This window comes from Arthrobacter sp. Soil761 (assembly GCF_001428325.1).
Lineage (GTDB): Bacteria > Actinomycetota > Actinomycetes > Actinomycetales > Micrococcaceae > Arthrobacter.
Genome location: NZ_LMSF01000032.1, coordinates 1 through 114341, shown reverse-complemented (window position 1 = coordinate 114341; position 114341 = coordinate 1). Strand labels below are relative to the sequence as shown.

The following is a 114341-nucleotide window of genomic DNA, read 5'->3' as shown; positions in this document are numbered from 1 at the left end:
AAGCCGAACTGGCCATCATCGCCGAGGCCGCTGCCCACGGCGAGAAGATCAAGTTCCTGGTCCAGGGCACCCTGTACCCGGACGTCGTCGAATCCGGCGGCGGCGAAGGTGCCGCGAACATCAAGAGCCACCACAACGTGGGCGGCCTCCCCGAGGACCTGCAGTTCGAGCTCGTTGAGCCGCTGCGCGCCCTGTTCAAGGACGAGGTCCGCGCAGTGGGTGCCCAGCTGGGGCTGCCGCAGGAAATCGTTGGCCGCCAACCGTTCCCCGGCCCCGGCCTGGGCATCCGGATTGTCGGCGAAGTGACCAAGGAGCGGCTGGACCTGCTGCGCAAGGCAGACGCCATTGCACGCGCCGAACTCACGGCAGCCGGCCTGGACAACGAGGTCTGGCAGATGCCCGTCGTCCTGCTGGCGGACGTCCGCAGCGTGGGCGTCATGGGCGACGGCCGTACCTACGGCCACCCCATCGTGCTTCGCCCCGTCTCCTCCGAGGACGCCATGACAGCCGACTGGTCGCGGCTGCCCTACGATCTCCTGGCCCGGATCTCCGGCCGGATCACCAACGAGGTGGACGGCGTTAACCGGGTGGTCCTGGACGTCACCAGCAAGCCGCCGGGAACCATCGAATGGGAATAGCATCCTAAGTGGCCGGCCTCCGCCAGCGGGGGCCGGCCGCTGCTTTTCCCGGATGAATCCCGGCAATTTCCCGTGCTCCAGTGTTGCGGTCGCTCAAGTCCGGCGCCGAAGCGGCTACTCTCGAATCTATGCCGGTATGGTCCAGGACGTCACGTGCAAGCGCAGAAAAGAAGGCAGAAGTGTCAGTTGGTCAAGGCCACCCGGAAGGCTCGGAAGAGCTTCGCAAATGGCTGTCCGGGCTTAAACCCGTTACCGGCGCGGACACGATGCTGCGCTTCACCAAGACACCCGAAGGCTCCATCGACCTTACGTCGGCACACCCCTCCGGGCTCGCCCAGCTCATGGCCGGGCGCCGCACACGCCTGTCCACCCTGATCCGTGACCGGCAGCAGTATGTGGTGGCGGCCCGCGCTTCGCGCAACATCCGGTCCAAGATCTTCGAGCTTGCCAACGACCGCGGCATCGATGCCGGCTACCTGTCCGCGGGCACTGTGGTGTGGACGTCAGCCGTCGGCGGCAAACCCCAGCGGGTGTCCGCTCCGGTCATGCTGACCGCCATCTCCCTCACGGTACGGCCGGGGGAGGACGACTTCGAACTGCAGCTCACCGAGCAGGCGCACATCAACCCGGCCCTGGTGCGGCACCTGAAGAACATCCACGGGATCGTCTTTGACGTCAACGCCGTGACCCGCCTCGCCTACAGCACCGCCCGGTTCGACCCCCAGCCTGTCCTGGACCGGCTGGCCACCCTGATCCGGCCCATCCACGGCGCGGAAACCCAGCACAACCTGCTCGTTTCCACGTTCGCCGACCTCTCCGGCAACCTCGACGATCCCTGGATCAACGACTCCCATCCCATTGTGTCCGCGCTGGCTACTGCTGCCGGCGGCGAAGTGGTGGACGTGGAGGAACCCGACCCCTCCCGCTTCCCCCACCTGGACAACAGGCACCCCAAGGACGAGCTGCTGCTGCTGGATGCGGACACTGACCAGCAGTACGTCGTGGACGCGGCGCGCGCCGGAGACTCCCTGGTGGTCAGCAGTCCGCCCGGCACCGGGCAGACCCAGACGGCCATCAACACCATCGGTGCCCTGGTGGACGCCGGCAAGACTATCCTGGTGGTGGGCGACCGCCGCGCCAGCCTCAACGAGGTCTCCGGGCATCTGGAGTCGCTGGGGCTGGAGTCCATCCTGTTCCAGCTCTCCGGAAACGTCACGGCGCAGCAGCTGAAGGGCCAGCTGCTCCGGGCGATCGTGCGCAACGAAAAGTCACTGGAACCCCAGCTCGGGAACCTCCACAACACCCTGGTGGAACACCGGCACGCCCTCATGGACCACGTGGCGTCGCTCCACAACGTCCGCGAGCGTTGGGGCTGCTCGCCCTACCAGGCCATGCAGTCACTCGCGGAGCTCACCTCCATCCACCCCGCGCCGGCCACCACCGTCCGGCTCAAGCGCAGCGTCCTGGACAGTATCCGGGACCGCGAGGAGCTGGCCGGCAGGCTCAGGCGCGCGGCGGAACTGGGCAGCTTCAGTAAGGCGGCCACCACCAGCCCCTGGCACGGGGCCCGGCTGCTGACCCGCAAGGAGACGGAGGAAGCCCAGGACCTGGTCCGCTCCGTCGCCAAGAGCCTTCCCCTCCTCCGCGACCGCATGGACGCCGTTGCGGAGCACGCCGAAATCCGCCTGGGCGAATCATTCGCCGAGTGGGGCGAGCAGCTGGAACTGCTGGTCGCCGTCCGCGGAAGCCTGGACAAGTTCACCCCGGACATCTTTGACCGGCCCGTGACGGACCTAATTTCCGCCACCGCGCCGTCCGCCTGGCGGCGTGAGCGCGGCATCGAGCTGACTGCCATGCAGCGCTCAAGGCTGCGCCGGGTCGCCAAGGAATACGTGCGCCCGGGCGTCCACATCGCAGACCTGCACTCATCCCTGGTGCTGGTGCAGGAGCAGCGCGCCCTGTGGGCGGGCTACGCCACCACGCAGCGGCACCCCGCCGTACCTTCCGGCCTGGCCGAAATGATTGCCATGTACCGGTCCCTGGACGGCGAACTGGCACAGCTGGGTGAGGCGCTGCGGCACACGGAAGGCGGCGGCTCGCTGTCCACCGTTCCCTACGCGCGGCTGATGGAACGCCTGGAGCGCCTGGTGGCGGACACCGACACGCTTAAGACCCTGCCCGAGCGCACCCTCCTGGTCGAGAACATGCGCGAACACGGCCTGGGCGAGCTTCTGGCCGACCTCGCCGAGCGGGAAGTCCCGGAGGGATCCGTTGCCGCCGAGCTGGAGCTGGCCTGGTGGCAGTCCGCGCTTGAGGCAATGATCAGCGGTGACGACTACCTGGCCATGTCCGACGGCGACGCGCTGCGCCAGCTTGAGGCAGAGTACCGGCTGGCGGACAACGCCCACGTTGCCAGCGGCGCCGCCCGACTGCGGTGGGACCTGGCGGAACGGTGGCGCACAGCCATCGCTGCCCAGCCCCGCCAGGCCGACCTGCTGCGGAGCCTGCTCAAGGACGGCCGGGTCTCCCTGCCGGCCCTTACCGCACAGGCTCCGGACCTGATCGGCACCCTGGTTCCCGTCTGGTCTGTCAGCCCGTACCTGATGACGGGCCTGCTTCCGGCGGAACAGCACTTCGACGCCGTCGTAATCCTCGATGCGGAAGCCACCTCGCTTCAGGCTGTCCTGCCGGCAATCGCCCGTGCACGGCAGGTGATTGCCTTTGGCGACTCGCGCATTGCCACGCCGCGGACCTTCACCGTCGGGGTGGAACGGCTGGCGCCCGGCGAGTCGGCCCACCACCGGGTGGAAAGTGCCTTCACGGCATTGTCTGCCGTGCTTCCGGTGTGGCGGCTCAACGTGGTGTACCGGGCGGTGGACGAGGACCTGGTCCTTCAGCTGAGCAAGAACTTTTACGACGGCGGCCTGCGCCGGCTGCCGGAAGGCCAGTCGGCCACGGGGCTGGACCGGTCGCTGCTGGTGGAATACCTGCCGGACGGCACGGGCCTGCCCAGTGCCGGCGACGAAGGCGTGGAGTCCGTGGTGGCCGAGGTCAACCGCGTGGTGGAGCTCGTCTTCGAACACGCCCGCCTGCGCCCGCGATCGTCGCTGGCAGTGGTTACCGCAAGCCTGCGGCACGCCGCCAGGATTGGTGAATCCATCAGGCTCCAGCTGTCCAACCAGCCGGGCCTGGCCGGCTTCTTCGGCGCCGGGCCGGAATCTTTCCGGGTAGTTGACCTTGAACGCGCCCAAGGCCTGGTCCGCGACCACGTCATTTTCTCGCCCGGATTTGGGCGGACCCCGCACGGCCGCGCCCTGCACAACTTCGGGCCGCTCTCCGCGGAGGGCGGCCGGGAGAAGTTTGCCCTGGCCATGACCCGGGCGCGCCGTTCCATGCACGTGCTCACCTGCTTCCGGCCGGAGGACCTGGACCACACCAGGCTCACCCACGGGGCGGTGGATCTTTATACTCTGCTGGACCGGGAAATTTCCGGCAACACCGATCTCGGGACTCCCGCGTCCCGTGCCGCGGCCAGCGAGCAGGCGCTGGGAGCGGACCCGCTGGTAGCGGACCTGGGGGACCGGTTGCGGGCCCGTGGCGCCAGGGTCTGGCACCAGTACGACGGCGCCATCGACGTGGTTGCCGCGGCGGATCCCCTGAACACCATGGGCCAGGACGACCCCGACCTCCCGCGGCCCGTGGCCATCGAATCCGACGGCACGGCCCAGTACCGCACCATGAGCGTGCGTGAGCGCAGCAGGCTGCGGCCGCAACTGCTGGAACGCCTGGGATGGCGGTACATGCCCCTGTGGACCATCGAGGTCTTCACGGACCCCTCGTCCTGCGCGGACCGCATCGCCGGTTACCTGGGACTTGAGAAGATGGTGCTTCCGGGCCGGACCACGTCCAGCACAGGATTCCTGGACGATGACTTCAACCACGCACTTCACGGAATTGATGGGGCGCCTGCTGCCGGTGTTTCCTACCTGCCTTCCGAGGCTGTCAGCCAAGGCCGGCGCGCCCAGGGGACAAGGGAAGCGGGTGCCACGACGAGAGAAGACCGGCCTGGGAAAGACAGGCCCGAGGAAGACATGCGCCAGAACGAGAACAACACCCGGAACACGAACGACCTGAACAGGAACGACGACCTGGATAAGAACGGCGGCTCGAACAGGAACGACGACCTGGATAAGAACGGCGGCTTGAACAGGAGCGGGGCCGCAGCCGGAACTGACCGCGGTGCCGCTCCCGCGGATTCCGCAGCGCCGGTGCCTTCTCCGGGGGCGCGGCCGGCAGCGGGGGGCACCGACGAGATCCTCCCGAGCAAGGCGGCGGAAGACGACGCCCGCAGCTGGGGTGACCGGGAGGACGATCACGATACCTGGTTGAAGGAACAGAAACCGCCGCACTGGGGCTGACCCACATCATCCGGGCCACGCTTGAGGTCAGGGCGGCCCGACCAGGACGAAGAACAGCCTGCCCTGGGTGGAGGCGCCGGCCAGGCGCAGTGATTGTTCGGCGGTGGCTGCCACCACGATCAGTCCATCGGTCTCGGTGGTGCCGAGCCATTGACCCCCTTGGCCGCCGTTGTTCGAGGTCCACAGCACCGGGACGGCAGACGCCAGGACCTCAGAGGGACCCTTCTGGTCGAACCCGTTGGCTGATGTCAGCACAATGTTGACCAGCTGGCCGGGGGAGACCAGCTGGATGGATGAGGCATCCGCCATCCGCAGGGGAACCGCGGCCGAACCGGGGGGCGTCCCTGCCAGGAGCCCGGGGCCCAGCAGCTGGGCGTCGGTGAGGAGCTGGCCCTTCCGCAGCGGCGCTGCGAGCTGCTTGCCTGCGGTTGCGGATCCATCCCGGAGGAAGCCGTCGGTCACCATCCCGGGCGGCACCTGGACCTGGGCCAGGTCTGCTGCCGTTACCGTTGTTCCCGCGGGCAGGTCCCGGGCAGCGGACAGCGCCGTGACGGTGGTGAGCGGGGCGGGAGTGAGTTGCTGGACAGCGATTGCTGCAGCTGCGCACAAGAGCAGGGCCGCTACGAGGCCTCGGTTGCGGCTGAGCCAGCCGGCAAACCGCGAGTGCAGGGGACGCCGTCCGGGGCGGCGGGGGATGTTACGGGCACCTGCAGCATGGACATGGCCGGGGAACCGGAGACCGTCGCGGCGACGTCGGAAGAGTACTGGCATGCGCCCACGCTAGGTGACGCCAAAGCGGCACGGGAGCCCGGACGGCGGCTATGTGGACAAAGGCGGCCGGACGCAGGAAGCGTCCGGCCGCCGTCGTAAAGTCCCGGGCTGCTTAGCTGGCGGCAGCTGCTGCCGGCGCCGGCGCGGCGGGGGTGGCAGCGGGCGTCGCTGCGGGTGCGGGGGAGACGGAGCTGCCCTTGGAATCGCGGGAATCCGTGCGGTAGAAACCCGAGCCCTTGAAGACGACACCGACGCTGTTGAACTTCTTGCGCAACGTGCCCTCGCATTCCGGGCAGGACGTCAGGCTGCTGTCCGAGAACGACTGGACAATGTCGAAGGCGTGGCCGCAATCCTTGCAGGCGTAAGCATATGTTGGCACTGGTGCTCCTCCTCTTGGGCAAACGAGAGGTCCCGTGCTGCCACCGGGTAAACCGTTAGCAGTCGCAGGGCCTGAGTGCTAATTCTATCACTGTGCCCGAATGGACGGGCTCAGGCGTTGCCCGCCAATGGCCGGTATCCGGACGGGGCCAGGACGGCCGGGACCGGTCGGTCGAACTTCTCGGCCGGTATCCGGCCGGCGGGCAGCAATTCGTCATCGTAGATAACAGCGGCCAGGGGAATTTCCTTCCCTGCCGTAGCCAGGTGCCCCAGGAATTTGTCGTAGTAGCCTCCGCCCTGCCCGATCCTGTTGCCGGCGAGGTCCACTGCGGTGGCCGGAATAAAGAGCACCGCTGCGGCACCGGCCGTTTCCGGCCCGTGACGGTGCCCCGTGGGCTCCAGGATTGGTGCATATTTGCTGCGCTCGAAGCTGGTCTCCGGCGTCCAGAACACCCAGCTCAATTCGCGGCCTTCCTCGCACACCGGAAGCAGTACCTGATGGCCGCTGCGATGCAGGGCGTTGATCAGGGGCAGGGTGGGCGGTTCGTGTCCCACGCCAAGGTACACGCAGGCTATCGAGGCGTGCTTCCCTGTGACCGCCCCCGCCCATGCTTCCCCATGGACGGCCAGGGCCGCGCCGGCAGCTTCGAGCTGCGCCGGCGTCAGCGCTGCCCGCCGCCGGCGGTGGGCGGCCCTGATGCCGTCCTTGACTGCGTTGGTCTCCTGCAGCATGGTGTCCTTCCTGCAATGCCCCGTATTGGGAGGTTCTTCCCGCACCGGCACGGGCTTGCCGCTCCGGTGGTTACTCAAATGCTTGACGCTGACGTTAGATTAGACCGGTGAACACCAGTAACCCCAGAGTCCGCAAAGCCGTCATTCCCGCCGCGGGCCTGGGCACCAGGTTCCTGCCAGCCACCAAGGCGATGCCCAAGGAAATGCTCCCCGTCGTGGACAAGCCTGCCATCCAGTATGTGGTGGAGGAAGCCGTCCACGTGGGCCTCCACGACATCCTGATGATTACGGGCCGCAACAAGCGGGCCCTGGAAGACCACTTCGACCGCGTGCCGTCCCTTGAGTCAACGCTCGAGGACAAAGGGGACACGGAGAAGCTGGCGTCCATCCAGGCGGCCAGCCAGTTGGGTGACATCCACTACGTCCGGCAGGGCGACCCCCACGGCCTGGGCCATGCGGTGCTCCGCGCAAAACAGCACGTGGGTGACGAAGCCTTCGCTGTCCTGCTGGGAGATGACCTGATTGACGCCCGCGACGAACTGCTCAGCACGATGATTGACGTCCAGGCCAAAACCGGCGGGTCCGTCGTCGCCCTGATTGAAGTGGAGCCGTCGGAGATCAGCGCCTACGGCTGTGCGGACATCCAGGACATCGACGGCGAAGACTACGTCCGCGTCAACCGGCTGGTGGAAAAGCCGTCACCCGAGGAAGCGCCCTCCAACCTGGCCCTGATCGGGCGTTATGTCCTGCACCCCGCCGTCTTCGGCGTCCTTGAACACACCGAACCGGGCCGGGGCGGGGAAATCCAGTTGACGGATGCCCTCCAGGAACTTGCCTCCGGTGATGGTGAAGGGCACGGGGTGTACGGGGTCGTGTTCCGGGGCCGGCGTTACGACACCGGCGACAAACTCAGCTACCTCAAGGCCTGCATCCAGCTCGCCATCGACAGCGACGACCTGGGCCCGGGCCTGCGGGAATGGCTGCCAGGTTTCACCTCGGACCTTTCCCGCTAGCGCCATGCGCAGTGGTCCCATCTGGCCGGTCACCCTGGAGTGCGGCGACTTGGTCCTGCGGCCCATCCGGTACCGCGACAAGAATGAATGGATGGAGGTGCGCTCGCGTAACAGTGAGTGGCTGCAGCCGTGGGAGGCCTCCAATCCGGATCCGGGCGGTGGGCTGCCCGATTACCGGCACATGGTCCGGTCGCTCAAAGTGCAGGCCGCGCAGGCCACAGCTTTGCCCTTCCTTATTACCGAGTGGAGGTCGGGCCTCAGCAGCCCCGCCATCGTGGGCCAGTTGACCGTGTCGTCAATCGTGTGGGGTTCGGCCATGATGGCAACCCTTGGCTACTGGGTTGACCAGGCACGGGCTGGACGGGGGATCGCCCCCACCTCCGTGGCGTTGGTGACGGACCACTGCTTCAGGACCCTCGGCCTGCACCGGATGGAAATCAATATCCGGCCCGAGAACGGACCCAGCCTGCGGGTGGTGGAAAAGCTGGGATTCCGGGACGAGGGGTACCGGCCCCGTTTCCTGCACATCAACGGCAAATGGGCCGACCACCGTTCCTTCGCCCTCACCGCGGAAGAAGTCCCGGAGGGCCTGCTGGGCCCCTGGCTGGCCTCGCGCCGGTCATAAATCCAACGGTTTGCCAGAGGGGGCACGACACACCGGGGCTAATGCGGCCTGAGCAGGCATGATGCTCATACGGTTTTGAGTGTGGACTTCCCCCTTAGCAGCTCAGTGATCCTCGTGGTTGCCGTCGCGCTCTGGATTGTATGGGTTGCCCCTTACGTCCTCCGGAACCGCCGGCACCAGTTCCAGCCTGCCGTCGACTTCCTGGCAGACGCCCCCGCCGATGAGGGGCCGGATCCGCACGCCGGCCTGGTCTTGAACGTCGCCGCCCAGCAGGAGAAAGCCATGGAACCCAGGAAGAGTCCGTCACCCGGTGCCGGCGCTGCCAGCACCCCCCCTCCGGCCCGGCTCCGCATCCGCTACGGCCGGACCGCGCTGGCCCTGGTGGGGCTGCTCTCCCTTGTCACTGCATTCATTTCCGGGATCCTGGCTGCCTTTGGCATCGGTTCGCCTGCCCTTCCGATCCTGTGCACGGTGCTGACTGTCGGGTCGGTGGCGCTGCTGCGTATGCTCGCCGTCCGCGACCGCAAGGCAAAGGTCAATGCTGCGTTCCGCTCGGCCATGAGTGCGCCTGCACGCCGCCCGGAGACGGCCGACGCGATTCCCCCAAAACCTGAGGCCGCCCCCGCGCGGCCGGACAGCCCGCTTTTCGATGCCGAGGCAGGCCAGGCCGGGATCAAGCGGCTCACGGCAGTTGAGCTTCGTGAAGCAGCCCTCGCCGTCGCGGTGGCTGCCGGCGATACCAGTGCTGCAGAGGCGGCCCCGGCCACTCCGGCGGGAACCCCTTGGGAGCCGGTGGAAGTCCCCAAGCCCGTTTACGTGGACGCAGCCAAGGCAAAGCGCCCGGAGCCGCAGCCTCTTGAACTTCCTGAGGCGCCCAAGGCAGTTGGCAAGCCGTCCCTGAAGCAGGGCGCTGCCGGGGTGCAGGCAGCGGAGTCCGCGGAAGCACAGCAGGTGGCCGATCAGCAGTTGACCAAGGCGCAGAGCGCGCTGAGCAACCTCGACGACGTTCTTCAGCGCCGGCGCGCGTAAAGTTTGGGCGGGGCGCCTTGGGGTCCCGCGGGCGGCCGGAGCGTCAATTGGCGTTGGGCCGGGAAAATTTGTAGCCTAGGGACACCGGTTCCGCACCATCCTGGAACGCCTTGCAGGTTGCGGCCGATTCCGGGGCTATAGCTCAGTTGGTAGAGCGCTTCGTTCGCATCGAAGAGGTCAGGAGTTCGAATCTCCTTAGCTCCACCATTTGCAGGCGTGTTGCCAGAGCCAGAACACCTGGTTTGCCTTCCTTTTCAAACGCAGGTGCCCACCGCCGGGGCGATTCCTGTCCGCGGGCGGACTCCGCGGATCCTTCCCTCGCTCGTCCCTTCCCGTGGCCCTGATGCAACGAGCCGCTTCCGCAGACCGGGCAAAGGGCGCCAACCTGGGCGAACTGCTGCGCGGAGGCTTTCCGGTGCCGCCGCATACGCTGGGCGGGCGCCTCACGGAAGCCGGTGTCCTGGCCGGGCCCACGGATGTCACTCACCTGCGCTTCGAGGAACTTGCGGCAATGCCCGACGGCGGGGCGTTGCCGCCGCCGGAGAAAGAGCGGCACCGCCGGCGTGTGCTGGCCCGCGCCGCCAAACGCAGTGAGCTGGAAGGTAGGTCCGCAACCCGCACCCTCGTGAACGGGCAAACAGTGGTGGTGGACGGAACCGCGGGACGCGTTACCGTTCCCATAGGCAAAACGCCCCCGGATGCAGGCCCGATCGGATGGGTGGGGGCCTAGAGTGGGCCTCATGGGAATCATCATCGGACTTCTTGTCCTCTGGCTCATCCTGTCCATCGTCGGCTTCGTCGTGAAGGGCCTTCTCTGGCTCGCCATCATCGGCCTGGTCCTCTTCGTCGCCACCGGCGTCTGGGGCTGGCTGAAGCGCAGAACCAACGCCTGACCGTCACCGCCTGCCCGGACCGGCTGTCACCGGCCCGGGTGGGCGGTGGGCGTTAGCGGTCGAAGGACCCTGTCTTTTTCCTCCTGCCGGCGTGATCCTTGCTCCATGAGCCTCACGAAGAAGGAAGGGCACCCCCCACAGCTGGCTCCGCCGGTCGTGCGCAACTTTGCCATCAACCGTGCCCTGCACCCCGACCGCCCATGGATCCGGGCCACCCGGATTAGCGTCGGTCTTGTCGTGCTGGCCGCAATCGTGCAAAAGACCTTCGACGCCACCCTGCCCGGCAACGACGTGGATGTCCCGCAGCTGTATTCGGAATTCACTGTGCAGGGAAATCTTGTCTTCGGGCTTGTCCTGATCATTTCAGGGGTGCTGCGGCGACGCCGGCCGCCGCTGTGGTGGGACCAGATGTTCGGCGCGCTGGTCCTGTACATGGTCATGACGGGCATCATCTACATCGTGCTCGTGGCTCCGCCGGAAGAGCCGTGGTGGACATGGGATTTGTATTGGCCGCAGGTTGCCCACCACCGCCTGGCCCCGCTGGTGGCGGCGCTTGACTGGATTCTCGTCACCCGGACGGTCCGAGGTCCCTGGTGGCGGCCCCTCGCCTGGCTGGGCTACCCGGTGGCCTTCCTTGCGTCTTCGTGGATCCGGGGCGGCCTTGACGGATGGTACGTGTACGACTTCCTTGACCCAACCCTCGATGGCGGATGGGTGAGGGTGCTGGGTTCCACCGGCCAGGTTCTGGTGGCATTCCTGGTTGTTTCCCTCATGGTGCACGCGGTGGGCAATATGCGGGTGGCGCTGGCCACCGGACGGCTGCCCGCGACGGTGATCCCGCCCCGCTAGATCCAGCCCTTCCTCTTGAAGATGCCGTACATAAGGCCGCCGGCAGCCACCATGAGGAGCAGCGCCAGGGGGTAGCCGAAGGACCAATGGAGTTCGGGCATGTTGTCAAAGTTCATGCCGTAGATCCCGGCCACGAATGAGGGCGCAAACAGGATGGCCGCCCAGGACGAGATTTTCTTGACCTGTTCGTTCTGCTCGGCGCTGGCCTCGTTCTGCCGGTTGGCTGTCAGTGTCCCGTCGAGGGTCAGGGCGTTCTGCAGCAAGTCCCGGAAGGAGTCCGCCCGGGAAATCACCCGCTCAACGTGGTCTTCCACGTCACGCAGGTTATGCCGCAGCTCGCTTTCCACTTCGTACTTCTCGAAGCCGCGCTTCAACTGGTCCAGCATCTCGGGCAGGGGGTGGATGGCGCGCTGGAACTGGATGACCTCCCGGGCCAGTTCGTAAATGCGGCGGGACACGGAGGAATCGCCGCTGAACAGCTGGTCCTCGATCTCGTCAATGTCGTTTTCCAGCCCCGCCACCACCGGGGCGTAGTCATCCACCACCCGGTCCAGCAGGGCATACAGCACCGCTTCGGGCCCGTGCCGCAGGAGATCAGGCCGCCCTTCCAGCCGCTGCCGCACCCTGGCAACGCCTGCCGTTTCCGCATGCCGCACAGTCACCACAAAGTTCTTGCCGGTGAACACGTGGAGTTCGCCGAATTCCACGGTTTCGTCCTCGTCCACGTACCGGGCGGGCCGCAGGACGGTGAAAAGGTTGTCGTCGTAACGCTCCAGCTTGGGCCGCTGGTGGGCCGAAACAGCATCCTCCACTGCGAGGGCATGGAGTCCGAACTCGCTGGCCACGGCCGCCATTTCCTCCGCCGTGGGCCGGTAGAGGCCGATCCATGCCATGCCGCCATGCAGGGACAGGGTCTCAAAGGTCTGCTCAAGACTGTCGGGCTCTGCATGGCGGACGCCGTTGACGTAGACGGCGTTATCGATGATGGTCATTCAGGAAATCCTAGCCGCCGGAGCTGCGGCACTGCTCAGGCCGCTGATGAGGGGCTCGGTCCGGTAGGGGATATGGGTGTGCAGGGCCAGCACGGTCTCTGTCCGGATGACACCCTTGATCCGCAGGACCTGCCGCAGGGACGACTGGAGGTTGTGGGTGTCCGTGGCCACCACCCGGCACCAGACATCGCCGCGGCCGGAGATCTCGTGGACTTCCAGGACCTGCGGGATGAGCCGCAGTGCTGCCACGACGCCGTCCAGCTCCCGGTGGGAGACCTCAATGGTCACAAAGGCCACCACGTCATAGCCCACCGCCTCCAGGTCAACCTCGCGCCCGCCCGGGCGCAGCACCCCGCTGCGCAGCAGGCGGCGAACCCGTGACTGGGCCGTGTTGCGGGCGATGCCCAGGGACTCGCCCAGCTCACCGATCTGGATGCGGGGATCCCGGATGAGGGCCAGCAGGATCTTCAGGTCCGTGGGGTCCAGTTTGTTCAAGATCGTCACTCTCCATCATTCGTGGATCCATAAGTTGATGATTTTGCTCAATTATCCCTGCAAGGTCGAAAGATATGGCGCAGCGGTACCGCATTCTTGAACCATCACAGTTGTATCCGCGCCGGGCTCCCACAAGGACCACCCGCCGCGGCGACCCCTAAGGCGGCACAATGACGGTCTTCAGCGAACTGCGCATGCGCCCGGCCACGGCCAGCGGATGGAATGCCACCACTACGGCGCGGCTGGTGATTTCCGGCGCGGTCATCTTCATGCTCCTGGTGGGCGCCAACCTTGCCACCCCGCTGTACCCCCTGCTGCAGGCCAACCTCGGGCTGTCCAGCCTCGACGTGACGGCGGCTTTCGCCAGCTACGTCCTGGCCCTGGTGGGGACGCTGCTGCTCGCCGGGCACTGGTCGGACCATATCGGCCGCCGGGCCGCCCTCCTGGTCGCTGTCCTGACCGGACTGGCGGGCGGCTGGATCTTCGCCGAAGCGGGCACGCTGGCTGCCCTGTGCGCCGGACGGGCGCTGCAGGGAATGGCCGTTGCGCTCGCCACGGGGGCCAGCGCGGCAGCCCTTCGCGAGCTGCTCCCGTCCCGGCCGGAGTGGGCATCGCGCTTTACGCTGCTGGCCTCCTCGGGGGGCGTAGCGGCGGGTCCCGTCATCGGCGGACTGCTGTCGCTGCTTCCCGGTGCCACCACGGCTCCGTACGTCGTCCATTCGCTGTTGCTGGCCGCGCTCCTTGTCCCGCTGTACCTGATCCGCGCACGCCCGGCCATCATGGTGCCGGCAGTGTCCCGCCCGCTGCACGTCCTTGCCCCGCGCCGTCCCTCCGTTTCACGGCAGGCGAGGGGCGCTTTCTGGCTGGCGTCCGGCGTCGGCTTCCTGAGCTTTGCCGTGTTTGGCTTCTCCCTGTCACTCGCCCCGGGCTACTTCGCGCAGGTCCTGGGCACGGACTCCCGGCCACTGATCGGCGTGCTGGCCGGCCTGCCGCTGGGGGCGTCAGCCCTGAGCCAGCTGGTGACCCTGCGCGGGCGCCTGGCCGTGCCTGCGGGGCTGGCCGTCCTGGGCGTCTCCGTCATCCTGCTGGGAGCCGCCGGCGCATGGCACAGCCCACTGCTGCTCGTTGGGGCTGCCGTTACCGCCGGCCTGGGGCAGGGCATGGCCTTCCGGATGCTTTTCAACGAGGTGGCGGGCAAGGTGGAGCCGGCACGCCACGCGCAGATCATCAGCACCGTGTACGTCATCACCTACCTGGGCAGCGCCGTGCCGGTCCTCGGCCTGGGCTGGGCCAGCGCCGTGTTCGGAATGGCGGCAGCCGTGCAGGGATTCGTCCTGCTGTGCGGCTCGGCGGCACTCGCCCTGTCAGCCGTCACCCTCACCGCTTCCATCAAAGCAGCGAAACAGGGGTCCGTCTGAGCCGGGTGGATCTACAGCGGCGCTAGTCCGGAAGCGGGCCGTGGTTGCCTTGGATGTGTTCAAAGACCAGCGTGGTTTCGGTGTGGCCCACCACGGGATCGGTAGCCAAATTGTCCAGGACCCAGTCCCGCAGGTCTTCGGTGCTTCCGACGGCGATGTGCAGCAGGTAGTCCACCGAACCTGAGGTGTGGAAGGTCGACAGCACGGCGGGCAGGTGCGGCACGCGCGCAGTGAAACGGTCGATCTGGTCCCGGTCGTGGGCGCGGAGCCGTACGGCCACCAGGGCCTGCACCGACCGGCCGATGGCCGACAGGCTCAGCTTCGCCTCATAGCCCTGCACAATCCCGCGCTCCGAGAGGGCGCGGGTGCGCATCAAGGCGGTCGACGGCGCAATACCCACCATTTCGGCGAGCTGCTTGTTGGAAATCCTGGCGTCTGCCACGAGGGCCGCAAGGAGCCGCTCGTCAATGGCATCCAGCGGCTCCAGATGCGCCCCGGGCCTGGTGTTCCTGGCATTCGTACTCACGGCGGTTCCTTCCACACGGTCCTTAGTTCATCCTAGACCGCAGAATCTCCGCCATCGGCTCCACAGGCACGCGTCCTGCCGAACATCCGCTCTATCCTCGAAGCTGCTGGAGCGTGTTAATTCGAGTGCGGCGCCGAGTCAGGCAGCGGCCGTTTCCGCGCGGGAATGGACGACCGCGACGGTTGCGGCAGTGAGGCAAGCCAGGGCGATCACGGCTCCAGCCAGTGCGTTCCAGCCCCAGGCCTGGAAGACCAGGCCACCTGCCCAGCCCAGGAGGCTGGAGCCCAGGTAGTAGGCCAGGTTGTAAAGGGACGCTGCCTGCGCGCGGCCGGTGCTGGCGATGGCGCCCGTCCAGCCGGAGCCGATGCTGTGGGCTGCGAAGAAGCCGCCCGTGAACACCACCAGCCCGCACAGGATCAGCACCAGGGACGGGGTGAGGGTCAGGGCGAGGCCGCCAACAGCCAGGCCAAGTCCGCCCAGCAGCACGTTCCGGCGCCCGTATTTCGAGGTCATCCCCGCTGCCCAGCGGGAGGAGAAGGTGCCGGACAGATAGGCCAGGAAGATCAGGCTGATCACGGTGGCCGGCAGCCCGAACGGGGCGCCCGACAACCGGAACCCCAGATAGTTGTAGACGGCCACGAACCCGCCCATCATCAGGAAGGCCTGGGCATACAGGGCCAGCAGCCGGATGTTCCTAAGGTGGCCCCCGAGCGTCCGGACGGCGCTCCGGAGTCCGGCGGCCCGGGCAGGAACAAAACCCCTGGCCCGGGGCACCAGGACAAGGAAGGCGACGGCGGCAATCGTCGCCAGCACGGAAACTGCCAGGGCTGCCGACCGCCACCCCCAGAGTTCGCCGACAGGGCCGGCCACGAGCCGCCCTGAAAGTCCCCCCAGGGTGGTCCCGGCAACATAGCTTCCGGCGGCAAGCGCGGCGTGCGCTTTGCTGACCTCCTCGTTGAGGTAGGCAATGGCGATGGCGGGGATTCCGCCCAGCGCCATCCCCTCCAACAGCCGGAGGACCAGCAGCATGCCGAAGCTGGCGGACAGGGGCACCAGCAGTCCCAGCACCGTGGCCGCCGTGATGCCCCACATCATCGCCTTCACCCGGCCGATCCGGTCCGCCAGGAAGGACCAGGGGATCACGGTTGCGGCCAAACCCACGGTGGCCAGGGAAATTGTGAGGGCAGCCTCGGCGGCAGTGACGCGCAGATCGGCCGCCAGGAGGGGCAGGACCGCCTGGGTGGAGTAAAGCTGCGCGAACGTTGCAACCCCTGCGCATGACAGACCGGCCAGGATCCGCCCGTAGGCCCTGGACCCTTTGGGATGGCCGTTCCACGGAGGGGAAGCCGCCGTGCCGGAGCTCGCTTTCTGTGGCATCAAGCAAGCGTAGTCCCCGGGCAATGAATGCTTCCAATGCATATTTTATGCCAAACTGATAGCAATATCGGATCGCTTCCCGGTCCCGGGAAAGCTCGGGAACCGGCAAGGGAGCAGCCATGGAACCGGACCGGAAACAATTGGCCCAACTTCTGCCCCTCATGCCGGTACTCGCCGAGCTGGGACGGACCGAACACGTCACGGAGACGGCCGAACTCCTCGGATTACCCCAATCGACGGTGAGCAGGGCAGTGGCAAGGGCCAGCGCCGCCGTCGGCACCGAACTCCTGGTCCGGGACGGCCGCGGTGTCCGCCTGACGCCCGCAGCCCGCACCCTGCTGCCCTACATCGAGCAGGCGCTCGCGGAGTTCCAGGCCGGCCTGGACCTGGTCCGGAACGAGTCCGAACTGGTCAGGGGCACCGTGTCCCTGTCTTTCCAGCACACCTTCGGCGAGGCCACCCTGCCCCTGCTGATCAGCGCCTTCCGTGCCCGGCATCCCGGGACCGGGTTCCGGCTCAGCCAGGGCGCCCGGAGCGCATGCCTTGAAGAGCTGTCATCCGGGGAAGCGGACCTGGCCCTCACCGCTCCCGTGGCGCCGGCGGGCAAAACCCTCGATTCGGCCCCGCTGTACCGGGAACCGCTCCGGCTGGTGGTGCATCACGCCCATCCCCTGGCCAGGCAGCGGATGGCCCGGCTGGCCGATATCCGGACGGAACCGTTCGTGGCGCTGGGAACCGGATACGGGCTGCGTTCGCTGACGGACGCCCTGTTCCGCGAGGCGGGATACCGGCCGCGGATCGCCTTCGAGAGCCAGGATTCACACACGGTCCGCGGACTGGTCTCGGCAGGCCTGGGCGTCAGCATCCTGCCGCCCGGCGGCGACGCCCCCGGTAGGACGCTGCGCCCGGAAACCGGAGACCTCGGCTGGGTGGAGGTGCCGCTGGACTCGGAGCTGGCCTTCCGGGAAGTCGGAGTGAGCTGGCGGCGCCGGAAACCCGAAACCGAACCCGTTCCCGCCAGGCTCTTCCGCGAGCTGGTGGTGGCCCAGGGGCCACGCTTGTTGGCCGGGCTGGTCACCAGGGCGGGCCGCTGACCCGGGGAACCGGATGACGACGGCGGGTGGCGGCAGCGCCTCCGCGGAAGGCAGGCGCGGCGCCCCAAAGCCAGGCCACGCAAGTACCCTTGTGACGTGACGAACACCCAGAACCCCTCCACCAGTCCCGACCAGCACGCCACGGACTCGCCAGGCAACCCACTGCACGGCGTCACGATCGGCCTGGACATCGGCGGTACCAAGACACACGGCATCCGCTTTGAAGACGGAGTGCCCGTCGCGGACGATGCGGCGGGGAGCTCCAACGTCCAGAACGTCAGCCGCGACCAGGCAGCACGGAACCTGGCGGAGCTTTTCGCCAGGATCGGTGGCGGCCGCGTGGACCGGGTGTACGCAGGGTCCGGCGGAATCGATACCGACGAGGACGCCGCCGCCCTGGCGGCCCTGATCCAGCCACTCGTTCCGGAGGCCCGCATCACCGTTGTCCACGACTCCCGCCTGCTGCTGGCCGCGGGCCGTGCCAGTACGGGAGTTGCGGTCATTGCAGGTACCGGCTCGGCTGCCTGGGGACGCAACGCCGACGGCGGCGAGGCCCGGGCGGGCGGATGGGGCTACCTGCTGGGGGATGAGGGCAGCGGTTACTGGCTGGGCAGGGAAGCGGTCCGGCACAGCCTGCGCAGGATGAACCAGGGCCTGCCGATTGACCAGCTCACGGCATCCCTCCTGGCATCCTGCGGCCTGGACCACCCCAACAAGCTGATTGCGCTGTTCCATTCCCCGGACACGGGACGGCGCTTTTGGGCCCAGCAGGCCAGGCATGTCGTGGAAGCGGCCGCTGCCGGGCACCAGGACAGTGCAGCCCTGCTGGAGCAGGCCGGCCGCGACCTTGCCGCCTTGGCCGGGCAGGTGCTGGGCCAGCTGAAAATTGAAGGTCCGGTGATCCTGGGCGGCGGCCTGGGCATGAACGTGGCACCGCTGCAGGAGTCATTCCGCCGGAACCTCGAAGCAGGCGGCATCACTGACGTGAGGGTCCTGGACCAGGAACCGGTGTTCGGCGTCCTGCAACTCCTGGCCGAACCGGCCTGACGGCCGACAGGAACCAAACCGCGCTTGCCCGTCAGCGGGCCAGGCGGCGCGCTTAGTCGACGGCGCGCTTACGGGGCGTCAACCGCACGCCGGGCAGCGGGGGAGCGGGAATGCGGCCGGCCTCCGGACCGTGGCCTGGCACCAGTCCATACCTGGCCGCAGCCGTTTCGGCATCCGGCAGCCCGGCCTGCGCTTCCCAGTCCTCCCGGGCCTGCTCCACTTCGTCGTGGGTGCGGCCCACAAAGTTCCACCACATCAGCAGTTCTTCACCGAACGGCTCACCGCCAATCAGCAGGAACCGCGTGCCGGGGCGGGCCTCCATCCGGAGTTCGCTGCGGCCGGTGCCCAAGTAGCCCAGCGGCCCCGCCGGCAGGTCCTGCCCGTCCACCGCCAGGCCGCCGTCGAGCACCAGGATGCCGTGCTCAAAGGCGGGGTCCAGTGGCAGTACCGCGTCCCCTTCGCAGGAAACGTCCGCGCCAACGATCGGCGAAAACATCGTCGCGGGGGAAACGACGCCCGCAAACCCACCCACCATGACGGTGGCGGTGAAGCCGTGGCCGGCGACGCGCGGCAGTTCCCGGTGCTGTTCGAACGCCGGCTCCCAGTTTCTCTCCCCGTCGGGAAGGGCCACCCAGAGCTGCAGGCCCCGCTGCAGCGGCAACTCCCCGCCGTCGGGAAGCACGGCGAATTCAGAGTGCGAGACCCCGTGCCCCGCCGTCATGATATTCAGTTCCCCGGGGCGCACCACCACGTCGCTGCCAACGCTGTCCCGGTGTCGGATGTGCCCAGCCAGCGGCCACGTCACCGTCTGCAGCCCGATATGGGGATGGGGGAGGACAGACATGGCGGTACGGTCCGGCCCGAAGCTGTCCAGGAAGCACCACGCGCCGATGGTGGGCAGTCCGCGCTGGGGCAGGGTGCGCTTGACGTTCATGGCGCGCACCCCGCCCAGGGGCACCTCACGTTCGGGCCACAGCTGCAGGCACGGGCCCGACGTGCCTCCGGCAGGTGCGGGCGGACAAACTTCCTGCTGGGGTGAAACTTCCAAGTTGGTCACGCCTCCACTTTAGGCCTGCCCGGCTTCGGCTACCCATCCACGCCAAGCGGGGTACCGAATGATTACAGTAGGGATTCCTTTGCGGGGATTAGGGCCTCATCTGCTGAAGCCGGCCCCCGTTTGGGTTACCGTAACTATCAGCGTGCTGATGGCAATGTCGCGGTGCTGACAACAGCCCGTCCAAGAGAACAGGTAAGTCCGCACCATGGACCAGGCGATGATCGAGTTCCAGAGCGTTACCAAGAAGTACCCGGGCGGCCAGCCGGCGGTGGACGGGCTGTCCATGTCCATTGCCAAAGGCACTGTGACGGTCTTCGTGGGTCCTTCCGGCTGCGGTAAAACAACATCGCTCAGGATGATCAACCGCATGGTGGAACCCACGTCAGGGACCATCACCGTGGACGGCCGGGATGTCACCACGGTGCCGGCGGCCGAACTGCGCCGCTCCATGGGCTACGTCATGCAGTCGGCAGGTCTGCTGCCGCACCGCTCGGTCCTCGACAACATCGCCACCGTTCCACGGCTGAACGGCGTCTCCAAAGCTGACGCCCGGAAGCGCGCAGAGGAGCTCCTGGACGTGGTGGGCCTGGCGCACTCCCTGGGCAAGCGGTACCCGTCCCAGCTGTCCGGCGGCCAGCAGCAGCGCGTTGGCGTTGCACGCGCGCTCGCCGCAGATCCGCCTGTTCTCCTCATGGATGAGCCGTTCAGCGCCGTGGACCCCGTCGTCCGGGACGAACTCCAGCAGGAACTGCTACGCCTCCAGAAGGACCTGGCCAAGACCATCGTGTTCGTAACCCACGACATCGACGAGGCCACCATCCTGGGCGACAAGGTCGCCGTCTTTGCCACCGGCGGCAAGCTGGCCCAGTACGCCACCCCGGAGGAAATCCTGCGGGCGCCGGCCAACAACTTCGTCGCATCCTTCGTGGGGCGGGACCGCGGCTTCCGCCACCTGGGCTTCACGCCGTCCGACGGCGTGGCCATCCATCCCGTGCCCACGATCGTCCGCTCTCCGGACGGATATGAGTCTGATGCCAGTGCTGCCGGTGGCTGGCAGTTGGTGGTGGATGCAGACAAACATCCCCTGGGATGGTCGGCACCAGGGACCGAGACCGAGCTCGTTCCGGGTGGGTCGCTGTTCCGTCCGGGAGAGAGCCTGCGGCGGGCCCTTGACGCGGCCCTGTCGTCCCCGTCGGGCCTCGGTGTCGCCGTTGATACCGATGGCACGGTATTGGGCGTGGTCCGCGGCGGTGAGGTCCTGGCGCTGATCGAAGAGGCGCGCCAGTTGCGGCAGGCTGCCCTCTGATGGAATGGTTCCTGGCCAACACCGGCATGATCCTGGAACGCGGCGGCCAGCACCTGGTGCTGGCACTCGTTCCCATGGCCCTGGGCCTGCTGATTTCCATTCCGCTGGCGCAGTTGGCACGGCAGAACAGTGCACTCCGCTCCGTGGTCCTGACGGCTTCCTCCCTCCTCTACACCATCCCCTCGCTGGCGCTGTTCATCATCCTGCCCACCATCCTGGGCACCCGGATCCTGGATCCCCTCAACGTGGTGGTGGCCCTGACCATCTATGCCGTGGCACTGCTGGTGCGCGCCGCCCTGGATGCCTTCGATTCCGTGGACGCAGACGTCAGCCAGGCCGCGCAGGCCATGGGCTTCAAGCCGCTGGCCCGGTTCCTGCAGGTGGACCTGCCGCTCTCCCTGCCGGTCCTGTTCGCCGGGCTGCGGGTGGTGTCCGTCAGCAACATCTCGCTGGTCAGCGTCGCCGCCCTGCTGGGTGTCGGCAACCTGGGCATGCTCTTCACCGATGGCCTCCAGCGCGACTTCGTCACCGAGGTGGTGGTGGGGATCGTCGCCATCCTGATCCTCGCGCTGCTGATGGATGCCGTCCTCGTCCTGCTGGAACGCATCCTCACTCCGTGGGAACGGGCAGGAACGCGGCGGGGCCGCAGGGATGAAGGCGGCACTGCGCCCGCCGCTGCGGAGCGCGCCACCCTGGCGGGAGAAGCAGCGTGAGCAACGTCTTTTCAGATACCTTCGCCTGGCTTTCCGACCCCCTGCACTGGTCCGGAAGCATGGGCATCCCCGCCCGGCTGTTGGAGCATCTGCAGTACACCGGACTCGTCATGCTGATCGCCACTGCCATCGCCGTTCCCGTCGGGCTGTTTGTCGGCCACACGGGAAGGGGACGGGTGGCAGTCGTCGCCCTGGCCGGAGCCCTGCGCGCGCTGCCCACCCTGGGCCTGCTCATCCTGTTCGTTCTGCTGGCCGGCATCGGGCTGATGCCTCCCATCTGGGCGCTGGTGATCCTCACCGTGCCCCCGCTGCTGGCCGGGACGTATGCCGGCATCTCCAGCGTGGACCGGAATGTGGTGGACGCGGCCCGGGCCATGGGAATGACTGAACTGCAGGTCCTGTTCCGGGCCGAGCTGCCCAACGCACTCACCGTCATGTTCGGCGGTTTCCGGACCGGCGTGCTGCAGGTGATCGCCACCGTCTCCGTCGTTGCCTACATCAACCTAGGTGGCCTGGGCCGCTATCTCTTCGACGGCCTTGTCCTTAGTGACTTCCCCCAGATGCTGGGAGGTTCCCTCCTCATCGCGGCGCTGGCGATCGCCGTCGACCTTGTCCTGTCCCTGTTCCAGAGGCTGTTCCTGACCCAAGGGGCCTCGAAGCTGTCCTACCGCAGCCATGAGGCTGCGGTTGATCTCACAGACCCCGTTGTTGCGGAGACTGTTGTTCAAGGAGGTAAGTCATGAAAGATAGCCGTCCCCAGCGCCTCGGAAGGCGGGCGTTCAGCGGTTTGGCCGCCGGGCTTGGCCTGGCAGTGGCATTGTCCGCCTGCGGGGGGTCGTCCGATCCGCTGAAGAACCCGCCGGCCACCAGCGGCAGTGCATCGGGCGGGGCGACCTCCCTCGTGGTGGGTTCAGCCGACTTCCCGGAGAGCCAGATCATCGCCGAGCTGTATGCCGGTGCATTGAACGCCAACGGCATCACCGCCACCACCAAGCCGAACATCGGCTCCCGCGAGGTCTACTTCAAGGCCGTCCAGGACGGCTCGGTGGACGTGGTGCCGGACTACAGCGGCAACCTGCTGCTGTACGTGGACAAGGAAGCCAAGGAGGTCTCCGCCGGTGACATCGCCAAGGCACTGCCCGGCAAGCTGCCGGACGGACTCGGCGTGCTGGACGTGTCCAAGGCCGAGGACAAGGACGCCATGGTGGTCACCAAGGCAACGGCGGAGAAGTACCAGTTGAAGTCCATCGAGGACCTGGCCAAGGTCTGCAGCGAGATCGTAGTGGGGGCTCCGGCCACGTTCGCCGAGCGCGCGTACGGCCTGCCCGGACTGAAGAAGAACTACAACTGCGTCCCCAAGAAGCTGGAGCCCTTCAGCGACGGCGGCGGCCCGGTGACGCTCAAGGCGCTGCTGGAGAACCAGGTGCAGGTGGCCGACATCTACACCACCACGCCGTCCATCGCGGACAACGACCTGGTGGTGCTGGAGGACCCGAAGAACAACTTCATCGCCCAGCAGGTCCTGCCGCTGTACAACAAGGCCAAGATGACAGACAAGGCCAAGCAGGCGCTCAACTCCGTGTCCAGCACGCTCACGACGGATGACCTGATCAACCTCAACCGGGCAGTCAGCGGCAGCCAGAAGCAGGACGCCAAGGCGGCAGCAACCGCCTGGCTGAAGGACAAGGGCATCGTCAAGTAAATCGGTTCCCTGTCCGCACGGGCAGGGTACGGACTGGTGATTAACGACGGCGGCTGCCGGACCTGCGGGGGTCCGGCAGCCGCCGCCGGCCGTGTGGTGGACGTCTCAACGGGGATGCATCCTTCCTGTGGCATATTTGAGGGATGGCAGAATTCAGGCAGTCCACGAAGCTCAACAACGTCCTCTATGACATCCGTGGACCGATCCTGCAGGCCGCCCAGCAGATGGAGGCGGAGGGCCATCGAATCCTCAAACTGAACATCGGCAACCCGGCGCCGTTTGGCTTCGAGGCGCCGGACGCCATCCTGGTGGACATGATCCGCCACCTGCCCCATGCCCAGGGCTACAGCGACTCCCGCGGCATCTTTTCGGCACGCACCGCCGTCTCGCAGTACTACCAGACCCGCGGGATCCAGAATATCCACGTGGATGACATCTACCTGGGCAACGGTGTCAGCGAGCTCATCACCATGTCCCTCATGGCCCTTCTTGACGACGGCGATGAAGTGCTCATCCCCACGCCGGACTACCCGTTGTGGACCGCGTCCGTGGCGCTGGCCAGCGGCAGGCCGGTGCATTACCTCTGCGACGAGGAATCCGGCTGGCAGCCCGACCTTGACGACCTGGAAGCGAAGATCACGCCGCGCACCAAGGGCATCGTGGTCATCAACCCGAACAACCCCACGGGCGCCGTCTACCCGGAAGAGACGCTGAAGAAAATCGTCGCCCTCGCCGAGAAGCACGGCCTGGTGATTTTTGCCGACGAGATCTACGAAAAGATCCTGTACGAGGACGCCGTCCATGTGAACCTCGCCAGACTGACCGGTGACGACGTCCTGTGCCTGACGTTCAGCGGGTTGTCCAAGGCGTACCGCGTCTGCGGCTACCGGGCTGGCTGGATGGCCATCTCCGGGCCCAAGAAGGATGCCGCCGACTACCTCGAAGGCATCAACCTCCTGGCCAATATGCGCCTGTGCGCCAACGTCCCGGCCCAGCACGCCATCCAGACGGCGCTGGGCGGCTACCAGAGCATCAACGACCTCATCCTCCCCGGTGGCCGCCTGCTGGAGCAGCGCAACAAGGCATACGACATGCTGAACGCCATCCCGGGCGTCAGCACGCAGCAGGCCCGGGGTGCCCTTTACCTCTTTCCCCGGCTCGACCCGGAGGTCTACCACATCCGGGACGACGAAAAGTTTGTCCTTGACCTCCTGAAGGAACAGAAGATCCTGGTGTCCCACGGCCGTGCCTTCAACTGGGTGCGCCCCGACCATTTCCGGATGGTGACGCTGCCCAACGTCAAGGACATTGAAGAGGCCATCGGCCGGATGGGGGACTTCCTAACCAGGTACCAGGGGAACTAGCCTGTGCTCACGGGCCCACCGGTCCGTGCAACCTTGCGGAAAGGACTCCCATGGCCCGCGTCGTCGGCTTCGACCAGCATCCTGCTGAAACCCTTCGGGCCGGGGAGGGGTTCTCCCTTGCCGCAGTGGACCCGGACTCGACCCCCGGGTACAGCGGCAACAAGGCTGACGGCCGGCTGCTGCTGGCGGAGATGGACGATGAACTTTCCGGGTTGCAGGAAAAGCTCTTTGCCGAATCCCGGTTCGGGGGGACCAAGCGGATCCTGTTGATCCTGCAGGCCATGGACACCGCCGGCAAGGGCGGAATCGTCAGCCATGTCATGGCGGCGATGAACCCTCAGGGCGTCCAGTTCAAGGCATTCAAGGCGCCCACCGACGAGGAGAAGTCCTACGACTTCCTGTGGCGGATCGAAAAGGAAGTGCCGGCGGCCGGAATGGTGGGTGTGTTCGACCGCTCCCACTACGAGGACGTTCTCATCCATCGCGTCCACGAATGGGCCACCCCGGACGAGATCAAGCGGCGCTACGTGGCCATTAATGAGTTTGAAACACGGCTGGCCGACTCGGGGACGAAGATCATCAAGGTGATGCTCCACATCAGCAGTGCGGAGCAAAAGGAGAGGCTGCTGGCCCGGCTGGATGATCCTTCCAAGCACTGGAAGTACAGCAGGGGAGACCTGGACGAGCGGGCCCACTGGGAGGACTACATGGCCGCATATCAGGCGGCCATCGACGAAACGAGTACGCCCAACGCGCCATGGCATGTTGTTCCGGCCAACAAGAAGTGGTTCGCCCGGATCGCGGTCCAGCAGCTGCTGCTCGGCGCCTTGTCCGGCCTGAAGCTGGAGTGGCCCAAGGCCGAGTTCGACGTAGCTGCCGAGCGGGAGCTGGTGGCCCGTTCCTGAGAGCCGCCCTTGGCCGTGGTCCTGCTTCAGCTTCCCTGTTTGGTTTTCCCCGCTTGCGGGTTTGCCTAAAGCGGCTGGTCCCGGGCTGCAGCCAGCCGCTTCCGGGCGCCCTCCAGCCACTCCTCGCAGCGTACCGCCAGCGCCTCACCTCGTTCCCACAGGGCCAGGGACTCCTCCAGGCTTGCCCCTCCTGCCTCCAGCCTGCCCACCACTGCTATGAGCTGCTCCCGCGCTTCCTCGTAGCTCAGGGCTGCGACGTCGGACTCAGGTTTCTGTTCGGTCATGACTTCTCTTCCAATTCCTGGTGGTGGTCGGGGTTTCCTGATTGTGACCCGCCGGCCCCGGTGGACATGGTGCCGGTGGACGTGGCTCCGAAGCGCCCCTCTGCCACGCGGATGGACAGGGCGGCCCCCGCCGGCGCTTCGGCAGGACGGCGGACAACGGCGTGGCCGGCCTGGGCGATCCGGGCGGCCTGGTCGCCTGCCAGTTCGACGACGGCGTACCCCCGGTCAAGCGTCTTTTGGGGCGAGAGGGCCCGGACCTGGGCTTTCAGGTGTTCAAGCTGGTCCGCTGCCCGCACCACGGTGGAGCTCACGGCCGCAGAGGACCGCCGCAGCAGCCGCTCGATTTCCTCGGCCCGGACGGAGACCATTCCTTCGGGTGCCGCCATGACGGGCCGGGAATGCAGGGCCGCCAGCCGGTCCGACTCCCGGTCCACCAGCCGGTCCATGCACCGCCGCAGTTGTTCCCGCGCCTGGCGCACGCCGGCGAGTTCTTCCGAGACTTCGGGAACGATCCGCTTGGCGGCGTCGGTGGGGGTGGAAGCCCGGAGGTCTGCAACATCATCCAGCAGCGGCCGGTCGGCCTCATGCCCGATGGCACTCACCACGGGCGTGGCGGCGGCAGCCACTGCCCGGACCAGTTCCTCGCTGTTGAACGGCAAGAGGTCTTCCAGCGCCCCGCCGCCCCGGGCGATGACAATGACGTCCACCTCAGGCCGGGCGTCCAGTTCCCGCAGGGCGCGGACCACCTGGGCCACGGCGGTATTCCCCTGGACAGCAACCTCGCGGATCTCAAACTCCACCGCCGGCCACCGCAGGGCTGCGTTGCGCAGGATGTCCTTCTTGGCGTCCGAATCCCGCCCGGTGATCAGGCCGATGCGGTGAGGCAGCAGGGGCAGCGGTTTCTTCCGTGAGTCGGCAAACAAGCCCTCAGCCGCCAACGCCTGGCGCAGCCGCTCGATCCTGGCCAGCAAGTCGCCCAATCCCACGGGCCGAATGTCCCGCACCAGCATGTTGAGCCTGCCCGTCTTCAACCAGAACTCCGGTTTCAGCAGGGCCACCACCCGTGAACCGCGCTCCAGCGGCAGATTCTGCCGTTCCAGCACCTTGGTCCACACCGACGCGGGAAGGGACACCTCTGCGTCCACGTCGCGAAGCGTGAGGTAGGCGTTGGTGCCGCGGCGGTTCAGCTCGATGACCTGGCCTTCCACCCATGCCGACGGGGTGCGGTCGATATGCGCCTTAAGCTTCTGCGACAACAGCTGCAGCGGCCAGGGGTTGTCCGGGCTGGTTTCCGCCGCTGTGGCCGGCAGGGTAGTGGGCGCCGCACCCGGAAGGGAGGCCTGGTCAGACATGCGGACGCCGTTGGGAGGCTGCTGGTGCTGCGGGCATGCGGTCCTTCATCTGTTGTGGGCGGTCAATCAACCTTATCCATAAGGTGTAGCACCGGGCACTGACAGGGACGGCCCTTCCACCCTGCCTAGGATGGGGTAAGGCCCCCAACCCCGAAGGACCTGTTGTGCGCACTTTTGTTTCTGCCATCGCCACCGTGCTGGGCATCCTCCTGGCCGCCGTTGCGGTTCCCGCCATGTGGGTGGACCGGAACATTGTCCAGGAAGACGGGTTTGTCCGCCTTGCAGCTCCACTCGGCAAGGACTCAGACTTCCAAAGGAAACTCGCTGCGGCGGCGGTGGGAACGATCGATACCGGATCTGTCCCCGGTTTCCTGTCCGGGCTGGTCCAGCCGATGCTCGAGAAGGCGGCGGAGTCCCTGACCGGGCTTCCCGGCTATCCGGCGGCGTGGGAGGAGACGCTCCGCCGGAGCCACCGCCTAAGTTTCGCCGACCCGGCGGCCAGTCCGCAGGGCGGTGCCTCGGCATCCTCGTTAACCCTCGACGTCGCCCCGTTGGTTGCCCTCGGCTCGGAGGAGATCTCCCGCACCACCCGGCTTCCCCTCGACCCTCCGGAGCAAACGCTGATCAATGTCGGCCAGCCCGTTCAGCGGCAATGGACCGAGCGGCTGGCCACGTACGCACCCATGGGCTACATCCTGGCCATCGGTTCAGCCATAGCGTTCCTGCTGGCTCTCGTCGCGGCACGGCGCCGCTGGACCGTGCTGCTGGCAGCCGGACTCGGCGGACTGGCCCTTGCAGGGGCGTGGGGCTTGGCCTTACAGCTGGGTTCGGCCCGTGCCCAGGCCACGGACACCGGCAATGCGGTGGCCAACATGTTCCGTGACGAGTTCCTGGCCGCCGCAGGCACCGATTTCCAGACGTGGATCGCAGCGGCCACGGTGACAGGTGGCGTTCTTATGGCAGCAGGCGTTGTGACCTTGTTCGCATCCCGGAAACGGGCGCGGGCCAGCCGGTAGCATGGAGGGATGACCACCTCGGCTGTACCCCTCTCGATGCCAACCATTCCACGCAGGCGCCGCTCGCCTGAGGACGTAGCAGCGGCAGCCCCCGTGAACGGCACCAAGAAGGTGCTGTTGGCTGCCCCCCGTGGCTACTGTGCAGGCGTTGACCGGGCCGTGATCGCCGTCGAAAAGGCACTGGAACACTACGGGCCGCCCGTGTATGTCCGCAAGCAGATCGTCCACAACGTCCACGTGGTCAGCTCCCTGGAGGAAAAGGGCGCCATCTTCGTGGAGGAGACGGACGAAGTGCCCGAAGGCGCGCTGGTGATTTTCTCCGCCCACGGCGTTTCCCCCGCAGTGGTCGAATCCGCCGAAGAGCGCGGCCTGCGCACCATTGATGCCACGTGTCCGCTGGTTACCAAAGTGCACAAGGAAGCCGTCCGCTTCGCCAAGGACGATTTCGACATCCTCCTGATCGGCCACGACGGGCATGAGGAAGTGGAAGGCACCTCCGGTGAAGCGCCGGAACACATCCAGATCATCAACGGTCCCCATGAAGTGGACAAGGTAACTGTCCGTGACCCCGAGAAGGTCATCTGGCTCTCGCAGACCACGCTGAGCGTCGACGAGACCATGGAGACCGTCCGGCTGCTCAAGGAGCGGTTCCCCACCCTGCAGGACCCGCCCAGCGATGACATTTGCTACGCCACCACCAACCGGCAGGTCGCCATCAAGAAGATCGCACCCAAGGCGGACCTGGTGATCGTGGTGGGCTCGGCCAACTCGTCGAACTCCGTCCGCCTGGTGGAGGTGGCACTTGAGTACGGCGCCAAAGCCTCCTACCGGGTGGACTTCGCCAACGAGGTTGACGAAGCCTGGTTCGAGGGCGTCGCTACCGTGGGCGTCACATCCGGGGCTTCGGTTCCGGAAGTCCTGGTCCAGGACGTCCTCAGGCTCCTGGCAGACTATGGCTACGGCGCGGTGGAGGAAGTGGTCACGGCAGAGGAAGACCTCCTGTTCTCGCTGCCCAAGGAACTCCGCGCAACCCTGAAGCAGGCCGGCGACGTCAGCCGCGCCCTTGGCGGACGCCGGCCCCGCAGCTGAGTCCCCTGCATTATCAGCAGCCGGACGCCAACTAGACGTAAAAGACGGGCCGGGCAGTCACACGACTGCCCGGCCCGTCCTGCATCCGCGGCCCGTTGTCAGGCGGCCTCGCCGTCGCCCTGGAGTTCGGGTGCCACCAGCGAGCGCGGCGTCACCTCCACAACAGGAGGTGTCACCAGGCCGGACTCCTCGAGCGTGTTGAGCTTCCGGGCAGTGGGCAGCACCCTGGCTTCCAGGGTGCCCACCATGGCGTTGTAACGGTCCACCGAAGACTTGAGGGAAGAGCCCAGTTTGGTGACGTTTTCACCCAGGGTGCCCATCCGGTCGTACAGCTGCCGCGCGAGCTCGAACAACTCACGTGCACTGTCCGTCAGGACGTCCTGGCGCCACGTGAATGCCACCGACTTCAGCACGGCCAGCAGGGTGCTCGGCGACGCAAGGACCACGTTGCGGGACAACGCGTAATCCAGGAGCCCGGCGTCGGCAGTCAGTGCTGCCGCCAGGATGGATTCGGCCGGAATGAAACAGACCACCAGTTCCGGAGAGTTTCCCGGGATGTCCCAGTATTTCTTGGTGCCCAATGCGTCAACGTGCGCCCTCAGGGCCTTGGCATGCGCCGCCAGCAGCGCCTGCCGGTTCCGCCCATCACTTACCGACTGGAGTCCGGAGGGCTGGCCGGCGCGCGGATCCACCGCACCCAGTTCCTGTGCCTCAAGGTAGGACGACAACGGGACTTTGGCATCCACCACCAGCTGCTTGTCGCCCGGCAACTGCACCACCAGGTCCGGGCGGACAGCCGAGTCCTGGCCGGCGCTGTGCACCTGTTCCACAAAGTCCACGTGGCGCAGCATCCCCGCGGCCTCCACTACACGCCGCAGCTGCACCTCGCCCCACTGGCCCCTGGCGCTGTTGGAACGCAGGGCCGATTCCAGGGCATGCGTGGACCGTATGAGCTGTTCATCGGAAAGCCTTGCCTCCTGCAGCTGCTGCGCCAGTTGGCCGTACTGTTCCACCCGGTCCCGCTCCAGCAGCGCCACCTGCTGCTGGACAGCGGACAGCTTCTCCGCCACCGGAGCCAGCGCGCGCAGGACACTGCCGTCCTGCGTCCTGGCCTCGCCCAGCTCACGGTTCTGCACCGCCAATAGCCGCCGCTCGGCGTCGGCCGCTGCCAGCTGCGCCGTGACCTCCGAAAGGCGGGACGACACCTGGTCAAAGTCCGCCTCCAAGGCATGCGAGTTCCTGCGCAGGGAGAAATAAGTGGCCGCGGCGCCGGCAAGCGCACCAAGCAGCAGCATGAGAAGGGCCAGAATCAAGGCAAAAGCATCCATGGCTTCACTGTTGCACGGGCCTCTGACAATCAAAGGCAATGACATTCCCCGGTAGGGGCTGCCGGGGCCGGACGGGTAGAATCAATGCTCGTGGCTCTAACTATTGGCATCGTCGGACTGCCCAACGTCGGCAAATCAACCCTCTTCAACGCGCTCACCCGCAACCAGGTCCTGGCCGCGAACTACCCGTTCGCCACCATTGAACCGAACGTCGGTGTAGTGAACCTCCCGGACCCCAGGCTCCAGAAGCTCGCCGGGATCTTCGGCTCGCAGCGTGTCCTGCCTGCCGCCGTGTCCTTCGTCGACATCGCAGGCATCGTCAAGGGTGCGTCGGAGGGGGAGGGGCTGGGCAACCAGTTCCTGGCCAACATCCGCGAGGCTGAAGCCATCGCCGAGGTTGTCCGGGTCTTCGATGACCCCGACGTGGTGCACGTCGACGGCAAGGTGGATCCCCGCTCGGACATGGAAACCATCAACACCGAGCTGATCCTCGCCGACCTGCAGACCATCGAAAAGGCCATCCCGCGGATCGAAAAGGAAGTCAAGATCAAGAAGCGGGAGGCCGCCGAGCTTGCGGCCATCAAGTCCGCGCAGGCGGTCCTGGAACGGGGTGACACCATCTACTCCTCCATCAAGAGCGACAAGCTGGAGATGGAGCACCTCAAGGAGCTGGGGCTGCTGACGGCCAAACCCTTCATCTACGTTTTCAATGCGGATGAAGCCATCCTGGGCAGCCCGGAAAAGCAGGAGGAGCTGCGCGCCATGGTGGCCCCCGCGGACTGCATCTTCCTTGACGCAAAGCTCGAAGCAGACCTCGTGGAACTCGACGAGGAAGAGGCCCGCGAGATGCTCGAGATGAACGGCCAGGACGAATCCGGCCTGGACCAGCTGGCGCGCGTCGGCTTCCACACCTTGGGGCTGCAGACGTACCTCACTGCCGGGCCCAAGGAAGCGCGGGCCTGGACCATCCGGCAGGGGGACACGGCACCGCAGGCCGCCGGCGTCATCCACTCCGACTTCCAGCGCGGATTCATCAAAGCCGAGGTGGTCTCCTTCAACGACCTCGTGGAGGCCGGCTCCATGGCTGAAGCAAAGTCCCGCGGGAAGGTCCGCATCGAAGGCAAGGAATACGTCATGGCCGACGGCGACGTGGTGGAGTTCCGCTTCAACGTCTGACCGGCCGGACGGCTTATCCTGAGTCTGTAGGGCGTGATCGTGGCGACCCAGTCCCCTCCGGAGAGGGAAAACACAAGGAGGCGGCATGCCGGTCCGGCGTCTGATGCAGTTGCTCATCGCCGTATTGGCGGCTGCCCTGGTTCTTTCAGGCTGCTCAGGCACCAGTGCCCCCTCGGTGGTGGTGGGGGAGGCGAAGCGCGGCGGCAGCGTGACGGTGGCAGAGGTCAATGCCTTCTCCTCGTTCAACCCCTACAGCGCCAACGGCAATACCGACATCAACTCGAAGATCGGTGCCATTACCCACTCCGGCTTCTACTACCTCGATGACAGCTCCAAAGTTGTCCGCAATGACAAGTTCGGGCACTTCGAAAAGGTCTCCGACCAGCCGCTCAAGGTGAAGTACACAGTCAACGAGGGCGTCAAGTGGTCGGACGGTGCGCCAATTGGCGCGGCCGACCTGCTACTAAGCTGGGCCGCCGGGTCAGGCTACTTCGACGACGTCGATCCAGCGGCCGGGAAGGGAACCAAGTACTTCTCCGTGGCGTCTGACACCACCGGGCTGGCAGGCACCCAGTTTCCTGAAATCGGCTCGGACGGCCGGTCCATCACCATCGAGTACGCAGCACCGTATGCCGACTGGGAAGTGGCGTTCGACGTCGGCCTCCCGGCCCACGTCGTCGCCGCCAAGAGCGGGCTGAACGATGAGGAGGACCTGGTTGATCTCCTCAAGGACACCCCGCGGGGCAATCCGGAAAAGCCGGCATCGAACCCCGCGCTCAAGAAGGTCAGCGACTTCTGGAATACCGGTTTCGATACAAAATCCATTCCCGACGATCCGGCACTCTACCTGTCCAGCGGCCCCTACATTGTCCGCGACATCGTCCCGGAGGTTTCAATGAAGCTGGTCCGGAACCGGGACTACGTCTGGGGTTCCGAACCCTGGCTGGACGAGATCAACGTCAGGTTCACCGGGGCAGTGCCGGCCGCAGTTGATGCCCTGCGCAACGGGCAGGCAGACATCATCTCGCCCCGGCCCTCGGCTGCCACGGACAATCTCCTCACGGGCCTGTCCGGCCAGGGCATCACCGTTGAACGGTACAAGCAGTCCGGCTACGACCACCTGGACCTCAACTTCGCCGGACCGTTCGCCGACAAGGACGTCCGGGAAGCGTTCCTCAAGACGGTTCCACGGCAGGCAATCGTGGACGCAGTGCTGGGAAACCAGGTGCCGGACAGCAAGCCGCTGGACTCGCAGGTCTTCCTGCCTGGACAGCCCAAATACGAAGAGACGGTAAAGAACAACGGCTCCTCAAACTACGCCAAGGTGGACATCGACGCCGCAAAGAGCCTCCTGAAGGGCGCAACCCCCACTGTCCGGATTCTCTACAACCGCGACAATCCCAACCGTGCCAGGGCGTTCACCCTGGTCCGCGACTCGGCCGTCCTGGCAGGATTCCGGGTGGTGGACGGTGGCCAGGGGAGTGCCGACTGGGCAGCTGCCTTGAGCCGTGGCGGCTATGACGCCGCCTTGTCCGGATGGATTGGGACCGAGGCCGGCGTGAGCCGGGTGCCGCAGATCTTCCGCACCGGGGCAGGCAGCAACTTTACGGGCTATTCCGACGGCGACGCGGACAAGGTCATGGAACAACTGTCCCAGACCACGGATCTGGGCAAACAGGACGAACTCCTGGCCGAGATCGACAAGCACGTCTGGGAGGACGCGTACGGGCTGCCCCTCTACCAAACCCTCGGCACAACTGCCTTCAACTCCAAGGTGGCCGGCGTGAAGACCAGTCCCGGCCCCCTCGGTGTGTGGTGGAACGTATGGGACTGGCGTCTGTCCTGACGCAGCCGCGTTTCCTTTAGGTCTTCCGGCCCTTGCGGGGAGCCGCGCCAGCCGATTCGCCGTCTGGCTTACTGGCGAGTAGCATGTGACGTGCCTAACTATCCACTGTGGCCTGGGGCATTTGACTGCGCCGGTCACGGTTTGGCAACGGAGTACCAGTATCTGGACTTTGTGCGGTTAGGCTAACCCGTATATGTAGGTTTCGTCACAGCGGTGTGCTGCGTCCGGCCTGCGGGGAAGCACAAGATTCCCCTATACATCTCTCCCACAACTCATAGGAGGCGGAATGCGTTTTACGCGCACTTCCAAAGCATTGGGCATCGTGGCAATCGCCGCGCTTGCCTTGACCGGATGCGGCACCGGTGGCGGTGGCAGCAATGAGGGTGCCAGCAATGCTGCCGGCGACCCGAACAAGGTCATCACGGCCTACAGCAACGAACCACAAAACCCGTTGCTGCCTGCCAACACCAATGAGGTCTACGGCGGCCGTGTCGTAAACCTGCTGTTCGAAGGCCTTCGCAGCTACGACGCGAACGGCAAGGCAGTCAACGCGCTGGCCGACTCGATCGACTCGTCGGACGCGCAGAACTGGACCATCAAGGTCAAGCAGGGCCAGAAATTCACCAACGGTGAAGCCATCACGGCCAAGACCTTCGTTGACTCCTGGAACTTCGCGGCAAACTCCAAGAACCTGCAGAACAATGGCTTCTTCTTCGAATCCATTGCCGGGTACGAGGATGTCTCCGCCGTCGATTCCGTCAAGGGTGCTGACGGCAAGACCACCACCACGCCCGCTCCCAAGGCCGACACCATGTCCGGCCTGCAGGCGACCGATGATTCCACCATCACGGTCAAGCTCGCCCAGCCCGAGGCCGACTGGTCCCTGCGCCTTGGCTACTCCGCCTTCTACCCGCTGCCCTCCGCGGCTTTGAAGGACCCCAAGACCTACGGTGAAAACCCCGTGGGCAACGGCCCCTACAAGTTCGAGAAGCAGGGTTCCTGGGTCCACGACCAGTCCATCACGCTGGTCAAGAACGCTGATTACAACGGCACCCGCCCCGCCAAGAACGGCGGCGTGACCTTCAAGTTCTACACCGACCCGGGCCCCGCGTACACCGACCTTCAGTCGGACAACCTGGACATCACCGACGTCCTGCCGTCCAACGCCCTGAAGACCTACGTCAACGACTTCCCGGACCGGAACGCCACCAAGCCGGTAGCCACCGATTCCACCCTGAACATCCCGGGCTACAACCCGAACTTCCAGGGTGAAGCCGGCAAGCTGCGCCGCCAGGCTCTGTCCTACGCCATCAACCGCGAGGAAATCGCCAAGGTGGTCTTCAACGGCACCCGCACCCCGGCCAAGGCCTTCGCGCCGCCGGTCATCGATGGCTTCAAGGAAGGCATCAAGGGCAGCGAAGTCCTGAAGTTCGACGCCGCCAAGGCCAAGGACCTGTGGGCACAGGCTGAGAAGATCAAGCCGTACGACAACTCCAAGCCGCTCCAGATCGCCTCCAACACCGATGGTGGCAACAAGGAATGGATCGATGCCGTCGCCAACGGCTTCAAGAACAACCTCGGCATCCAGGCTGAAATCCAGCCCTTTGCCAAGTTCGCCGAAGTCCTGAACCTGCGCAAGTCCCAGCAGCTGCCGGGCCTGACCCGCGCGGGCTGGCAGGGTGACTACCCGTCGCTCTACAACTTCCTGGGACCGGTCTGGGCCACGGGCGCTTCCTCCAACTACGAGAAGTACTCGAACCCTGAGTTCGACAAGCTCCTCAAGGAGGGCCTGGCCGCCAAGAGCACCGACGAGGCCAACGCCAAGTTCAACCAGGCACAGGAGATCCTGTTCCAGGACCTGCCCGGCCTGCCGCTCTGGGACCAGGCACGGCCGATCGTGTGGAGCAACAACATCGTGAAGGCCGAAACCGGCTGGAACGGTGAAATCCTCTACTACGGCATCACCGCCAAGTAGTCCCAGATCTAACTTGCCGTCAAGGCTGATGGGGGTTCCGGTTACGTCCGGGCCCCCATTGGCTTGCAAGCGGCAGGAAGGCACTCATGAACGCGTTTTCTCCTTTACCGGAAGGCAGGTAACACTGTGCTCCGGTTCATTCTGCGCCGACTCCTCCAGGTGATCCCTGTTTTCCTCGGCACAACCCTCTTGGTCTACTACATGGTGTTCGCCCTGCCCGGTGATCCCATTGCGGCCTTGTTCGGCGACCGCCAGCCCCCGCAGGCGGTCATCGACACCCTGCGCAGCCAGTACAACCTCGACCAGCCCTTCTGGGTCCAGTACGGCCTGTTCCTCAAGAACCTCTTCACCTTCAACCTGGGCAATGACTTCACCGGCCAGCCGATTGCGGCAAGCCTGGCGCGGGTCTTCCCGGTGACGGCGATGCTCGCCATCGAGGCGCTGGCCATCCAGGCCATCTTCGGGGTCGCGTTCGGCGTTTTCGCGGGCCTGCGCCGCGGCGGCTGGTTCGACTCCACGGTGCTCGTGGCATCGCTGGTGGTCATCGCCGTCCCCACCTTCGTGTTGGGCTTCGTCTTCCAGCTCGTCTTTGGTGTCCAGCTGGGGTGGGCCAAACCCACCGTGGGCGCAAATGCCAACTGGGTCACCCTGCTGCTGCCGGCAGTGGTCCTGGGACTCGTCTCCTTTGCGTACGTCCTCCGCCTGACCCGGGCATCGGTGAGCGAAAACATGAACGCCGACTACGTCCGGACGGCAACCGCCAAGGGCCTGTCCCGGCCCCGGGTGGTCCTGGCGCACATCCTGCGCAACTCGCTGATCCCGGTGGTGACCTACCTGGGTGCCAACCTTGGCGGCCTGATGGGCGGCGCCATCGTGACAGAGGGCATCTTCAATGTCCCTGGCGTGGGCAACAAGCTTTACCAGGCCGTCCTGCGCAGTGAAGGTCCCACTATCGTCTCCATCGTCAGCGTGCTGGTGCTGGTGTTCGTGGTGGCCAACCTGCTTGTCGATCTCCTGTACGCCTGGCTTGACCCGAGGATCCGCTATGACCAGTAATAACAGCCACTTTGTGGCACCCATCGACGAGACACCTCTGCAGGCAACGGACGCCGTCAAGACTGACCAGGCCCCGCTCAGCCTGTGGGCTGACGCCTGGCGCAAGCTCCGCCGTCGTCCGTTGTTCATCATCTCGGCACTGCTGATCCTTGCCCTGATCGTGATTGCGCTGTTCCCGGGCCTCTTCACGTCAACCCCGCCCAACGAGGGCTGTGAGCTCGCAAACTCCGAGGCAGGCCCCACCGCCGGGCACCCGTTCGGCTTCACCTTCCAGGGCTGCGACGTCTATTCCAGGGTCATCCACGGCACGCAGGCCTCACTTTCCGTGGGCCTGCTCTCGGTACTCTGCGTCCTGGTCATCGGTGTGACCCTTGGCGCCCTCGCCGGATACTACGGCGGCTGGATCGATGCCGTGCTGGCCCGCCTGGGCGACATCTTCTTCGCACTGCCGCTGGTGCTGGGCGCACTGGTGATCACGCAGCTCCCGCTGTTCCGCGAGAACAAGAGCGTATGGACCGTGGTGTTCGTTATCTCGCTCCTGGCGTGGCCGCAAATGGCCCGCATCACCCGGGGCGCTGTCATCGAGGTGCGCAATGCGGACTTCGTCACCGCTGCACGGGCGCTGGGTGTCTCCAAGTTCGGCGCACTGATCCGCCACGTCCTGCCGAACGCCCTGGCCCCGATCATTGTCCTGGCAACCCTGGAACTTGGCGTGTTCATCGTTGCGGAAGCCACCCTGTCCTTCCTGGGCATCGGCCTCCCGCAAAGCATCATGTCCTGGGGCAATGACATTGCAGGTGCCCAGGCATCAATCAGGACCCGGCCGGAAATCATGCTCTACCCGGCCGCCGCGCTCTCCCTTACGGTGTTGAGCTTCATCATGCTGGGCGACGCCGTGCGTGACGCCCTTGACCCGAAGAGCCGTCAGCGATGAGAGATAAAGAGATGACAACTCCAGACGTCCGCATTGATGAGGCCGGCACCACCGGCGTCAGGCCGCTGCTCGAAATCCGTGACCTGGCCATCACCTTCAAGACCGGCGGCGGTGAAGTCCAGGCTGTCCGGGACGCCCACCTGACCATCATGCCGGGCGAAACCGTGGCAATCGTGGGGGAATCCGGCTCCGGAAAGTCCACCACTGCCTTGGCGGCCATCGGGCTCCTGCCCAACAACGGCAGGGTCTCCCGCGGCCAGATCCTGCTCGACGGCGAGGACATTGCCCACGCCAGCGAGCAGCGCATGATCGAACTGCGCGGCAACACCATCGGCATGGTCCCGCAGGACCCCATGTCCAACCTGAACCCCGTGTGGAAGATCGGTTACCAGGTGAGGGAAACTCTGAAGGCGAACGGCCGTCCCAGCGGGCCGGACGACATCGCCAAGGTGCTCTCCCAGGCAGGCCTGCCGGATGCCAAGCGGCGGGCCAACCAGTACCCGCACGAGTTCTCGGGCGGCATGCGCCAGCGCGCGCTGATCGCGATTGGCCTGTCCTGCCAGCCGCGCCTGCTGATCGCGGACGAACCGACGTCGGCCCTCGACGTCACCGTCCAGCGGCAGATCCTGGACCACCTGGAAACCATGACCAACGAGCTGGGCACCTCGGTCCTGCTGATCACCCACGACCTGGGCCTGGCAGCCGAGCGCGCGGACAAGGTCGTGGTCATGTACCAGGGCCGCGTCGTTGAAGCGGGACCGTCGCTGGAACTTCTCCGCAACCCGCAGCACCCCTACACCAAGCGGCTCGTGGAGTCCGCTCCGTCGCTTGCCAGCCGCCGTATCCAGGTGGCCAAGGAGCAGGGCGTGGAGACGGCGGACCTCCTTGCGCCCGCCGCTGAAACGGTGAAGTCCGATACCTTCCTGCAGATCCAGGACCTGCGGAAGGTGTACAAGCTCCGCCAGGGGCTGGGCAAGACCACGGACTTCGCCGCCGTCGACGGCGTGAGCTTCGACGTCCGGCGTGGCACCACGACGGCGATCGTGGGGGAGTCGGGTTCCGGCAAGTCCACAGTGGCCAAGATGGTGCTCCAGCTTGAGAAGCCGACGGACGGCAGGATCCTGTTCGACGGCGTCGACACCTCCGCCCTGAAGCCTGCCGAACTGTTCAAGTTCCGCAGGCGGGTCCAGCCTATCTTCCAGGACCCGTACGGTTCGCTCGATCCGATGTACAACATCTACCGCACCATCGAGGAACCGCTGCGGGTCCACAAGATCGGCGACCAGGCCAGCCGGGAAAAGAAAGTCCGGACGCTGCTGGACCAGGTGGCGCTGCCCCAGTCCGCCATGCAGCGGTATCCGAACGAGCTGTCAGGCGGGCAGCGGCAACGCGTTGCCATTGCCAGGGCGCTGGCGCTGGACCCCGAAGTCATTATCTGTGACGAGGCTGTCTCTGCGCTGGACGTGCTGGTGCAGGCCCAGGTGCTCAACCTGCTTGCCGACCTGCAGGCCAACCTTGGACTGACCTACCTGTTCATCACGCATGACCTTGCCGTCGTCCGGCAGATCGCAGACCACGTGTGCGTGATGGAGAAGGGCCGCCTGGTGGAAACCGGGTCCACGGACGACGTCTTCGAAGCGCCTAAGCAGGACTACACCAAAGCGCTGCTGAACGCCATCCCCGGTGCGAAGCTGATGCTTCCTCCTGAGGTGGCGTAGCGGAACGTTTTCGCTGAACGGCTTGAGCCGGGATCTTCGGGTCCCGGCTCAAGCTGTTTCACCGCTCCACTGCCGGTTTCCGGTCCAGTCCCAGTTCGCGCAGCCTGTGCTCAAGAATCCCACCGAGCGCCACACGGCCTTCGGCGTTCATGTGGACGGCATCCGCCAGGTCTTTCGCCAGTCCGTACCGGGTGAGCCAGTCGCCCACGGAAACAAAGGGAAGTCCGTTGGCTGCTGCCACGGCACCCAGCAGAGCGTCCACCTCGCTGCGGCGCCCACCGCCGTCGTTTGCTCCCCGCGCCAGGGTGCCTATCATGGCAATCCTCGTGCCGGGATAGCGGGTCCGCAGTTCGGCAAGCAACCGCTGGGCGTTTCCTGCGATCTGCGCGTTGCCGGCGCCCCCGGCGGCGTCGTTCCCGCCACCCTCAATCACGATCAGTGCCGGCGTTCCGGCGGGAAGCAGCCAGTCCCCGCGCTGCAGGGCATCGATGTAATTGCCCGTGGAGCCGTTCGCCGCCACGAAGCCTGTGCCGCCGCGGCCGCAGAAGTAGACGTTGTAGCCGGCAGCGGCGAGGCCCAGGCGCGGCCAGCCATCCGCGGGTTCCGACTGTGAATCGCCAATCAGCAGCACGGTCCTGCTGATGTCCGGAACCACCGCCTCGAGCCGTCCGTTTCCGGGATTGCGGATCCGGGACGTGGCCACCACGGCCGGTTTCGCTCCTGCGCCGCCGGCTTGCCCCGCGGCCGCCTGTCCGTCCGCCGGCTGCCCGGCTGCCGCCCGTGCCAGGCCGCCCTGGGGAGAGTCCCCGGACAGTGCACAGCCGGCGAGTCCGAGCACAGCCGATACTGCGACCAGGCCGGACACAGCGGCGGCGGCAGCCCGGGCGGCACCCCGCGGTGTGCTGGCCTTGGCTGGGGGCATCGTTGGCTCCGGCGGTCTCGGAAGTGGGCTGCGTCACAGTCATCATGCCACGTACGCGGAAGTGGGAGTGAACTTAGTCACATGCCGGATCGGTTGGGCCTGATCGCGGCATTCCCGGCGCCGACAAATCTGCCGGAATTTAGGCCAACAAATGGCTGGGCGGCTAGAATAGAGGAAGGCGCCCTGTGCCAAGGGCCTTGTCCGTCGTGCGTTCCAGTTGGAAATGTCGCGATACAACAGCTGACTCCACTGAATCGAGCCATTACGCATGTCTGAAACCACCACCAACACCGCGGTAGCCACTGCATCGCGCAGTGACCTGCGCAACGTCGCGATTGTGGCCCACGTTGACCACGGCAAGACCACCCTGGTCGACGCCATGCTCAAGCAGACCAACTCCTTTGCCGAGCACAACCACCTCGAGGACCGGGTGATGGACTCCGGTGACCTGGAGCGCGAAAAGGGCATCACCATCCTGGCCAAGAACACTACGGTGGCCTACAACGGTCCGTCTTCCAACGGCGAGACCATCACCATCAACGTCATCGACACCCCCGGCCACGCCGACTTCGGCGGCGAGGTGGAGCGCGGCCTGTCCATGGTGGACGGCGTCGTCCTCCTCGTTGACGCCTCTGAGGGCCCGCTGCCCCAGACCCGCTTCGTGCTGCGCAAGGCCCTTGCCGCGCACCTTCCCGTGATCCTGCTGGTCAACAAGACCGACCGCCCCGATGCCCGCATCGACGAAGTGGTCCACGAGTCCATGGACCTGCTCCTGGGCCTGGCCTCCGACCTTGCCGACGAGGTGCCGGACCTGGACCTGGACAAGGTCCTGGAAGTTCCCGTTGTCTACGCCGCCGCCAAGGTTGGCCGCGCATCGCTGGAGCAGCCCGCCAACGGTGCCGCCCCGGACAACGAGGACCTTGAGCCGCTGTTCAAGACCATCATCGAACACATCCCGGCTCCCACCTACAACCCCGAAGGTGTCCTGCAGGCGCACGTCACCAACCTGGACGCTTCCCCGTTCCTGGGCCGCCTGGCGCTGCTGCGCATCTACAACGGCACCCTGCGCAAGGGCCAGACAGTTGCCTGGGCCCGCGCCAACGGTGAACTCAAGAACGTCAAGATCACCGAACTCCTGGCCACCAAGGCGCTGGACCGCGTTCCGGCGGAATCCGCCGGACCGGGCGAAATCGTCGCCGTCGCCGGCATCGAGGAAATCACCATCGGTGAGACCCTGACCGACGCCGAGAACCCGCAGCCGCTGCCGCTGATCACCGTGGACGATCCCGCGATCTCCATGACCATCGGTATCAACACCTCGCCGCTGGCCGGCAAGGTCAAGGGCGCCAAGGTCACCGCCCGCCAGGTCAAGGACCGCCTGGACAAGGAACTGATCGGTAACGTCTCCATCAAGGTGCTCCCCACCGAGCGTCCGGATGCCTGGGAAGTCCAGGGCCGTGGCGAGCTGGCGCTGGCCATCCTGGTTGAGCAGATGCGCCGTGAAGGCTTCGAACTGACCGTTGGCAAGCCGCAGGTTGTCACCAAGACCGTTGACGGCAAGATCCACGAGCCGATGGAGCACATGACCATCGACGTGCCCGAGGAATACCTGGGCGCCGTCACGCAGCTGATGGCTGCCCGCAAGGGCCGGATGACCAACATGGCCAACCACGGCACCGGCTGGTGCCGCATGGAGTTCATCGTTCCCGCCCGCGGCCTGATCGGCTTCCGCACCCGGTTCCTCACCGACACCCGCGGCGCCGGCATCGCAGCGTCCATCTCCGAAGGCTACGAGCCCTGGGCCGGCCCCATCGAGTACCGCACCAACGGCTCCATGGTTGCTGACCGTGCCGGTGTTGTGACCCCGTTCGCCATGATCAACCTGCAGGAACGCGGCTCCTTCTTCGTGAAGCCCACCTCCGAGGTGTACGAGGGCATGATCGTGGGCGAGAACTCCCGCGCCGACGACATGGACGTCAACATCACCAAGGAAAAGAAGCTCACCAACATGCGTGCCGCTTCCTCCGACACCTTCGAGAACCTGACCCCGCCGCGCGAGCTCACCCTCGAGGAATCGCTGGAATTCGCCCGCGAGGACGAGTGCGTCGAGGTGACCCCGGAAGCCATCCGCATCCGCAAGGTCATCCTGGACACCAACGAGCGCGCCAAGGCCAACCGCGCCCGCGCCAAGGCATAGCAACGCCTGAACGCCAAGAATGCCACCGGTATTGCACCGGTGGCATTCTGCGTTAAGCCGGGCGGCGCGGCCAACCCAGGCCTCGATGCGCAGGGACGGCGTGGGCGCACTGGGCGCCTACTTCGGCGCCAGGGTCCGTTCTCCACATAGCCGTTTCCACCACCTGCGGACGCTCGCCGCGAGGCGCAGGCTTCAGACATGCGAACTATCTCTGAAGCGCTGGCTGCCTTGGGCGGCGTTGCGGGCACCCGAACACTGTTAGTGGCCGGCGTCTCCCGCCGATGTCTGGAAGCCGGACTGTCAGACGGGTCCATCCAAAGGATCGCCCGCGGCGTATTCGCCCTTCCGGATGCTGACCCCGTGCTTGTCCATGCGGCGCGCCATCACGCCGCACCTGGTTGCGTCACGGCCGCAGTGGCTTCCGGGTTATGGGTGATCAAGGTTCCGGATAGGCCGCATCTTGCCGCCCGCCATGGCAGACCAATAGCCGGCTGTGTGGTGCACCGCAGCGACCTTCCGTTGACTCCTCTGGACGTCGTCTGCCAGTCTCTCCGCTGTCTGCCCCCTCTTGAGGGACTGACTATCGCGGAGTCCGCCGTCAAGAAAGGCCAAATCCAACTCGCGGAGCTGCGGGCGCGGTTTCCGGCCGCCCGTGAAAAGGCCCTGCTGAACCTGGTTGGCAGAATCCGACCCCAGTCCGGCTCCATCATCGAAACCATCGCCCGGTATCTGCTTGAAGAAGCGGGGCTTACAGTCGAGTTGCAGGTGCACATTCCTGGCATGGGCCACCTGGATCTCCTTGTTGATGGGCTGCTGGGCATTGAGGCGGACGGCTATGCCCATCGCAGCAGCCGGCAGGCCTATCGGGAAGACAGGCGGCGTTGGAATGTCACCGTCATCAGGGGTGTCCCAACTCTCCGGGTGACGTTCGAGATGCTGGTCCGCGACCCCGCGGAGTTCGTTGGAATCGTCCGCAAGGCACTTGCCATGTACGGGACGGCGCGATGAAGTCCGGGATCAGCGCGCAGGAGCAGTCCGGGCGCACCGGGAGCGGCGGTCAGCGCACGGCCGGGCGGCGCGGGGGAGCAGGCGGGACCTCCTTGGCGGCCACCACCTGCCCAAGGGGAATAACGACGTCGGCCTGCCGGGTGCGGACTGTACAGGAACCGGCGTCGCAGGCCAGCAGGTGACCCAGGGCGTCCGTGAGGCCGCCTTCGATCCGGTAGCGCACCACCACGCGGATGCCGGGCGCAGCCGAGGCAAGGAAGCGGGCGGGTGCGGGTAGTGGCTGACTCACCAGTTCATACTAGGTGCGCCGGCTAGGTTCGCGGGAACGGGCTGGGGGATAATAGGCTCAGATGTCAACAGTCCGGCCGTGCTGCCGGATGCAAGAGCCGGCGGGAAGCCGGAACCCAACGTGGAGAGGCCAGGGACGTGACGTACGTAATCGCGCAGCCGTGTGTGGATGTTAAGGACAAGGCATGTATTGAGGAATGCCCGGTCGACTGCATCTATGAGGGCGAGCGTTCGCTGTACATCCATCCGGACGAATGCGTTGACTGCGGCGCCTGTGAACCGGTGTGCCCGGTGGAGGCCATCTACTACGAGGATGACACCCCCGAGGAATGGGCCGACTACTACAAGGCCAATGTTGAGTTCTTCGATGACCTCGGGTCCCCGGGGGGCGCGGCCAAGGTCGGCAACACGGGCAAGGACCACCCCATGATCGCCGCCCTGCCGCCGCAGAACCAAGACCACTGACGCGGACGCAAGCCGTGACCGCAGCAACGAATTCGTTTGGCCTGGACCTGCCCGACTACCCGTGGGAGGCCATGGCGCCGTACCTGGCGAAGGCTTCGGAGCATCCCGGCGGAGCCGTGAACCTGTCGATCGGGACACCCGTCGATCCCACGCCGCAGCTGATACAGGATGCACTGAAGGCGGCCGCGAATGCCCCGGGATATCCCACGGTGCACGGCACCCCGGCGCTCCGGGAAGCCATTGCGGGCTGGTTCGAGCGCCGGCGCGGCGTGTCCGGCCTTGATCCCCGGAACATCATGCCCACGGTGGGGTCCAAGGAACTCGTTGCGTGGCTTCCGCTGCTGCTTGGCCTCAAGCCGGGGGACGTCGTCGTACGCCCCAAGGTGGCCTACCCGACGTACGATATCGGCGCCACCCTCGCAGGCGTCACCTCCGTGGCAACGGACAACCTGGACGAACTCGATGACGCCACCCGCTCGCGCGTCCGCCTCATCTGGGTCAATTCCCCCGGGAACCCCACGGGAAGCGTCCGGGGCATCGAATCCCTCCAGGCGCTTGTGGAACAGGCGCGTGAGCTGGGTGCCGTGGTGGCCTCGGACGAATGCTATGCCGAACTCGGATGGGGGGACTGGGACGTCCAGCGCGGCGGCCGGCGCGTTCCCAGCATCCTGGACCCGCAGGTGGCGGGCGGCTCCCACCAGGGCCTGCTTGCCGTGTACTCGCTCAGCAAGCAGTCCAACCTCGCCGGCTACCGCGCGGCATTCGTGGCCGGTGATCCGGACCTGATGCCCAACCTGGTCAACAGCCGCAAGCACGCGGGCATGATCGTCCCTTACCCGGTCCAGGAGGCCATGCGCGTGGCCCTGGGGGACGACTCCCACGTCGAGGCCCAAAAGGACCTCTACAGGGGCCGGCGGGAGCGGCTGGTGCCCGCCCTGCTGGACTTCGGCCTGGAGATCAAGGATTCCGACGCCGGCCTGTACCTTTGGTCGACGGCGGGGGAGGACACGTGGGACACAGTGGCCCGCCTGGCTGACCGCGGCATTGTGGTGGGACCCGGCGTCTTCTACGGGGACGCCGGCAACGGCTATGTCCGCGTTGCCCTCACCGGATCCGACGAGCGGATCGACGCGGCCGTGGCACGCCTGGCCGGATCGGGCTCCTAAGGGTACGTAATAATCGTGTGACTCGCCCCACATCCGGCGCGTTTTAGGGTGCATTTGACGGCTGCGGATTAGTGACACCCGCCAAGGGGCGGTACTTTTTAAGTGACTATCAATGGTGGCTTTCTACAAGAAGGCAGCCCGGGTGTTGGAACCTGTCTTCTCAGGCTTCGTGCGCGGCTCACCTGATGTTGGATCAAGCTTTCGACAGAGGCCCAGAAGCCTCATGAAGGGGACTCCATGACTGAGACCAACAATGCTGCGACCCTGCTCCACGCAGGTGGCGAGCTGAAGCTCCCGCGCATCCAGGTTGTTGAAGGGAACGAGGGTTACGACGTCTCCAAGCTGCTGAAGCAGACCGGTGCCGTAACCTTCGACCCCGGCTTCATGAACACCGCAGCAACCACCTCGGCAATCACCTACATCGATGGCGATGCGGGCATCCTGCGCTACCGCGGATACCCCATCGAGCAGCTGGCGCAGCACTCCAGCTTCCTTGAGGTGTCCTACCTGCTGATCTACGGCAACCTGCCCACGCCCACCGAGCTGGACGAGTTCGACCAGAAGATCCGCCGCCACACCCTGCTGCACGAGGAGCTCAAGGGCTTCTTCGGCGGCTTCCCCCGCGACGCGCACCCCATGCCGGTGCTGTCCTCGGCCGTGTCCGCGCTGTCCACGTTCTACCAGGACTCGCTGGACCCGTTCAACGCCGAACAGGTGGAGGTCTCCACCATCCGGCTCATGGCCAAGCTGCCGGTCATCGCCGCCTACGCCCACAAGAAGTCCATCGGCCAGCCCATGCTGTACCCGGACAACTCGATGAACCTGGTGGAGAACTTCCTGCGCCTCAGCTTCGGCCTGCCCGCCGAGCAGTATGAGCTGGACCCGGTCATCGTCAAGGCCCTGGACCTGCTCCTCATCCTCCACGCTGACCACGAGCAGAACTGTTCCACTTCCACCGTGCGCCTGGTGGGCTCCTCCAACGCCAACCTCTTCGCGTCCGTTTCCGCGGGTATCAACGCCCTCTTCGGCCCGGCCCACGGCGGTGCCAACGAGGCCGTGCTCAAGATGCTCCGCCAGATCCAGGCCGAGGGCCTCAAGCCCGAGGACTACATGGAGAAGGTCAAGAACAAGGAAGACGGCGTCCGCCTCATGGGCTTCGGGCACCGCGTGTACAAGAACTACGATCCGCGCGCCAAGATCGTCAAGGCCACGGCGCACGAGATCCTCAGCAAGCTCGGCGGCAACGACGAACTGCTGGACATCGCCATGCGGCTGGAAGAGAAGGCGCTTAGCGACGACTACTTCATCCAGCGCAAGCTCTACCCGAACGTGGACTTCTACACCGGCCTGATCTACAAGGCCATGGGCTTCCCCGAGAAAATGTTCACCGTCCTGTTCGCCATCGGCCGCCTGCCCGGCTGGATTGCCCAGTGGCGTGAAATGATCAGCGATCCCAACACCAAGATCGGCCGTCCGCGCCAGCTGTACATCGGCGAGCCGGAGCGGGACTACCCGGTCCGCTGAAACCGGCCATAACGACGGCGGCCGCCCACCTTTCCAAGGTGGGCGGCCGCTTCGCGTTGTGCCACATTCAAGGGGACTACGAGGCGTAGCCTTGGGGGTTGTTTTTCTGCCAGCGCCAGTGGTCCTCGCACATCTGGTCCACCGTCTTGGTGGTGGACCAGCTCAGGTCCGCCAGGGCGGACGTGGCGTCGGCCCAGAAGGCGGGCAGGTCCCCTGCCCGGCGGCTGGTGATTTCGTAGGGGATGGGCTTGCCCACAGCCTTCTCGAAGGAGCGCAGGACCTCCAGAACGGAGGAGCCCTTGCCGGAGCCGAGGTTCCAGCGGAAGACGCCCGTCCGGCCGGCAATGTGGTCCAGTGCCGCGACGTGCCCTGCCGCCAGGTCCACCACATGGATGTAGTCGCGCAGGCAGGTGCCGTCCGGGGTGTCGTAGTCGCCGCCGAAGACCATGAGCTTCTCGCGGCGGCCCACCGCCACCTGGGCGATGAAGGGAACCAGGTTGTTGGGGATGCCCTGGGGATCTTCGCCGATGCGTCCTGAGGGGTGCGCGCCCACCGGGTTGAAGTAGCGCAGCAGTGCTATGTGCCAGCGGGAGTCGGCTGCGCCAAGATCGGAGAGGATGTCCTCGATCTGTTCCTTGGTGCGCCCGTAGGGGTTGTTGGCGCCGATTTCCATCTTTTCCACATAGGGGATGGGGTTGTGTTCGCCGTAGACGGTGGCGGACGAGCTGAAGACAATGGAGCGGACGTCGTGCCGGTCCATGACGCGGATGAGGTTGAGCGTGCCCACCAGGTTGTTGTAGTAGTACTTGAGCGGCTGCTGCACTGATTCGCCCACGGCCTTGAGCCCGGCGAAGTGGATGACGGCGTCAATGCCGGCGCCGGCGAAGACCTTGTCGACGGCGGCCTCGTCCGCCAGGTCGACGTTGTGGAACTCCGCGGTCTTGCCGCTGAGCTCAGCCACGCGGCGCAGTGACTCCTCGCTGGAGTTGACCAGGTTGTCGATGACGGCCACGTCGTGGCCGGCTTCCTGCAGGGAAAGAACAGTGTGGGAACCGATGTAGCCGGTACCCCCTGTGACCAAGATTTTCATGCCTCAACGCTATCCCACGGGAAGCGGTCCCCGCCCCTGCGTCCCGGATGGCGGGCGTCGACCGGACGGTGGAGGCGGCAGTGGAAGCACAAGTGTGCTAATAAGAATGGTGCCCAAAATAGTAGACGCGGATGCCCGGCGTCAGGATGTTGTCCAAGCGGTTCTGCGCATCATCGCCGTCGATGGGCTGGAACGTGCCTCGCTGCGCGAAGTGGCGGACGAGGCCGGCCTGGCAGTCGGTTCCGTCCGGCACTACTTCGCTGGCAGTGATGAACTGCTGGCCTTCTCGTTCGGCACCGTGGTGGACCGGGTGGTCGGCAGGCTGGGGGCACTGCTGCCGGGTGTGCAGGAGGCTGCCCAGGCCAGCCCTGAACAGCGGCAGGCGGTTCTGACCCTCCTGGGCGGCATGCTTCCGCTGGATGAGGAATCAGCTGTGGAGGCCTGCGCCTGGCTTGCCTTCAAGAACGCGGCGCGGATCAGGCCGTTCCTTGCCGCCGAGGCCGACCGCAGCCACCGCGAGGTGGCCGCCATCGTGGGCGGAGTGGTTGCCTCCCTGCTCCCCGATGATGAACCGCAGGAGAACCTGGTGGTGGAGGCGGAACGCCTTCTGGCCACCCTGGACGGCCTGTGCATGCATGCCCTGCTGCAACCGGGCTGGATGACAGCGCAGATGTGCCGCGACGTGCTTGAGCGGCACCTGGACGGACTGGCACGGTAGGCGCCCGGGTCCAATCCTGCACTACCGGGAACTGGCTGCGGGAATAGACTGATAGCCGGGTACTGCAGAGCGGGTCATGCCGCCCGGCATGGGAAGGCCAGGGAAGGACTTTGGATGCATCACGCAAGCGGTTCAGGGTGGCAGATCACCACCGACACGTCCGGGCCAATGATGATCGCACTGTACGTCCGGGATGCGGCCGGCTTGAACGGAGTGGGACAACCGATGCTGTCCCATGCGTCGCCGAAGGTCCGTTCGGCGGACCACTCCCACCTGACGGCCGACGTTGGTGGCATCAGCGCGCTGAAGACCGAGTGGGAGGCCTGGTGGGAGCAGCTGCTGAAGGCCCATCCGCACACATCGCCGGAACTCTCCCCGCCCAGTTTTGACGCGTTCGGCAACTCTCCGGCCCTGCAGCGGGTCCTGCAGGCCCATTTCGGCTCCGCCCTCACTTGGGCCAGGGAGCGCAGGAGCGAATACGCCGAGCTCGAGGCCGAACGGGTGGCCTCCGGAACGGACCAGCTGCTTGAGGACATGGTGGACGACAGGCTGATGGAAGTGGGGCGGGACTCGCGGGACTTCAAGCTGACCATCATCGAGCTGCCGCTGGACGAGCAGCGGGCCTGGTACCTGGAGCCCGACAAAATCATCATGAGCCAGGATTTGATGGGGCAGCCGGACCTCCTCCGCAGCTACGCCCAGCCGGTGCTGGAAATCCTGGTCTAGCCACCCTTAAGGCAGGACGACGGCGGCCCTTCAGCTGCCGCCGTCGTCCTGCCGTACGGTGATGCGCACCTGTCCCTCCGGGGCCCCTGAAGCCTGCCATCCGTCCCCATCGGGACGGTGCCAGGTCCGGCCTGCCACCTCCACCTGGGTGACGGCCAGGTCCTTGGCGTTGGCAACCGCCCACTGGGCAACCGACCATGCCAGCGCGCCGTCGGCGTCCACCACCAGGGTGGCGCCGTCAACCTGTGAGTCCACGCCGCCGTAGGCCTGGTCCAGGTCGGTGGCCACCGATGCTGTTGTCCCGCCGGCCGCCGGGGAGCGGAGCGTGCACTGCACTCCGGCCGGCGTCTGTCCGGTGAGTCCGGAGGCAAAGGCCCGGCCCATGTCCTCGTGCTGGGCATATGCCTTGGGGTAGGCCGACTTCTGGACCCGCTGAGCTGCATCGGTGATGTCGAGCGCCTCGTAGCCCGGAATTTTGACCAGCGCGTCATAGAAGGCATTGACGGCATAGTAGGGGTCCATGATCTCGGCCTCCGTGCCCCAACCCTGGGACGGACGCTGCTGGAAAAGCCCCCGCGAGTCCGGACCGGCCTGGTCGCCGTGCCCGATGTTGCGCAGCTTCGACTCCTGCATGGCAGTGGCGATGGCGATGGTGGCGGCGCGCGCCGGCAGTCCCCGCCTGACGGCCGCCGCGGTGATCAGCGCGGCGTTGGCCGCCTGGTCCGGCGCAAGTTCACCGGTCCGGTTGCCGGCCGCAGCGGTGCAGCGCTCCGAAACGAGGGTTTCGGAACGCTGCACGAAGAACACTGCTGTGTAAATTCCGCCCGCTGCCAGTGCGAGGGTGAGCAGCAGCACCGCCAGGCGGCGCAGGCCGCGTCTGCGTGCCACGAAGGGATCAGTTGGCGTGCAGGGCGTCGTTCAGTTCAACGGTCTGGCCCTTGCGGGGCAGGGCCTCCACCGCCCCCGTGGTGGAGTTGCGGCGGAACAGCAGGTTGGGCACGCCGGAGAGTTCGGCGGCCTTGACGATCTTGGTGGTGTCATCGCCCACCTCGTCCTTGGGGCCCGGAACGCGGACCCGGGTGCCTGCCGTGACGTAAAGCCCGGCTTCCACCACGGAATCATCCCCGATGCTGATGCCCACGCCGGAGTTCGCACCGAGCAGGACGCGCTCACCGATGGTGATCTTTTCCTTGCCGCCGCCGGACAGGGTGCCCATGATGGAGGCGCCGCCGCCAACATCGCTGCCGTCGCCGGCCACGACACCTGCGGAGATACGGCCTTCCACCATGGAGGTGCCCAGGGTGCCGGCGTTGAAGTTGACGAAGCCCTCGTGCATGACTGTGGTGCCGGCGGCGAGGTGCGCGCCCAGGCGGACCCGGTCGGCGTCGGCAATCCTGACGCCGGAGGGGACCACGTAGTCCACCATGCGCGGGAACTTGTCCACGCCGTAGACGGTGACGGCACCCCGTCGGCGAAGCCTTGCGCGTGTCAGTTCGAAGCCCTCGACGGCGGCCGGGCCGAAGTTGGTCCACACCACGTTGGGAAGCTTGCCGAAGATGCCGTCCAGGTTGATGGTGTTGGGCTGGGCCAGGCGGTGCGAGAGGAGGTGGAGGCGGAGGTAGGCGTCCGCGGTGTCCGCCGGGGCTTCATCGAGGTTGATCTGGACAAAGACCACCTTCTGCTCGGTGCCGCGGTCCTCGTCAGTGCCGTTCTCGGCGATCTGCACCAGGGTTTCATCCGCGTTGTCCACCGTGCGGAGGTTCTCCGCCGCAACACCCAGTGCCGGAGCGGGGAACCAGACGTCCAGGACGGTGGCGTCGCCGGTGGCAATGGTGGCTACGCCAAAACCGTAGGCGGAGCGGCTATCAGCGTTGGAGGTCAGGGTTTCGGGCACGGCAGAGGAAGCGGTCTCAGTCATGTGCCCCAGTCTATCGAGGGCGGGGCATGGGGTTCGAACTAGACTGGCTTCGTGACTGCTGAAACCGCCCCAGACTCTTCCGTGTCCACCCTTGACCTCCGCCAGGACGTGGCCCTGCTGACCGCAGCGCTCATGGACATCAACAGCGTGTCCGGCAATGAAAAGCAGCTCGCGGACGCCGTCGAGTCCGCCTTGCTCGGGATTCCCCAGCTGGCCGTGGTGCGCGACGGCGACGCCATCATCGCCCGGACAGAACTTGGACTCGCTGAGCGTGTGATCCTTGCCGGCCACCTGGACACAGTGCCGCTTCCGCTCACCGAAGGATCCCGGGGCACCGTTCCCTCCAGCTGGGAATCGGGTGTTCCGGGCGAGGGCGTCCTGTATGGCCGCGGGGCCACGGACATGAAGGGCGGGGTGGCGGTCCAGCTCGCACTGGCGGCAGGATTGTTCGACGGCGGCGCGCAGCCCAAGCGGGACGTCACCTTCGTCTTCTATGACCACGAGGAAGTGGAGGCCGTGAAGAGCGGACTGGGACGCCTGGTCCGCAACCACGGCGACCTGCTGAAGGGGGACTTCGCCATCCTGCTGGAACCGACGGACGGCACGGTGGAGGGCGGCTGCAACGGCACCAGCCGGTTCGAGGCAAGCACGGTGGGGGAGGCCGCCCACTCGGCCCGCGCCTGGATGGGCAGCAACGCCATCCACGCCGCGGCACCGATCCTTGCCCGCCTGGCTGCCTACGAACCCCGGACCATCAATGTCGACGGGCTCGATTACAGGGAAAGCCTCAACGCGGTGAAGATCAACGGCGGCACGGCCGGGAACGTCATCCCGGACCGCTGCGTCGTCGAGATCAATTACCGGTTCGCCCCGGACAAGACGCCGGACCAGGCCGAAGCCCACGTCCGGGAGCTGCTGGCGGGCTTCGACGTGGTCCGCACCGATGCCGCCGCCGGCGCGCGGCCCGGACTGCAGCACCCGGCTGCCGCCTCGTTCGTGGCCGCCGTGGGAGCCGAGCCCAAGCCCAAATACGGCTGGACCGACGTCGCCCGCTTCAGTGAGCTGGGCATCCCGGCGGTGAACTTCGGCCCGGGGGACGCGCTGCTGGCGCACAAGGACGACGAGCACGTCCACGCCGACGCCATCCGCAAGTGCCTGGCCGCCCTGGAGAGCTGGCTCGCTGCCTGACGGTCCACGAACAGGAAAGGTCCGGAACTCCCCACGGGAGCTCCGGACCTTTCCTGTTGTGGGCTCTTGGAAGCTACGGAGCCGCAGCTTCCAAAACATCGGGTTCGGCCTTCGCCATGCCCCCGGCTGCCTTCTTGGAGCCGCGGCGCTCGATCCACACGGCAAGCCGCGAGACCGAGATGTTGATGGCGATGTAAATGGCCGCCGCCACGAAGAAGATGGGGAACAGGTACTGCGTGCCAAGGAAGTCCGCCATGACCTGCACCGCGCGCAGCAGCTCGCCGTACGCCACGATGTAGCCCAGCGAGGTGTCCTTCAGCAGCACCACCATCTGCGCCACGAGGGACGGCATCATGCGGCGGATCGCCTGCGGCAGCTCGATCAGCATGCGGGACTTGTAGCTGGTGAGGCCGATGGCCAGGCCGGCTTCCCGTTGTCCCTTGGGCAGGGACTGGATGCCGGCGCGGATGATCTCGGCAAAGACCGCAGCGTTGTACAGCACCAGGCCGGCCACGACGGCGATGAACGCCGAGGTGCCGAACCCGAGCAGGATGAAGAGCATCATGAGGACCACGGGCATGCCGCGGAGGAATTCCAGGATGATCCTCATGGGAATCCGGATGAATGCGGCATCCGAAATGCGGAGCAGGCACAGCAGCAGGCCCAGCGGGAACGCGATGACTGCCGCCAGTGCGGCTGCGGAAAGCGTGGACCCCAGCCCTTTACCGAGCAGCTGCCACACGTCGCCGCGGGTGAAGATTTGCCAGCGGCGCGCCTCGAAGATGCCCTGCTGGGCGAGGATCGTAACCACCCAGGCCAGCAGGCCGAGAATCAGCAGGCCGCCGATGATGGAGGCAATGAGGGAAACCCGGCGCGCTTTGGGGCCGGGGACGTCGTAGAGAACCGAGCTCATCGGGCAATCGCCACCTTTCGTTCCACCGTGTTGGCGAGGATTCCCAGCGGAACGGTGAGGAGCAGATAGAAGAACGCCGTGCCCAGCAGGACGGTGATGACGGCGTCGCCGTTGGCGTTGGCCAGCTGGCGGCCGTAGCCGAACAGCTCCAGGACGAAGAAGGCGCCGGCCACCGAAGAATTCTTGACGAGCGCGATCAGGATGTTGATCAGCGGCGGGATCACCGTCCGCAGGGCCTGGGGGAGGATGATGAGCGAGAGCACCTGGCCGAACTTCATGCCGATGCTGCGCGCTGCCTCGGCCTGGCCGACAGGCACGCTGTTGACACCTGAGCGGACAGCTTCGGCGATGAACGCGGCGGTGTAGGTGCTGAGGGCGATGATCGCGGCGATCTCGAACTGTTCGAACTTGACTCCGATACGGGGGAGCACGACTGCTGCAAAGAAGAACGCGATGGTCAGCGGGGTGTTGCGGAGGACTTCCACGTAGACGGTGCTGAAACCGCGGAGTGCCGCAACCGGGGAGACGCGTGCCGCGGCCAGCAAAGTGCCAAGGATCAACGCGAAAATACCGGAGACGACGGACAGGAAAAGAGTGCGGAGAAAACCCTCCCAGTACAGGGGCAGGTTTTCAAAGATGACGTCCATAAGATCCTTCGGCTGTAAGCGTGGACGGATTGAAGGCTGTGCTGCCGGGGCCGTTGAGGGGCCCCGGCAGCATGGCGGACGCTACTTAGTAACGGTTGATGGCCGGGAGGCTGGGCGCGGTCTTGATGACCGAACCTGCGGTGGCTTCCCACGCCTTCTTGTACGAGCCGTCCTTCCCGAAGGATTCCAGCTGGTCGTTGATCCAGTTGCGGAACTCGGTATCACCCTTCTTCAGGCCGATGCCGTAAGGCTCCTTGGTGAAGGTTTCCTCTGAGGCGAGCTTGAAGGCATCCGGCTCCTTGTCAACGAAACCGGCGAGGATCACGTTGTCCGTGGTGACGGCTTCAACCTGCTTGTTGCGAAGCGGCTCCAGGCAGGCGGAGTAGGTGGCGGCCGGAACCAGTTCCGCGCCGTACTTGTCCACGATGGTGGCGGCCGGGGTGGAGCCCGTCACGGAGCAGACCTTCTTGCCCTTGACGTCCTCGGGCTTCTTGATGGAGTCGTTGTCCTTGTTCACCATGAGGGCCTGGCCGGCTTCGTAGTACGGGCCGGCGAAGTCGACAACCTGCTTGCGCTTGTCGCTGATGGTGTAGGTGGCAATGACCAGATCCACCTTGCCCTGCTCAATGAAGGGCTCGCGGTTGGCCGAAACGGTCTCGGACCATTCGATCTTGTCCGCGGCGATGCCCAGCTTGGCGGCGATCAGCTTGCCGATTTCAACGTCGAAACCGACGGGCTTGCCGTCCAGGCCAACCTGGCCGAACAGTGGCTGGTCGAACTTGGTGCCGATCTTGATGGTGCCGGCGGAGGACAGCTTTGCCATGGTGGTTCCGGCAGCGAACGACGGCTTCTCAACGGGGCTGGGGTTGCTGGAGCCACCCGAGTCTCCGCCGCCACAGGCGCTGAGGGACAGGGCGAGGGCAGCGGTGGCCGCCACGACGAAGGATTTCCGCCTGGACATAAATGCCTTCATGACATTCCTTTCATTGATGGCCGTGGGTTTCCGGCCTGGATGCGAACTGACGTGTGATGGTTCGAATAACTCAGTGGGTGAGGAGCTTGGACAGGAAGTCCTTGGCGCGGTCGCTCTTCGGGTTGGTGAAGAATTCCTCCGGGGTGGCGTCCTCGACGATCTGGCCGTCCGCCATGAACACCACGCGGTCGGCGGCCTTGCGGGCGAAGCCCATCTCGTGCGTGACCACAATCATGGTCATGCCTTCCTTGGCCAACTGGACCATGACGTCCAGGACCTCGTTGATCATTTCGGGGTCCAGTGCGGATGTGGGCTCATCGAACAGCATGACCTTCGGCTTCATTGCCAGGGCGCGGGCAATCGCCACACGCTGCTGCTGGCCGCCGGAGAGCTGGGCCGGCAGCTTGGGCGCCTGGTGGCCCACGCCCACCCGTTCGAGCAGGGCCATGGCGTCCTTTTCCGCGGCCGCCTTGGACACGCCCTTGACCTTGATGGGCCCCAGGGTCACGTTCTCGAGGATCGTCTTGTGGGCGAAGAGGTTGAAGGACTGGAAAACCATTCCGACGTCGGCACGGAGCTGCGCGAGCTCCTTGCCTTCCTCGGGGAGGACTTTCCCGTCGATGCTGATGGTTCCGCCCTCAATGGTTTCCAGGCGGTTGATGGCCCGGCAGAGGGTGGACTTACCGGATCCCGAGGGTCCGATGACCACAACAACCTCGCCCTTGCGGACCTGCAGGTTGATGTCCTTCAAAACGTGCAGCTGGCCGTAATGCTTGTTTACGGCGTTCAGGGAGACGAGGGCATCGCCGGGCACATGAGTAGTCATAGGAACGAATCTAGCGAAGAACCGTGCGTTATGACGCCAATCACCCCAAGTTCCTGCTGATCGTGATTCAAGAGATACCTGGAGTGGGAGGTTAGCCTAGGGGAATGAGTATCAACGCAGATCCGGCCAAGAATTCCCAGCCCCGCCGTAAGGGGCCCCTTGAGCTGCGGCGCAAGCAGGCGGCCGTGGAGATGTCGGACCAACACCTGCTTGATACCAAGGGTCCGGGCCAGTTTGTCCACACCGATCCGTGGCGGGTCCTGCGGATCCAGAGTGAATTCGTCGAAGGTTTCGGTGCCCTGGCAGACATTGGAAAAGCGGTCAGCGTTTTCGGCTCGGCGCGGACCAAACCGGGCAGCCAGTACTACGAGATGGGTGTGGAGGTGGGCCGCAAGCTCGCCGAAGCCGGAGTCGCGGTAATTACCGGTGGCGGGCCGGGCTCCATGGAGGCGGCCAACCGGGGGACGGTGGAGGGCAACGGCGTATCGGTTGGCCTTGGCATCGAGTTGCCGTTCGAGCAGGGCCTGAACCAGTGGGTGGACCTGGGCATCAACTTCCGGTACTTCTTTGCCCGCAAGACGATGTTCGTCAAATACGCGCAGGGCTTCATTGTGCTCCCCGGCGGGCTGGGCACCCTGGATGAGCTGTTCGAGGCCATGGTCCTGGTCCAGACGCGCAAGGTGACCTCGTTTCCCATCGTGCTCCTCGGCGTCGAATTCTGGGGACCGATGATCGACTGGATCAGGGGCACCCTGGTGGCCGAAGGCATGGTCTCGGAAAAGGACCTGGACCTGATCCAGCTCGTGGACGATCCCGCGGAGGCAGTGGACCGGGTCCTGCATGCAGGCGTGACACCGTCCCTGAACGGGGAACAGCGGCCGGAGTAGCTGCAGGCCAAAGTCCGGGCCGCCGGTCTGGCACGATGGAACCGTGAGCTTCTTCCTCGTTTTCCTGGCCGTCGTGCTGGTGGCGGCCGTCCTTTGGGCCGGCCTGGGCCGGCGCGCCCGCAAGACCGGCGGGGCTGCGCTGCCCGCCCTTTTGGACGGGGGATTCGACGAGCCGCCCGCCAACCTGCCGCCCGTGCTGCTTCCGGAGCGTGCCGCTCCGGAAGACGTTGAGCAGATCCGCTTTTCGCTTGGCCTGCGCGGCTACCGGATGGACCAGGTGGACCAGGTCCTGGACGAGCTGCGGGACCAGTTGACCGCAAGGGACACCGAGCTGGCGGAGCTGCGTATCCGGCTGGCTGCCATGGAGCAGGCGGGGGAGCAGGCTTCCGACGGCGGACCCGCGGCACCCGGCGGGAGGGCACCTGAAGTGCCAGGCAGCGGGAACGCCGGGAGTGGGGAGGCCGACGAGGTTGCCGTGCCGGGACAGGGCGGCCTGTGAGCACGGTGGCCCCCCGCAACGCTCCGCCCTCTGCCGGCACCCTGGCCCGGCGCCTGGCCTCAGCCGTCCGCAACTGGCCGTGGTGGCTCCAGGTCACCGGCCTGTATGCCGCCGCACGCCTCGTTTCGGCCTGCATCTTCATGGCCGCGGCGCTCCACCAGGGCGTCAACCCCTGGTTCCCGCCCAAGCCGGATTACTGGAACTTCATCAACATCTGGGACGCCCGCTGGTACGCCCAGGTCATCGCCAACGGCTACCCGTCAATCCTTCCCACGGATGCCGCCGGCAATGTGCAGGAAAATACGTGGGCTTTCTACCCGCTCTATCCTGCACTGGCCGGTGGACTTAGCCGCCTCACCGGCTTGAACCCTGCCGCCTCGCTGACCCTCATCGCCATGCTGGCCGGCTGGGCGGCCGCCCTGGTGGTCTACACGCTCTTCCGGCAGAAGGCCGCACACGTGCCGGCCATGTGGGGGGTAGCGTTCTTTTCGACTTTTCCCGTCTCCGCCGTGCTGCAGGTCCCGTATGCCGAGCCGCTGTCACTCCTGCTGCTGGCCGCGGCCCTGCTGCTGGTAGTACGCCGGCAGTACCTCTGGGCCATCCCCGTGGTGTTCCTGCTGTGCCTGTCCCGGCCGGTGGGCGTCCCCTTCGCCGCCATGGCGGGGCTGCTGCTGGTCTTCCGCGCCGCCGCGCACATCCGGAAGGGGCGGCAGCGCGGCGCGGATGAAGCAGCCCATTCCCTCCGGGACCTGGCGGCACTGACGGGGCTCACCGCCGTCGCAGGCGTTTCCGCGCTGGCCTGGCCCGCCGCCGCCTGGGCAGCGACGGGCGACCCGCAGGCCTATACCAAAACCGAGACGGTGTGGCGGGGCCAGGACCTGGTCCCCTTCCAGCCGTGGTTCGACACCGGCGTCGAACTCTTCGGCCCCGTGCTGGGCCTTCTGGCCCCCGTGGTTTTCGTGGCACTGTTCATTGCCATGCTGTTCCTTCCCCCGGTGGTGCGGCTCGGCGTCGAACTGCGGCTCTGGTGCGCCTGCTACATGGGTTACCTGCTGATATTCCTCCATCCGCAAACCAGCACCTTCAGGATGCTGCTGCCGCTGTTTCCACTGGCCCTGTGGGCGGCGTTCCTGTCCCGTTCCAGGGCTTACCGGGGCACGGTGGTGGTGATGTTCCTGCTGCTTCAGATGGTCTGGATCGTCTGGCTCTGGGCCTGGGCGCAGCTTCCCGGCGGAGGGGATTATCCGCCCTGACAAATCAGGCTTCCGCGCAGGTCAGCCGGGAAATAACAGTTGCCGGAAAATGTCCATCGATTAGCTACGTACGGGTAATTCCGCGATAATGATAGGTAAGCAAGGACAAAAGCATTCAGAAAACGCGCAGCCTTGGCGGTGGCACCACCACCCCGCCATAGCGGCCTGATCGACATGCGGACACAGCCCGCCCGGGCTGATCAGTCCTGGGACAAAATGGAGGGGAATTCCTCATGGCGGCTATGAAACCACGCACCGGCGACGGCCCAATGGAAGTCACCAAGGAGGGCCGCAGCCTGATCATGCGCGTCCCGCTCGAAGGCGGCGGACGCCTGGTGGTCGAACTGAACGCTGCCGAGGCAGCCAACCTCAAGGAATGCCTGGTAGGCGTTACCGAATAGTCGTACCGGACAGGGTGCGCGGCCCGCGGGCTGCGCACCCTGTCCTTTTTTGGGAGGCTTACTTCTTGACTGCCACCAGCAGGCCATCGCCGGTGGGGAGCATTGCCGACGCGAGCCTGTCGTCGTCGCGGATTGCCCTGCCCACCTGCCGCAGGACCACCGTGGTGGCCTCCCGGCCCGCCGGGTTGGCAACCTTGTCCTTGTCCAGCGCGTCATTGATGACCAGCAGCCCCGCGGGCTTCAGCAGCCGGATGGCCTGCTCCACATAGCCCGGAAGGCCCGGCTTGTCCGCGTCGATGAAGACGAGGTCGTAGGCGCCATCGGTCAGCCGTGGCAGGACGTCGCCCGCACGGCCGGAAATGGTGCGGGTGCGGTTGGCGGGACTGCCGGCCTCCGCAAACGCTTCGCGGGCGGCCCTCAGGTGCTCCACATCCACGTCGATGGTGGTCAGGACTGCGTGCGGTCCCAGGCCCCGCAGCAGGCAGACGCCGGAGACGCCGGCGCCGGTGCCGATCTCGACGGCGGTCTGGGCTTTGGAGGCGGCGGCCAGCACCGTCAGGACGGCCCCCACGCCGGGGCTGATGGCGCTTACTCCCAATTCAAATGAACGTTCCCGGGCCCGAAGCATAACCTCATCCTCAGCGGGCAGATCTTCTGCATAGGACCAGCTGCTGGATTTGTCGGCGCTCATGAATTATCGCTTTCTGGGCGTAAGGGGGGAATGTCTCCTCAAGCCTACTGTGTTCGGGCCGGCCGGCCGGGAAAGCGGCCGTTGCGCCGAAGGCTGAAGTTTGCCAATGGTCAGGAAATTCCCAGCCAAGTTTGACATGATTGATATCCGCTCATCCAAAAGGTGACCGGCGCCGAATCAGAGATGTCAACAGTATCCGGGCGTTAGCATTCCACGAGGGGAGTGGACGATGTCATCTTCAGTTGTGGCACCTGTCCCTGCAGTAAACAATCCCGACGATGAGTGGGTCCGTCCCACCTGGGAAGAAGTGGTCACCAACCATTCCGCAAAGGTGTACCGGCTGGCGTACCGCCTGACCGGAAACAAGTACGACGCCGAGGACCTCACCCAGGAGGTGTTTGTCCGCGTCTTCCGGTCGCTGGAGAACTTCAAGCCAGGAACACTCGACGGCTGGCTGCACCGCATCACCACCAACCTGTTCCTTGACCAGGCCCGGCGCAGGACCCGCATCCGTTTCGACGCCCTCGCGGAGGACGCCGAGTCCCGGCTGCCCGGCCGTGAGCCGGGGCCGGAGCAGAGCTTCGAGCTGAACAACCTGGACCTGGACGTACAGGCCGCGCTGGAGGAACTGCCGCCGGACTTCCGTGCCGCCGTGGTCCTGTGCGACCTCGAGGGGCTGTCCTACGACGAAGTCGCCGAGGCCCTGGGCGTGAAGCTGGGCACCGTCCGCTCACGCATCCACCGCGGCAGGACCATGCTCCGTGAAAAGCTGGCCCACCGGGACCCCCGCCCGCAGCAGTCCCGCCGCAAGCTTGCGATGCCACGCATCGCCGGCATCCTCTGAACGGCACATGAAGTCCCAGTTTCCTTTCGGCGGCAGGCATCAGCGCAGCGGCAGCCACCTTGAGGCCTGCCAGGAGTGTGCTGCGGCCGTGCGCCGGGAACGGCAGTACCTGGAGCGTCTGCGCGATGCTCCCATTCCGCCCGCCAGCCAGGACCTGACGGCGCGGCTGCTGACCCGCACCCACGAATTGGCAGCCCAGCCGCCCGCCCCTGCCCATCAGGGCGGGACCTCCCGTGTGGCCGCCCGGGCACTTGCATTCACCGCGGGCGGAACCATGGCAGCGGCCGGAGTGCTGGCCGTAGGGGCCTTCACGGCAGCGGGAGACCCTGCGGCCGGGGAACGGGCGGGGACCGAAGCAGCCTTTTCGCACGTCTCGTCCCAGACCCCTGCGGACGGCCGGACCTTGACCGCCGCGCAGCTGGCCACGTTGCGTTCCGAGGGGTGGGCCTGCCCCGAACTGCAGGCCATGGGATTCCATGTGGAAGCGGCCAGGGCGCTGGTGGTTGACGGGCAACCTGCAGTGGAGCTGCGGCTCACCGACGGTACCCATCACGCCACCGTCACGGAACAGCACCCGGTTGATCATCAACCGGCCGGCAACGCCACACCGGCTCCGGGCGGCCCGGCGGGGGAGGGCTCCGCCGGCCAAGGTGGTCCAATGCAGGTTTCGAGCACCTCTCCCTGGTCCGCCACCTACCGGGCAGCCGGCCTCACCATCACTTACCGCTCCGATCTGCCCCCCGAGCAGGCAGATGATGCCCTGCCCATGCTCAAGCAGTACGCCGATACCGCGGCGGAAGGGGTTGCCGCCGCCGTGCCCGACACCACAGTGACGCCTGCACCGGAGCCCCTGGAGTCGCGGCTGGAGCGCGGGATCAGCAAGATAGCTGCCCTGTTCACCCAGTAATGCAGACTGTTATCCCGTCCGCCGGACGGGAATCGTCACTCGCAGCCCGGAGAGGGTAATCTTCCTAAAGTGTTTGGAATCAACGGCCCGGAGTTCATCCTTCTGCTGATCATCGGCGTGCTGGTGATCGGCCCCCAGCGGCTGCCGGAATATACCCAGAAGCTGGCAAACCTGGTCAAGGAACTCCGCCGCATGGCTTCCGGGGCGCGTGAACAAATCAAGGAAGAAGTGGGCATCGACATTGACGATGTCGACTGGAAGAAGTACGACCCCCGCCAGTACGACCCCCGCCGCATCATCAAGGAAGCACTGCTCGACGACGACACCAAGCCCGTCAGCGCAAATGCTCCGGCCGCCGTGGCAGCAGTTTCCGGCGCCGCGGCCGTGGCGGATGCAGCCCCGCAGCGGCCCGAAAGAGTCGTGCAGAGGCTGGCCCCTGGCGATGCAGCCCCTTTCGACACCGAAGCCACCTAGGGTTTTCGCGCCCCGCCAGTTCCGGCCCGGTCAGCGCGGCTGCAGTCCCAGCTTCATCCCTGCAAGGCCACGGGGTTTTGCGGCCAACTGCCCTGCGATGCCGGCCAGCGCCACAGCGCCCGCCGAAGCAGGTTGGCCCAGCACGATCGGAACCCCCGAGTCCCCGCCTTCGCGCAGCTGGATGTCCAGGGGAATCTGGCCCAGCAACGGTACCTCCGCCCCGACCGTGGCGCTGAGGCGTTCGGTGAGGACCGCCCCGCCGCCGCTTCCAAACAGTTCCATCCGGCCGCCGTCGGGCATCTCCAGGTAGGACATGTTCTCGATGACGCCCGCGATCTTCTGACCCGTCTGGGTGGCGATGGCGCCAGCGCGTTCGGCAACGTCCGCCGCCGCCGCCTGGGGCGTGGTGACCACCAGGATTTCGGCCTTGGGCAGGAGTTGGGCCACGGAAATGGCGATGTCACCCGTACCCGGCGGGAGATCCAGGAACAGGGCGTCCAGGTCGCCGAAGTAGACGTCGGTGAGGAACTGTTCCAGGGCCCGGTGCAGCATGGGTCCCCGCCAGGCAACCGGCTGGTTGCCGGTGACGAACATGCCAATGGAGATCACCTTCACGCCGTACGCAACCGGGGGGAGGATCATGTCGTCCACCTGGGTGGGTTTCTGGGTGATGCCCATCAGCGCAGGGACGGAGAAGCCGTAGACGTCTGCATCCACGATGCCCACACGCAGGCCTTGGGCAGCCAGGGCCGTGGCCAGGTTGACGGTGACCGAGGACTTGCCCACTCCGCCCTTGCCGCTGGCCACGGCGTAGACCCTGGTGAGGGAATCGGGCTCATTGAAGGGGATTTTGCGCTGGCCGCCGGCGCCGCGCAGCTTCTCCTTGAGGGCATCGCGCTGGGCCTGGTCCATCACCTTGAGCTCGACGTCGACGGCGGTGACGCCGGGGACTGCGAAAAGGGCCTTTTGCGCATCGGCGGTGATGGTGTCCCGCAGCGGGCAGCCGGCAATGGTGAGCAGGACCACCACGCTCACCTTGCCGTCGTCGGAAACCTGGACGGAGTCCACCATGCCCAGTTCGGTGATGGGGCGCCGGAGTTCGGGATCGATCACGGTGGCGAGGGCGCTGTTGACGGCCTGTGCCAGTGCCGGTTGGGTGGAGTCAGCGGGATCGATGGGGGCGCTCATGGGAGGAGCCTCGGCTTTCGTACGGATGCGGCGGCGGGCCTGCCGGAGGGCGGCCTGGCGGTCATTGGGCAGAGTGGCCCGGTTTCACCCGGGGGATCTGCTGGGTGCGCGGGCTGCGTTGCCGGTCCCGCTGTTCGCGCAGCTTGTCCTTGACCTTGTCCCGTGGGGATTCGTGCGAACCGGGGCCCGTGTCGTCGTGGGTCCGCAGTTCCTCCTGGGCTTCCAGCAGGTCTTCAAGGAGTGAGCGCAGCTCGGCGCGGACGTAGTCGCGGGTGGCTACCTCGCGCAGGGCGATCCGCAGGGAGGCCAGTTCCCGGGTCAGGTACTCGGTGTCGGACAGGTTGCGTTCGGCGCGCTGGCGGTCCTGCTGCACCGAGACGCGGTCGCGGTCATCCTGCCGGTTCTGCGCCAGCAGCAGCAGGGGCGCGGCGTAGGAAGCCTGCAGCGACAGCATCAGGGTCAGCAGGGTGAAGCCAAGGTCCCTTGAATCGAACTGCCACTCGACGGGCGCCCACGTGTTCCAGCCCAGCCAGAAAATACAGAACACCGTCATGTAGACCAGGAACTGCGGGGTGCCCATGAACCGGGCAAAGCCCTCGGTGGCGTGGCCGAATGCGTCCGGATCCGGGGAGAACTTGGGCAGGATCCGCTGCCGGGCGCTCAAGGGGGTATCGAGACTGCCTTTTGATTCCGCGTTGGCCAGGTTCCGCTGGCTGGGGTTCTTCGGGGCGCTGTTATCAGCCAATGCGGCCACCGAGCTTTCTTATCGGGGCTTCGCCATCATGGGCGCGCCAGTCGTCCGGCAACAAGTGATCCAATACGTCATCAACAGTCACCGCCCCCACAAGCCGGCCGGCGTCGTTGACCACCGGGAGGGAGTTGAGGTTGTAGGTGGCCAGGGTCCGTGCCACTTCGCTGATGTGGGCCTGGTCGGACAACGGCTCGAGGTTCTTGTCCACCAGGTTTCCCAGAGCCTCGAACGGCGGGAAGCGCAGCAGCTGCTGGATGTGCACCACACCCAGGAAGCGGCCGGTGGGGGTTTCCAGCGGCGGCCGGGCAATAAAGATCGACGACGCCAGCGCAGGGGAGAGCTCCTCCCGCCGGACGTGGGCCAGGGCTTCGGCAACCGTGGCCTCCGGCGGCAGGATGACCGGTACCGGAGTCATCAGGCCGCCGGCGGTGTCCTCGTCGTATTCAAGCAGGCGGCGGACGTCCTCCGCGCCTTCGGGTTCCATCAGCTGGAGGAGTTCCTCTGCCTGGGCGGAGGGGAGTTCGCCGAGGAGGTCGGCGGCGTCGTCGGGGTCCATCTCCTCGAGGACGTCGGCGGCGCGCTGGACATCCAGCGCGGAGAGGATTTCCACCTGGTCGTCCTCGGGAAGCTCCTGGAGGACGTCGGCCAGCCGCTCGTCCTGCAGTTCGCTGGCCACTTCGAACCGGCGCTTGTCGCTCATCTCCTGCAGTGCCTCGGCGAAGTCAGCGGGCTTGAGGTCCTCGTGGTTGGCCACGAACTGTGTGGCTGCCTGCGGCTCGGTGCGTGGCCCCTGCTGGGCGTCCGCCCAGTCAATGATCAGTGTTTCGTTGCGGCGCAGCCGGCTCAAGGGGGACAGTGAGTGGCCGCGCCGGACAAAAAGCTTGCTGACAAACCAGTCGCGGGACCGGTGCTGGTCGATGGCGATGTCCTCGATGGTGGCGTCCCCGCTGCCGTCACGGAGGGTGACCCTGCGGTCGAACATCTCCGCCACCACCAGCGTTTCGGCTCCGCGCTGTTCAAACCGGCGCAGGTTGACCAGGCCCGTGCAGATGATCTGGGTCTGGTCGATCGAGGTAATGCGCGTCATGGGCACGAAGACGCGCTTCTTTCCCGGTACTTCCACCACGATGCCCACCACGTGGGGGGCTCCCTGGGTTCCGCGGGACAGCACAACAACATCGCGCAGCCGGCCCAGCCGGTCGCCCAGCGGGTCGAAGACATCGAGGCCCAGGAGGCGCGCCACGAAGACGCGAGTAGGTGTTGTGCTCACCACTACAGGCTACCGAGTCTGCTCTCTTTTAGCTGAATTTACAGGCAGCACCCACCTTGATGGGCAAGAATGGGGTTATGTCGAACATTTTTGGTCCTCCCAGGGCCGGCGCCGCGAACGGACCGGACGATGCCCGGGCTGTTCCCACCGGCGACACCGTTGGCTCCTACACTTCCTACCTCGACGCCCAAAAAGCGGTTGACTACCTGGCGGACCAGCAGTTCCCGGTCCAGATGGTCTCCATCGTGGGCAATGAACTGAAGATGGTGGAGCGGGTCACCGGGCGTCTCAGCTACCCCCGGGTGGCGCTGTCGGGGGCGTTGAGCGGCATGTGGTTCGGCCTGTTCGTCGGCGTCATGCTGTCCTTCTTCGCACCCTCGCCCGGCTACTTCTCGATCATGACGTCGGTGCTGATGGGTGCGGCGTTCTTCATGCTCTTCGGCATCGTCACGTACGCCATGCAGCGCGGCAAGCGGGACTTCACGTCCACCAGCCAGGTGGTGGCAACGAGCTATGACGTGATCGTTGCGCCGGAGGCCGCCCACGAGGCGCGGCGCCTGCTGCAGCAGCTGCCCATGACGCGTTCGGACGCGGCAGCGGGCCAGCGGCCGTACACACAGCACGACTACTACAACCAGCCGTACCAGCACCAGCAGCAGCCGGGGCAGCAGCAGGGCCCTGCCCGTCCCGCCGGATGGAACGATCCCTACGGCCAGCGGTCCGCCGGCACAGCCGCCGAGGATGGATCAGCCCAGGACGGAAGTGGCTACGCAGGCGACGCCGGCCAGCAGCACAGTGGTCAGCAGCACAGTGGGCAGCAGCACGGCGGGCAGCAATACGACGGCGGCCAGCACCAGCCGGCGCAGCCGGCAAGCCCGGTCCGGGCCGTCCGCTACCCGGACCTGCCGGATGGCCGCCCGCAGTACGGCGTGCGCCTGCCGCAGGGTCCCGGCGCCGGACAGCCAGGGCCAGGACAGCCAGAGCCAGGACAGCCAGATCCCCGACAGCCTGCGCCAGGACAGAACGCGGAACACCAACCCGACGCCCGGCATGGCCAGGACGGGGACCAGCACCACGGCGACCACCGGGAGTAGGACGGCCGGAGCAGCCAAGGTCCAGGAAGCCTGAAAGCCAAGGAAACCTGAAAGCCAAGGAAACCTGGGAGCGCCAACGCAAAGAGCGGGACCGCCGGAACGAATCCGGCGGCCCCGCTCTTTGCTGTTTCCGGCCGGGGTCAGGCTTCTTCGGTCCGGTAGATGCCGGCCATCCAGTCCTCCACGTCTTCCGGTTTCCGCGGCAGGGCGGCACTGAGGTTCACGGGGCCGTCAGCGGTCATGAGGATGTCGTCCTCGATCCTGATGCCGATGCCGCGGTATTCCTCGGGAATCGCCAGGTCTTCCTTCTTGAAGTACAGGCCCGGTTCGATGGTGAAGACCATGCCTTCGGTGAGGATGCCGTCCAGGTAGAGTTCGCGTTTGGCCTGCGCGCAGTCGTGCACGTCCAGTCCCAGGTGGTGGCTGGTGCCGTGCGGCATCCACCGGCGGTGCTGCTGCCCCTCGGGGCTGATGGCCTCCTCCACGCTGACCGGCAGGATGTCCCATTCGGCCAGGCGCTCTGCCAGCACGGTGGTGGCGGCGGTGTGGATGTCACGGAACTTGGTTCCCGGCCGGGCAGCGGCGAACCCGGCGTCGGCAGCATCAAGGACTGCCTGGTAGACCTTGCGCTGGATGTCGCTGAAGGAGCCGCTGGCCGGAAGCGTCCGGGTGATGTCTGCAGTGTAGAGCGAGTCGGCCTCGACACCGGCGTCCAGGAGCAGGAGCTCGCCGGCGTGGATGCGTCCGGTGTTGCGGGTCCAGTGCAGCACGGTGGCGTTGTTGCCGGATGCTGCGATGGTGTCGTAACCCAGTTCGTTGCCCACTTCGCGGGCGCGGGCGAAGAAGGCTCCCTCCACCACCCGCTCGCCGCGGGCATGCGTCAGTGCCCGCGGAAGGGCCTTGACCACTTCTTCGAAGCCTTCGACGGTGGCCGCCACCGCGATCTTCATTTCCTCGATTTCCCACTCATCCTTGAGCAGGCGCAGTTCGGAAAGGGCCTCACTGAGCTTTTCGTCCAGGGCATCAAGGACGCCAAGGTCCAGGTTCTCAGGGTCCCTGGCCGTGTTGTACCGGGCCGTGTCCACCAGTGCGTCAATGTTCTCGTCCACTTTGCGGACCAGGCGGATGGAGATTCCGCCGATCTCCGGGGCGCCCACATCCTTGGTGATGGCCGTTTCCAGTTGGTCGATGTGCGCGGTGGCCAGTCCCAGGCGGGCCTCGAATTCCTCCAGGGTGGGGCGGGCCCCAATCCAGAACTCGCCGGAGCGGGAATCGGCGTAGAACTGTTCGGTGTCCCTGCCGGCCAGCGGCCGGAAGTACAGCGTCGCGCGGTGGTTCCCGCCGTCGTCGCCCGTTCCTTCTGCCACGGGTTCCAGGATCAGGACGGCATCCGGTTCGTGGTCCAGGCCCAGCCCGGTCAGGTGGGCGAAGCCGGAGTGCGGGCGGAAGCGGTAGTCGCAGTCGTTGGAACGGACTTTCAGGGGCCCCGCGGGGATGATCAGGCGTTCGCCGTTGAACAGGGCGGAGATCGCCTTGCGCCGGGCAGCGGCGTATCCGGCGACGGCGTCCCGCTGCGGAAGCTCCTGGCTGGACGGCGCCCAGTTGCTGGCCATGAAGGCCTTGAAAGCGTTGGAACTGGGCCGCTGCGAGCGGTTGTTGACGCGCTCCTCCAACGGCTGGGAAGCAGAGTTTTGGGTGTTTTCGGCATCGTTCACGGCACCATCGTCTCACCAGCATCCCGGCTAAGCGAACAGGACAGCCGGGTCCCGGGGCCGTGGTCCACTACGCTGGACCAGTGAGGATTGACCTGCATGCCCACTCCAATGTTTCCGACGGTACCGAAACGCCCGCCGATGTCATGGCGTCCGCCGCGCGTGCCGGCCTTGATGTGGTGGCCCTGACCGACCACGACTCCACGGCAGGCTGGGCGGAGGCGGCAGCGGCCGCAGCAACCTGCGGGGTGGCACTGGTACCGGGCATGGAGGTTTCATGCCGGACGGAGGAGGGCATCAGCGTCCACCTGCTGAGCTATCTGCATGATCCCACCCATCCCGGCCTCCTGGAGGAAATCACCAAGGCCAAGGATTCCCGCCTCACCAGGGCCGAACGGATGGTCACCATCCTGGCGGAGGACTACCCGCTGACGTGGGATGACGTGATCCACCACGTGGCACCCGGCGCCACCCTTGGACGGCCGCACATCGCAGACGCCCTCGTCGCGGCGGGCGTGGTGGAGGACCGTTCGGAAGCCTTCGCCTCCATCCTCACCTCCCGGTCCCGGTACTTCATCCCGCACTATGCTCCGGACCCGGCCGCCGCCGTCGAACTTGTCCGTGCCGCCGGCGGCGTGCCCGTGTTCGCCCACCCTGTGGCGTCCGCACGGGGACGGATCGTGGGGGAGCGGACCTACCGCGACATGATCGACGCCGGGCTGGCCGGCCTGGAGATCGACCACCGGGACAACCCGGAAGAGGGCCGGGACTTCCTGCGCAGGCTCGCGGCCAAACACGGCCTGCTGATTACCGGTTCCTCCGATTACCACGGCACCGGCAAGCCCAACCTGCTCGGCGAAAACCTCACGGCACCCGACATGCTCGCGCGGATCGAGGCACTCGGCACGGGAGCCGCCGTCGTCCGGCCCTAGCTGGGCTGGAACGAGGCAACGGTGGCGTGCGCGCCCAGCCGCTTGGCCATGATGTCAATGGCGGGCTGGTTCTGGTCCACGCACACGAACTTCCGGCCAAGCTTGGCGGCAACGGCCCCCAGCGTTCCGGAGCCGGCGAAGAAGTCCAGGCACCAGTCACCGGGCCGGCTCGAGGCGGCCACCACCCGCCGGACCAGGCCCTCCGGCTTCTGCGTGGGGTAACCGGTCTTCTCCTTGCCGGTGGGTGAGACGATGGTGTGCCACCAGACGTCGGTGGGCAGCTTTCCCAGCTCGCGCTTGGCAGGCGTTACCAATCCAGGCGCCATGTACGGCTCGCGGTCCACCTCGGCGCTGTCGAAGTGGTACTTCGCCGGGTTCTTGACGTACACCAGGATGTTGTCGTGCTTGGTGGGCCACCGGTTTTTGGCCCGCGCGCCGTAGTCGTAGGCCCAGATGATCTCGTTCAGGAAGCATTCGCGGCCAAAGATCGCATCAAGCATCACTTTGGCGTAGTGCACCTCGCGGTAGTCCAGGTGCAGGTAGAGGGTTCCGTCGTCGGCCAGCAGGCGCCATGCCTCCACCAGCCGGGGTTCCAGGAAGGACCAGTAGTCGCTGAACGCGTCATCGTAGCGGTGCAGGGCGCCCTTGATGGTGTCGTAGGAGCGGCCCTTGAAGCCCACGCGGTCCCCGCTGCCGCCGGCGTTAACCACCATCCTGGTTTCCTGGCGCAGCTGCGGCCTGCCCGTGTTGAAGGGCGGGTCCACGTAAATCAGTGTGAAGGCGCCGTCCGGCAGCGTGGGGAGGTACTCCGCGTTGTCAGCGTGTACCACCAGGCTGCCGCCGTCCGGCGCCCAAACAGTGTCAGTCATCGGGGCAGTTAGCCCTCTGACGTGCCAGGCTGCGTGCCCGTGTCGGCGCCTGCCACCACTTCGCCGTTGCGGCGGCGGGTGCGGGTCCGGGGCCTGCGGGTGCGTGAAGGCTGTTCGCCGCCCGTTGCGGGTGCGGCAGCCTCGGCCGCGGGAGCGGCGGCGGAGTCCGGCGTCCGACGGCGGCGCTCGCCGCTGCGCGCGGTGTCGCCGCCGCTGCGGCTTCCTTCGCTGCGGGAACCTTCGCGGCTGCCAGTGCGGCTTTCCCGCCCACGGCCGTCCCGTTCCCGGGACCGGCCGCCGTCGCGGCTGCCGCTGCGGCTGTTCTTCTTGCCGGTTTCGCCCAGGTCCTCAAGCACCTCGGCGTCGACGCCAGCCAGGGTCCGCTTGTCACGCGGCAGCCGGCCCTTGGTCCCCACGGGGATGTCGAGGTCCGCGAAGAGGTGCGGCGAGGAGGAGTAGGTTTCGACAGGTTCGGGCACGTTGAGGCCCAGAGCCTTGTTGATCAGCACCCAGCGGGGAACATCGTCCCAGTCCACGAACGTGACAGCGGTGCCCTTGTTGCCCGCACGGCCGGTGCGGCCCACCCGGTGCAGGTAGATCTTTTCGTCTTCCACGCACTGGTAGTTGATCACGTGGGTGACGTCCTCGACGTCGATGCCGCGCGCCGCGACATCGGTTGCCACCAGGACGTCCACCTTGTTGTTGCGGAATGCCCGCAGTGCCTGTTCACGGGCGCCCTGCCCCAGGTCACCGTGGATGGCAGCGGCAGCGAAGCCGCGGTCCACCAGTTCCTCGGCCACCTTTGCGGCGGTGCGCTTGGTCTTGGTGAAGATGATGGTCCGTCCGCGGCCGCGGGCCTGCAGGATGCGTGCCACCACTTCGATCTTGTCCATGCTGTGCGCACGGTAGATCAGCTGGCGGATATCGCGCTTGGTCAGGCCCTCGTCCTCAGGGTCCGCGGCGCGGATGTGCGTGGGCTGGGTCATGTAGCGGCGGGCCATGGCGATGACCGGACCGGGCATGGTGGCGGAGAACAGGAGCGTCTGGCGGGCTGCGGGAGTTGCCGCGATGAGGGTCTCGACATCCGGCAGGAAGCCAAGGTCCAGCATCTCGTCAGCTTCGTCCAGCACCACGATCTTGACGTTCTTCAGGCTCAGGTGCTTTTGCTTGAAAAGGTCGATCAGCCGGCCGGGGGTACCCACCACAACCTCGACGCCCTGCTTGAGGGCCTCCACCTGGGGCTCGTAGGCGCGGCCGCCGTAAATGGTGGCGATCCTTGCGTTGCGCTTCCGGGAAGCGGTCACCAGGTCACCAGCCACCTGCACCGCCAGTTCGCGGGTGGGGACGATGACCAGGGCCTGCGGGGCTCCCGGGACGGCCAGCTTGGCGTAGCCGGGGTCGTCCTGCCCGATGACCCGCTGCAGTGCGGGGATGCCGAAGCCCAGGGTCTTGCCGGTGCCTGTCTTGGCCTGGCCGATGATGTCGTGGCCGCCCAGCGCCACCGGAAGGGTCATGGCCTGGATGGGGAACGGGTGGGTGATCCCGGCGTCAGCCAGGGATTCCACGATGTCCTCGCGGACGTTGTAGTCGGCAAAGGACTTTTCCGCGATCTCGTGCGGGGTCTCGTCGGAGATGATGGTTTCTTCCGGCTCGATGGTTTCCGTGCCGGTCTCATCGCTCAGGAGCTGGTGGGTATGCAATTCACTCACGGGGGAGTTTCCTTATTCATTTGGGCAATGGCGCTGCCTGCTCAACGGGCCGGCCAGGACTGGCCGTTCCGGAGCACGCTCAGGCGCGCAAGCGATTCCAGTGGAAGCCGATCGCGGGCTATCTAATGCTGGCACTGGTGACCAACGGGCAAATCTCAAGATCGCGTAGGGGCGGGCTTGTTGGTTTCAAATCAAGGAAATCAACGACCGGGCATCCATTTCTACCCTCTCAGTCTAGCTGCAAGGTCGCAGAAACACGTTTCGGCCCGCCTGCCGCGGCCGCCGCCGCTTACGGGATGAGCTCGAAATGGATCTCGCGGGTGGTGATGTCCGAGGAAACCAGCCGGACCCGGACCTTGGTACCCGACTCCAGCCCGCCGGCGCACCGGGCAGTGACCGCGGGCTCGGCAATCTGGATAATGCCCGAACTTCCGCTGCCGTTTCCGTTCTTCCCGTTGCCGTTTTTCACCGTCCCGGTCCCGTTTCCATTCCCGTTTCCGTTTTGCGGCCGGGAGCCGGAAATCACGATCGCATCGAACTCCTGCCCGATGTGGTTCAGCAGCAGCGCGGCCTCAACGGTGTCCAGGGCCAGGCGTTCCATCCTGGACGCGAGCTGGTCCGATCCGGCCATGATGCCCGGCAGGAGCGGCAGGGCTTCCCGCGCCCAGTCCGGAACATCCCCGCCATTGCTGAGGGCCTCGCAGATCACCAGCACAAAGCGGTCCACCAGGCGGCGGAGCGGCGCGGTGGTGTGGGCATAGGCCGCGCCGATGGCAGACTGCACGCCGTCCTCGGGGACCGTTCCGTCAAAGGCGGTATAGGAGGCGCCCCGGAACAGCATGCCGGCGGAATGCATGATGGCCAGCTGGCGGGGATCGGTGGGATCCAGGGAACGCAGGTATTCGCCGTAGCTGACTTCACCGTCCCAGGGCCTGCCCAGCACCTCGGTCTGCAGCCGGAAATGCTTCAGCGACCGTTCGTCCGGGGCGGGCATGGTGCGCAGGATTCCCACCTTGCCCTCCAGCATGAGCTGCGCGGCGGCCATCCCGGTCATCAGGGAAATCTGCGCGTTCCAGTCCTCCACGGGAAGCTGCGGTACGGCAGCAATGCGGTAGCCGCCGTCGGGCAGTTGGACAATTTCCTGCTCGGGCATGTTGAGGCTGGCCCCGCCGCGTTCCCGCTCCAGGGCCACCCGCTTCAGGCCCACCTCGCGGAGGAGCCGCAGCACCGGCGAGGCCGTCCCGGCGTCGAGGTCTTCCTGCGCACCCTTGTAGCTGAGCTTGTCGCGGCTGCGGACCCGTGCCCGCCTGACGCCCACCGACACAACCGTTGCGTCGCCGTCGAGCGCGAAGTCCCATATGAAAGCCGAACAATCCTGGCCCGGCAGCAGGCTTCCTGCCCCCTCGCTGATCACTTCCGGGTGCAGCGGAATCCGACCGTCCGGAGCGTAGAACGTCTGGCCACGTCGCCGGGTCTCGGCGTCCAGGGGACCTCCCGGCGCAACAAACGCCGGCACATCGGCGATCGCGTACATTACCCGGTAGCCGTTCCCGTCCGGTTCGATGAACACCGCCTGGTCCAGGTCCGTGGAGGAGGCCGGATCGATGGTCACGAACTGGACGGCGGTCAGGTCGTAGGACGGAAGCTTCAGCGCTGCCACAGCGGCCCGGGCATCCGCCACTGCCTCAGCCGGGTACGGTCCCGGCAGTTCAAGTTCGGTGCGCAGCAGGCCCAACGCCTCTTCCAGGGCGTTCGTGTGGTCATGGACGTTTGGAGCCAGCCGATGATGTGACACAAAAGTCAGCGTAGCTCCAAGTCCGCCGATATGGCATCAGGCGGCGGCGGCGTCCAATGCGTCGAGGAGGGAGGCGGCAGCGGCGGCGGGATCGGAGGCCTCGGTGATGGCGCGCACCACCACGATCCTGCGCGCACCGGCTTCCGCCACCTGGTGGACGTTTCCGTGGTCAATGCCGCCAATGGCGAACCAGGGCACGGGGTCCGCCGCCTGCCGTGAGGCCTCGGCGGCATACTTCACCAGGTCAGTGCCCACGGCGGACCTGCCGGGTTTGGTGGGGGTTGCCCAGACCGGACCCACGCAGAAGTAGTCCAGCCCGGCTGGTCCGGCAGTTGCTGCCAGGGCGGCGTCCACCTGCCCGGTGGTGTGGCTGGAGAGCCCGATGGCGGCGTTGCCGTTGACCAGCGTGCGCGCCGCCGCCAGCGGCAGGTCCTTCTGGCCGATGTGGAACACCGGTGCCCCGGAGAGGACGGCGATGTCCGCACGGTCATTGACCGCCCACAGCTTTCCGTGCCGTACCGCGGATTCCTTCAGCACCGCCAGGAGGTCCAGTTCCTCGGCCGCCTCGATGGTCTTGTCGCGCAGCTGGATGATGTCCACGCCACCGGCGAACGCGGCGTCAACGAACTCCGCGAAGTCGCCGCGGTCCCGGCGCGCATCGGTGCAGAGGTACAGGCGGGCTGCCTTCAGGGCGTCGTTGTCCCGTGAATTGACGACTTCGGTGGCTGGAGCGTGGTGGCCGGCGGGAAAGGAAGGGGTGGACACATTCATGCGTGCAAGCCTAGTTCCTCTAAACTGGGCTGGTACTGCGGGAGCCCGCGGCGGCTGTCACAAAGCGCCGGGCTGAGAGGGCGTCAGAGCCGACCGCTTGACCTGATCCGGTTAATGCCGGCGTAGGGAAGGAACCCACATGCGTACCCCCTTCACCCATCACCCCGGGTCCGCCCGCAGCTCCATTCCCTCCACCCTCCGGGCCGACGTTGCCGTCATCGGCGGGGGAGTGGTGGGGCACGGCATTGCCTGGGAGGCGCAGCGTTCAGGGCGCTCGGTGGTCCTCATTGATGACGCGCCCGGTACCGGCGCCAGCTGGGCGGCGGCCGGCATGCTGGCTCCCGTCAGCGAACTGCATTACCAGGAGGAAGAGCTCCTGGAACTGATGCTTGACGCATCATCGCGCTGGCCCGGGTTCGCCGCCGGGCTGGGCAGGGCAACGGGCGCGGATTCCGGATACCTGACGACGCCGACCCTCGCCGTGGGTGCCGACGCGGCCGACCGCCGGGCGCTGATGGACCTGCGCACAGTCCAGCAGGCCAACGGGCTGGCGGTGGAACCCCTGACCGTGCGGGAGGCCCGGAAGCGTGAGCCGCTGCTCAGCCCGGCCATTGCGTGCGCACTTGATACCCCGGCGGACCACCAGGTGGATCCCCGGCGCCTGGTGGCCGCCTTGCGGCTGGCCCTGGCCGGCGCAGCGCAGGAGCAGCCCCAGCTGGCGGTTGCCGGGGCAGTGGAAGGTTTTGCCGTGCCGGAGCGGGCAGCCGGGCTGCTGTGGGAGGGCGGAACGGTTTCCGGGGTCCGCCTGGCCGGGGGCGGCACGGTGCTGGCAACGGAGACCGTGGTGGCCAATGGCCTGCAGGCGGGGGCGCTTGACGGCCTGCCGGACGGCCTTGAGCTGCCGCTGCGGCCCGTGCACGGGGATATCCTGCGCCTTGCCGTTCCCCGCCACCTTCAGCCCTTGGTGACGTCAACGGTGCGCGGCCTGGTCCACGGCATCCCCGTGTACATCGTTCCCAGGCAGGACGGGACCGTGGTGATCGGAGCCACGCAGCGGGAGGATGCCCTCTCCGATGCCGTGAGTGCCGGCGGTGTCTACCAGCTGCTGCGGGATGCGCAGGCTCTGGTGCCCGCCGTCGCTGAACTCGAACTCATGGAATGCACCGCCCGCGCCCGCCCCGGTACCCCTGACAACGCGCCGCTCCTGGGCCGGGTGCCGGCCGCTCCGGGCGCCGGGGGAGGACAGGCCGGGCACGTCCCCGGACTCATCATCGCCGCCGGGTTCTTCCGGCACGGAGTCCTGCTCACTCCCGCCGCGGCGGCCATCTGCAGGGAACTGCTGGACGGCAGGGCCGATCCCCGCTGGGGACCCTTCAGCCCGGACCGGTTTTCCAGGCCGGCAACGGCAGCAACAAGCCCCCACATCAAGGAGACTGCGTGAACATCACCCTTAACGGAAACCCGCACACGGTGGCCGACGGAGCTTCGATCACCACGCTGGTCAGCGAGGTCACCGGACGCCCGCTGGCGGACAACGGACAGGCGACCGACGGCGGGAAACTCGGCGTCGCCGTCGCGCACAATGCCCAGGTGGTGCCGCGCAGCCAATGGTTCGCCACCGCGCTCGCCGACGGCGACGACATCGAACTTGTTACAGCAGTACAGGGAGGCTGACGCCATGACCGAAACCAGCACCATCAACCCTGCAGGAAACGCCGGTGCCGGCGACGCCCTGGTGATCGACGGCGTCGCGCTGGGTTCCAGGCTCATCATGGGCACCGGGGGAGCGCCCAGCCTCGATGGCCTGGGCGCGGCGCTCCTTGCCTCCGGCACCGCGCTGACCACCGTGGCCATGCGGCGCTACTCCACGGCTGAAACCGGCTCGCTGTTCCAGCTGCTGGTGGATCATGGAATCCGGGTCCTGCCCAATACGGCCGGCTGCTTCACGGCCAGGGACGCGGTCCTTACCGCGGAACTGGCCCGGGAGGCCCTGGAAACAGACTGGGTGAAACTGGAGGTCATCGCCGATGAACAAACCCTCCTGCCGGACGCCGTGGAACTGGTCGAGGCCACCGAGCAACTGGTCAACCGCGGCTTCAAGGTCTTCGCCTACACCAACGACGATCCCGTGCTGGCCCTGCGGCTGGAGAACCTTGGAGCCACCGCCGTCATGCCGCTGGGTGCCCCGATCGGCACCGGCCTGGGGATCCTGAACCCGCACAACATTGAGCTCATCGTTTCCCGGGCCTCCGTGCCCGTGGTCCTGGATGCCGGCATCGGCACGGCATCCGACGCCTCCCTTGCCATGGAGCTGGGCTGCGACGCCGTGCTGCTGGCCACGGCCGTGACCCGCGCCCAGAACCCCACGCTCATGGGAGAAGCCTTCAAGCACGCGGTGATCGCGGGCAGGATGGCCCGGGCGGCCGGGCGCATCCCGCGCCGGGAGCATGCCCTCGCCTCATCCGCCATGGAAGGCCGGGCCGAGTTCCTCTAGGCATCGGCCATTCACTTAAATGGCTGTGGCCACCACCCGCCTGGGTGGTGGCCACAGCCATATGCCTGGGAGCCTGCCAGCGACGGCTCAGCGCCGCAGGATCGCAGTGAGCCGTTCCGCATCATGGCGCGCCCGCGTACGGCCAAAATAGGCGACGGCGGCGATGGCGGCAGCAATGCCCAGAACGATGGGCAGGACCCAGGGAAGCCAGGTCAGCCCGGGCAGGTAGCCGAAACCGGCCGCCATCAGAATGATCCACACCAGCGCCGCAGCACCCGCGGCGACGCCGGCCGGAAGCGCCGCACCGTACTTGGCGTGCCGCTTGTCATTGGCCCAGACGACGAAGCCGCCGGCGACAGTGGCCAGCACCACGATGGACAGCGAAAGCATGGATCTCCTTGGAACCGGGGACTAGAACTGGCCGAAACCTACGCGCCGAACCTCTTCGGCACCGATTTCCACATAGGCAAGAGCGTTGCCCGGAACAATGATCAGGCGTCCTTTTTCATCCTTCAGGCGAAGTTCGTTGCCTCCGGTGATGGCTTCGCCAACAACCTTGGCCACAGTCTCCGCGTCCTGGTCCGATTCCAGCACGATCTCGCGGCCAACGTTTTGAACGCCGATCTTAATTTCCAAGGGGGCCTCCCAGCCTGTGAAGTTCGTCGATGATGTCTTATTTGTAGTCTAGGACTCTTTGGGGAAGCGAGAGATTCCGCGCCAAGCTAAACGGTAGATGAGGTCACTGGCCACGTTGAGGTCCAGGTTGCCGTCCGTTTCCAGCCAGTACCGCGCGCTGACCTGCGCCATTCCGGCCAGTCCGCGGCCAAGGAGTTCGGCCTCGAGGTGGGGGAGCTTGGTGTCCTCGGCAATGACCCTGGCGATGGCGTCGGCGAAGGTCCGGTTGAAGGTTTCCAGCCTGGAGCTGACGTCGGGGTCGTTGATCAGGTCGGACTCGAACACCAGGCGGTGGGCCTGGTCGTCGCTGGCGATGAAATGGAAGTAGGCGCGCATGACGGCCTGGACCCGTTCATCGTTGTCCGTGGTGGAATTCAGGGCACCCAGCATCAACTCGGTCAGGGACGCAAGGTGGCTCTCGAGCAGTGCGAGGTAGAGTTCCCGCTTTGACGGAAAGTGCTGGTACAGCACCGGTTTGCTGACATGGGCGGTCTCTGCAATTTCATCCATGGCCGCGCCGTGGTAGCCGTTGGCCACGAACACCTCCTGGGCGGCGGCAAGCAGCTGTGCGCGGCGCTCATCCCGGGGCAGCCGGGCGGACCGATGGCCTGCGGGGCGGGAGGGAGTTTGCGGTTCGGCGGCGGGCGGGCGGTCAGCCCGTGCTTCAGGGACCACAGTTGTCCTTCTTTCCATTGCAGTTACCTTCACTTTACTGCGGGGTAATATGACCCGGCGGTATCCCGGGGCATACATTGAAGTATGGCTTCGTCTTTCACCGCAAATGTTTCAACCCATTCCCTGGATCCGCTGGTGGAACCGGCCGCCGGTCTCACCCCTGCCGAGGTTGAACGGTACTCCCGGCACCTGATCATTCCCGAGATCGGTGCCCTGGGCCAGCGGCGGCTCAAGAACGCCAAGGTGCTGGTGATCGGTGCCGGCGGCCTGGGCGCCCCGGCCCTGCTGTACCTGGCCGCGGCAGGCGTTGGAACCATTGGAATCGTCGACGACGACGTGGTGGACCTGAGCAACCTGCAGCGGCAGGTGATCCACGGCGTCAGCGACGTGGGCCGGCCCAAGATCGAGTCGGCACGCGATGCCATCGCGGAGCTGAATCCGCTGGTGGATGTCCGGCTGCACAACCTGCGCCTTGACGCGTCCAACGCCCTGGAGTTGTTCCGGGGGTACGACCTCATCCTTGACGGGGCCGACAACTTCGCCACCAGGTACCTGGTGAACGACGCCGCGGCCATCCTGGGCAAGCCCTACGTGTGGGGTTCCATCTTCCGGTTCGACGGCCAGGTCAGCGTGTTCTGGGAGAAGCACGGGCCCACCTACCGCGACCTGTATCCGGAGGCTCCCCCCGCGGGGTCCGTGCCGTCCTGCGGCGAGGGCGGTGTGTTCGGCATGCTCTGCGCTGCCGTGGGATCGCTCATGGTGACCGAGGCAGTGAAGCTGATCACCGGCGTCGGGCGTTCCCTGCTGGGCCGCGTGGCCCTCTTTGACGCCTTGGGCGGCAGCTGGCGGGAGATCCGGGTGTCGAAGGACCCCGCGGCGGAACCCATCACCGAACTCACTGACTACGAGGCTTTCTGCGGCATCGCTCCCGCCTCGCAGGCGGACACGGAACATACGGTCACCGCCACCCAGCTGGCCACCATGCTGGCGTCGCGGAAAGCCGGGCTCAAGGATTTCGAGCTGGTAGATGTCCGCGAAGCCGGGGAATACGACATCGTCCGGATCGACGGGGCCAAACTGATCCCGCAGGGACGGATCCTTGCCGGGGAGGCGTGGGACGAACTTCCGCAGGACCGGGACATCGTGTTCCACTGCAAGGCCGGCACCCGGTCCGCGAACGTGCTGGCAGCGGCACGGCAGGCCGGCTACCAGCGGGTCAGCCACCTTGACGGCGGGATCCTGGCCTGGGTGCGTGAGGTGGAACCCCAGAAGCCCGTCTACTGACGGGACGCTCCATCACTTCCCGCGCCCTTTTGGAGTACGCCCCATCACTTTCCAGAAGAAAGTGATGGGGCGTTGCCGTAAGTAGTGCAGAAAGTGATGGGGCGTCCTTGTAGATGGCGCAGGTACTGATGGGGCGTTGCCGTAAATAGTGCAGGAAGTGATGGGGCGTGGTCAGGCGGTTTCGCGGCTCTGGTGGTCCACCGGGCATTCGGCCTCGACGGCGGCAGGGGCGGCGGTGGCGGGCTGTTCGACAGTGATGCCGTACAGGGCCTCCAGCGCAGCAACGTAGTCGTCCTGCTGGCCGTTCGCAGCGAGTTCGCGGGCGCGGACCGTGGGTACGTGCAGCAGTTGCTTGACCATGCGGCGGAGGGCGAACTCGACTTCCTCGGCGGCGGCGGTGCAGCCGTGGCGGGCACGGACCTTTTCCATCTCCGCGTCCAGGACGTTCATGGTGTGGCGCCGCAGGGCAACGATGGCTGAATCGACGGAGCGGGCTTCACGCTCCTGCTCGAAGGCCTTGGCGGCACCCTTCACGATTCCGCTGGCCTGGGCCAGCGATTCCGCCTGTTCCTGCGGCGCGGCCAGGCGGACTGATTCCAGGGTGAGCAGTTCCACGCCTTCCAGCTCGCCGACGGCGGGGTCGAAGTCGTGGGTGAGGGCAAGGTCGATGGCGATCAGGGGCTGCGGCGAATCGGCGCGCACCTGGGCGAGCTCGTCGGCTTCGACCCGGGTGTCCGACCCACTGCACCCGATCATGACGTCCGCAGCCGCCACTGCGGACCGCAGCGAGTCCACGTCCAGGGCGGTGCCGCCGCGCGAGGCGACAAATCCTTCGGCCCGGCCGGACGAGGAGTAAACGGAGATGTCCGTGCAGCCGCGTTCACGCAGCAGTGCCATGGTGGCCCCGGCGTAGGCGCCGGTCCCGAACAGCACAACCTTCTTGGTTGTCCAGTCCGGGTTTTCGGAAAGATCGGTGGCAAGGTCCAGTGCCACCGAGACGATGGACAGGCCGCGGGAACCGAGCGCCGTCTGCGCGCCAACATCCTTGGCTGTCTTGGAGGCGGCCTGGAAAAGCCGGATGAGGCCGGCGCTGGCAGTGCCGTCGTGCTGGGCGGTAATCAGTGCCCGCCGCACCTGGCCGGCGATTTCGCGTTCACCCACGACGGCGGAGTCCAGTCCCGCGCTGACGGCGAACAGGTGCTGGGTCACCTCGGGTCCGGTGCGTGTGCTGAAGGAACGTGAGACGAGGGGTTCGGCCAGTCCGCTGGCCTCGCTGATCCGGGCCACGAGTGCCGCCCGGGCTGCTTCGACGTCGTTGGGGTTGGCAGCTTCGCCGTAGATTTCGTAGCGGTTGCAGGTGGCCAGCACTACTGCCCCTGCCACGGCGGGGGATTCGGTGAGCGCGGATGCGGCAATCCCGGAGGAACCGTTGCTCAACTGAGCAACGGTTTCAAGGTCGATGTCGGCGTGTGTAGCCACCAATGAGAAAAGAACCACAGCAGACCAATCATAGCTTTTTCGTTGCCTGGTAGAACAACCACCGGAAAGGATAACCGCCACATTCCACCGTGATCCGCGCCACCTCCCCTTGGCCCGCGTTGCCAGCGACAGGTTGTCGTTATCTTTTGCAGCTCTTTTTCGGCACAATCAAAAGCATGACTCCTAGCCCTGCCGTCTCCGCTGCCGGCGCCCTTGCCGCAGACCATCCACTGATGGACGGCCGCACAGCGGATTCACCGCTGATCACGGCCTACCGCGGAGGCAAGCCGTCCCGCCGTCCCGTCTGGTTCATGCGGCAGGCGGGCCGGTCGCTGCCGGAATACCTCAAGGTGCGCGAGGGCATCGCCATGCTGGACTCCTGCCTCCGGCCCGAGCTGGCCTCCGAAATCACGCTGCAGCCCGTACGCCGCCACGATGTGGACGCGGGCATCTTCTTCTCGGACATCGTCATCCCGCTGAAGCTCGCCGGCGTGGGCGTGGACATCGTGCCCGGGGTGGGCCCGGTCCTTGACATGCCGGTGCGTACGGCGGCCGACGTTGCCGCCCTGCCCCAACTCACCTGGGAAGCCCTGGAACCCATCCGCGAAGCCGTCCGCCTGACCGTGGCCGAACTGGGCAAGACGCCGCTGATCGGGTTTGCCGGCGCACCGTTCACCCTGGCCGCCTACATGGTGGAAGGAAAACCCAGCCGTGACCACCTCGGCCCGCGGACCATGATGCATGCGGATCCGGAGACGTGGACCGCCCTGGCCAACTGGGCTGCCGATGCCTCGGGCATGTTCCTCCAGGCCCAGCTGGAGGCAGGCGCATCCGCCGCCCAGCTCTTTGACTCCTGGGCGGGCTCGCTGGGACTGGCCGATTACACCAAGTACGTTGCACCGGCGTCGGCCCGCGCCCTGGACCATGTCCGCCACCTCGGGGCTCCGCTCATCCACTTCGGCACCGGCACCTCCGAACTTCTCGTTGCCATGCGCGACGTGGGTGTGGATGTGGTGGGCGTCGACTACCGGCTGCCGCTCGATGAGGCCAACCGCCGGCTGGGCGGAACCGTCCCGCTGCAGGGAAACATCGACCCCGCACTGCTGGCGGCTCCTTGGGACATCCTCGAGGCCCATGTCCGCGAGGTCATCGCCGCCGGCTCCGCCGCCCCCGGCCACGTCCTGAACCTGGGACATGGAGTGCCGCCCGAAACCGACCCGGACGTCCTGACCCGGGTGGTGGAGCTCATCCACTCCATCTCGCCGGAGTAGCCACATGGGCAGTTCTGCGGCGAGGCCCGGCACGGCACTGGTGGTGGGCGGCGGAATCTCCGGCCTGCTGTCCGCCCGGGAACTCGCCGCGGCCGGCCACGAGGTGACGGTCCTGGAGGCGGGCCCGGCGTGGGGCGGCTGCGTGGGCAGCCACACGGTAGCGGGCCTCACGCTGGACAGTGGCGCCGAGTCGTTCGCCACGCGGTCCGACGCCGTAGCGCGGCTGTGCGCAGAACTTGGCCTGGGCGCAAGGATCGTTCCGCCCCGCCCCGGAGGTGCGTGGGTGCAGCTTCCGGATGGTGCCCGCGAACTTCCCAGGACCGGCGTCCTGGGCATCCCCGCCAACCCCTGGGATCCTGAAGTCCGGCGCACCCTGGGTACCCTGGGCTCGCTGCGGGCCTCCCTGGACAGGCTGCTGCCCGCTTCCGTGGGCGCCGGTGCGGGAGTCACCAGCGTCTCCGCGCTGGTCAGGGCCAGGATGGGTTCGCGGGTGCTGGAGCGCCTGGTCTCGCCGGTGGTGGGCGGCGTCCACTCCGCAGATCCCGGGCTGCTCGACGTCGACATGGTGGCTCCAGGGCTGCGGGCAGGGCTGCGCCGGCACGGTTCCCTCGCTGCCGCGGTTTCGGCCCAGCGGCGCGGGGCCGGTGAGAATTCCGGGGCAGCCGGCGCCGGCACCCCACTCCAGCCCGGCCAAGCAGGAAAACCTGCCAAGGCCGGTTCCGCAGTCGCGGGCCTCGAAGGCGGCATGCACATCCTGGTGGATGCGCTGGTGGAAGATCTCAGGCGACGGGGCGTCGCCCTGCTGGCGAACACCGCTGCCACCTCTGTATCCCGCACCCCTGAAGGCTGGCTGGTGGAGGCCGGCGGTGCAGCCTTCCGCACCGCCCTGCTGGTGGTGGCCGTGGATGGCCCGGCCGCCGTCGGACTGCTGGAACATGCCGTCCCGCTGATCGCAGGGAAGAAGCCTGCGTCCGGACCTGACGTCAAGCTGGTCACCATGGTCCTGGACAAACCAAACCTTGACCGGCGGCCCCGGGGGACAGGAATCCTGGTGGCCCCGCAAACGCCGGGCATCGAGGCAAAGGCGCTGACGCATGCAACGGGAAAATGGGACTGGCTGGCGGCTGCTGCCGGCCAGGGACGCCACGTGGTGCGCCTTTCCTACGGCCGGGTGGACGGCGCTTCGGTGCACCAGCCTGCCGGACCGGATACCGATGACGAGCTCTTCGCAGCCGCCCTGCGGGACGCTTCCGCTCTCCTGGGCGTCCAGATCGCCGGCGGGGACGTGCGCGGATGGGACGTTGTCCGATGGCGCGGCTCGCTGCCGTTCGCGGCCGTGGGGCACCGCGCCCGGGCAGCAGAGATCCGCCAGGCCTGCACCGCCGCCGGTGGCCTGGCAATCGTGGGTGGCTGGGTGGCCGGAAACGGCCTCGCCGCCGTCGTTGCCGACACACGTGAGCAAATCGGCCAATTAACCGCCGCCTAGGCATCGGTGCTGGTCAGCCCGGCGCGTCGGGTTCTTGGCAGTATCCACCCGCACGCCCCGCGGCCCTTCCCGGTTTTCAATCGGCCATCCGTTCTGGTTAGGGTCGATGACTATGGTTCAACACAGGTCCGAGCTTTCCATGTCCCGGACCGGTATCCATGGGGGACTCCGACGCGGTACTGCAGCCGCTGCGTTCGGAGCGGTACTGGTTCTTTCCACCGGCGTGCAGGCGTCCTTGGCCGACGACGCGGTTCCCCCTCCCCAAGACTCCCCAGCGCAGGCGTCCCCGGCCGGAACGGCCGCGGACGGTGCAACTGCCACCCCTCGTGGCAAGGTTCCGGCCATCCCTGCCGTGCCGGGAGCATTGCTGCCGGCCGTGAAGGCGTCGCTCGCACCCGGTTCGACGACGGCGACGGCACAGGCCACAGCGCAGGCTTCGATGACGGGACTGCCGCTACCGGACGTCCCGCTGCCCACAGTCTCCGGAACGCCTTTGGTGACCGGCGGCCCGACCACCTCGACTGCGGCGCCGGCCGGCGGAGCATCCTCCACGGCAACCCGACCAGGATCCGGCACCCAGCCGGGGCCCACCTCAGCCACCGCGCCACGGGTTGCCCCCGAGGCCGGTACCTCCCCGGCGGGGGGCGCCCCGGCCCCGACGCCTCCCTCGCCTGGAACAGAAGCGGCAGGCCAGGCGTCCGGTTCACAGGATGCCGCAGCAGCCCCCGGCGGGGCGGCAGGTACCGCCACCGGTGGAGAGGCCGGTGGAGATGCGGCCGGCCCGGCCGCGAGTGGGGGAGCGGTTGCGCCTTCTCCCACCCTGCCCACGTCGCTGCCCACCGCGCTGTCCATCAATGCACGCCAGTCCCAGCCCACCCGGGTGCCGCAGGCTGCCGCTGCACCCGCGGGCCCGGGCCGCGCTGTTTCCTCCACCGGCCCCCTGCCGGACATGCCGGATGCCATGGTGTGGCTGGGCGCCGGACTGGTTGGCGTGGGTGCCGCCGCCGGGTTGGTCTTCCTGCGCATGCGCCGCCCCTGAGGATGCGGCGCCGGAAGCCCTCCACGGCAGGCAAACGTGACTTTGCTCACTTCTACGAATTGTAGAACTCTTCGGTTTCGCCTTGGGGGCAGCGAAGGGGCAAACTTGTAACCATGAGCCACACTTCTGCCGAATCTGTCACTAAAACCGAAGAATCAGCCGAGCAGTTCTTTACCCTCTGGACGGTATTCAAGCGGTCGGAGTCAGTGGTCCGCAGCGCCGATGCCGCCGCCGACTTCGAAGCGCTGCTGGAGCGGCTCGCCGCGGCCGGCGTCACGCACCGGGGCAGCTACGACGTCTCGGCCATGCGCGCCGACGCCGACGTCATGGTGTGGCTCCACGGCCCCAAGCCCGAGGCGCTGCAGCAGGCCATCCGCGACATCCGCCGCAGCCCCCTCTTCGCGGGCACGGAGATCGTGTGGTCCGCCATGGGCGTCCACCGCGAGGCGGAGTTCGCCAAGAACCACACGCCCGCCTACTCGCGGGGCGTCGCTCCGGCCGAGTGGCTGTGCGTCTACCCGTTCGTGCGCTCCTACGAGTGGTACATCCTGCCGGAGGCCGAGCGCGGCAAGATGCTCCGCGACCACGGCCTGCTGGGCAGGGACTTCCCCCAGGTCATCTCCAACACCGTCTCCTCCTTCGCCCTGGGGGACTGGGAATGGATCCTCGGCCTGGAAGCACCCGAACTGGTGGACCTCGTGGACCTGATGCGCCACCTGCGCGCCACGGAGGCCCGCAACCATGTCCGCGAGGAAGTTCCGTTCTACACCGGACGCCGGATCACCGCCGAAGAAGTAGCAGAGGTGCTCGCATGAACCCGCTCGACCCCACACTTGCCACCGCCGTGAACCCCGTCACCGAGGCCGGGCGCATGGCCCCCAAGAATTACGACGCCGTCCTGCTCGCCTCCTTCGGCGGTCCGGAAGGCCAGGAGGACGTCATCCCGTTCCTCCGCAACGTCACGCGCGGCCGGGGGATCCCGGACGAGCGGCTCGAGGAAGTCTCGCACCACTACCGCGCCAACGGCGGCGTGAGCCCCATCAACCAGCAGAACCGGGAACTCAAGGCAGCGATGGAAGCCGAACTGGCTGCCCGCGGCATCGACCTGCCCGTGCTGTGGGGCAACCGGAACTGGGCGCCGTACATCCCCCAGACCCTGCAGGAAGCGTACGACGCCGGCCACCGCCGGGTGCTGATGCTCACCACGAGTGCCTACTCCTGCTACTCCAGCTGCCGCCAGTACCGCGAGGACATCGGCATGGCCCTGACGGAGACCGGCCTGGACGGCCGGCTGGAAGTGGACAAGGTCCGCCAGTACTTCGACCACCCCGGTTTCGTGGAGCCGTTCGTCGAGGGAACTGCCGCAGGACTGGCCGATGTCCGCGCCAAGCTTGCCGACGCCGGAAGCCCCGACGCGCCCGTCCACATCCTGTTTGCCACCCACTCCATCCCTACCCGGGATGCTGAGGCCGCGGCGCGGTCCGAGGGTGAGCCGCGTGAGTTCGAGGAAGGGTCCGCCTACGTGGCGCAGCACCTGGCCAACGCCGCGGCCGTCATCGGGCGGGTCCAGGATGAAACCGGCCTGACCGCACCGTGGTCCCTGGTGTACCAGTCCCGTTCGGGCGCCCCGCACGTGCCGTGGCTGGAACCGGACATCAATGACGCCATCGAGGAACTCGCCGGGCAGGGCGTCAAGGGCATCGTCATCGTCCCCCTGGGCTTTGTCAGCGACCACATGGAAGTTGTCTGGGACCTGGACACCGAGGCCATGGAAACGTGCGCAAACCTCGGCCTTGCGGCCACCCGCGTCCCTACCCCCGGTACCCACCGCACGTTCGTTAATGGACTGGTGGACCTCATCTGCGAGCGGACGGTGGCCAACAACATCAGCGACCGTCCCGCCCTGACGGATCTTGGCCCCTGGTACGACGTCTGCCGCCCGGGCTGCTGCGCCAACTTCCGCGGCGAAAAACCCACGATTGCAGGAGCCGACACCACCGTGGGCACGGGGCATGACCCTTATCCCTCGGGGGATGCCGGCGAGACGGCGCAGCCGTGACGGTCCGGATTGGAACCCGCGCCAGCAAACTGGCGCTCACCCAGACCCAGCAGACCGCGGACCAGCTCGCCGCCGTCGGGGGTTTCCCGGTGGAACTGGTGCACATCCGCACTGACGGTGACGTCCTCACCGGGTCGCTGTCCCAGATGGGCGGCACGGGCGTCTTTGTTGCGGCCCTGCGCGACGCGCTGCTGCGCAGTGAGTGCGACGTCGCCGTCCATTCGCTCAAGGACCTGCCCACCGGTGCGGCCGTAGGACTCAGCCTTGCCGCCACGCCGCGCCGGGTGGACGTCCGCGACGTCCTGTGCGCCCGCGATGGGTTCAAGCTGGCCGACCTGCCTGCCGGAGCCCGGGTCGGCACCGGGTCGCCCCGCCGCGCTGCACAGCTGCGGGCGGCCCGCGCCGACCTGGACATTGTCGACATCCGCGGCAACGTGGACACCCGCCTGGGCCGTGTTCCCGGCCTGCCAGGCAACTCCACTGACCAAGTGGTCCCCGGGAAATCCTGCGACCTGGACGCCGTGGTTCTTGCTGCCGCCGGCCTTGAGCGCATTGGCCGGCTGGACGCCGTCACCGAGTACCTCGAAACGGACGTGATGCTGCCCGCGGCCGGACAGGGATCACTGGCCATCGAATGCCGTACTGCCGACGCGCCGCCCAAACCGGGATCGGATGAAGGATCCCGTGAGGTCCTGGCCCAAGCCCTCGCTGCCCTGGACGACCCCGACACCCGCCTTGCCGTGACGGCAGAGCGCGCCCTGCTGGCCCGGCTCGAAGCAGGCTGTGCAGCCCCGGTAGGCGCCTATGCCTACCGGAAGGGCAGCATGCTGCACCTGGAAGCCGTGGTGTGCGCCGTCGACGGCACCGCAACGGTCCGGGACAAGCGCGCCACGGACGGACTCACGGAAGTCGGGGCCACCCTGCTGGGCATCGAACTGGCCGAAGCGCTGCTTGCCGCCGGAGCCGCCGACATCGCAGACCTGCAGGCGTCCTGACCCGGCGATGACGCAGCCTTCCCGCAGGTCCGGACCGCAGATTCCACCCAGCCAATCCCTGCTGGGCGGAGCCCGCGTCCTCGTCACGCGCAGCCCGGAGCGGTCCGGTGCCCTGGTGGAGGCCCTGGCCGGAGCCGGCGCGACGCCGGTGCTGCTGCCGCTCATCGACTTCGAACGGGCCCCGGACCAGCACGCGCTCGACGTCGCCTGCGACGCCCTGGCGGCAGGGGCCTTCGACTGGCTGGTGGTCAGCAGTGCCACTACCGTGCATGTCCTGATGGAAAAGGCCGCCGAGCGTGGCCTTGGCCTGGGCCAGTTGGTCCCCTCCGGTACCCGGATCGCCGCGATCGGCCCCGCCACGCGGAGGCTGCTGTCGGCGGGCGGGCTGGATGCCGCCCTCACCCCCGCCGGCGAACAGTCGGCCGCCGGCCTCCTCGCGGTATGGCCCGGCGGCGGCAGGATCCTGCTGCCGCAGGCGGACATCGCAGCCGGCACACTGGCAGAGGGCCTCGCTGCCGCAGGCAGCGCCGTCACCGCCGTAACGGCCTACCGCACCGTCGACTATCCGGCGGCAGCCGACCGCAGGCTCGCCGTGCAGCCGGAAGACGGCGACGCCGGCCAGCACCCGCCGTCGTACTCCCTCCTGACGCCCGAAACGGCCGCCGCGGACATCGCCGAAGGGCGCATAGCGGCCGTGATCGCCGCCTCGCCGAGCTCCGTACGCCGTATTTCCGCCCTTGGTCCCCTGGGCGGCTGCCGGCTGGTGGTGATCGGCCGTTCGACGGCGGACCAGGCTGCTGCCCTGGGCCTGGACGTGGCTGCGGTGGCGGCTGAGCCCACACCGGACGGGCTGGTGGCGGCCGTCGCGAAGGCCCTCAACCCGCCTTGACCGCCCCGCCCCGGTATGCCCCCTCAAGCTTCAAGAACAACGCGAAGGACAGGACCCATGACTTTCCCCAACCAACGCCCCCGCCGCCTGCGCACCACCCCCGCCATGCGCCGGCTGACCGCCGAAACCCGCCTCTCGCCGGCGGAACTCATCCTTCCGGCCTTCATCCGCGAGGGACTGACCGAACCCAACCCCATCACTTCCATGCCGGGGGTGGTCCAGCACACCACCGACACGCTCAAGCGGGCCGCGGCGGAGGCCGTTGAGCTCGGCCTGGGCGGCATCATGCTCTTCGGCATCCCGGAAACCCGTGACGCCGAAGGCTCGGCATCACTCGACCCGGAGGGAGTGCTGAACAAGGCCATCCGGGACGTCCGCGCCGAAGTGGGCGATGACCTGGTGGTCATGAGCGATGTGTGCCTGGACGAATTCACCGACCACGGCCACTGCGGAGTCCTCGACGCCGACGGGTACGTGGACAACGACCGCACCGTGGAGATCTACGCCAGGATGGCCGTTGCACAGGCGGAGGCCGGCGCGCACATGCTGGGCCCCTCCGGCATGATGGACGGCCAGATCGCCGCCATCCGGTCGGCCCTGGATCAAGCCGGATATGCCAACACCTCCGTCATCGCCTACGCCGCCAAGTACGCCTCGGCGTTCTACGGGCCGTTCCGCGAAGCGGTGGACTCACAGCTCAAGGGCGACCGGCGGACCTACCAAATGGATGCCGGCAACCGCACCGAAGCCCTCCGCGAGGTTGAACTGGACCTCGCCGAGGGCGCGGACATCATCATGGTCAAACCGGCCATGAGCTACCTGGACATCGTGGCCGACGTTGCCGCGATGAGTCCCGTCCCGGTGTCCGCCTACCAGATTTCCGGTGAATACGCCATGATCGAGGCCGCCGCCGCCAACGGCTGGATCGACCGCCGCGCAGCCATCACCGAGTCCGTCCTGGGCATCCGGCGGGCCGGGGCCCACATGGTCCTCACGTACTGGGCCGCCGAACTGGCCGGCTGGCTGAAGGAAGCCCGGTGACAGCCGGGCAGGCCGCGGAACCCACCGCGCCGGTGGGGGAGGACCGCATCCTCCTCGGCCTGAACACCTTCGGTGACGTTGGCGAGGCTCCGGACGGCAGCCAGCAGCCGCACGCCCAGGTCCTGCGCCAACTGCTGGAACAGGCGGAACTTGCCGACGCCGTCGGGCTCCATGCCTTTGGCGTGGGGGAGCACCACCGCAAGGACTACGCGGTGTCAGCGCCGGAAGTCTTCCTGGCCGCCGCTGCCGCCCGCACAACCCGCATCCGGCTGGGCTCCGCCGTAACGGTCCTGAGCTCGGATGACCCCATCCGTGTCTTCCAGCGCTTTTCCACTGTGGACGCCATTTCGAACGGCCGCGCCGAAGTGATGCTGGGGCGCGGATCCTTCATCGAATCCTTCCCCCTGTTCGGCCTGGACCTGGCCGACTATGAGGTCCTGTTCGAAGAGAAACTCGAGTTGTTCGACAAGGTCCGCGCGCAAAAGCCCGTGCACTGGGAAGGCCGCACCCGGCCCGCGCTGCACGGCCTGAGCGTCTATCCGCCCATGGAGCACCACCTGCTGCCCACATGGATCGGGGTGGGCGGAACACCAGAATCGGTGCTGCGCTGCGCCCAGTACGGCTATCCCATCATCTTTGCCATCATCGGCGGCCAGCCGCGCGGCTTCCGGCCGCTTGCCGACCTCTACCGGGAGGCGATGGCCAAGTACGGGCACCCCATGCAGCAGATGGCCACGCACTCGCCCGGGCACGTGGCCGACACCGATGAGCAGGCCCGGGAAGAACTGTTCCCGCACTGGCTAAAGCTGCGCAACAAGCTCGGCGCCGAACGCGGATGGGGACCGGCCGGCCGGGGAGAGTTCGACGCCCTGTGCTCCGCGGAAGGCGCCCTCTACGTCGGATCGCCGGAAACGGTGGCCCAAAAAATCGTCCGGCTGAAGCGGAACCTGGGTGTGGACCGCTTCGACCTGAAATACAGCAACGGACCGCTGCCGCACGCGGCCATGATGCGCTCAATCGAACTGATGGGCACCGCGGTGGCGCCCCGGGTGGCAGAGCTGCTCGCCGGCTGACTGCGCTTCCGGCTAACTGAGAGAATAGAAACCATGACTTCCAGCAATCCTCGCAACGAGGCACTCTTCGACCGCGCCCGCCAGCTGATGCCGGGCGGAGTCAATTCGCCGGTCCGGGCCTTCGGCTCCGTCGGCGGGACGCCGCGCTTCATGGTCTCCGCCAAGGGGCCCTACCTGACCGACGCCGACGGCAAGGAATACGTGGACCTGGTCTGCTCCTGGGGCCCGGCGCTGCTGGGGCACGCCCACCCGGCCGTGCTGGATGCCGTCCACGCCGCCGTCGACCGCGGCCTCTCCTTCGGCGCTTCCACCCCGGACGAAGCGAACCTGGCCGAAATCGTGAAGGAGCGCGTCCCCGCCGTCGAGCGCCTCCGCATGGTCTCCACCGGCACCGAAGCCACCATGACGGCGGTCCGGCTGGCCCGCGGGTTCACCGGCCGCAACCTCATCATCAAGTTCGCCGGCTGCTACCACGGCCACCTCGATGGACTCCTGGCCGCTGCAGGCTCCGGCGTGGCAACCCTCGCCCTGCCCGGTTCCGCCGGCGTCACGGAAGCCACCGCCGCCGAAACCCTGGTGCTGCCCTACAACGACCTCCAGGCCGTCAAGGAAGCCTTCGCCACGCACGGATCCAATATCGCGGCCGTCATCACCGAAGCGGCGCCCGCCAACATGGGTGTGGTCACCCCCGCCGAAGGGTTCAATGCAGGGCTTTCCCGGATCACCCGCGAGCATGGCGCGCTGCTCATCGTCGACGAGGTCCTGACCGGTTTCCGCACCGGCTACTCCGGCTACTGGGGCCTCACCGGAGGCGCGCCGGATGCCGAGGACCCCTGGACTCCGGACCTGCTCACCTTCGGCAAGGTCATCGGCGGCGGAATGCCGACGGCGGCACTGGGCGGACGTGCCGACGTCATGGACTACCTGGCCCCCACCGGCCCGGTCTACCAAGCCGGAACGCTTTCCGGGAACCCGGTGGCCATGGCGGCAGGTGTGGCAACCCTGACGCACGCCACGCGGGACGTTTATTCCTTCATCGACGTCCGGTCCCTCGAACTGTCCTCCGCGCTGTCCAACGCCCTCGATGCCGCCGGGGTGGACCACTCCATCCAGTTCGCCGGCAACCTGTTCTCGGTGGCCTTCGGAACCTCGGCCCACGGCGTCCACAACTACGCCGACGCCCAGGCCCAGGAGGCGTTCCGCTACGCGCCGTTCTTCCACTCCATGCTGGAGTCCGGCGTGTACCTGCCGCCGTCGGTCTTCGAGGCCTGGTTCCTCTCCGCCGCGCACGACGATGATGCCATGAACCGGATCTACGACGCCCTTCCCGCGGCAGCCAGGGCCGCAGCCGCCGCCCAGGGGTAGGAACAGCGAAAAGGCGCGTCCCGGCGTCGTGAACCTGCCGCCGGGACGAACAATCCCCGCCTTCCGGACAAATCCCACTGCATGCGAGGGGAAAGTCCGGGAAGCGGGGATTTTCTGTCTGTGCGTGCCTTCGGCCCTAGAGGACGTCCGAGAGGAAGCCCTTGAGCCGGTCCGTCTTCGGGTCGGTGAAGAGCTGCTCCGGCGGACCGGACTCCACAACAACACCGGCGTCCATGAACGTTACGGCGTCGGACACGTTGCGGGAGAAGCCCATTTCGTGGGTTACGACCACCATGGTCATGCCGCCCTTGGCGAGGTCCGCCATCAGCGACAGCACGCCCTTGACCAGCTCCGGGTCCAGGGCAGAGGTTGCCTCGTCGAAGAACATGACCTCCGGCTTCATGGCCAGCGCACGGGCGATGGCCACGCGCTGCTGCTGGCCGCCGGAGAGGTTGGCCGGGCGGGAATCGGCCTTATGCCTCAGGCCCACCAGGTCCAGCTGCTCCAGTGCCTCACTGCGCGCCTCCTCCTTGGAGAGCTTGCGCAGCTTCCGCAGGGCCAGTGAAACGTTTTCCTCCACCGTCTTGTGCGGGAACAGGTTGAACTGCTGGAACACCATGCCGATCCGGCGGCGCAGCTCGTCCGGGTTGTCCTTCAGGACTGACCGCCCGTCCAGCAGGATGTCCCCCTGGTCCGGTTCGATCAGGCGGTTCATGACGCGCAACAGCGTGGACTTGCCCGAACCCGACGGTCCAATGACGGACGCCGTGGTGCCCTGGGGAACGTGCAGGTCGATGCCCCGCAGGACGTGGTTGCTGCCGAAGGAAAGGTGGATGTTCTTGGCGCTCAGTGTTCCCGACGCAAATTCGCTCATGCCTGGGCTCCCTTTCCAACGACCGCTGCGGCCTCGTCCGGTTCTTTCTTTTCGGGCCTGCCGGTGCGCAGCCGGGCATCGATCCAGTTCACGAAGTGGGTCAGCGGGATGGTCAGCGCCAGGTAGAAGACGGCTGCCGCCACGTAGGGCGACAGGTTGCCGGTGGTGGCCGCCGCATCCTTGCCGATTTGGAAGATCTCGCGCTCACTTGCCAGCAGTCCCAGGAGGAAGACAAGGGATGATTCCTTGATCAGCGCAATGAACTGGTTGACCAGGGCCGGAAGCACCCGCCGGATGCCCTGGGGCACCACTACAAGGCGCATGGACGCACCGTAGCCGAACCCCAGGGCGCGGGAAGCCTCGAGTTGTCCCTTGTCGACGCTCTGGATGCCGGAGCGGAAGATCTCGCCGATGTAGGCGCCGGACATCAGCGAAAGCGCCGCGACAGCCATCGGGTAGGGGCTCGTGGAACCCGTGAATTCGCGGACGATCGGCCCGAACCCGAAGCCGATGACCAGGATGGTCAGGACCGGCGGGAGGCCGCGCAGGATGTCCGTGTAGATCCGCGCGACCCAGCGCGCTGCTGCGTTCCGGGAGATCCCCATCAGGGCGAGCAGCATCCCCAGGGCTGTCCCGATGATGCCCGAGATGATGGCCAGCACGAGGGTATTCGGCAGGCCGACGGCGAACATCTTGGGGATGACTTCGCCCATCGCCTTCCAGTCAAGGAAGGTGTCAGCGAGTTGCTTGAGGATATCCATGGAACGCCCTGGTTACTTGGCGGCCGGGATCTGGACGGCCTTGCTGCCCGGCTTCCAGCCCTGCGGGGTCTGTTCAGCGGCGGTGGGGCGGTCCTTGTACCACTCGGACGTCAGCTTGGCCCAGGTACCGTCCGCGATGACCGCGTCCAGGCCGGAGTTCAGGGCGTCGATCAGGGGCTGGTTGTCCTTGTTGACGGCGTAGGCGGTGAAGTTCTGGGTGTTCACAACCTTCTCGGCGATCTTGGTGTTGTCGCCTTCCTTGACCTGGCCGGTTGCCTGCTGGGAGGGTGCCACCCAGGCGTCGATCTGGCCGTTCTTCACGTTGCCGTACACGGTGTTGTAGTCCGGGAAACGGACAGGCTCCAGCTTGAGGGTGTTGGTGACGTAGTCGTCCTGGACGGTGCCCTGGACGACGCCGATCCGGACGCCTTCCTTGAGGTCGGCGAAGCCGTTGACCTTGGAGCCGTTCTTGGTCACCACAGCCATGTAGCCGAAGTCGTAGCCGTTGGTGAAGCCAACGGTCTTGCGGCGGGCGTCGGTGGTGGAGATCGAGGAGGACCCGACGTCGAACTGCTTGTTGGCCACCTGGGACAGGAGGGCCGAGAAGTCGGTGGAGGCGAACTCAACCTTGAGGCCCAGCTTGTCGGCAATGGCGCGCAGCAGCTCGTTGTCGTAGCCGGTGAACTTGCCCGAAGGGTCGATGAAGATGTTGGGCGGGGCGTCCGAGAGGGTTCCCACGCGCAGGGTGCCCTCGGTGATGAGGCCCAGCTTGGTCTTGTCGATCTTGTCCACCGGGGTGACGTTGGCGGTGGTGTACTTGTCCAGCGTCTGCTGGTCGCTGCCGGCGAGGGCATCGGTGGGGGTGCCGCTGGGCTGGGAAGACCCGCCGCCGCAGGCTGCGAGGGAAACCGCGAGGGCAAGTGCAACGGGAGCGGTAGTGAGCCACTTCATCGCTTTGATTTTCATCAGGTTGTCACTTTCATATGAGTCATAAGTCGACCGGGCCGCAAGGCAGCGCTGTGGCGCCTGGCACCTGCCCGGTGCTGGTCGAGCCGTCCGGGGCAGGGGTGACCGCAAAACTTTATTGTCTCACTAGCGTGAAGTGAGGGTCCTTGCCGAAGAAGCGCGAGCCCAATCTCGGTTCTGCCAAATGAAATTCTGCCCTTTATGAGGAAGTTGGAGCAGCTTGCGCGCGGTTACCCTCTTCCGGTGAAGGATGCAGGTGCAGAGACTCCGCGGTTTGTGAAGCAGCATGACTGTGACATGCCTCCCAGTTTGGAGTGGCGCGGCTGCGCCTAGAAGCCACCTGCCGTTGCATCCTGCGGCGGCAGCACCGGCCAGTCACCCTCGATCACGGCGGCCGGCTTTGTCTTTCGGAGGTACCCCTGGAAGTCCGCCGCCTGGCTGACCGCCCAGTCCACCTGCAGTTGGTGCAGCTGGCTTGCCGGCATCACCAGCTTGGGGAACTTGCCCGCCATCGCATCGAGGACCCGCAGGGTGGCAAGCGCATCCGCGGCCGAAGTGTGGGCATTGTCCAGGACCACGCCGTACTCCTCGCACAATGCGGTGAGCGTGCGCTTGCCCTTGCGGAACCGGTCAACCTGCTTGTTCATGATGTAGGGGTCAAGGACCGGGAAGCGGCTGAGCTGGGGAATCCCATAGCGGGCGGACTCAGCGGCAAGGACCGTGAAATCGTAGCTCGCGTTGAACGCGATCACCGGGATGGCGGAATCGAAGAGCTCCTGGAGCACCGCGGCGACTTCACGGGTGACCTCGTGCGCCGGGCGGCCGTCCCGCCTGGCCTGTTCGGTGGTGATGCCGTGGACGTCACTTGCCTCGGTGGGGATTTCCACGCCGGGATCAGCCAGCCACTCGTGTTCCTTGATGACCTGGCCTTGGTGGTCCACCACGGTGATTGATGCGGTGACGATTCTTGCCGCCCGCGAATTGCGGCCGGTGGTTTCCAGGTCGAAGGCTGCGCGGGGAAGGGTGTTCCAGGAACTCATGCTTCAACGCTAAAGGGACCCACTGACAAATCCGTGGAACGCCACTGGGGCTAGATTGGATCAATGCGGAATGAGTACGTCCAAGCGGTCCTTGCCGTCGTAAGGCTGGTACCGCCAGGGTCCGCAGTGTCGTACGGGGATGTGGCCGAGCTCCTGGGTTCGGGCGGACCGCGCCAGATCGGTTCCGTCATGAGCCACCATGGCGGCGGCGTTCCCTGGTGGCGCGTCCTGAAGGCCAGCGGCCACGCGCCCGAGGGGCATGAGGCCGAGGCCCTCCTCCTTTACCTTGAAGAGGGCACCGCGCTCCTTGGCGACTTCAGTTCGTACCTCCGGACCGGGGAGGGCCGGTGGCGGGTTGACCTGGCGGCCGCCCGCTGGGCACCCACGGAGAGTGATTTTGACAGTATCGACGCAATTGCCGGGCAACTTGAGCGCAGCCTCCACAGATTGTCGGTGGCTGATGATGGAATGATTTTGTGACCGTAACAATTCCTTTGACCGGCCCCTGGGACCCGCACCGGCAGGCGCCGGGGACAGGCCAGCCCCACACGGGGCAGGAGCAGGCTTTTCCCGACGCAGGGACCCCGGACAGCGGCAGTGGCCTGCCTGCTGTCCCTGCCCTCCGGTTGCTGCCCCCGCGACGGGTGCACGTGGAAGCCCTCCGGCTCACGCCGGACCAGCAGGCCGCAGTTGACGTGGCACAGGGTTCAGGGCCCGTCCTGGTCCCGGGCGCACCGGGCACGGGAAAAACCACCGTCCTGGTCGAGGCCGCCGTCCAGCGGGTCTTCCGTGACGGCGTCGACCCCGAGCGCATGCTGATTCTCGCGCCCACCCGCCTTGCTGCCGATTTCCTGCGCGACCGTTTTACCGCCCGGCTGGACAGGAGCCTCAGCACCACCCCCGCCAGGACGTGGGCCTCCTACGCCTTCGACCTGATCCGCCGTGCCAAGGCCGAGGGCGTCATCCCGCTTTCCAGGCCGCCACGGCTGCTGTCCGGCCCGGAACAGGACCTCATCATCAGGGAACTCCTCGAAGGCCACAGGCTTCCCGGCCTTGAACTGCCCTGGCCCGCCGATCTTGAGGGGGCACTGGAAACCCGCGGCTTCCGCCAGGAAGTGCGGCAGCTCTTTGACCGCATCATCGAATCCGGCCGCACGGCCGGGGACCTTGTCCGGTTGGCGGATGAATGCAACCGGCCCGATTGGAAAGCCGCAGCTGCGCTGTATGCCGAGTACCGCGACGTCCTTGACCTGCGGATGCCCGAGGCCTTCGATCCCGCCGGGATCATCACGGCCGCCCGGCAGATCTTCCAGGACGCCCCGGATTTCCTCGCCGCGGAACGTGCCCGGCTGCAGGTTGTCCTGGTGGACGATATCCAGGAAGCAAACCCCGCTATCTTTGAGCTGCTGGCAGATATCGCCGCCGGCAAGGACTGCTACGTGACATCGTCCCCGGACACGGTGGTCCAGGGTTTCCGGGGAGCCCGTCCCGACCTGGTGGCGGAGCTGCCCCGGCTGCTGTCAACCCGGACGCCTGTCCTGGAGCGCCCGCTGTGGCACGCCCACGGCCTGGCGCCCAGCCTGGCCGAGGCGTGGCAAAACGTCGCGGGCCGCATTTCGCAGCGCGCAGGCGGCCAGCTGGCACGGCGCCTTGAACCGCCGGTGTGGCCTGGACAGGCCGAAGACCCCGCGCGCCCCGGACCTGCCGTTCCCGGGAACGTCGAGGCCCATCTGGTCCCCACTCCGGTGCATGAGCTCCGGTATGTTGCACAGCGGATCCTGGACCAGCACATCAACCACAACCGCGATCTCGCGGATATTGCAGTCATCGTCCGCAACGGCGGCCAGGTCAGCGAGTTGCAGCGTTATCTCTCCGGGCAGGGCATTCCGGTGCGGGTGCCTGTGGCCGAATCGGCGGTCCGGGACGAGGTGGCTGTCCGGCCCCTGCTGGATGCTTTCGCCATTGCGTTGGATCCCAAGCTGCTGACACCCGAGGCCGCAGTGTCACTTCTCACCTCCCGCATCGGTGGTGCCACCTCCATCGAACTGCGCAGGCTCCGGCAATCGCTGCGGCGCGAGGAACTCCTGGGCGGCGGGGGCCGCGCCAGCGATGTGCTGCTGGTCGAGGCACTGCTTGAGCCCGGCGCGCTGGGTGCACTGGGTATCGAGGGCCGCGCCGCCCGCCGGACTGCCCGGATGATCCAGGCCGGGCGGGAAGCCGCCCACCTGCCCGGTGCCAACGCCGAGTCGGTGCTGTGGGCGCTCTGGAACTCCACGGGGCTCTCATCGGTGTGGACGGCCACCGCTTTGTCGGGCGGCCCGCACGGGGCCCGGGCTGACCGCGACCTGGACGCCATGATGGCGCTGTTCCACACAGCGGAGCGCTACGTGGACCAGATGCCCGGCGCGGGCCCCGAACAGTTCCTGGAGTACCTCCTGAACCAGGAGCTTCCCATGGACACCCTCGCCGCCCGCGCCCAGGTGGATGATGCCGTGGAGTTGATGACCCCCGCCAGTGCCGCCGGGCGGGAATGGCCCGTCGTGATAGTTGCGGGGCTGCAGGAGGGGGTGTGGCCCAACACAAGGCTCCGCGGTGAACTGCTCGGCAGCACGCTGTATGCGGATGCCGTGGAACATGGTCCGGAGTATGCCCTCCAGCGGGACCCCTTGAGCCGCCTCCGGGACATCCGCTACGACGAACTCCGGAGTTTCTCCACGGCGGTGTCCAGGGCACGGGAGCTGCTGGTCTGTACAGCAGTCTCGTCGGAGGACTGCCAGCCGTCATCCTTCCTGGACTTCGTTGCGCCCCTGGACCCGGGGGAGGAGGGGCGGGCGTTCACCCAGGTGGAACGGCCCATGACGCTGCGCGCCCTGGTCGCCGAGCTCCGGCAACATGTCCAGCTGGAGGGGACAGCCCAGGCAGCGGAAGCCGCGAGGGTTCTGGCGCATCTCGCTGCGCAGGACCCTGCCGTGGCCGGAGCGCACCCGGACAGCTGGTGGGGACTTGCCCCTTTGACCTCCTCGGAGGCGGTGGTCCCGCCCGGCGGGACGGTGTCCGTTTCCCCCTCAAAAGTGGAGACCGTCCAAAAGTCGCCGTTGGACTGGTTCGTCCAGGCAGCCGGCGGGGAAGCAGCAACGGACTTCGCCCGGAGCCTGGGCACCCTGGTGCACGCGATCGCGCAGGACATGCCGGACGCGTCCGGATCAGAGTACGTTGCTGAACTCGTGCGGCGCTGGCCTGCGCTGGGCATGAAGGACAACTGGGAGGGAAAGCTGGACTTCCAGCGTGCTGAAGCCATGGTGCGCAAGCTTGCGCAGTACGTGCTTTCGATGAGGAGCGAAAACCGCAGCCTGCTGGGCGTGGAAAAGGACTTTGAAGTGGCCCTTGGCCAGGTGGCAGTGGACGATGCTCCGCCGCGTGAAGCGGTGCTCCGCGGCCAGGTGGACCGTTTGGAGATCGACGCCGAAGGGCGGCTGGTGGTGGTGGACCTCAAGACCGGGAAGCGGCAGCCAGGCAAGGACGATCTGTCCCGCCACCCACAGCTCGGCGCATACCAGGCGGCGGTACTGGCGGGCGGTTTCGATGCCGGCGCTGACGGGGACCGCCCCAGGTCCGGCGGGGCCGTGCTGGCACAGCTGGGGACTGGAGCCATCAATCCAGCCATCCAGCAGCAGGAACCACTCGACCCGCAGGAGAACTGGGCATTGGACATGGTGAAGGAGGCGGCCGCCGTGATGGCCGGCAAGGAGTTCGTTGCACGGCATGACCCTGCCAAGGGCAGCCATGGCGGCCATGGCTGCCGGCTCCCTGAGGTGTGCCCCCTGTGCGCGCGCGGAAGGCAGGTGACCGAATGAGCAGGGTGCCGGCAGCCGCGGAAGCCGCTCCGGCGGTGCGCTTCAGCCCCGAAGAACTGTCTGCGCTGCTCGGAGAAAGAAATACCCCAACGCCTGAGCAATCAGCGATCATCTCCTCGCCGCTTGCTCCGCGGCTGGTCATCGCGGGAGCCGGATCGGGAAAAACCGCCACCATGGCGGACCGGGTGGTCTGGCTCGTGGCCAACGGGTGGGTCACCCCTGAGGAGGTCCTGGGCGTGACCTTCACCCGGAAGGCGGCCGGCGAACTTGCCAGCCGGATCCGGTCAAAGCTCCTGGCCCTGCAGCGTCTTGCGGCGAAGGAGGCCGGGAAAGGCGTCTTTCCGGAGGCCCTGGGCAGCAGTGACGCCCTTGAGCCCAAAGTGTCCACCTACCATTCGTTCGCCAGCGGCATCGTCTCCGACTACGGGCTGCGGCTCGGGGTGGAGCGGGACGTGGTTCTGCTGGGCGGCGCGCAGGCCTGGCAGCTGGCCAGTGAGGTGGTTGAGGCCTACGACGGCGAATACGCCCACTTCCGGGCCGCCAAGTCCACATTGGTGAAGGCCGTCATTCAGCTGGCGGGGGAATGCGCGGAACACCTTCAGGAGCCTGAGGACGTCGAAGCGTGGCTCATGGCCCGCCTTTCGGAGTTTGATTCACTGCCCTACGTGGCCGGAAAGAAAAGGAACCCGCCCAAGGCGGCACTGGACCTGGGTGGAATGCTGCGGACCAGGGCAAGCGTCGCTGACATGGTGGGCCGCTACGCCGCAGCCAAACGGGCCCGCGGCGCACTCGATTTCGGCGACCTGGTGGCCCTCGCCGCCAAGGTGGCGCAGGAGGTCCCGCTGGCTGCCCAGATGGAGCGCCAGCGGTACAAAGTGGTCCTGCTCGACGAGTTCCAGGACACCTCATACGCGCAGTTGGTGCTGTTTTCCCGTCTGTTCGGCGGCGGCCACGCCGTGACAGCGGTCGGGGACCCCAACCAGTCAATCTATGGTTTCCGTGGCGCTTCCGCGGGCCAGTTGTTCCACTTCGTCCGCGAATTTCCCGTCCGGACCAGCGCACCGGACGAGGCACCGGGCTGGGCGCCTGCCCCCACCTCATACCTCACAACGGCCTGGCGGAACGGCCGGTCGATCCTGGCCGCAGCAAACGTCATGTCGCAATCCCTCGGCCGGTCAGCGGCCCACAAGGGACCTGCCGGGGACAGGGCAGCAGCTGCGGACGTGCCCCCGCTGCAGCCGAGCCCCCATGCCGTGGACGGAACGGTGGTGCTGGGCCGTTTCGCCAGCGACGTGGAGGAAGCTGCAGCCCTGGCTGACGATGTCCTGAAATACCGGGTGACAGACTTCGAACTGAAACCTGACGGTGTGCCCGAGCCGCCGGCCCTCGCCGTGCTGTGCCGCAGGCGCGCCCAGATGGAAACCGTCCGGCGGCAGTTCGAGGCCCGGGGGATCCCTTACGAAATCGTCGGTCTTGGCGGACTCCTGGACACCCCGGAGATTGTTGACCTGGTGGCCACCCTCCGCGTGCTTGCCGATCCGGGGCGGTCTGATGCCCTGATGCGGCTGCTCGCGGGTGCCCGATGGCGGATAGGTCCTGCCGACCTCATGGCCCTGCGCGATTGGTCGAGCCAGCTGGCAAGGAGGCGGGGGCGGGCTGCGCAGGAGTTCGACGCCGACACCCGGGACGGTGACAGCGATGAAGCAGGCGTCCCCGTCCTCGAGGGTGACCTTACCGACGGCGCCAGCCTGGTGGAGGCCCTGGACTTCCTGCCGCGTGACGGGTGGACGTCGCAGAATGGCCGCATCCTCAGCGCTGCGGCCCGCAGCAGGCTGGCCCGGCTGTCTGCCGAGTTGCGGCAACTGCGCGGATACCTCGGCGATGACCTCACCACGCTCCTGGGCGAGGTGGAGAGGGCCATGCTGCTGGACATCGAAGTGGCAGCGCGCCCGGGGATCAGCATCCACCAGGCCCGCCGCAACCTCGATGCGTTCCAGGATGCCGCCGCCGGGTTCCTGCGCACCTCCCAGAGAGTGGATATCCTCGCTTTCCTGTCCTGGCTGGAGGCTGCTTCAGCGGAAGAAAACGGGTTGGAAGCGCCTGCCAGTGACGTGAACCGGGAGGCCGTGCAGCTGTTGACGGTCCACGCTTCCAAGGGCCTGGAATGGGATGTTGTGTTTGTCCCCGGGATGAATGCCGGAGCCTTCCCCAGCGACAGGGACTCCCGCTGGAGCAGCGGTTCCGCCGCGCTGCCCTGGCCGCTGCGCGGGGACCGGGCCGACCTTCCGCAGTGGGACCTCGACCAACCGGACCAGAAAGGCTGGCTGGACGCGGAGAAGGACTACAAGGCCGGGGTGCAGGCCCACGGCGAATCGGAGGAACGGCGGCTGGCGTACGTCGCCTACACCAGGGCCAAGCATGTCCTGTGGGTGTCCAGTGCCGCCTGGGTGGGCTCACGGGCGGGGCGGGCGGAGATGTCTCCATTCCTTGCGGAGCTGGAAGTCCTGGCGCAACCGGCTGACGGCGCGGGAAGTCGGGAGGCTGTGGTCCACCCGCTGTCGCTGGAGGAGGCAGCGCTGCCCCTGCAGAGTCCGTTGACACTGGAAACAGAAGAAGCAACCTGGCCGTACGACCCCCTTGAAGGGCCCGTGGACCCACGCAGCAGTGAGCGCCTTCGGTTGGCCCGCGGGCGAAGGACGGCCATGGAGTCGGCGGCCCAACGGGTGCTCGGGATCCTGTCCACCGGCGGGGGAGCGCTGGTGCCCGCGGAGCGGTCCGGGCCGCAGCCCGGCCTGACGGGAGCAGCGGCCGGCTGGGCACGCGAAGCCGCGTTGCTGCTGGAGCGCAGGGCCAGAAGATCCAGTGGGCAGGATGTGCACCTGCCTACCCACATCTCTGCTTCCACCCTGGTTGACCTCGGGGATGACCCTGAGGCGGTGCTGGGGCGCCTGCGCCGGCCGGTGCCCCGGGAACCGGGCATGTCGGCCCGGAAGGGCACCGCTTTCCATGCTTGGGTGGAGGAATATTTTGGCAGGGCCGGAATGCTGGACCTCGGCGAAGCGCCCGGTTCGGACGACCATATCGATGCTGCCTACGATTTGGATGAGATGGTGGCTACGTTCAAGGCTTCCCCTTGGGCGGAGCGGAACCCGGCCTTCGTCGAGGTCCCGGTGGAAACCAGGGTTGGGGAGGTTGTGGTGCGGGGCCGGGTGGACGCCGTATTCCGTGACGCCGATGGCCGCTGGGACCTGGTGGACTGGAAAACCGGCCGCCGGCCGTCCGCGGAGCAGCTGAAGACCCGTTCGATCCAGTTGGCGGTGTACCGGCTGGCGTGGGCACGCCTGAAGGATGTTCCCCTGGAGGACGTGCGGGCTGCATTCTTCTACGTGGCTGACAACGCTGTGGTGCGGCCGCACGATTTGGGATCGGCCGACGAGCTGGAAGGAATCGTTGCCGCTGCGCTTAGCCGGCCTTGAGTGGGACTGCCACGTGGCCAGGCCTGGCCAGGCTCAGCCCTGTTTGACGTTAATGACCGAGATGGCGGCGGTGGATGTATCGTCCGGACCCTTGGTTCCGGGGGTTTCGGCGCCCGTGGCCTCCGCGGAACCGGCTGCAGTGGGCTGCTCCGCCGGGATGGGGGCAACGTGCACTGCAGGTTGGATGGAGACTGCCGGCTCCGCTGGCGTAGTGGACCCGGCGGGGACCGGAACCACCGTAACGGCGGGAGTGACGGCGGAACTGCCGCTCCCGGAGGCCGCGCCTGTTCCGGATCCGGTGGCGGCTGCGGGAACGGATGCGCCTGCAGCGTCCGGGCTGTCCTTGACCGGAAGCGGCTCCACGCTGATCGGCTGGCCGCCGTACTCGGCGATGTCGCTGGCCAGGCTCTCCAGCATGTCTTCCGCCTCGGTGACCATGTCCTGGTCACCGGTGGCGAGGCCCTTGACCAGGTACTGAGCCAGGGCGAATTCGGCGGACAGGGCGGCCCGGCGCAGGAGGTGCTGGTCCGGCACGTCGCGTCGGCTGGATGTGTACGCCTTCAGCACGGCGTCAATGAAGTCCTGTTCATTGGAAGCCACCAGCCAGGCGAAGTCATCGGCCGGGTCCCCGATGCGCAGGTCGGTCCAACCTGTTACTGCGGTCACCCTGCCCGCCTCCACCAGCAGGTTGTCCTCATGCAGGTCGCCGTGGACCACGCAGGGGTTGAACCGCCACAGGGACACATCCTCCATGGCGTGTTCCCAGCGGCGCAGCAGTGCGGCCGGGATCTTGCCGGTGGTGGCTGCCTGGTCCAGTTCGTTCAGCCGCCGCTGGCGGAACTCGTTGGGGGTGTAGCTGGGCAGGTCGGCGTTGCTGACCAGTGAGCGGGGCAGGTCGTGGACCGCGGCCAAGGCGGAGCCGATCTCCCGGGCCAGGCCGGCAGGCCCCGACGTCAGCTCCTCGACGCTGCGTGTGGTGCCGGACAGGTGCGAGTATACGAAGGTGGTCAGCGTTCCCAGCCGGACGCTGCCGGCCACCGTCGGCATCAGGAACGGCAGTTCGGCGCGCACGGCGGGAGCAAAAGCCCGGAGTACCAGGAATTCCGTTTCCAGCCGCGCGCTGGCTTCCGCGTGGCGCGGCGACCGGACCCGCCAGCGCTTTCCTTCGGAATCGAGGAGCAGGGCCGAATCGAAGTCCGCGGGGTCATCCGGCGCGGAGCTAACGGCCGTCGGGGTCAGTCCGGGGACTGCCGCGGTTGCTATTGCCGCCAGTTCAATCGGTTTTCTTCTCACCGTTCCACGGTAGATTGCCCGCCCTCCCAGACAGCGGTCCGGCCGCGGCGAGTCTTGAGATAGCTGCAAATAGGGGGCTTCCCTGCGGCGGGGCGGTACCTCCCGAAATGTGAAATGTCGGAAGCAGTCAGTACGGTGGAACCATGAGCCATGCGGAGTCTGTCATACCCGTCCACCAGGCGGCGCCGGAACGGCTGTCGGCGAACCATCTGGTGGATACCCTGCTCCCCGTAAGGCCGGCCTTGGTGGACCGCGGATCGGCCGCGCGCGCCAGGCCCGGCATGATCGATGATCTTCTGTCCGGCCCGGATGCGCTGGCTGCGGTCCTGTCGAGGCGCCAGGGGCTGGTGCAGGGCGGCGACATGATGCTGACCGGGGCCAGGGAACTCCTGGCACAGCTGAAAGCAGCAGGAGCCGCGCCGGAACTCGTGGTGTACCTGGGCTCGGCGCTGCCTGCCTCAGACCTTCCGGCCGGGACCGGGCTGCTGCTGTTCGTCCTTCCTGAGCCCCCGGAACCCGGGACCGCCGGTATCCCCGCGGATGCTGAGTGGGCTGGATTCCGCGACGTCGCAGCAGGCTTGACGGCCACTTCCACAGCCTTGTTCGTGGAAGCCAGCGCCATCGCAAACTGGCACGCTGCCCACACGCATTGCCCACGCTGCGGCACCCCCACGGAAGTGGTGGCCGGCGGCTGGGTGCGCCGGTGCCCGGCGGACAGTTCCGAACACTTCCCCCGCACGGACCCCGCCATCATCGTCACTGTCGTCGGCCCGGACGGCCGGCTGCTCCTGGGTGGCGGCGGCCCCGTGGACGCCCGGAACTACTCCACCCTCGCCGGGTTCGTTGAGCCTGGCGAATCCCTTGAAGAGGCCGTGGTGCGCGAGATCCAGGAGGAGGTGGGCGTGCGGGTCACCGCCTGCCAGTACCTCGGCTCCCAGTCGTGGCCGTTCCCCGCCTCCCTTATGCTTGGATTCACCGCCGTCACCGAGGACGCCCAGGCAACGCCCGACGGCGTGGAGGTCACCAGGGCCCGCTGGTTCAGCCGGGAGGAACTCCAGGAAGCGGTGCTCAGCGGGGAGATCACCATCTCCACCAGGCTCTCCATTGCCCGCTCGCTTATTGAGCACTGGTACGGCGGCCGGATCCAGGACCTCACTGGCGCCTAAGTTATTCCATCCACCAGACTCCAGCACGCGGTAGTCGAGAAACAAAGCAGCAGAAGTGACTACAGAGAATTTTGACGGAGCAGCCTCGCTGGAGGACCGGATCCTCGGCGGACTGGACGCCGAACAGCGTGAGGTGGCCAGCACCTTGAATGGCCCGTTGTGCGTCCTGGCCGGCGCGGGCACCGGAAAGACCCGTGCCATCACCCACCGCATCGCCTACGGCGTGCACTCGGGGGTTTACACTCCGCAGCGCCTGCTCGCCGTAACGTTCACGGCCCGGGCTGCGGCAGAGATGCGCAGCCGCCTGCGGGACCTCGGCGCCGGCAACGTGCAGGCCCGTACCTTCCACGCCGCTGCCCTGCGCCAGCTGCAGTTCTTCTGGCCCCAGGCGGTGGGTGGAACACTGCCCAACCTGCTGGACCACAAGGCCCAGATGCTGGCAGAGGCCGCCCGGCGGCTCAGGCTCAGCACGGACCGGGCCTCCATCCGCGACCTTGCCTCGGAAATCGAATGGGCCAAGGTGTCCATGCTGACACCGGCCAATTACCTGGAGAACGCCCAGGGGAGGGGCGCGCCCGGCGGGTTCGACCTCACCACGGTCGCCCGGGTCTTCCAGTCCTACGAGGACGTCAAGACGGACCGCAACGTGATCGACTTTGAGGACGTCCTGCTGATCACGGTGGGCATCCTGCAGGAGGACGAGAAGGTGGCCGCCACGGTCCGGGAACAGTACCGGCACTTTGTGGTGGACGAATACCAGGACGTCTCCCCGCTGCAGCAGCGGCTCCTGGACCTGTGGCTCGGCGGCCGTGACGAACTCTGCGTGGTGGGTGACGCAAGCCAGACCATCTATTCCTTTACCGGCGCATCGCCCCGGCACCTCCTGGACTTCAAGACCCGATACCCCCAGGCCAACGTGGTCAAGCTCATCAGGGACTACCGCTCCACCCCGCAGGTGGTGAAACTGGCCAATGACCTGCTGGCCGCCCGCCGCAGCGGCGGGTCCACCGCCGACGCCGCGTGGGCATCGCCCCTCCAGCTCGTGGCGCAGCGCCCCGCCGGGCCCGCGCCCCAGTTCACCGAGTGCACGGACGACGAAGCTGAAGCCGCCACGGTGGCGCAGAAGATCAAGGCACTGCTCGACGCCGGCACTCCAGCCAGCGAGGTGGCCATCCTTTTCCGCACCAACGGCCAGTCCGAGGCTTACGAGCAGGCGCTGGCCGCGGCAGGCATCGGCTACCAGCTGCGCGGCGGCGAGCGCTTCTTCGCCCGCAAGGAGGTAAGGGACGCGATCCTCCAGCTGCGTGCCGCCACCCGGGCGGTTTCCGAATCGGACACACCGGAACCCCTGGGTCAACTGGTCCGGGACATCGTCTCCTCCCTCGGCTACACCGACTCGGCACCGCACAGCGGGGGTGCCCTGCGCGAACGCTGGGAGTCCCTCGCGGCACTGGTGGCGCTCGCCGACGAACTGGTGCAGTCCCGCGGCCCCCAGTTTGGCCTGGCTGATTTCGTCAACGAACTCCAGGAACGTTCCCTCGCCCAGCACGCGCCCACCGTGCAGGGCGTTACGCTCGCCTCGCTCCACGCGGCCAAGGGCCTGGAATGGGATGCCGTCTTCCTGGTGGGGCTCAGCGAAGGCCTGATGCCCATTTCCTTCGCCGATTCACCGGAATCGGTGGATGAGGAGCGCCGCCTCCTCTATGTCGGCATCACCCGCGCCCGTGAACACCTTTCCCTCTCGTGGAGCACCGCGAGGACCCCCGGCGGCCGCGCCAACCGGAAGCCGTCCCGGTTCCTCGACGGCCTGCGGCCGGACTCGGTGGCAAGCTCAAGCACCCGGGGGAAGGGCGCGCTTCCGCGCCGCAAGGCTGCCGCCCCCGCTGTGTGCCGGGTCTGCGGGAGCATGCTTGCCACCGGGGCGGAACGCAAGGTTGGCCGCTGCAACGCGTGTCCCCCCAGCTACGAGGAGCAGACCTTTGATGCGCTCCGCAACTGGCGCCGCGAGGTGGCCCAATCCGCGGACGTCCCGGCCTTCGTCGTCTTTACCGACGCCACCCTCACTGCCATCGCGGAGGCGAGGCCGGCGTCGCTGGAGGAACTTGCCGGCCTGGCCGGCGTTGGCCCATCCAAGCTGGAAAAGTACGGGGAGGACGTCCTCCGGGTCCTCGTCGAAAGCTCGGTCCTGTGAAACGCGGAGCCAGCGGCGGTGCCCGGCAGGCGTCAGTGCTGACCACCTCGAACGGTTCTCCGGTGGAGGTGCGGCGCTCTGCCCGGCGCACCCGCACCGTGGCGGCGTTCTGGGAAGACGGGACGGCGGTGGTTGCCATTCCGGCCCGCTTCACTGCGGCGCAGGAGCGCGAGTGGGTCCACAAAATGCTGGCCAAACTGCACAAGCAGGGGCAGCGGCAGGCGGCAGCCGGGCGGCGGCGTCCTGCCACAGATGAGGCCCTCGCAGCCCATGCGGCCACGCTGTCCACGCAATACCTCGGTGGCCGGTCAGTGCCCACATCCGTCCGTTGGGTCAGCAACCAGAATTCCCGGTGGGGTTCGGCTACGCCGGCCGAGGGGACCATCCGCCTGTCTGACAAGCTGCGGCCCATGCCCCAGTGGGTCATCGACTACGTGCTGCTCCACGAGCTGGCCCACCTCCTGGTGGCCTCACACAACGCTGCCTTCTGGCAGCTGCTGGAGGCCTACCCCGAAACCCAGCGGGCCAAGGCCTTCCTCGAGGGTGTTTCCTTCGCCACGTCGCGGGGAATGGACAAAGATGCCGACCAGCCTGACGTCGGCCCGCTTGACGCTGACGTGGTCCAATAGCGGGCATTAAATCCGGCGGAAAGCAGTCTGGCGGGCCAGGAAGCCCTGGCCCGCCAGCAATGTCTCAGCCCTGGGGCTGGTCCGTTCCGCCGTCGTCGTCCTTGCTGCCGGTGTCCCCGGCGCCGCCCTGATCACCGGAGGTGTCGTCGAAACCGCCGTCCAGCAGTTTCTGCAGCGCGTCATCCACCTCGCTGTCGCTTGCCTCGGCAAGCTTGCGGCGGGAGCTGAAACCCTTCGGATCATCCAGGTCCTCGGCCGTGGGCAGCAGGTCGGGGTGGTGCCAGATGGCGTCACGGCCCTCGATCCCGCGTTCCTCCTTCAACGTGGCCCACAGGGTGGCCGCGTCCCGCAGCCTGCGCGGACGCAGCTCGAGTCCCACCAGTGAAGCGAAGGCGTGTTCGGCGGGACCGCCCGTTGCCCGCCGGCGCCGCACTGTTTCGCGCAGTGCCCCGGCGGACGGCAGGACCTTCTCCGTGGCGGCCGCGGTCAGTTCATCCACCCAGCCCTCCACAAGGGCCAGCGCGGTCTCGAGCTTTTCCAGTGCCTGTTCCTGGGCGGGAGTCCGCTGTGGCATGAACACGCCCTGCGACAGGGCCTCCTGGATGCCTTCCGGGTTGCTGGGGTCAAGGTCGCGGGCGAGTTCCTCGATGCGTGAGGTGTCGATGTGGATGCCGCGGGCGTATGCCTCGATGGCGCCCAGCAGGTGTCCGCGCAGCCAGGGAACCTGTACGAACAGCCGGGCGTGCGCGGCTTCCCGCACGGCCAGGAACAGCCGGATGTCGTTCTCGGGCAGGGACAGGCCCTCGCCGAACGCGGCGACATTGGCCGGCAGGAGTGCCATCTCAAGGTCGGCCAGCGGGACGCCGATGTCGGTGGAGCTCACCACGTCCTTGGACAGGGCGCCGATTGCCTGCCCCAGCTGCATACCGAAGATGGCGCCGCCCATGTTCTGCAGCATCGAAGAGGCGCCGCCCATCATGGACTTCATTTCCTCGGGCATCTGCTCCGTCATGGCGGAGGAGAGCGCATTGGCGATGCTGTTGGCCACGGGTTCTGTCAGCCGCTTCCAGGTGCCCAGGGTGGCCTCCACCCATTCCGCGCGGGACCATGCCTTGCCGATCAGACCGGTGGCGGGCAGGTCGGTGACGGGGTCCAGCCACATCTCGGCGAGGCGGAGGGCTTCATCCACATCCCGGGACTGCTGGGCAGTGACGGACGGGTCCGCGCTGCCGGCCGCAACCCGCCGGGCATTGTCGTGGGCCAGTGTCCAGTTGACGGGCCCTTCGGACGGTGCGCTCATCATCGCCTGAACCTGGGAGAACATCTGGGCCAGCAGGTTGGGGTCGTCCGGCAGGCCGGCCGCCTTGGCCAGCTCGGCGGGATCGAAGTTTTCCATCCCCTTGCCGCCCATCAGGTTCTGCAGCATTTCGGTCAACGGATCCTTGGGGGTGTCGTCGCCGTTGGACGGATTGAGTGGGTTGGAGGTCATGGTCCCGCCGATCGATGGTGTGACTGTTGATCAACCTTCACGGTACCCCGGTGGGGGTCGGCTGTCTGCCGCCCGCCGCCGTCGTTCGCTCTAGGCAAAGCGCCCGGTCGCACCACCACCGCGTACTGTTGGTGGGGTGACTACAACCCGTGGCGGCCACCCTTCAGAGGACCACGTTCCCGATCTTCCCCCTTTCTCCAATCCCGGTCCGTTTGGTGCCGGCAGCCCGCCCGAAGGCTCCGGGGCCGGTGGCGGCCAGGCAGTTGAAGGCAGCGGCCCCGGCGCGTCCGACGGCGGCGGCACGGGCAGGCGGCTTTCCACCATGATGGTTGCCGGGCTGGCGGCGTTGGGGCTGGGAATTGCCGTGGGGACGCTTCCGGTGCCGTATGTCATTGAATCGCCCGGGCCCACCTACAACACGCTGGGGGAGAGCCAGGGACATCCGGTCATCAACGTCAGCGGCCGCGAAACGTATCCGGCTGCCGGGAGCCTCGACCTGACCACCGTGTACGTTGACGGCGGCCCCAATGGCCCGGTCAGCATCCTCAACGCATTCTCGGCATGGCTGGACAACTCCAAAGCCGTGTACCCGGTGGAGCTGATCTATCCCACGGGCACAACGAAGGAAGAGGCCCAGGAACAGAGTGCGGTGGCCATGGCCACGTCCCAGGAGAACGCGGTGGCCTCCGCCCTGAATGAACTCGGGATTCCCTTCAGCCAACAGCTCCAGGCCGCGGACCTGTCCAAGGATTCCGCGTCCGCCGGCAGGATCCAGCAAGGGGACATCCTCAAATCCATTAACGGCAGGGACATCACCGCCCTCAGTGTGATCCAGGATGAGCTGGCCTCGGGCAAGGGTGCCCCGGTATCGGTAACGGTGGAACGCGCCAGCCAGCCCGTCACCGTCCAGGTCACGCCCAAGGACAACGGCCAGGGCCGTTTCATCCTCGGTGTCATGTTGAAGTATCTCTTCAGCTTCCCCTTCCAGGTCCAGATCTCCCTGGACAAGGTGGGCGGGCCCAGTGCCGGGCTCATGTTCTCGCTGGGCATCATCGATACGGTTACGCCGGGGGACCTCACCGGCGGAAAACATATCGCGGGTACCGGCACCATCTCGCCTGACGGCAAGGTGGGACCCATCGGCGGCATCGGGCAAAAGATGCGGGGTGCCCGTTCGTCCGGTGCCACCCTTTTCCTGGCGCCCGCCGGCAACTGCAACGAAGTGGCCGGCCACGTTCCCGACGGCCTCCAGGCGGTCCGCGTGGAAAACCTCTCGGAAGCCCGGCATGCCGTGGAACTGGCCGGAAGCGGCCAGGACACATCCGCGCTCCCGGCCTGCGCCAGCAAATAGACTGGGCGCAACTAGACTCACAGGAACTAAGCTTTACCGCCACTCGTGGCACAGTTGACGGACGAAACCAGCCGTTTGACCGGTACCGTACGTCGCTCGCACGCTTCGAATATTTCGACGACCAGCTATGAGGTACCCAGTTTGTCCCGTCCCGCCAGCACCATGTCCACCGGCAGGCCCCCTTCACGACGCGGCGTGCTGACGCCCACCCTGATTATTGTCGCCCTGGTGGTAGTGGGCTTCATTTTCTTCGCCAACGTCTGGACCGACGTCCTCTGGTACCGGCAACTGGGCTTCATCGAAGTCTTCGTCACCGAGAACCTCGCCAAGATCGCCACCTTCGTGGCCGGCTTCGCCATCATGTTCGCGGCTGTCTTCTTTTCGATCCGCATTGCCTACAACGCCCGGCCGGTCTACGCGCCGGACTCTGAAATCAGGGACAACCTCAACCGGTACCAGGCGCAGCTGGAGCCGGTCCGGCGCATCGTCATGGTGGGCCTGCCGGTCCTCTTCGGCCTGTTTGCGGGCAGCGCTGCGGCGAGCCAGTGGCAGAAGGTCCTGCTGTTCTTCAACCAGGTTGGCTTCGGCGAGGCCGATCCGCAGTTCAACATGGACATCAGCTTCTACCTGATGACCCTGCCGTTCCTCGGTTTTGTGACCGGGTTCCTGATCAGCGTGGTGGTGATTGCGGGCATCGCCGGCATCCTCACCCACTACCTGTACGGCAGCATCCGGCTGATGGAGCGCGGCGTGTTCACCAGCCGCGCGGCACAGATCCACATCGCCGTGACTGGCGCCGCCTTCCTGGTGCTCCTCGGCGTCAACTTCTGGCTGGACCGCTACTCTTCCGTCCAGAGCAACGGCGGCCGCTGGGCTGGCGCCCTCTACACGGATGTCAACGCCGTCATCCCCACCAAGGCCATCCTCGCCGTGGCTGCCGTGCTGGTGGCCATCCTGTTCATCGTGGCCGCCGTGATTGGCCGCTGGCGCCTTCCGGTGATCGGTACCGCCATGCTGATCATCACCTCCATCCTGGCCGGGGGCGTGTATCCCTGGGTGATCCAGCAGTTCCAGGTCCGCCCGTCCGAGCAGACGCTGGAAAGCAAGTACATCCAGCGCAACATCGAGAACACGCGCAAGGCCTACGGCCTGGACGGCATCCAGGAAACCCGGTACGACGCCACCAACACGGCCAGTACCGGCGCGTTGGCGCCGGACGCCCAGACCACTGCCAACATCCGCCTCCTGGACCCGAACCTGATTTCGGACGCGTTTGCTCAGCTGGAGCAGTACCGCCCGTACTACCAGTTTCCCAAGGCCCTCAATGTGGACCGCTACGAGGTGGACGGCAAGATCCAGGACACCGTGATCGCCGTGCGGGAACTGAATCCCACGAACGTGGCAACCAACCAGCAGGGCTGGCTGAACCAGCATGTGGTGTACACCCACGGCTATGGGGTTGTGGCTGCCAAGGGCAACAAGTTCACGGTTGACGGCAAGCCTGAATTCCTCCAGTCCGGCATTCCGTCCACCGGCGTGTTGGGCAACGATACAACTTACGAGCCGCGGATCTACTTCGGCGAGTCCTCGCCCGAATACTCGATCGTCGGCGCACCCGACGGCGCCACCCCGCGCGAGCAGGACCGCCCTTCCGGCAAGGAAGGGGAGGGCGAAACCCAGTACACGTTCAAGGGGAACGGCGGGCCCAATGTTGGATCCTTCTTCAACAAGATCCTTTACGCCATCAAGTTCCAGTCCTCGGACCTGCTGCTTTCGGACGGCGTGAACCCGGCGTCGCAGATCCTGTATGACCGCAGCCCCCGCGAGCGTGTCCAGAAGGTGGCACCCTACCTGACCGTTGACGGTGGCGCTTACCCGGCCGTGGTCGACGGCCGGGTCAAATGGATCGTGGACGGCTACACCACCAGCCAGTACTACCCCTACTCGCAGCAGAAGCAGCTCTCGGATGCCACCACTGATTCGCAGACCAGCTCCGGCCGCGCCGTGGCCCTGCCCAACAGCACGGTGAACTACATCCGCAACTCGGTCAAGGCCACTGTGGATGCCTACGACGGCTCGGTCACCCTCTATGCCTGGGACGACACGGACCCGGTCCTCAAGGCCTGGCAGAAGGTCTTCCCCTCATCCCTGAAGCCGTACTCGGAGATGTCCGGCGCGGTGATGAGCCACGTCCGCTACCCGGAGGACCTCTTCAAGGTCCAGCGTGAGCTGCTGGGGCAGTACCACGTGACGGATCCCACCAGCTTCTACAAGAACAACGACGCATGGAGCGTACCTGCCGATCCCACGGTGGATACGGACGTGAAGCAGCCGCCGTTCTACATGTCGCTGCAGATGCCGGACCAGCAGAAGCCTGCGTTCCAGCTGACGTCCTCGTTCATCCCGCAGATCGTCAACGGCAATGCCCGCAACGTCCTGTACGGGTTCCTCGCCGCTGACTCGGATGCCGGGAACCAGGCCGGTGTGAAGGCGGACGGCTACGGCAAGCTCCGGCTGCTGCAGATCCCGCCGGAAACGCAGGTGCCCGGTCCGGGCCAGGCGCAGAACAAGTTCAACTCCGATCCCACTGTTTCGCAGGCACTGAACCTGCTGCGGCAGGGTGCGTCGGACGTGCTGAACGGCAACCTGCTCACCCTGCCCGTCGGCGGCGGCATCCTTTACGTCCAGCCTGTCTACCTCAAGTCCACCGGTGAGACGTCCTATCCCACCCTGCAACGCGTGCTGGTGGCCTTCGGGGACAAGGTGGGCTTCGCGCCAACGCTTGACGCGGCCCTCAAGCAGCTATTCGGTGGTGACTCCGGTGCAGCAGCGGGTGACTCCGCCAACAACGGCCAGGTGCCGGCCGGCCCGGCAGCGCCTGCGACACCGGCCGCAGCGGACGCGAAGGCCCAGCTGAAGGCGGCCCTGGACGAGGCGAATGCGGCCATCCAGTCCGGCCAGTCGGCACTGGCGGCAGGCGACTTCGCTGCCTATGGCGAGGCGCAGAAGAAGGTGGCGGCCGCGCTGAAGAAGGCGATGGATGCAGAGGCCAAGATCCCGGTCACCGCTCCGGAGGCAAGCCCGGCCCCCGCTGCTTCCAGCTCACCCTCGGCAACGCCGTCCCCGTCAGCGGGCCGGTAGCAGGACGGGCACAGCAGCACGACGGCGGCGGCCCGGCATCCGAGCCCCATGGGGGCCAAGGTGCCGGGCCGGCGTAACGGACGTCACGCCGCTTCGATTTGGCCTGCGGTTCACCTCCCGGTAAAGTAGTTATTGCGACGCGGGGTGGAGCAGTTCGGTAGCTCGCTGGGCTCATAACCCAGAGGTCACAGGTTCAAATCCTGTCCCCGCAACTGAGGAAAGGCCCGGACATTGGAAACAATGTCCGGGTCTTTTGCTTTCTCCGCTGGAGCCGCCGGGACCGTCGTCGAACCCCAAGGGGGCCTGGTGGACGTGTGGTCAGGCCGGCCGTGAAAGTAGGGTAGTGTTGATCAAGCGACGCGGGGTGGAGCAGTTCGGTAGCTCGCTGGGCTCATAACCCAGAGGTCACAGGTTCAAATCCTGTCCCCGCAACTTATGAAGGCCCCGACCGGCAGTGAACTGCTCCCCGGAAGTTGGACTGACTAAATAAGAGCCTAAGCCGCGAGGGTCTGGGTCCGGTATTGCACCGGGCTCAGGCCCTTGAGCTTTGTCG

At 66.7% G+C, this 114341-nt stretch carries 104 protein-coding genes, 3 tRNA genes and 1 riboswitch (1 of these 108 running past the window's edge); of the genes, 67 read left to right on the top strand and 40 right to left on the bottom strand.

Annotation, left to right across the window (positions count from 1 at the left end; translation table 11 throughout):
* A protein-coding gene (gene guaA / locus ASG79_RS22025) for a glutamine-hydrolyzing GMP synthase (protein ID WP_056394155.1) crosses the window boundary here: on the top strand, nucleotides 1-638 show its 3' portion. Its footprint begins 952 nt before the window's first position; 638 of the gene's 1590 nt are visible here — the last part of the coding sequence; its start codon lies beyond the left edge, outside the window; the stop codon is at nucleotides 636-638.
* A 128-nt stretch (nucleotides 639-766) separates the two neighbouring features.
* Nucleotides 767-5056: a DUF4011 domain-containing protein gene (locus ASG79_RS22020; protein WP_056394153.1), complete on the top strand. Its 4290-nt coding sequence runs from the start codon at nucleotides 767-769 to the stop codon at nucleotides 5054-5056.
* A gap of 27 nt (nucleotides 5057-5083) precedes the next feature.
* On the opposite strand, the gene ASG79_RS22015 is transcribed toward ASG79_RS22020, so the two are convergent.
* The 3 genes from ASG79_RS22015 to ASG79_RS22005 form a co-directional block, all read right to left on the bottom strand.
* A complete protein-coding gene (locus tag ASG79_RS22015) occupies nucleotides 5084-5827 on the bottom strand; it encodes a Flp pilus assembly protein CpaB (protein ID WP_082581894.1) in 744 nt (247 codons plus the stop codon).
* A 112-nt stretch (nucleotides 5828-5939) separates the two neighbouring features.
* Nucleotides 5940-6206 (bottom strand): FmdB family zinc ribbon protein, encoded by a 267-nt coding sequence (locus ASG79_RS22010; RefSeq protein WP_056394151.1) that lies wholly within the window; start codon nucleotides 6204-6206, stop codon nucleotides 5940-5942.
* Between the two features lie 110 nt (nucleotides 6207-6316).
* Nucleotides 6317-6937: a 5-formyltetrahydrofolate cyclo-ligase gene (locus tag ASG79_RS22005; protein ID WP_056394148.1), complete on the bottom strand. Its 621-nt coding sequence runs from the start codon at nucleotides 6935-6937 to the stop codon at nucleotides 6317-6319.
* Nucleotides 6938-7044: 107 nt separating this feature from the next.
* Here ASG79_RS22005 and galU point away from each other — a divergent pair, with 107 nt between their 5' ends.
* The 7 genes from galU (at nucleotide 7045) to ASG79_RS21975 (ending at nucleotide 11346) form a co-directional block, all read left to right on the top strand.
* Nucleotides 7045-7950, top strand: a complete 906-nt coding sequence (gene galU, locus ASG79_RS22000) for a UTP--glucose-1-phosphate uridylyltransferase GalU (RefSeq protein WP_018769231.1) — start codon at nucleotides 7045-7047, stop codon at nucleotides 7948-7950.
* 4 nt (nucleotides 7951-7954) lie between these two features.
* Nucleotides 7955-8575, top strand: a complete 621-nt coding sequence (locus ASG79_RS21995) for a GNAT family N-acetyltransferase (protein WP_056394144.1) — start codon at nucleotides 7955-7957, stop codon at nucleotides 8573-8575.
* A gap of 105 nt (nucleotides 8576-8680) precedes the next feature.
* Nucleotides 8681-9604, top strand: coding sequence for a hypothetical protein (locus tag ASG79_RS21990; protein ID WP_056394241.1), 924 nt, complete (start codon nucleotides 8681-8683; stop codon nucleotides 9602-9604).
* 131 nt (nucleotides 9605-9735) lie between these two features.
* Nucleotides 9736-9811, top strand: a tRNA-Ala gene (locus ASG79_RS21985).
* 136 nt (nucleotides 9812-9947) lie between these two features.
* The gene (locus ASG79_RS21980) at nucleotides 9948-10334 is read left to right on the top strand and encodes a hypothetical protein (RefSeq protein WP_156400266.1); all 387 of its coding nucleotides are present in this window, start codon (nucleotides 9948-9950) and stop codon (nucleotides 10332-10334) included.
* Nucleotides 10335-10344: 10 nt separating this feature from the next.
* The gene (locus tag ASG79_RS23935; protein WP_018769235.1) at nucleotides 10345-10497 is read left to right on the top strand and encodes a hypothetical protein; all 153 of its coding nucleotides are present in this window, start codon (nucleotides 10345-10347) and stop codon (nucleotides 10495-10497) included.
* Nucleotides 10498-10602: 105 nt separating this feature from the next.
* Complete coding sequence (locus tag ASG79_RS21975) at nucleotides 10603-11346, top strand: Pr6Pr family membrane protein (protein ID WP_056394138.1); 744 nt, start codon at nucleotides 10603-10605, stop codon at nucleotides 11344-11346.
* Here the strand turns inward: ASG79_RS21975 and corA are convergent.
* On the bottom strand, nucleotides 11343-12338 hold the full coding sequence (gene corA, locus ASG79_RS21970; RefSeq protein WP_018769237.1) for a magnesium/cobalt transporter CorA: 996 nt from the start codon (nucleotides 12336-12338) through the stop codon (nucleotides 11343-11345). The two genes, ASG79_RS21975 and corA, sit on opposite strands and share 4 nt — an antisense overlap.
* Complete coding sequence (locus ASG79_RS21965; protein ID WP_026265759.1) at nucleotides 12339-12833, bottom strand: Lrp/AsnC family transcriptional regulator; 495 nt, start codon at nucleotides 12831-12833, stop codon at nucleotides 12339-12341.
* A 170-nt stretch (nucleotides 12834-13003) separates the two neighbouring features.
* Between ASG79_RS21965 and ASG79_RS21960 the strand changes: the two genes are divergently transcribed.
* On the top strand, nucleotides 13004-14251 hold the full coding sequence (locus ASG79_RS21960; protein WP_056394135.1) for an MFS transporter: 1248 nt from the start codon (nucleotides 13004-13006) through the stop codon (nucleotides 14249-14251).
* A 22-nt stretch (nucleotides 14252-14273) separates the two neighbouring features.
* Here ASG79_RS21960 and ASG79_RS21955 read toward each other — a convergent pair whose 3' ends face one another.
* Together ASG79_RS21955 and ASG79_RS21950 are read right to left on the bottom strand one after the other, a co-directional pair.
* Entirely contained in the window at nucleotides 14274-14777 is a 504-nt protein-coding gene (locus tag ASG79_RS21955) for an Lrp/AsnC family transcriptional regulator (protein WP_026265760.1), read from the bottom strand.
* 138 nt (nucleotides 14778-14915) lie between these two features.
* A complete protein-coding gene (locus ASG79_RS21950; RefSeq protein ID WP_018769241.1) occupies nucleotides 14916-16154 on the bottom strand; it encodes an MFS transporter in 1239 nt (412 codons plus the stop codon).
* A 119-nt stretch (nucleotides 16155-16273) separates the two neighbouring features.
* On the opposite strand from ASG79_RS21950, the gene ASG79_RS21945 reads away from it, so the two are divergent.
* Both ASG79_RS21945 and ASG79_RS21940 read left to right on the top strand, forming a co-directional pair.
* Nucleotides 16274-17248 (top strand): LysR family transcriptional regulator, encoded by a 975-nt coding sequence (locus tag ASG79_RS21945; RefSeq protein WP_018769242.1) that lies wholly within the window; start codon nucleotides 16274-16276, stop codon nucleotides 17246-17248.
* 96 nt (nucleotides 17249-17344) lie between these two features.
* Nucleotides 17345-18295, top strand: coding sequence for an N-acetylglucosamine kinase (locus tag ASG79_RS21940; RefSeq protein WP_056394132.1), 951 nt, complete (start codon nucleotides 17345-17347; stop codon nucleotides 18293-18295).
* Between the two features lie 52 nt (nucleotides 18296-18347).
* Here ASG79_RS21940 and ASG79_RS21935 read toward each other — a convergent pair whose 3' ends face one another.
* Entirely contained in the window at nucleotides 18348-19352 is a 1005-nt protein-coding gene (locus ASG79_RS21935) for a pirin family protein (protein ID WP_056394129.1), read from the bottom strand.
* A 205-nt stretch (nucleotides 19353-19557) separates the two neighbouring features.
* On the opposite strand from ASG79_RS21935, the gene ASG79_RS21930 reads away from it, so the two are divergent.
* From ASG79_RS21930 to ASG79_RS21905, 6 genes are all read left to right on the top strand, one after another.
* Nucleotides 19558-20658 (top strand): ABC transporter ATP-binding protein, encoded by a 1101-nt coding sequence (locus ASG79_RS21930; RefSeq protein ID WP_056394127.1) that lies wholly within the window; start codon nucleotides 19558-19560, stop codon nucleotides 20656-20658.
* Nucleotides 20658-21371: an ABC transporter permease gene (locus tag ASG79_RS21925; protein ID WP_018769246.1), complete on the top strand. Its 714-nt coding sequence runs from the start codon at nucleotides 20658-20660 to the stop codon at nucleotides 21369-21371. The genes ASG79_RS21930 and ASG79_RS21925 overlap by 1 nt, the downstream gene beginning before the upstream one ends.
* Nucleotides 21368-22114, top strand: a complete 747-nt coding sequence (locus ASG79_RS21920) for an ABC transporter permease (protein WP_056394126.1) — start codon at nucleotides 21368-21370, stop codon at nucleotides 22112-22114. Before ASG79_RS21925 ends, ASG79_RS21920 begins: the two co-directional genes overlap by 4 nt.
* Nucleotides 22111-23073, top strand: a complete 963-nt coding sequence (locus ASG79_RS21915; protein WP_056394123.1) for an ABC transporter substrate-binding protein — start codon at nucleotides 22111-22113, stop codon at nucleotides 23071-23073. Before ASG79_RS21920 ends, ASG79_RS21915 begins: the two co-directional genes overlap by 4 nt.
* A gap of 143 nt (nucleotides 23074-23216) precedes the next feature.
* A complete protein-coding gene (locus ASG79_RS21910; RefSeq protein ID WP_056394120.1) occupies nucleotides 23217-24437 on the top strand; it encodes a pyridoxal phosphate-dependent aminotransferase in 1221 nt (406 codons plus the stop codon).
* 50 nt (nucleotides 24438-24487) lie between these two features.
* A complete protein-coding gene (locus ASG79_RS21905; protein WP_056394117.1) occupies nucleotides 24488-25342 on the top strand; it encodes a polyphosphate kinase 2 family protein in 855 nt (284 codons plus the stop codon).
* A 65-nt stretch (nucleotides 25343-25407) separates the two neighbouring features.
* On the opposite strand, the gene ASG79_RS21900 is transcribed toward ASG79_RS21905, so the two are convergent.
* Both ASG79_RS21900 and xseA read right to left on the bottom strand, forming a co-directional pair.
* On the bottom strand, nucleotides 25408-25626 hold the full coding sequence (locus ASG79_RS21900) for an exodeoxyribonuclease VII small subunit (RefSeq protein ID WP_018769251.1): 219 nt from the start codon (nucleotides 25624-25626) through the stop codon (nucleotides 25408-25410).
* Entirely contained in the window at nucleotides 25623-26978 is a 1356-nt protein-coding gene (xseA, locus tag ASG79_RS21895) for an exodeoxyribonuclease VII large subunit (protein WP_056394115.1), read from the bottom strand. Before xseA ends, ASG79_RS21900 begins: the two co-directional genes overlap by 4 nt.
* A 164-nt stretch (nucleotides 26979-27142) precedes the next feature.
* Between xseA and ASG79_RS21890 the strand changes: the two genes are divergently transcribed.
* Entirely contained in the window at nucleotides 27143-27994 is an 852-nt protein-coding gene (locus tag ASG79_RS21890; RefSeq protein ID WP_018769253.1) for a hypothetical protein, read from the top strand.
* Nucleotides 27995-28003: 9 nt separating this feature from the next.
* Nucleotides 28004-29083 (top strand): 4-hydroxy-3-methylbut-2-enyl diphosphate reductase, encoded by a 1080-nt coding sequence (locus tag ASG79_RS21885; RefSeq protein ID WP_026265762.1) that lies wholly within the window; start codon nucleotides 28004-28006, stop codon nucleotides 29081-29083.
* A gap of 98 nt (nucleotides 29084-29181) precedes the next feature.
* Here ASG79_RS21885 and ASG79_RS21880 read toward each other — a convergent pair whose 3' ends face one another.
* Entirely contained in the window at nucleotides 29182-30411 is a 1230-nt protein-coding gene (locus ASG79_RS21880) for a DNA recombination protein RmuC (RefSeq protein ID WP_018769255.1), read from the bottom strand.
* 90 nt (nucleotides 30412-30501) lie between these two features.
* Here ASG79_RS21880 and ychF point away from each other — a divergent pair, with 90 nt between their 5' ends.
* The 6 genes from ychF to ASG79_RS21850 all read left to right on the top strand — a co-directional run bounded on the left by ychF (nucleotide 30502) and on the right by ASG79_RS21850 (nucleotide 39116).
* Complete coding sequence (gene ychF / locus ASG79_RS21875; RefSeq protein ID WP_056394238.1) at nucleotides 30502-31587, top strand: redox-regulated ATPase YchF; 1086 nt, start codon at nucleotides 30502-30504, stop codon at nucleotides 31585-31587.
* An 85-nt stretch (nucleotides 31588-31672) separates the two neighbouring features.
* Complete coding sequence (locus ASG79_RS21870) at nucleotides 31673-33433, top strand: ABC transporter family substrate-binding protein (RefSeq protein WP_018768616.1); 1761 nt, start codon at nucleotides 31673-31675, stop codon at nucleotides 33431-33433.
* Nucleotides 33434-33719: 286 nt separating this feature from the next.
* Entirely contained in the window at nucleotides 33720-35408 is a 1689-nt protein-coding gene (locus ASG79_RS21865) for a peptide ABC transporter substrate-binding protein (protein ID WP_018768615.1), read from the top strand.
* Between the two features lie 126 nt (nucleotides 35409-35534).
* Complete coding sequence (locus tag ASG79_RS21860) at nucleotides 35535-36464, top strand: ABC transporter permease (protein WP_018768614.1); 930 nt, start codon at nucleotides 35535-35537, stop codon at nucleotides 36462-36464.
* Nucleotides 36454-37398, top strand: coding sequence for an ABC transporter permease (locus tag ASG79_RS21855; RefSeq protein ID WP_018768613.1), 945 nt, complete (start codon nucleotides 36454-36456; stop codon nucleotides 37396-37398). Before ASG79_RS21860 ends, ASG79_RS21855 begins: the two co-directional genes overlap by 11 nt.
* A gap of 11 nt (nucleotides 37399-37409) precedes the next feature.
* Nucleotides 37410-39116 (top strand): dipeptide ABC transporter ATP-binding protein, encoded by a 1707-nt coding sequence (locus ASG79_RS21850; protein ID WP_056394112.1) that lies wholly within the window; start codon nucleotides 37410-37412, stop codon nucleotides 39114-39116.
* 58 nt (nucleotides 39117-39174) lie between these two features.
* Here ASG79_RS21850 and ASG79_RS21845 read toward each other — a convergent pair whose 3' ends face one another.
* A complete protein-coding gene (locus tag ASG79_RS21845) occupies nucleotides 39175-40038 on the bottom strand; it encodes an SGNH/GDSL hydrolase family protein (RefSeq protein WP_056394109.1) in 864 nt (287 codons plus the stop codon).
* Between the two features lie 268 nt (nucleotides 40039-40306).
* Here ASG79_RS21845 and typA point away from each other — a divergent pair, with 268 nt between their 5' ends.
* Nucleotides 40307-42235, top strand: a complete 1929-nt coding sequence (typA, locus tag ASG79_RS21840) for a translational GTPase TypA (protein ID WP_018768610.1) — start codon at nucleotides 40307-40309, stop codon at nucleotides 42233-42235.
* 198 nt (nucleotides 42236-42433) lie between these two features.
* Nucleotides 42434-43243: a hypothetical protein gene (locus ASG79_RS23665; protein WP_156400265.1), complete on the top strand. Its 810-nt coding sequence runs from the start codon at nucleotides 42434-42436 to the stop codon at nucleotides 43241-43243.
* Between the two features lie 49 nt (nucleotides 43244-43292).
* Here the strand turns inward: ASG79_RS23665 and ASG79_RS21830 are convergent, their stop codons facing one another.
* Nucleotides 43293-43532, bottom strand: a complete 240-nt coding sequence (locus ASG79_RS21830; protein WP_043424755.1) for a hypothetical protein — start codon at nucleotides 43530-43532, stop codon at nucleotides 43293-43295.
* Between the two features lie 137 nt (nucleotides 43533-43669).
* Here ASG79_RS21830 and fdxA point away from each other — a divergent pair, with 137 nt between their 5' ends.
* The 3 genes from fdxA to ASG79_RS21815 all read left to right on the top strand — a co-directional run bounded on the left by fdxA (nucleotide 43670) and on the right by ASG79_RS21815 (nucleotide 46686).
* Nucleotides 43670-43996, top strand: a complete 327-nt coding sequence (gene fdxA, locus ASG79_RS21825) for a ferredoxin (protein WP_026265673.1) — start codon at nucleotides 43670-43672, stop codon at nucleotides 43994-43996.
* 14 nt (nucleotides 43997-44010) lie between these two features.
* A complete protein-coding gene (gene dapC / locus ASG79_RS21820) occupies nucleotides 44011-45162 on the top strand; it encodes a succinyldiaminopimelate transaminase (protein WP_056394105.1) in 1152 nt (383 codons plus the stop codon).
* 237 nt (nucleotides 45163-45399) lie between these two features.
* Entirely contained in the window at nucleotides 45400-46686 is a 1287-nt protein-coding gene (locus ASG79_RS21815) for a citrate synthase (protein ID WP_018768605.1), read from the top strand.
* A 76-nt stretch (nucleotides 46687-46762) separates the two neighbouring features.
* Here the strand turns inward: ASG79_RS21815 and galE are convergent, their stop codons facing one another.
* Nucleotides 46763-47776: a UDP-glucose 4-epimerase GalE gene (galE, locus tag ASG79_RS21810; RefSeq protein WP_056394102.1), complete on the bottom strand. Its 1014-nt coding sequence runs from the start codon at nucleotides 47774-47776 to the stop codon at nucleotides 46763-46765.
* Between the two features lie 109 nt (nucleotides 47777-47885).
* Between galE and ASG79_RS21805 the strand changes: the two genes are divergently transcribed.
* Nucleotides 47886-48494, top strand: a complete 609-nt coding sequence (locus ASG79_RS21805) for a TetR/AcrR family transcriptional regulator (protein WP_056394235.1) — start codon at nucleotides 47886-47888, stop codon at nucleotides 48492-48494.
* Nucleotides 48495-48608: 114 nt separating this feature from the next.
* Complete coding sequence (locus tag ASG79_RS21800) at nucleotides 48609-49220, top strand: hypothetical protein (RefSeq protein ID WP_056394099.1); 612 nt, start codon at nucleotides 48609-48611, stop codon at nucleotides 49218-49220.
* A gap of 30 nt (nucleotides 49221-49250) precedes the next feature.
* On the opposite strand, the gene ASG79_RS21795 is transcribed toward ASG79_RS21800, so the two are convergent.
* Nucleotides 49251-50108 carry a hypothetical protein gene (locus ASG79_RS21795; protein WP_018768601.1) on the bottom strand — a complete coding sequence of 286 codons (858 nt, stop codon included), beginning with the start codon at nucleotides 50106-50108 and terminating at the stop codon, nucleotides 49251-49253.
* A gap of 7 nt (nucleotides 50109-50115) precedes the next feature.
* Entirely contained in the window at nucleotides 50116-51138 is a 1023-nt protein-coding gene (gene dapD, locus ASG79_RS21790; protein WP_056394096.1) for a 2,3,4,5-tetrahydropyridine-2,6-dicarboxylate N-succinyltransferase, read from the bottom strand.
* Between the two features lie 51 nt (nucleotides 51139-51189).
* Here dapD and dapE point away from each other — a divergent pair, with 51 nt between their 5' ends.
* Nucleotides 51190-52326, top strand: a complete 1137-nt coding sequence (gene dapE, locus ASG79_RS21785) for a succinyl-diaminopimelate desuccinylase (RefSeq protein ID WP_056394095.1) — start codon at nucleotides 51190-51192, stop codon at nucleotides 52324-52326.
* Between the two features lie 73 nt (nucleotides 52327-52399).
* Here dapE and ASG79_RS21780 read toward each other — a convergent pair whose 3' ends face one another.
* From ASG79_RS21780 to ASG79_RS21765, 4 genes are all read right to left on the bottom strand, one after another.
* Nucleotides 52400-53239, bottom strand: coding sequence for an amino acid ABC transporter permease (locus ASG79_RS21780; RefSeq protein WP_018768598.1), 840 nt, complete (start codon nucleotides 53237-53239; stop codon nucleotides 52400-52402).
* Nucleotides 53236-53886 (bottom strand): amino acid ABC transporter permease, encoded by a 651-nt coding sequence (locus tag ASG79_RS21775; protein ID WP_018768597.1) that lies wholly within the window; start codon nucleotides 53884-53886, stop codon nucleotides 53236-53238. The genes ASG79_RS21780 and ASG79_RS21775 overlap by 4 nt, the downstream gene beginning before the upstream one ends.
* A gap of 85 nt (nucleotides 53887-53971) precedes the next feature.
* Entirely contained in the window at nucleotides 53972-54859 is an 888-nt protein-coding gene (locus tag ASG79_RS21770; protein WP_018768596.1) for a glutamate ABC transporter substrate-binding protein, read from the bottom strand.
* Nucleotides 54860-54929: 70 nt separating this feature from the next.
* Nucleotides 54930-55685 carry an amino acid ABC transporter ATP-binding protein gene (locus tag ASG79_RS21765; RefSeq protein ID WP_026265670.1) on the bottom strand — a complete coding sequence of 252 codons (756 nt, stop codon included), beginning with the start codon at nucleotides 55683-55685 and terminating at the stop codon, nucleotides 54930-54932.
* 104 nt (nucleotides 55686-55789) lie between these two features.
* Between ASG79_RS21765 and ASG79_RS21760 the strand changes: the two genes are divergently transcribed.
* The 4 genes from ASG79_RS21760 to ASG79_RS23305 all read left to right on the top strand — a co-directional run bounded on the left by ASG79_RS21760 (nucleotide 55790) and on the right by ASG79_RS23305 (nucleotide 58725).
* On the top strand, nucleotides 55790-56572 hold the full coding sequence (locus tag ASG79_RS21760) for a TIGR00730 family Rossman fold protein (RefSeq protein WP_018768594.1): 783 nt from the start codon (nucleotides 55790-55792) through the stop codon (nucleotides 56570-56572).
* A 43-nt stretch (nucleotides 56573-56615) separates the two neighbouring features.
* Nucleotides 56616-57071 (top strand): DivIVA domain-containing protein, encoded by a 456-nt coding sequence (locus ASG79_RS21755; protein ID WP_056394094.1) that lies wholly within the window; start codon nucleotides 56616-56618, stop codon nucleotides 57069-57071.
* Complete coding sequence (locus ASG79_RS21750) at nucleotides 57068-58324, top strand: hypothetical protein (RefSeq protein WP_056394093.1); 1257 nt, start codon at nucleotides 57068-57070, stop codon at nucleotides 58322-58324. The genes ASG79_RS21755 and ASG79_RS21750 overlap by 4 nt, the downstream gene beginning before the upstream one ends.
* A gap of 233 nt (nucleotides 58325-58557) precedes the next feature.
* The gene (locus ASG79_RS23305) at nucleotides 58558-58725 is read left to right on the top strand and encodes a DUF3117 domain-containing protein (RefSeq protein WP_009357720.1); all 168 of its coding nucleotides are present in this window, start codon (nucleotides 58558-58560) and stop codon (nucleotides 58723-58725) included.
* A 58-nt stretch (nucleotides 58726-58783) separates the two neighbouring features.
* On the opposite strand, the gene ASG79_RS21745 is transcribed toward ASG79_RS23305, so the two are convergent.
* The gene (locus tag ASG79_RS21745; RefSeq protein WP_018768591.1) at nucleotides 58784-59416 is read right to left on the bottom strand and encodes an O-methyltransferase; all 633 of its coding nucleotides are present in this window, start codon (nucleotides 59414-59416) and stop codon (nucleotides 58784-58786) included.
* A 229-nt stretch (nucleotides 59417-59645) separates the two neighbouring features.
* On the opposite strand from ASG79_RS21745, the gene sigE reads away from it, so the two are divergent.
* The 3 genes from sigE to ASG79_RS21730 all read left to right on the top strand — a co-directional run bounded on the left by sigE (nucleotide 59646) and on the right by ASG79_RS21730 (nucleotide 61641).
* Complete coding sequence (gene sigE / locus ASG79_RS21740; RefSeq protein ID WP_026265669.1) at nucleotides 59646-60260, top strand: RNA polymerase sigma factor SigE; 615 nt, start codon at nucleotides 59646-59648, stop codon at nucleotides 60258-60260.
* Between the two features lie 7 nt (nucleotides 60261-60267).
* Nucleotides 60268-61167, top strand: coding sequence for a hypothetical protein (locus ASG79_RS21735; RefSeq protein ID WP_056394090.1), 900 nt, complete (start codon nucleotides 60268-60270; stop codon nucleotides 61165-61167).
* 69 nt (nucleotides 61168-61236) lie between these two features.
* Nucleotides 61237-61641: a twin-arginine translocation protein subunit TatB gene (locus tag ASG79_RS21730; protein ID WP_018768588.1), complete on the top strand. Its 405-nt coding sequence runs from the start codon at nucleotides 61237-61239 to the stop codon at nucleotides 61639-61641.
* A gap of 30 nt (nucleotides 61642-61671) precedes the next feature.
* Here the strand turns inward: ASG79_RS21730 and ASG79_RS21725 are convergent, their stop codons facing one another.
* The 3 genes from ASG79_RS21725 to ASG79_RS21715 all read right to left on the bottom strand — a co-directional run bounded on the left by ASG79_RS21725 (nucleotide 61672) and on the right by ASG79_RS21715 (nucleotide 64850).
* Nucleotides 61672-62829, bottom strand: a complete 1158-nt coding sequence (locus ASG79_RS21725; protein WP_056394089.1) for an Mrp/NBP35 family ATP-binding protein — start codon at nucleotides 62827-62829, stop codon at nucleotides 61672-61674.
* Between the two features lie 61 nt (nucleotides 62830-62890).
* The gene (locus ASG79_RS21720) at nucleotides 62891-63583 is read right to left on the bottom strand and encodes a DUF1003 domain-containing protein (RefSeq protein ID WP_018768586.1); all 693 of its coding nucleotides are present in this window, start codon (nucleotides 63581-63583) and stop codon (nucleotides 62891-62893) included.
* Nucleotides 63567-64850: a magnesium transporter MgtE N-terminal domain-containing protein gene (locus ASG79_RS21715; protein ID WP_026265667.1), complete on the bottom strand. Its 1284-nt coding sequence runs from the start codon at nucleotides 64848-64850 to the stop codon at nucleotides 63567-63569. The genes ASG79_RS21720 and ASG79_RS21715 overlap by 17 nt, the downstream gene beginning before the upstream one ends.
* 77 nt (nucleotides 64851-64927) lie before the next feature.
* On the opposite strand from ASG79_RS21715, the gene ASG79_RS21710 reads away from it, so the two are divergent.
* Nucleotides 64928-65944, top strand: a complete 1017-nt coding sequence (locus tag ASG79_RS21710; RefSeq protein ID WP_056394085.1) for a general stress protein — start codon at nucleotides 64928-64930, stop codon at nucleotides 65942-65944.
* Between the two features lie 140 nt (nucleotides 65945-66084).
* On the opposite strand, the gene ASG79_RS21705 is transcribed toward ASG79_RS21710, so the two are convergent.
* On the bottom strand, nucleotides 66085-67659 hold the full coding sequence (locus ASG79_RS21705; protein WP_056394082.1) for an aminopeptidase P family protein: 1575 nt from the start codon (nucleotides 67657-67659) through the stop codon (nucleotides 66085-66087).
* Between the two features lie 80 nt (nucleotides 67660-67739).
* Here ASG79_RS21705 and ASG79_RS21700 point away from each other — a divergent pair, with 80 nt between their 5' ends.
* Nucleotides 67740-68588, top strand: a complete 849-nt coding sequence (locus ASG79_RS21700) for a PHP domain-containing protein (RefSeq protein WP_056394079.1) — start codon at nucleotides 67740-67742, stop codon at nucleotides 68586-68588.
* Here ASG79_RS21700 and ASG79_RS21695 read toward each other — a convergent pair.
* The 4 genes from ASG79_RS21695 to thiE all read right to left on the bottom strand — a co-directional run bounded on the left by ASG79_RS21695 (nucleotide 68585) and on the right by thiE (nucleotide 73732).
* Nucleotides 68585-69457, bottom strand: coding sequence for a DNA-methyltransferase (locus ASG79_RS21695; RefSeq protein ID WP_056394077.1), 873 nt, complete (start codon nucleotides 69455-69457; stop codon nucleotides 68585-68587). The two genes, ASG79_RS21700 and ASG79_RS21695, sit on opposite strands and share 4 nt — an antisense overlap.
* 8 nt (nucleotides 69458-69465) lie before the next feature.
* On the bottom strand, nucleotides 69466-71166 hold the full coding sequence (locus ASG79_RS21690; protein ID WP_056394074.1) for a DEAD/DEAH box helicase: 1701 nt from the start codon (nucleotides 71164-71166) through the stop codon (nucleotides 69466-69468).
* 289 nt (nucleotides 71167-71455) lie between these two features.
* Nucleotides 71456-72961, bottom strand: coding sequence for an RNB domain-containing ribonuclease (locus ASG79_RS21685; RefSeq protein ID WP_056394071.1), 1506 nt, complete (start codon nucleotides 72959-72961; stop codon nucleotides 71456-71458).
* A 36-nt stretch (nucleotides 72962-72997) separates the two neighbouring features.
* Nucleotides 72998-73732 carry a thiamine phosphate synthase gene (thiE, locus tag ASG79_RS21680; protein ID WP_082581891.1) on the bottom strand — a complete coding sequence of 245 codons (735 nt, stop codon included), beginning with the start codon at nucleotides 73730-73732 and terminating at the stop codon, nucleotides 72998-73000.
* Between the two features lie 27 nt (nucleotides 73733-73759).
* Nucleotides 73760-73879, top strand: a riboswitch (TPP riboswitch).
* Between thiE and thiO the strand changes: the two genes are divergently transcribed.
* From thiO to ASG79_RS21665, 3 genes are all read left to right on the top strand, one after another.
* Nucleotides 73872-75173: a glycine oxidase ThiO gene (gene thiO, locus ASG79_RS21675; protein WP_056394070.1), complete on the top strand. Its 1302-nt coding sequence runs from the start codon at nucleotides 73872-73874 to the stop codon at nucleotides 75171-75173. (Overlaps the previous riboswitch by 8 nt.)
* Entirely contained in the window at nucleotides 75170-75406 is a 237-nt protein-coding gene (thiS, locus tag ASG79_RS21670) for a sulfur carrier protein ThiS (RefSeq protein WP_056394066.1), read from the top strand. Before thiO ends, thiS begins: the two co-directional genes overlap by 4 nt.
* A 4-nt stretch (nucleotides 75407-75410) precedes the next feature.
* Nucleotides 75411-76226, top strand: a complete 816-nt coding sequence (locus tag ASG79_RS21665; RefSeq protein ID WP_056394063.1) for a thiazole synthase — start codon at nucleotides 75411-75413, stop codon at nucleotides 76224-76226.
* An 87-nt stretch (nucleotides 76227-76313) separates the two neighbouring features.
* Here ASG79_RS21665 and ASG79_RS21660 read toward each other — a convergent pair whose 3' ends face one another.
* The 3 genes from ASG79_RS21660 to ASG79_RS21650 are packed head-to-tail and all read right to left on the bottom strand — an operon-like array spanning nucleotide 76314 to nucleotide 77576.
* On the bottom strand, nucleotides 76314-76616 hold the full coding sequence (locus ASG79_RS21660; protein WP_018768574.1) for a hypothetical protein: 303 nt from the start codon (nucleotides 76614-76616) through the stop codon (nucleotides 76314-76316).
* Between the two features lie 21 nt (nucleotides 76617-76637).
* Complete coding sequence (locus tag ASG79_RS21655) at nucleotides 76638-76862, bottom strand: DUF3107 domain-containing protein (RefSeq protein WP_018768573.1); 225 nt, start codon at nucleotides 76860-76862, stop codon at nucleotides 76638-76640.
* A 48-nt stretch (nucleotides 76863-76910) separates the two neighbouring features.
* Entirely contained in the window at nucleotides 76911-77576 is a 666-nt protein-coding gene (locus tag ASG79_RS21650; RefSeq protein ID WP_018768572.1) for a TetR/AcrR family transcriptional regulator, read from the bottom strand.
* Between the two features lie 84 nt (nucleotides 77577-77660).
* Here ASG79_RS21650 and moeB point away from each other — a divergent pair, with 84 nt between their 5' ends.
* Nucleotides 77661-78860, top strand: a complete 1200-nt coding sequence (moeB, locus tag ASG79_RS21645; RefSeq protein ID WP_056394059.1) for a molybdopterin-synthase adenylyltransferase MoeB — start codon at nucleotides 77661-77663, stop codon at nucleotides 78858-78860.
* Between the two features lie 171 nt (nucleotides 78861-79031).
* On the opposite strand, the gene ASG79_RS21640 is transcribed toward moeB, so the two are convergent.
* The gene (locus tag ASG79_RS21640; RefSeq protein WP_056394057.1) at nucleotides 79032-80357 is read right to left on the bottom strand and encodes a glutamyl-tRNA reductase; all 1326 of its coding nucleotides are present in this window, start codon (nucleotides 80355-80357) and stop codon (nucleotides 79032-79034) included.
* Between the two features lie 158 nt (nucleotides 80358-80515).
* On the opposite strand from ASG79_RS21640, the gene hemE reads away from it, so the two are divergent.
* The 10 genes from hemE to hemL all read left to right on the top strand — a co-directional run bounded on the left by hemE (nucleotide 80516) and on the right by hemL (nucleotide 91557).
* On the top strand, nucleotides 80516-81610 hold the full coding sequence (gene hemE, locus ASG79_RS21635; RefSeq protein ID WP_043424792.1) for a uroporphyrinogen decarboxylase: 1095 nt from the start codon (nucleotides 80516-80518) through the stop codon (nucleotides 81608-81610).
* A gap of 4 nt (nucleotides 81611-81614) precedes the next feature.
* A complete protein-coding gene (gene hemG / locus ASG79_RS21630; protein ID WP_056394054.1) occupies nucleotides 81615-83096 on the top strand; it encodes a protoporphyrinogen oxidase in 1482 nt (493 codons plus the stop codon).
* A gap of 139 nt (nucleotides 83097-83235) precedes the next feature.
* Entirely contained in the window at nucleotides 83236-84135 is a 900-nt protein-coding gene (locus tag ASG79_RS23660) for a hypothetical protein (protein ID WP_235509903.1), read from the top strand.
* A gap of 113 nt (nucleotides 84136-84248) precedes the next feature.
* Nucleotides 84249-84950 (top strand): hydrogen peroxide-dependent heme synthase, encoded by a 702-nt coding sequence (gene hemQ, locus ASG79_RS21620; RefSeq protein WP_018768566.1) that lies wholly within the window; start codon nucleotides 84249-84251, stop codon nucleotides 84948-84950.
* Entirely contained in the window at nucleotides 84947-86194 is a 1248-nt protein-coding gene (locus ASG79_RS21615; RefSeq protein WP_056394050.1) for a ferrochelatase, read from the top strand. The genes hemQ and ASG79_RS21615 overlap by 4 nt, the downstream gene beginning before the upstream one ends.
* A complete protein-coding gene (gene hemC / locus ASG79_RS21610) occupies nucleotides 86191-87189 on the top strand; it encodes a hydroxymethylbilane synthase (RefSeq protein ID WP_018768564.1) in 999 nt (332 codons plus the stop codon). The genes ASG79_RS21615 and hemC overlap by 4 nt, the downstream gene beginning before the upstream one ends.
* Nucleotides 87190-87196: 7 nt before the next feature.
* On the top strand, nucleotides 87197-88078 hold the full coding sequence (locus ASG79_RS21605) for a uroporphyrinogen-III synthase (RefSeq protein ID WP_056394047.1): 882 nt from the start codon (nucleotides 87197-87199) through the stop codon (nucleotides 88076-88078).
* A 57-nt stretch (nucleotides 88079-88135) separates the two neighbouring features.
* Nucleotides 88136-89119 (top strand): porphobilinogen synthase, encoded by a 984-nt coding sequence (gene hemB / locus ASG79_RS21600; protein WP_018768562.1) that lies wholly within the window; start codon nucleotides 88136-88138, stop codon nucleotides 89117-89119.
* Nucleotides 89116-90192: an LLM class flavin-dependent oxidoreductase gene (locus ASG79_RS21595; RefSeq protein WP_056394045.1), complete on the top strand. Its 1077-nt coding sequence runs from the start codon at nucleotides 89116-89118 to the stop codon at nucleotides 90190-90192. Before hemB ends, ASG79_RS21595 begins: the two co-directional genes overlap by 4 nt.
* A gap of 33 nt (nucleotides 90193-90225) precedes the next feature.
* Nucleotides 90226-91557 (top strand): glutamate-1-semialdehyde 2,1-aminomutase, encoded by a 1332-nt coding sequence (gene hemL, locus ASG79_RS21590; protein ID WP_018768560.1) that lies wholly within the window; start codon nucleotides 90226-90228, stop codon nucleotides 91555-91557.
* A 136-nt stretch (nucleotides 91558-91693) separates the two neighbouring features.
* On the opposite strand, the gene ASG79_RS21585 is transcribed toward hemL, so the two are convergent.
* The 4 genes from ASG79_RS21585 to ASG79_RS21570 form a co-directional block, all read right to left on the bottom strand.
* Nucleotides 91694-92431, bottom strand: a complete 738-nt coding sequence (locus tag ASG79_RS21585) for an amino acid ABC transporter ATP-binding protein (RefSeq protein WP_018768559.1) — start codon at nucleotides 92429-92431, stop codon at nucleotides 91694-91696.
* Nucleotides 92428-93192: an amino acid ABC transporter permease gene (locus tag ASG79_RS21580; RefSeq protein WP_018768558.1), complete on the bottom strand. Its 765-nt coding sequence runs from the start codon at nucleotides 93190-93192 to the stop codon at nucleotides 92428-92430. The genes ASG79_RS21585 and ASG79_RS21580 overlap by 4 nt, the downstream gene beginning before the upstream one ends.
* Before the next feature lie 12 nt (nucleotides 93193-93204).
* Nucleotides 93205-94158: an ABC transporter substrate-binding protein gene (locus ASG79_RS21575; RefSeq protein ID WP_018768557.1), complete on the bottom strand. Its 954-nt coding sequence runs from the start codon at nucleotides 94156-94158 to the stop codon at nucleotides 93205-93207.
* A gap of 329 nt (nucleotides 94159-94487) precedes the next feature.
* Nucleotides 94488-95198 carry a 3'-5' exonuclease gene (locus tag ASG79_RS21570; RefSeq protein WP_018768556.1) on the bottom strand — a complete coding sequence of 237 codons (711 nt, stop codon included), beginning with the start codon at nucleotides 95196-95198 and terminating at the stop codon, nucleotides 94488-94490.
* A 63-nt stretch (nucleotides 95199-95261) separates the two neighbouring features.
* Between ASG79_RS21570 and ASG79_RS21565 the strand changes: the two genes are divergently transcribed.
* The 3 genes from ASG79_RS21565 (at nucleotide 95262) to ASG79_RS21555 (ending at nucleotide 102528) form a co-directional block, all read left to right on the top strand.
* Nucleotides 95262-95678 carry an MGMT family protein gene (locus ASG79_RS21565; RefSeq protein ID WP_018768555.1) on the top strand — a complete coding sequence of 139 codons (417 nt, stop codon included), beginning with the start codon at nucleotides 95262-95264 and terminating at the stop codon, nucleotides 95676-95678.
* A gap of 122 nt (nucleotides 95679-95800) precedes the next feature.
* A complete protein-coding gene (locus tag ASG79_RS21560) occupies nucleotides 95801-99052 on the top strand; it encodes an ATP-dependent helicase (RefSeq protein WP_056394228.1) in 3252 nt (1083 codons plus the stop codon).
* The gene (locus tag ASG79_RS21555) at nucleotides 99049-102528 is read left to right on the top strand and encodes a UvrD-helicase domain-containing protein (RefSeq protein ID WP_056394042.1); all 3480 of its coding nucleotides are present in this window, start codon (nucleotides 99049-99051) and stop codon (nucleotides 102526-102528) included. The genes ASG79_RS21560 and ASG79_RS21555 overlap by 4 nt, the downstream gene beginning before the upstream one ends.
* Nucleotides 102529-102561: 33 nt before the next feature.
* Here the strand turns inward: ASG79_RS21555 and ASG79_RS21550 are convergent, their stop codons facing one another.
* Nucleotides 102562-103821, bottom strand: coding sequence for a macrolide 2'-phosphotransferase (locus tag ASG79_RS21550; protein ID WP_018768552.1), 1260 nt, complete (start codon nucleotides 103819-103821; stop codon nucleotides 102562-102564).
* Between the two features lie 143 nt (nucleotides 103822-103964).
* On the opposite strand from ASG79_RS21550, the gene nudC reads away from it, so the two are divergent.
* The 3 genes from nudC to ASG79_RS24395 are packed head-to-tail and all read left to right on the top strand — an operon-like array spanning nucleotide 103965 to nucleotide 107807.
* Complete coding sequence (nudC, locus tag ASG79_RS21545) at nucleotides 103965-104987, top strand: NAD(+) diphosphatase (RefSeq protein WP_056394039.1); 1023 nt, start codon at nucleotides 103965-103967, stop codon at nucleotides 104985-104987.
* A 55-nt stretch (nucleotides 104988-105042) separates the two neighbouring features.
* A complete protein-coding gene (locus ASG79_RS21540; RefSeq protein ID WP_056394037.1) occupies nucleotides 105043-107178 on the top strand; it encodes an ATP-dependent helicase in 2136 nt (711 codons plus the stop codon).
* Nucleotides 107175-107807, top strand: coding sequence for a M48 family metallopeptidase (locus ASG79_RS24395; protein ID WP_056394033.1), 633 nt, complete (start codon nucleotides 107175-107177; stop codon nucleotides 107805-107807). Before ASG79_RS21540 ends, ASG79_RS24395 begins: the two co-directional genes overlap by 4 nt.
* Nucleotides 107808-107871: 64 nt before the next feature.
* Here the strand turns inward: ASG79_RS24395 and ASG79_RS21530 are convergent, their stop codons facing one another.
* Nucleotides 107872-109296 carry a zinc-dependent metalloprotease gene (locus tag ASG79_RS21530; RefSeq protein ID WP_056394031.1) on the bottom strand — a complete coding sequence of 475 codons (1425 nt, stop codon included), beginning with the start codon at nucleotides 109294-109296 and terminating at the stop codon, nucleotides 107872-107874.
* A gap of 136 nt (nucleotides 109297-109432) precedes the next feature.
* Between ASG79_RS21530 and ASG79_RS21525 the strand changes: the two genes are divergently transcribed.
* The 4 genes from ASG79_RS21525 to ASG79_RS21510 all read left to right on the top strand — a co-directional run bounded on the left by ASG79_RS21525 (nucleotide 109433) and on the right by ASG79_RS21510 (nucleotide 114220).
* Entirely contained in the window at nucleotides 109433-110647 is a 1215-nt protein-coding gene (locus tag ASG79_RS21525) for a PDZ domain-containing protein (RefSeq protein WP_082581890.1), read from the top strand.
* A gap of 162 nt (nucleotides 110648-110809) precedes the next feature.
* Nucleotides 110810-113788: a UPF0182 family protein gene (locus tag ASG79_RS21520; RefSeq protein WP_186447752.1), complete on the top strand. Its 2979-nt coding sequence runs from the start codon at nucleotides 110810-110812 to the stop codon at nucleotides 113786-113788.
* Between the two features lie 138 nt (nucleotides 113789-113926).
* Nucleotides 113927-114000 (top strand) — tRNA-Met (locus ASG79_RS21515).
* Between the two features lie 146 nt (nucleotides 114001-114146).
* Nucleotides 114147-114220: transfer RNA gene (locus ASG79_RS21510), tRNA-Met, on the top strand.
* Nucleotides 114221-114282: 62 nt separating this feature from the next.
* Here ASG79_RS21510 and ASG79_RS24525 read toward each other — a convergent pair.
* Nucleotides 114283-114341, bottom strand: a 59-nt coding sequence (locus ASG79_RS24525; RefSeq protein ID WP_156400201.1) for an IS3 family transposase, incomplete at its 5' end; no start/stop codon positions are given.

Bases quoted from the DNA above. Each gene is read 5' to 3' on its own strand.
- ASG79_RS22020 (WP_056394153.1), top strand. From the start codon at position 767: ATGCCGGTATGGTCCAGGACGTCACGTGCAAGCGCAGAAAAGAAGGCA.
- ASG79_RS22015 (WP_082581894.1), bottom strand. From the start codon at position 5,827: ATGCCAGTACTCTTCCGACGTCGCCGCGACGGTCTCCGGTTCCCCGGC.
- ASG79_RS22005 (WP_056394148.1), bottom strand. From the start codon at position 6,937: ATGCTGCAGGAGACCAACGCAGTCAAGGACGGCATCAGGGCCGCCCAC.
- ASG79_RS21995 (WP_056394144.1), top strand. From the start codon at position 7,955: ATGCGCAGTGGTCCCATCTGGCCGGTCACCCTGGAGTGCGGCGACTTG.
- ASG79_RS21980 (WP_156400266.1), top strand. From the start codon at position 9,948: ATGCAACGAGCCGCTTCCGCAGACCGGGCAAAGGGCGCCAACCTGGGC.
- ASG79_RS23935 (WP_018769235.1), top strand. From the start codon at position 10,345: ATGGGAATCATCATCGGACTTCTTGTCCTCTGGCTCATCCTGTCCATC.
- ASG79_RS21975 (WP_056394138.1), top strand. From the start codon at position 10,603: ATGAGCCTCACGAAGAAGGAAGGGCACCCCCCACAGCTGGCTCCGCCG.
- corA (WP_018769237.1), bottom strand. From the start codon at position 12,338: ATGACCATCATCGATAACGCCGTCTACGTCAACGGCGTCCGCCATGCA.
- ASG79_RS21960 (WP_056394135.1), top strand. From the start codon at position 13,004: ATGACGGTCTTCAGCGAACTGCGCATGCGCCCGGCCACGGCCAGCGGA.
- ASG79_RS21950 (WP_018769241.1), bottom strand. From the start codon at position 16,154: ATGCCACAGAAAGCGAGCTCCGGCACGGCGGCTTCCCCTCCGTGGAAC.
- ASG79_RS21945 (WP_018769242.1), top strand. From the start codon at position 16,274: ATGGAACCGGACCGGAAACAATTGGCCCAACTTCTGCCCCTCATGCCG.
- ASG79_RS21930 (WP_056394127.1), top strand. From the start codon at position 19,558: ATGGACCAGGCGATGATCGAGTTCCAGAGCGTTACCAAGAAGTACCCG.
- ASG79_RS21925 (WP_018769246.1), top strand. From the start codon at position 20,658: ATGGAATGGTTCCTGGCCAACACCGGCATGATCCTGGAACGCGGCGGC.
- ASG79_RS21915 (WP_056394123.1), top strand. From the start codon at position 22,111: ATGAAAGATAGCCGTCCCCAGCGCCTCGGAAGGCGGGCGTTCAGCGGT.
- ASG79_RS21910 (WP_056394120.1), top strand. From the start codon at position 23,217: ATGGCAGAATTCAGGCAGTCCACGAAGCTCAACAACGTCCTCTATGAC.
- ASG79_RS21905 (WP_056394117.1), top strand. From the start codon at position 24,488: ATGGCCCGCGTCGTCGGCTTCGACCAGCATCCTGCTGAAACCCTTCGG.
- ASG79_RS21900 (WP_018769251.1), bottom strand. From the start codon at position 25,626: ATGACCGAACAGAAACCTGAGTCCGACGTCGCAGCCCTGAGCTACGAG.
- xseA (WP_056394115.1), bottom strand. From the start codon at position 26,978: ATGTCTGACCAGGCCTCCCTTCCGGGTGCGGCGCCCACTACCCTGCCG.
- ASG79_RS21885 (WP_026265762.1), top strand. From the start codon at position 28,004: ATGACCACCTCGGCTGTACCCCTCTCGATGCCAACCATTCCACGCAGG.
- ASG79_RS21880 (WP_018769255.1), bottom strand. From the start codon at position 30,411: ATGGATGCTTTTGCCTTGATTCTGGCCCTTCTCATGCTGCTGCTTGGT.
- ASG79_RS21870 (WP_018768616.1), top strand. From the start codon at position 31,673: ATGCCGGTCCGGCGTCTGATGCAGTTGCTCATCGCCGTATTGGCGGCT.
- ASG79_RS21865 (WP_018768615.1), top strand. From the start codon at position 33,720: ATGCGTTTTACGCGCACTTCCAAAGCATTGGGCATCGTGGCAATCGCC.
- ASG79_RS21855 (WP_018768613.1), top strand. From the start codon at position 36,454: ATGACCAGTAATAACAGCCACTTTGTGGCACCCATCGACGAGACACCT.
- ASG79_RS21850 (WP_056394112.1), top strand. From the start codon at position 37,410: ATGACAACTCCAGACGTCCGCATTGATGAGGCCGGCACCACCGGCGTC.
- ASG79_RS21845 (WP_056394109.1), bottom strand. From the start codon at position 40,038: ATGCCCCCAGCCAAGGCCAGCACACCGCGGGGTGCCGCCCGGGCTGCC.
- typA (WP_018768610.1), top strand. From the start codon at position 40,307: ATGTCTGAAACCACCACCAACACCGCGGTAGCCACTGCATCGCGCAGT.
- ASG79_RS23665 (WP_156400265.1), top strand. From the start codon at position 42,434: ATGCGAACTATCTCTGAAGCGCTGGCTGCCTTGGGCGGCGTTGCGGGC.
- ASG79_RS21815 (WP_018768605.1), top strand. From the start codon at position 45,400: ATGACTGAGACCAACAATGCTGCGACCCTGCTCCACGCAGGTGGCGAG.
- galE (WP_056394102.1), bottom strand. From the start codon at position 47,776: ATGAAAATCTTGGTCACAGGGGGTACCGGCTACATCGGTTCCCACACT.
- ASG79_RS21800 (WP_056394099.1), top strand. From the start codon at position 48,609: ATGCATCACGCAAGCGGTTCAGGGTGGCAGATCACCACCGACACGTCC.
- dapD (WP_056394096.1), bottom strand. From the start codon at position 51,138: ATGACTGAGACCGCTTCCTCTGCCGTGCCCGAAACCCTGACCTCCAAC.
- ASG79_RS21780 (WP_018768598.1), bottom strand. From the start codon at position 53,239: ATGAGCTCGGTTCTCTACGACGTCCCCGGCCCCAAAGCGCGCCGGGTT.
- ASG79_RS21775 (WP_018768597.1), bottom strand. From the start codon at position 53,886: ATGGACGTCATCTTTGAAAACCTGCCCCTGTACTGGGAGGGTTTTCTC.
- ASG79_RS21770 (WP_018768596.1), bottom strand. From the start codon at position 54,859: ATGAAGGCATTTATGTCCAGGCGGAAATCCTTCGTCGTGGCGGCCACC.
- ASG79_RS21765 (WP_026265670.1), bottom strand. From the start codon at position 55,685: ATGACTACTCATGTGCCCGGCGATGCCCTCGTCTCCCTGAACGCCGTA.
- ASG79_RS21760 (WP_018768594.1), top strand. From the start codon at position 55,790: ATGAGTATCAACGCAGATCCGGCCAAGAATTCCCAGCCCCGCCGTAAG.
- ASG79_RS23305 (WP_009357720.1), top strand. From the start codon at position 58,558: ATGGCGGCTATGAAACCACGCACCGGCGACGGCCCAATGGAAGTCACC.
- ASG79_RS21745 (WP_018768591.1), bottom strand. From the start codon at position 59,416: ATGAGCGCCGACAAATCCAGCAGCTGGTCCTATGCAGAAGATCTGCCC.
- sigE (WP_026265669.1), top strand. From the start codon at position 59,646: ATGTCATCTTCAGTTGTGGCACCTGTCCCTGCAGTAAACAATCCCGAC.
- ASG79_RS21735 (WP_056394090.1), top strand. From the start codon at position 60,268: ATGAAGTCCCAGTTTCCTTTCGGCGGCAGGCATCAGCGCAGCGGCAGC.
- ASG79_RS21725 (WP_056394089.1), bottom strand. From the start codon at position 62,829: ATGAGCGCCCCCATCGATCCCGCTGACTCCACCCAACCGGCACTGGCA.
- ASG79_RS21710 (WP_056394085.1), top strand. From the start codon at position 64,928: ATGTCGAACATTTTTGGTCCTCCCAGGGCCGGCGCCGCGAACGGACCG.
- ASG79_RS21695 (WP_056394077.1), bottom strand. From the start codon at position 69,457: ATGACTGACACTGTTTGGGCGCCGGACGGCGGCAGCCTGGTGGTACAC.
- thiE (WP_082581891.1), bottom strand. From the start codon at position 73,732: ATGAATGTGTCCACCCCTTCCTTTCCCGCCGGCCACCACGCTCCAGCC.
- thiO (WP_056394070.1), top strand. From the start codon at position 73,872: ATGCGTACCCCCTTCACCCATCACCCCGGGTCCGCCCGCAGCTCCATT.
- ASG79_RS21665 (WP_056394063.1), top strand. From the start codon at position 75,411: ATGACCGAAACCAGCACCATCAACCCTGCAGGAAACGCCGGTGCCGGC.
- ASG79_RS21660 (WP_018768574.1), bottom strand. From the start codon at position 76,616: ATGCTTTCGCTGTCCATCGTGGTGCTGGCCACTGTCGCCGGCGGCTTC.
- moeB (WP_056394059.1), top strand. From the start codon at position 77,661: ATGGCTTCGTCTTTCACCGCAAATGTTTCAACCCATTCCCTGGATCCG.
- hemE (WP_043424792.1), top strand. From the start codon at position 80,516: ATGACTCCTAGCCCTGCCGTCTCCGCTGCCGGCGCCCTTGCCGCAGAC.
- hemG (WP_056394054.1), top strand. From the start codon at position 81,615: ATGGGCAGTTCTGCGGCGAGGCCCGGCACGGCACTGGTGGTGGGCGGC.
- ASG79_RS23660 (WP_235509903.1), top strand. From the start codon at position 83,236: ATGTCCCGGACCGGTATCCATGGGGGACTCCGACGCGGTACTGCAGCC.
- hemQ (WP_018768566.1), top strand. From the start codon at position 84,249: ATGAGCCACACTTCTGCCGAATCTGTCACTAAAACCGAAGAATCAGCC.
- ASG79_RS21615 (WP_056394050.1), top strand. From the start codon at position 84,947: ATGAACCCGCTCGACCCCACACTTGCCACCGCCGTGAACCCCGTCACC.
- ASG79_RS21605 (WP_056394047.1), top strand. From the start codon at position 87,197: ATGACGCAGCCTTCCCGCAGGTCCGGACCGCAGATTCCACCCAGCCAA.
- hemB (WP_018768562.1), top strand. From the start codon at position 88,136: ATGACTTTCCCCAACCAACGCCCCCGCCGCCTGCGCACCACCCCCGCC.
- hemL (WP_018768560.1), top strand. From the start codon at position 90,226: ATGACTTCCAGCAATCCTCGCAACGAGGCACTCTTCGACCGCGCCCGC.
- ASG79_RS21585 (WP_018768559.1), bottom strand. From the start codon at position 92,431: ATGAGCGAATTTGCGTCGGGAACACTGAGCGCCAAGAACATCCACCTT.
- ASG79_RS21580 (WP_018768558.1), bottom strand. From the start codon at position 93,192: ATGGATATCCTCAAGCAACTCGCTGACACCTTCCTTGACTGGAAGGCG.
- ASG79_RS21575 (WP_018768557.1), bottom strand. From the start codon at position 94,158: ATGAAAATCAAAGCGATGAAGTGGCTCACTACCGCTCCCGTTGCACTT.
- ASG79_RS21570 (WP_018768556.1), bottom strand. From the start codon at position 95,198: ATGAGTTCCTGGAACACCCTTCCCCGCGCAGCCTTCGACCTGGAAACC.
- ASG79_RS21565 (WP_018768555.1), top strand. From the start codon at position 95,262: ATGCGGAATGAGTACGTCCAAGCGGTCCTTGCCGTCGTAAGGCTGGTA.
- ASG79_RS21555 (WP_056394042.1), top strand. From the start codon at position 99,049: ATGAGCAGGGTGCCGGCAGCCGCGGAAGCCGCTCCGGCGGTGCGCTTC.
- nudC (WP_056394039.1), top strand. From the start codon at position 103,965: ATGAGCCATGCGGAGTCTGTCATACCCGTCCACCAGGCGGCGCCGGAA.
- ASG79_RS21530 (WP_056394031.1), bottom strand. From the start codon at position 109,296: ATGACCTCCAACCCACTCAATCCGTCCAACGGCGACGACACCCCCAAG.
- ASG79_RS21520 (WP_186447752.1), top strand. From the start codon at position 110,810: ATGTCCACCGGCAGGCCCCCTTCACGACGCGGCGTGCTGACGCCCACC.